Here is a 115,343-nt window from a genome sequence, read left to right on the forward strand (position 1 = left end):
TTCAGATATCCACTTATTTCCTTAGCCATCTTGCTATTCTGTTTTTTCTACTTGCATGTAATTCAATTCCACCGGAGTATTTCTTCCAAAGATTTTCACCATAACATTTAGCTTCTTTCTTTCTTCAAAAACCTCCTCTACGGATCCGGTAAACCCACTGAATGGTCCATCCATCACTTTTACTGATTCCCCTACTATATAAGGAGTACTCAGTTTTTCATCCATTTCTTCAGTTTCATCAACCTTCCCGAGTATGCGGTTCACTTCATTTTGCCTTAAAGGAACCGGCTCTTTTTCATCACCCTGTCCACCTAGGAAACCAATTACTCCCGGAATACTGGTGATCACGTGATGCGCTTCTCCGTGAGATATATCAGCTGATACAAAAACATATCCTGGAAAGAAATTCTTTTCCCTGACACGCTTCTTGCCATTCCTCATTTCATATACCTTTTCAGTAGGGATAAGAATTTGAGGAATAAAATCTTCTATTTTCTGTCGAGCAATCTCATTTTCAAGATAAGTTTTAATCTTCTTCTCTTGACCACTAATTACTCTTAAAACGTACCATTTATATTCTGACATTATCTCAATATATCTTAAATGCTAAAATGCATTATAAAACCACTCCATCGCATTATCAAATGCCAAATCAATAACACCAATTAAAAGGGCAAAAATTAAAGCTCCGACCAACACCAAAATAGAACTATTTTGTAGTTTACTATAAGGAGGCCAAGTAACTTTATATCGCATTTCTGACCACGATTCTTTTAAGAATAAACTTAATTTCTGCATCTTATTAATGTGTTAAAATTGCACGGGTGGAGGGACTCGAACCCCCAGCCAATGGTTTTGGAGACCACTACTCTACCAATTGAGCTACACCCGTATTTACCAATGCAACTCAAAATGGTCTGCAAAGGTAGATAAAAGTTTTATAAGAAACAAATGCGCTCCGAAAAATTCGAGAGCGCATTGTTTAATTTATTACTATATCTTAAGTATTAGTCTAAGATTTCAGTTACCTGACCAGCACCTACTGTTCTACCACCTTCACGGATAGCGAAACGTAAACCTTTTTCACAAGCAACTTTGTTGATCAAGTTAACTTCGATTGTAACGTTATCACCTGGCATAACCATTTCTACGTTTTCAGGAAGTTTGATCTCACCAGTAACGTCAGTTGTTCTTAAGTAGAACTGTGGACGGTACTTGTTAAAGAATGGAGTGTGACGTCCACCTTCATCTTTAGAAAGAACGTAAACCTCAGCTTTGAAATGAGCATGTGGAGTTACAGAACCTGGCTTACAAATAATCATACCTCTTTTGATTTGAGCTTTTTCAATACCTCTTAACAAAAGACCAACGTTATCACCCGCTTCACCTCTATCTAATATTTTACGGAACATCTCAACACCAGTCACAGTTGACTTTAAGTTTTCAGCTCCCATACCGATCAAATCAACAGGATCACCAGAGTTAATAACACCTCTTTCGATTCTACCTGTAGCAACAGTACCACGACCAGTAATAGAGAACACATCCTCAACTGGCATTAAGAAATCTTTATCAGTTAAACGCTCTGGTAATGGAATATAATCATCAACAGCTTGCATTAACTCGTCAATTTTCTCAACCCATTTAGCTTCACCTTCTAAAGCACCCAAGGCAGAACCTTGAATTACAGGAAGATCATCACCCGGGAAGTCATAGAAAGAAAGCAATTCTCTTACTTCCATTTCAACTAATTCTAATAACTCCTCATCGTCAACTAAATCTACTTTATTTAAGAAAGCGACAACAGCAGGAACACCTACCTGACGAGCTAAAAGGATGTGCTCACGAGTTTGTGGCATTGGGCCATCAGTAGCAGCAACTACCAAGATAGCACCGTCCATTTGAGCAGCACCAGTAACCATGTTCTTCACATAATCAGCGTGACCTGGACAGTCAACGTGAGCATAGTGACGATTAGCGGTAGCGTACTCAACGTGAGATGAGTTAATTGTAATACCCCTTTCTTTTTCTTCAGGAGCATTATCAATAGATGAGAAGTCTCTCATCTCTGCAAATCCTTTATCAGACAATACTTTACAGATTGCAGCAGTTAATGTAGTTTTACCATGATCCACGTGACCGATTGTACCGATATTCACGTGTGGTTTCGAACGGTCAAAGGTTTCTTTAGCCATATTTGAAAAATCCTCAGTTTAGTTAAAATTTATAATATATTTATTCAATAACACTGATTGAGCCAACGAGGGGATTTGAACCCCCGACCTCTTCCTTACCAAGGAAGCACTCTACCCCTGAGCTACATCGGCTTGAAATCATTCAGTGCCTTTACAGGCACATCCTAACAAAGGCAGTGACGTTTCCGTTCTGCCTTAATTTACACCGAAATGCCTATTGTATTATTAGAGCGGGAGACGAGGCTCGAACCCGCGACCTGCAGCTTGGAAGGCTGCCGCTCTACCAACTGAGCTACTCCCGCTTTTTTTGATTAAAAACCCGCTTATTAAAAGTGAATCTTTCAATCAAATTGTAATCTTTCGCCAAGGCTTCAGATTACAAAGTGGGGGAAACAGGATTCGAACCTGTGAAGTCGAAAGACAACGGATTTACAGTCCGTCCCAGTTGGCCGCTTTGGTATTCCCCCAAATGGTTTCAATAAGCATTTCCTAAATCCTTTTCGTTTTAGGAAGTGCAAAATTATATGGATTTTATATTTTATCAAACTTTACTGACAAAAAAGATTGATTTTTTTCCAACATTAATTTTTACTTGTTGCTATCACTTGTTTATCAGTGTTTTAGGTCTTAAAATAAATTAAATTTATTTTGGAGATCCACTCCAATAAATATCAGAATGCTATTTCAATTGAATTTGAAATCCTCTGTGAAGATTTAAATCAAAAAAATTGAGATATTCATAGCTAAAATTAAAATGAAATGTGCAAAATTTAATATGTGTTCCTATCTTCGTGTCAAATTTTAGTTATGTACGAAATAAAATTTAGTCAATCAGAAAAAGAATATAAGCTTTCTACCAAAGACGGCAATACTTTTATAGACGATAATAAAGTCGATTGGGATATAAGTAAAACTGATGATCATTCCTTCCATATCATTTATAATAATCAAACATTTAATGCTCACTTGGTGGAGATAGATTATGAGAGCAAAACCTTTAAATTACAGTTAAATGGTAAAATCATTGAATTGGAATTGAAAGATAAAATGGATTTGCTTTTAGAAGAAATGGGGATTAGTGATTTGGATCAGAATCAAATGAACGATGTAAAGGCACCAATGCCTGGACTTATTATAGATATAATGGTGGCTCCTGGTGATGAAGTGAAAAAAAGTGACCCACTATTAATATTGGAAGCCATGAAGATGGAAAATGTGATTAAAGCGGCTGGAGATGGAAAAATTGCGGCAATAAAAGCTGGAAAAGGTGATAGTGTAGAGAAAAATCAGTTGATCATTCAGTTTTAATTATTTGAATTACATTTGAATATTAGAATTGATTTTTAAATATTTAATTTAGACTAATAAAAGGAAAGCAACAATTTAACTTATGAAATTCAAACGCATTCTATTGAAATTAAGTGGTGAGGCACTTATGGGTGATGAAGGTTACGGCATTGACTCAAAACGTTTAGCTCAATATGCAAAAGAGATAAAAAGAATTCACGATCAAGATATTGAGGTAGCTATTGTTATTGGGGGTGGCAATATTTTTAGGGGAATACAAGCAGAGTCTGCTGGAATTGATAGAGTGCAAGGAGATTATATGGGAATGCTCGCAACCGTTATCAATGGTATGGCAGTTCAGGGTGTTTTAGAAAATCATGGAATGTTCACACGTTTGATGTCTGGCATCAATATGGAACAAGTATGCGAACCTTTTATTAGAAGAAGAGCGATACGGCATCTGGAAAAAGGCAGGGTAGTAATTTTCGGGGCTGGAATAGGAAACCCATATTTTACAACAGATTCTACGGCAAGTTTAAGAGCTATTGAAATTGAAGCAGATGTAGTCTTAAAAGGCACTAGGGTTGATGGTGTTTATACTTCTGATCCTGAAAAAAATGCAGATGCTACGCGTTACTCTAATATTTCATTCCAGGAAGTATATGAAAAAGGTTTGAATGTTATGGATATGACAGCATTTACGCTTTGCCAAGAAAACAATTTACCTATAATAGTATTTGACATGAATAAAGAAGGTAACTTATATGACCTTATAAATGGAGGAGAAGTAGGCACATTGATAAATTCTCAAAAATAAAAAACAATGGAAGAAATAGAATTAGTACTGGAAGAAGCAAGGGAGCTGATGGAAAAAGCCATACAGCATACAAAAAGTAATTTGCAGAAAATTAGAGCAGGAAAAGCTTCTCCTGCAATGCTTGATGGTTTAATGGTGGATTATTATGGTAATGAAACCCCCATTAATCAAGTAGCTTCATTAAGTACACCAGATGCTCGCTCTATCATAATTAAACCTTGGGAAAAAAATATAATTGGGGAAATAGAACGTGCGATAATCAATAGTGATTTAGGGTTCACACCTCAAAATGATGGTGAAATTGTAAGAATAAATATCCCACCTCTTACGGAAGAAAGAAGAATTGCATTATCTAAACAAGCCAAAAACGAGGCGGAGGATGGAAAAATATCTATTCGTAATGCAAGAAAAGATGCAAATGACCAACTTAAGCAACTGCAAAAAGAAGGTATTTCCGAAGACGATGTGAAAAGAGGCGAGGATAAGGTTCAATCTTTGACTAATGATTACACCAAAAAGATTGATGATATCTTAGAGCATAAAGAAAAAGAGATTATGACGGTTTAAAAGCTGTCTTAAAACTTTTTAGAGCTGTTTTGAATATTATTTTGGAAACATTCAATTTTTCAACTTATTCAAAACAGCTTTTTAATTTTTAAATAGGAAGACTATATAGTTTTTCCAATTGCCGATTGATTACTGATTCTGGAGTCAATTTCATAATGGATTTCATCAAAAAGGTACCAAAACTACTATGGGCGATTTTCCCGAATCTCCATGAATTATTGACTACATAATCCACCTTAGTTCTCCTTAAATCTTCAAATTTTGAAAATGTATCCCCAATAAATTGATCTGAAGCAAATAGTTTAGCTAAAACATAAGCATCTTCAATCCCTTGTCCTGCTCCTTGCCCCATATTGGGTGTTGTCGCATGTGCAGCGTCTCCCAAAAGACACACATTTTGATGATGCCATTTACCCAATCTTCTCAAATCCAAAATATCGCCCCTGATAATTTTTTCCACTGCAGTATGATTAATAATTTGATTTACTACCTGATGAAAATCCTTGAACTTTTCATTAAGGTCATTTTTAAGTTTTGATACATCGTCTTTCTCAAATGGCTTGGCCTTAGCGACAGCAAACCAATAAACGGCATCATCTGAAATTTGTGAAAAACCAAACCTCACTCTATTTCCCCATGCTTCCCTGCCAAGGTTTTTTAATTCAGCTGGTAGCTGAATATCTGATATTCCTCTCCAGCAAGTTTGACCAGAATGTCTTAAAGATGACTGCGGAAACAACTGTTTACGGATTTTGGAATTAATCCCATCTGTCCCAAATACATAATCTGCTTCCACCTTCCCTGCATCAAAATTAATCTCCACTTTATTAGAGAGCTGATTAAGTAATTGAAAATCATAATCTAACTTCACTGAATTTGGAGGTAAAGCTTCATAAAGAATTTGCTGCAATTTAGCTCTGTGTATGGATACAATTTTATTTCCTTCATGATCTTGAACTGTATTTTCGCCAATTTTGAAAGAATGGAGTTGAGAATCGGTAATATCAACCCTGTCCAATTCTATACTATTTTTCAAAATAGTTTCTTTCAATCCTAAATAGTTAAGTACCTTCAAGGCATTTGGTTGTAACCATATCCCTGCCCCTACCTCATTTAATTTGGGAGCTCTTTCGTAAACTGTCGAAGCAATTCCTTGCTTGGCTAGCGCTAAAGCAGTTGTAAGTCCTGTTATACCCCCTCCGATTATTGCAATATCCATCATATTTCGTAATTTTAGGTCAAATGTACTAATTTAAAATATTTAGGTCAAGTTTACTAAAATGAAAAATACCAGAGTAAAGATACTTGAAGCAGCATTAGATCTTTTCAATGAACACGGAATGGTGAATGTAAGCCTAAGGCAAATTGCCCAAGCACTAAAAATTAGTCAAGGAAACCTTAATTATCATTTCAAATTGAAGGAAGATATAGTAGAGGCTTTGTATTTTCAATTGGTATCGGAAATGGATGCTCAAATGAATGCATTAGAAAATGCAGAGAATGAGTTAACATCTTTATATGAAATATCATTAAAGACCATGGAGAAAATGTATGAATACAAATTTATCCTAATAGATTTTATCCATCTGATGAAAGAAAATAAAAATATAAAATCTCATTATACAAAATTGATGCAATTCAGAAATGAACAATTTCAATACATTTTTCAATCAATGGTGAACTCAAGACTTTTAAGAAAGGAGGAATTTCAGAATGAATATCAGAGACTATACAAAAGAATGAATATTTTGGGTGATAGTTGGATCAATGTAAAATTAACTTTTGAACCTAATAATGACCTAAAATATTACTGTGACTTACTTTTTGAGACTATTTACCCCTATTTGACGACAAAAGGAAAAGAGGCTTATCGGAATATATCTTATTTAGAACTTCAATAATTTCTTCACCTGTTCTTCCAATAATTCACCATATAATTTATCAGTTACTTCCTCGCCATCAAAGTTCTGTTCTATCCTGGCTAATTTAGGTTTTAAAGCTAGAACATGCATACCCAAATAATTAAAAATATCTGTCATATGGCTAAGAGCCAATCCACCACCTTGCATGCCGGAAGATATACCCACTAAAGCGCATTTCTTATCCTGAAAGCTATTAGGATATTCCATTCCATCAATAAAGGCTTTCAATACTCCGGGAAAGGAACCATTATATTCAGGAATAATAAATACATATTTATCAGAAGCGCGCAACTGTTCTAAAAATTTATTGAATTCAGGATTTTTTCCATTGTTATCGTAAAGTGCCGTGTAAACAAAATCTTTAGGCAAATTGGCTAAATCAATAATGTTGGATTCTTCCTGATGTTGTGCTAATAGACTTTGATATAATTGAGCTACCTGGGCAGAAACTGAATTTTGACGATTGGTACCTGAAATGATTGTAATCATATTTTGAAAATATATTGAAAAACAAAAATAGGGACAAAAAGTCCCTATCCCATAATTAAGTTAAACAGATTTAATTATAATGAAGATAAATTAACAGTCAATTCAAAATCATCATAAATCATTTTGTCTCCAAGACCGTCAAAAAATGACCCTGAGCCATATCTTACTTCCCATTTAGTTCTATCTAATGCAAAAGAAGCTTTTGCGTTCGCTTTTCCGTTTTCTATCGTAACATTAGCTGGAAAAGTAATTTTATTGGTAATCCCTTTGATTGTTAAATCACCCGCAACAAAATGAGTTGCATCAGTAGCTTCGCTTTTATCAATAGAAGTGATCACAAATTTTGCAGTTGGATATTTTTCAACACTAAAAAAATCATCAGATCTTAAGTGTCCCATTAATTTTCCTTTATATTCTCCTTCTAAATCTAAGACATCAATAGTAGTCATGTCAATAACGAAAGAACCACCCATCACTTGACCATCTTCCATTTCCAATGCTCCTTCTTTAATGTCAACTGTTCCGTTATGCTGACCTGTTACTTTTTTACCTACCCATGCAATTTGACTTGAGTTAGTATCCACTTTTACTTCTTTTTGTAAAAAAGTAAATGCTGCAGTTATGATTAAAACTGCTAATCCAATTGATAAAATTTTTGTTTTCATTTTTCTTATTATTAATGTTTGTACATTTAATGTTGGTGTATATACTTATAAAATTTAAAAAGGTTTTAATTTTTTTGAAAAAATTTTGATTGTAATACTTCTTAAAACAAATTGAAGCAAAATTGTTTAATAAATTATATGATAACATTAGAACAAATTAATGAAGCCACAAGCTTCATAGAAGGCAAAATAGATTTTAAACCTGAGGTAGGTATAATACTAGGAACAGGATTAGGAGCTTTAGTTGAAGACATAAACATAACGCATTCACTTTCCTACAAGGATATTCCAAACTTCCCGGTCTCAACTGTTGAAACCCATAGTGGTAAATTAATTTTTGGTGAATTGAGTGGTAAAAAAGTGGTAGCCATGCAAGGTCGTTTTCATTATTACGAAGGCTACAGCATGCAGCAAGTAGTTATGCCAGTCAGAATTATGTATAAATTAGGTATCCAACATTTATTTATTTCCAATGCGGCAGGAGGATTAAATAAGAATCTTGAACTAAGTGATTTAATGATTATAAAAGATCACATAAATTTATTTCCTGAAAATCCTTTAAGGGGTCAAAATCTGGATGAATTTGGCGGCCGTTTTCCGGATATGTATGACGCCTACGATCCTAAACTGATTACAATGGCGAAGGAAATAGCAAAAGAGGAGGATATTGATATAAAGGAAGGAGTTTATGCTGGAGTACAAGGGCCTAATTTGGAAACACCTGCAGAATATAAATATTTGGATATAATAGGAGCCGATGCAGTAGGTATGAGCACTATACCTGAAAACATAGCCGCACGCCACATCCAAATTCCGGTTTTTGCAGTATCGGTCATTACAGATCTATGCTATCCTGAAAAATTAAAACCTGCCGCTATCCCAGAAATTATTGGGGCTGCCATTAATGCAGAACCAAAAATGACCAAGATATTCAAGAAGTTGTTGGAAAAGCTTGATTGAGTCCGAATTCCAATATTAATAACCTGAGCTTTTAATTCCCTGCAAAACATCTTCAAAGCGTCATTTCGGAAATTTTCTTTTTATATTATCAAAAAAAAGAAAATTATCCGAAATCTTAATAAAGCATTTTGAAGCAGATACCGGATAAATTAATACTTCATGAAATTTAAATGCTAATTTTCCGGCATAGCCTGTCCCGCATTGCGGGAACTGAGCTTCTAAGAATCGAACTCAGATTAATAATTAATGTCGTCAGAGATGAGAACGAATTGAATTCCATCAACTTAAAACAGTACAATTTTTAAAACAATAGTGAGGTGAAGCATATTGTAGCTCTCTCAACTTTTGATATTTTTATTGCGACCGAAAAATAACAATATGAGTTAGGTTAAGAATAATTTCATATCTGGACATGCCATCATTGCGCAATTATTGTCCATTATGTTTACATATACATCGAAACTAATTTTGCAATCAGTGTTAGGGTTACAGGTTAATTTTTAATAACATCACAACAAAATTATTTAAGCTTCGAATAACCTTATAAAGAATCAATAGGTTATGAAGTTGGGTAAAATTAATATTGAAGCTGTTCAGGGAGACATCACATCCCAAGCTGATATAACTGCAATTGTAAATGCTGCAAATGCTGAATTACAGATAGGTGGTGGAGTGGCAGGAGCCATACATACGGCCGCAGGAAAAGAATTATCAAAGGAAACTGAAAAGTTAGCCCCAATACGACCTGGTGAGGCTGTGATAACTGGAGCCTACAATCTCCCTAATAAATATATCATACACACTTTAGGTCCTGTTTATGGTTTTAACCAACCTGAGATGGGATTTCTTACTGATTGCTATCAAAACGCTCTTAATTTAGCCGAAAAAAATAATATTGATTCAATAGCTTTTCCTGCCATTTCAACCGGGGCTTTTGGTTACCCTTTTGAAGAAGCTACAGATATTGCTTTGTCGGTTATTAAGGACTTTTCTAAAAAAGCCAATTCGATAAAACTGGTCAGATTTGTACTGTTCAGCCAGTCAGATTACGAATATTATATTCAAAAGCTTGATGAGCTGGCTTAAAGGTAATTTTCAGAATATAAATACAAACTTTTAAGTATATCTAACTAAGCAAATCATGTATGAATTAACAGGGACATATACTGATCAGTACCAATTAACAATGGCTCAAGTCTATTTTCACAATCAAGGTATTAATCAGGAAGTTGTTTTTGATTACTTTTTTAGGAAATCTCCTTTTGAGGGAGGTTATACCATCTTTGCCGGATTAGATAATGTATTAGATATTTTAGCAAATCTTAAATTTAACCATAAGGACATCCAATTTTTAAAGGCGCAGGGTTTTGATAAAAAATTTTTGGAATATCTTAAGGATTTTAAATTTAATGGAAATGTTTACAGTTCCCAGGAAGGTGATGTAGTATTTCCAACAAGACCTATCTTAAGAGTTGAGGGAAACATTATTGAAGCACAAATAGTAGAAACACTTATTTTAAATATCCTGAATTTTCAGTCGCTCATAGCAACTAAGGCCTCCAGAATAAGATACTCATCAGCTGAACGTACTTTGATAGACTTTGGAATGAGAAGGGCGCATTCATTAGGTAGCTATCATGCAAGCCGAGCTGCCATCATTGGTGGATTCAATGCAAGCAGTCATGTGACCGCTGGAAGGGATTTTGAAATACCCGTATCAGGAACCATGGCTCATTCTTTTATTCAAAGCTATGATAACGAGATTGATGCTTTCCGTGATTTTGCCAAATACAGACCTGATGATTGTGTTTTATTGGTCGATACTTATGACACACTCAAAAGTGGGGTTCCTAATGCCATAAAGATTGCGAAGGAAATGGAGGCTAAGGGTAATCAACTAAAAGGAATAAGGTTAGACAGCGGAGACTTGGCTTATTTGGCTAAAAAAGCCCGTAAAATGTTCGATGATGAAGGCCTGGCCTATGTGAAAATTGCCGCCTCAAATCAATTGGATGAATATGTGATCAAAAGTTTATTAGAGCAAGACGCACCAATTGATGTTTTCGGGATCGGAACCAGCTTAGTTACTGGTAAACCAGACGCAGCCTTGGATGGTGTTTATAAATTAGCATATTCCAATGGAAAGGCTAGAATTAAACTTTCAGAAAATAAGGCAAAGACTACTCTTCCAGGTAAAAAACAAGTTTACAGATTAAGGAACAGCCAACAAAATTTAATAGGTGCTGATGTAGTGGCTTTGGAGGATGAAAAAGATTTGAAGGAAATGTTTCATCCATTTGAATCAGATAAGTCATTGAAATTTGAAGACTGCCATAAGGAACCTTTGCTAAGAAAGGTCATGAAATCGGGTAAAAGATTATATGAGTCTAAATCTCTTTCAGAAATTCAGGAGTTTAGCAAAAACAGATTGGACGAACTTCCAATTGAATATAAAAGATTCGATAATCCTCATATTTATAAAATAGGATTAAGTGAAAAATTGATGAAACTGAGAAATGAACTCATTGAGCAAGAATCAAAAAACAAATTGAAATGAAGACATTAGTAATAGTAGATGCGCAATATGATTTTATGCCAGGAGGAGCGCTTGAGATAAAAGAGGGCGATAAAATCGTTCCTGTTATTAATCAAATTCAGGATAAATTTGAATTGGTAGTCGCTACACAAGACTGGCATCCGAAAGGTCATAGTAGCTTTGCTTCTAGTCATGAGGGCAAAAATGCCTTCGAAAAAATAGACTGGAGAGGTATGGAGCAAGTCTTATGGCCAGATCATTGCGTGCAAGGAAGTAAAGGAGCAGAAATACATGCTGATTTAAACACCAATGCTGTTGAAGCCATTTTTAGGAAAGGGATGAATCCAAAAATAGATAGCTACAGTGGTTTTTATGACAACGGGCATGAAAAAAGCACTGGCCTAAGTGGTTATTTAAAAGAAAAAAATACGAAAGAATTGTATTTTTGTGGTTTGGCGGCCGATATATGTGTTTATTTCACTATCAAAGATGCGCTTAAAGAAGGTTTTAAAGTAAATTTAATTAAAGATGCTACTAGACCTTTGGATGTCAATGACTTTAAAGACCAACAAAAGGAGCTAAGCTCCAGAGGTGTTGAAATTATAGAATCTAATGATTTATAATATCAAGCCAACAATTTCCTTTTCAGGTATATATTAATATCTAAAAGCGCATCAATAATATTATCGGCCATATTCTGGCGATAACCAATTATTTTTTGGTTTATGAGTTTACCGGAATCTCCATTGAATGCAAATCTCCCAATGGTTCTATTATTTTTGATTTCGTAAATCAATATTTCATAAATGGAGATGTCTTTTCCGTTATGATATCCTGTTCCCATTTTCCAGCTGATATCTCTTCTTTCCCTAATAGTATGATTTAATAGGTCAACTAAAGCAGTTTTACTTAAATCCATGAATTCCAATGAGTTGTTTCCAATCTCAATTTAGAAAAAATAAAATCTTCTTAAAAATAAAAAGAATGTATTTTAAATATTATACAAAATATTCAACCCTATTCAAGAAAAGCACTTTCATTTAATTTTGAATTTAAATGACTGAACAATTATTTATATCATTCAACCCATATAGTCACCTGTTTTTTGCCGGCATTCTTTTGCTTTTTTGTTCGAGATAATTTTCCAGAAGGGGTTTCTGAAGAAAAGAGCTGTTTTTACGAAAAAATTATGCATTGATCTCTGAAAACCAGAATGATATTTTGTGGCATTTTTTGGCATTACAACATATTCATAGCCAAATCTTGCTGTTACTTTGTCCATGCAAGGATTCCCATATAGGACATTTTGAGTATCCTTTATATAAATACTCAATAACCTCCTATTTTTCTTTTCAGTTTCAGGTTCAAGCTCAGGTTGCTTTTTTATTTTTTCAGTAGAATTATTGTTGTAATCTACCTGGCAAAAAGAATGAAAAGAATATAATAACAATACAAAAAGGATTCCGATAGTCCATATTTTCATAATACAAACATCATAAAATAATTGAATAAATATTCAAAAACTTTGATTTATTCTATTAAACGTCTGTTTTCCTGAAAATCATAGAGGGTCAACTGCCTTAAATTATAATAAGCTTGCCAGAAATTCCCCAGTGAATTAATATAATCCCTTTTGGCCTGGTCTTTTTCGGTTAAAGCAATTGATAAATCCGTAATGCTAATTTTTCCGATTAAATAACGGTTTTTAGCAATATCGTAACGTCTTTGGGAGATGTCATCCGCCTTTTGCGTAATGGCCACTTGATCTCTTAACATTTCTAAAGTTCTTACCTGAGTATAAACTTCTTGTTCAAAATTCACTTTCTCTTGTTCTACGGTATATTGAACCAGCTGATAGTTGGCGGCTGCTGTTTTTACCCGAGATTTTTGCCTCCCCCAATCAACAATTGGGATCGTAAATCCTAATTGTACACGCTGTTGGTTTTCCGGAGATTGGTAAATGGCAGGTAATTGTTCGGCTTGATTTGTCAAACCGAAACTTCCAAAAAGATTCATATTTAAGCCTGTTTCTCCCTGAGCCCTATCGACTTCTTTATCAGCCTCTAATAACCTTCTTTTGAAACCGATCGCCTCTTGCCTATTATTTAGTGCTTCTTGCAAAGCCAAATCAGGATCAATTTGAAATTCAGGGATATCTTCCGGAACCACCAAATTTAATTCTTCGTCATTTTTCAATCCTAGGAATGCTTTTAAGGCGAGTTGGGTTGTTTCTAAATCAAGTTTAGCCTGAGCTACAGATTGTCTTGAATTCATCAAACTCAACTCTAGCTGAAGCAATTCATTTTCCGGTATTTTTCCTAATTCATATCTTCCTTGGGCAATTTTATAAATAGTATCATTGTTGCCTAAATTTTTCTGGGCAATCTCTAAGCTAACCTGAGCACTTAATAAATTAAAAAAACGAGTGGCTACATCTTTTGAAATCTGTTCAAATTCTTCCACAAATTCTCTTTTAGATTCTTCATATCTAAGTGGCTCAATTTGTTTATCCCATTTTAATTCATTGAATCGAAATAATGGTTGAATAAAACCAATTGACAAGGGGTCTCCTCCGTACCTAAAATCATTCCTTTCAAAATCATCAAAACGATTGACTGTTGAATTTAAAAATACGGTTCCACCCGTAAGCCCGATTTGTTGTTCCAGATTTAAGGAAACATCGGAATTACTGTTAAACACGGAACGATATTGAGTTGAACCGTCCTCTTGGGTAACCGGGGTCACCGATCGATTAAAGTTCGGCAACGTACCACTCAAACTTAACTGAGGAACAAAATTTGATTTAAATACCCTGTATTGCCAATATCTGTTTTCCTTAATAGTTTCTGCACGTTTATAGGCAGGAGACTGAGTTTTGGCTATCTGAATTACATCCTCTAAAGTATAAGTTCTTTGAGCCTGTGATTCAATACTAATAATTGAAAATCCTATAAAAATGATTATCAGGTAAAATAGTTTTTTATTCATATCTTAAAGAAGTTATTGGGTCTTGGTTTGCTGCTTTCCTTGCTGGAGCTATTCCAAATATTAAACCTACAGTAGCGGCCACTCCAAATGAAATTACAATAGATACACCACTTACAATTGTTGGGATTTCTGCAAAAGAAGCTACTAAATATGCGAAAACAATTCCTAGAATTACCCCTATAATTCCTCCACTGATACTGATCATAACAGCCTCTAGGAGAAACTGTAAAACTACATCAGATTTCTTAGCACCCAAAGACAATCGCAAACCAATTTCTTTTATTCGCTCCATAACTGATGCCAACATAATATTCATAATCCCTATTCCACCTACTAAAAGAGAAATTCCGGCAATTGCTCCTAAAACAATATTAAATATATTCTTGGTTTTTTGTTGTTGTTTTAATAATAATTCTGGAATAGTCACTTCAAAATCCACCTTTTCGTAATGCCTTCTTTTCAACATTCTGGATATTACCTCTGCTGTGGCATTAAGATTTTCGGATTCCGTTACTTGTACAGTCAATTTATCAATTTGATGATAATTTTGACTGTTTTGGTTTTGACTATTACCTTCATCATTCCCATTATTAGCATTGGCTTTTTTAAGTTGCGCTTGAGTAAGCGAAGCTCTGTTTTTATAATTCACGAGGACTGTTTGAACAGGTGTATAAATGTCCATATTGAAATCCCTAAGACCAAGATTGTCCAAACTTTTTTGACTGTAAACTCTTTCTTTCAGAACTCCTATTACCTGCAACCAATGAGGGCCTACTTTAATCATTTTACCAACCGGATTGGTATTAGGAAAAAATCTGGCCTTCACTGATTTTCCAATTATACAGACCCTGCTACCTATTTTTAAATGTTCTTCAATAAACATTTCCCCTTCATTCAGCTCAAATGCCGAAAGGTTGAAATAAGCAGGTAAAACTCCTACCAATTTTGCGGACCTTCTAATTCCATTACGGATAACATAGGTTTCCAATATGATTTCAGGACTGATTGCCTCTATTCCCGGAATAATTTCTTTAATGCTCTCAGCATCAGCTAATGTTAATCCAGGACTAAATTTACGTTTCTCTTTTTTACCATTGCTTTGTTGCTGGAGATTTTCTTCCGTTTGTTCAACCACAGGCTCAATTACGATATTGTTAACCCCCACCAATTTAATTTGATTGAGAATCTCTTGCTGAGCCCCGTTTCCGATAGCCAACATAGCAATCACGGCCGCCACACCAAAGATAATCCCTAATGCAGTTAAAAAAGAACGGGTTCGATTGGCTACTACTGCTTCGAATGCTATGTTTAGATTTGCGAGTATTTTTTCCTTCATCTAAATTTCAGATGATTTTAAAAGCCTAACATCCTTCTCATCCATATCTTCAGGGGCAATAAGGTATATTTTCTCTCCCGGATCAACCCCTTCCTTAACGATTACTTCATTGGCATTTGCTTTTCCTAATACCACTTCTTGTTTTACCGTTTCTAAACCAGATTTTTTGAATATATAGGAAATTGAATCTCCCTGATTAAAAACCGATTCCAAGGGAACATAAATCGCATTAGGCACCACATCAGTAGTAATCTCGTTGGCTGTACTCATAGCCGGTCTCAATGTAGTGTCGCTTTCATTGATTTCAACCTTTACTTCAAATACCTTAGCATCTGAATTAGGCCTTTGCTCCCCTACATTGGCAACATATATTACTTCCCCGGTTAATTTTTTATCCGGAAATGCATCTAAACCGATATTAACAAGTTGCCCTTTTGCAATTTTCCTGATATCTACCTCATTTACAAATGTGGTGGAAATCATAGTGGATAAATCAGGTAAGGTTGCTACTGTTGGATCCCAAGCACCTATAGATGCCCCTTCTGATTTTTTGGAGCCATCATATTCACGAACATAGATGACCATACCGTCTTCAGGTGCCATAATCCTGAATTTTTGTCTGAGCTCTAATAAAAAATCCCTTTCATCCCTATCTTCGGACAATTCAGCAGCTGCTTCCTGCATTTGCGCTACTGCCTTATCTTTCCTTAATAAATAATTCTCTTTGGCTTGTTTAAATGCTCTTTCTGCTTTGCTTAAATCAATTTCAGCTTGCTTTATTGTAGCTGGTGGCTCAAATTGAGATTGTTCTAATACTAATTTCTTTTCTTCAACGGCAAATTCAAGATTAATCAATTCATCTCTTGCTTGCCTTAAAGTAAGTGCTGTGTCTAATTTAGTTTGTGTGTATTGTGAAAGACTTTGTTGGTATTCATTTTCAACATTTCGTAATCTATCCGAAAGTTCCGAGGCATCCAAACTGGCAACAAAATCCCCTTTTTTCACTACTGTTCCTTCATCCACTAATTTATCAATCTTAACATTCCATAAACGTGCGGCACGCAGACCAGAAGGTCCAGTAATTTTAATGGCATTTTTCGCTTCTAATTCACCGGTAGTCGTAATGGCTATTACAAATTCACCACTTTGAACTTCGGTCATGATCTCAACAGTATCAGAAGTTCCTCCACCTCTAAAGGTGAAGAAAGCAATAATGATAATGACCAAAGCCGATAATGATATAATTAATTTTTTATTCATAAGGTAGATTATTCTAAGAAAGACTTGTAACGCTTCATTTGTAAAATTATTGATAAATTATTGAATTTTATCCACCACTTATCAATTAATCAAGCCTACTAAGTAAATAGTTTTATACAAATGTATAATTAAAAGGTTAATCTACTGATGATTTGAAGTGGAAAAAAGTTTTAGGCTAATCTTAATTTCTCAAGATAGTCATGCGAATAAGGCCTTAGGTTTGATAAAAGATAAATTGATAAGGTAGGGCTAGGTGGCAAAAATTTCGCAATAATTAATTATACTCCTATAATCAAGACTTAAGAAGATTCCAGCATTTTATTACCTTTGCGATCCAAGAGAAAAACATGAAAAAAATAATCAGTTTTATATTAAGAAATGTACCTAGGAAATACATTCAGCTTATTAGTGGCATTAGCTTGAAAATCATTGGCCTGTTCTATAAAGGAGATAATGTTTACTGCCCAATAAACGGAAAAGGCTATAGGAAATTTTTACCTTACGGAAGGGTAAATCCAAGGGAAAATGCTCTATGTCCAGATACGTTATCATTAGAAAGACATCGGTTAATCTGGCTATATTTAAAAGAGAAAACCAATTTCTTCACTACAAAACTAAAAGTTTTACATGTAGCTCCTGAGCAATGTTTTATGAATCATTTCGAAAAATTGCATGGGGATAATTATATAACGGCTGATATAGAATCACCATTAGCAAAGGTGAAAATGGACATTCATGACATCCCTTTTCCTGCCCATACTTTTGACGTGGTATTTTGCAACCATGTAATGGAGCATGTAGAGGATGATATTAAAGCCATGAGCGAGCTACATAGGGTCTTAAAACCAGGGGGCTGGGGCATTTTACAAATCCCCTTTTTTGAACCGATTCCTGAAAAAACTTTTGAAGATAACAGCATTATCGACCCAAAAGAACGGGAAAGAATTTTTGGGCAAGATGACCATGTAAGGCTATATGGAAAAGATTATCCAGAAAGACTGAGGAAAGCAGGGTTCAAGGTAACCGAAGAAAATTACATAAATGAATTACCGGAATACAGGGTTAAAAAATATGCTTTGCCAAAAGGAGAGATAATTTATAGGGTAGGGAAATGATATTCAAATCCAATCTATTTCAATCCCATTGGTTTTGGTTGTTTTAAGTAAGCAAAACTCTCTTTAATAAAACCTAAACCATAAGCAAAGAGCTGGATAAATGAGGTAACTAAGCTTAAACAAGCCACCAAGAAATTATTGGTTTTAATGAAAGCGTCTATACCGATTAGAAAATAATAAATGGCGATCAGTGCTCCGCCCAATTGAAATAATTTCCAATGCCAAAAGGCAGTAGTGAGCCAGAAAAACAAGCCCAAAACAAAGAACAAAGGCAATAAATGCACCAATTTCAATTCACTTTTATAAAACCTAAAAATATTAATCCTACCTCTGCCGAAAAAGAATAGCTGTTTATAGAATTGACCTAACTTTGTTCTCCTTTTATGGTAAACCTTAGCTTTAGGTATCAATCCAGTTTTAAAACCAGCTTTTTCAATTCTGATGCTAAACTCGATATCTTCTCCCATACGAGTGATATTGTACCCCCCTGTTTTTTCAAAAACTTCCTTTGAAATCCCCATATTAAAGCTTCTAGGTCGGAATTTTTCCATTTGCTTTTCGCCACCCCGGATTCCGCCAGTGGTGAAAAAGGAAGTCATGGAATAACTGATGGCTTTTTGCACTATAGTGAAACTTTCCAATGCAGCATCAGGGCCACCAAAAGCATCCAAATGATGCTCATTTAAATAATGATCCACAGTTTCAAAATAATCGCCAGGAATAATGCAATCAGAATCAAATACGATAAAGTAGTCGCCCTTTGCTTTTTCAAACCCGAAATTTCTGCTGAAGCCTTGACCGGAATTTTCTTTATAGAAATACTGAAGATTTAACTGAGAGGAATATGATTTACAGACCTCTTCACACTTGATAGAAGAGCCATCTTCAATGACCAATACTTCAAAATTTTGAAATGTTTGATGAGTCAAGCTTTCCAAAAGTTCTTTAATCTCATCAGGACGGTTATAAATAGGAATAATTACAGAATAAAATCTCATCCTATTCCAATTTCTTCATCTACGATGTAATCAATTTTCCTTGGAGAATTCATAGTGATCATCTCCCCGATAAATCCAGCCAAAAACAATTGGACCCCAACAATTAACGCCACTAAAGCCAAAAAGAACAAGGGTTGGTCTGTTATTTCCCGAACAGGCAAATGGTAGTGGATTTCATAGAATTTCTTACCAATAATGTAAATGGTAACGAAAAAGCCGAATATAAACGAGAGCGTTCCCAAGGCACCAAAAAAATGCATAGGGCTTTTCTTGAATTTGGAAACGAAGGTGATGGAAAGTAAATCTAGAAAACCATAGAGGAACCGCTCCAAGCCATATTTGGTTTCCCCGTATTTTCTAGCTCTGTGTTGCACTACCTTCTCTCCTATTTTCCTAAATCCGTTCCATTTGGCTATTACCGGAATATAGCGGTGCATTTCACCATAAACCTCAATATTTTTCACCACTTTATTTCTATAAGCTTTTAAACCACAGTTAAAATCATGGAGTTTGATCCCTGATATTTTCCGCGTAACTAAATTGAAGAATTTTGAAGGAATGGTCTTGCTTATCGGGTCGTGCCGCTTCTTTTTCCAACCAGAAACGATATCATAGCCTTCCTTTGCGACCATTTCGTATAAAGCCGGAATTTCATCTGGGCTATCTTGCATATCAGCATCCATAGTGATGACTACATCACCCTCCGAAGCCCTAAAGCCTGTGTGAAGTGCGGCTGATTTACCATAATTTCTTGCAAACTTTATCCCTTTTACGGCAAGCTTGTTTGTAGCTAAATCTTGAATAATATTCCATGAATCATCTGAACTTCCATCATCAATCAATAAAATTTCATACGTTAATAATGAATGTTCCCCCATCACTCGCTCAATCCAACCAATTAGCTCAGGAATGGATTCCTCCTCGTTGAATACCGGTATTACGATGCTCAAATTATACTTCATAATCGCTTAGGTTCAGGAGTACGCATAAACAAAGAAACCAAAGGGGTCACTACTATTCCAATAATGATATTATTGAAAGCCAAGCTCCCAATAATCCTGGCATTGGATGATTCTCCGGATTTAAGATATTCTTGATACCCCTCTTCTCCCATCTGATCTACAAGCATTTCCTTGCCCGATATGATTTTTTCAGTTATCATCTGACGGTATTCATCAAAATGATTTGTTTCAAATAGCGTTCCGTCCGCCCACAACACGATAGCATAAAAAGCTGTAAAAAAAAGGGTGTAGAGGATTCCTATTGAAAAGCCTTGCCAAAATCTTAAGCCATCCGGATTGATGTCTCTAAATATTTTAATGCTGAAGAATAGGAAGATAGCCATTAGTGGGCCTATGAAAATGATATTACTGCTGTAAATAACAGGGTTTTTATCAAGAAATACCGAAATGAAGAACATCAGTACCACAAAAAATATGGCAATCAGACTGAATCGTAAAGGGCTTTTAACTAATAAATTCATGATTATGAATGGGTGAATTTTGAATCTAAATATTGATGCTGATGCTTGAAAACTCCCAAAACCTTAGCGGAAAATTCTGTATTCATAAATGGGGAATTATCGCTTTTTGATTGATTACTTTCTGAATCAAACTTCCAGCTTTCAGCTAAAGAAAATAATGTTAGATCAGCCTCTTCACCTTTCTCAATTTTATTTTGATCTTGTTTTAAGATCTTTTTCGGATTGCACTCTATGCAAGAAATAAAAGTTTCAAGATTGATTTCTTTTGATAAGAATTGATGATAAAGCGGAAATAATATTTGTGCACCCATGATGCCGAATTCTGCCAAATCAAATTCCATTTTTTTATGATCTTGGTCGTAAGGCTGATGCCCTGAAACTATCACATCAATAGTGCCATCATTTACACCGGCAATCAAAGCATCAATATCTTTTTGCGTTCTTAATGGAGGCAAGATTTTATAATTCGTATCAAAGGATTCTAAATTTTCATCGTCTAAAATCAAATGGTGGATGTTAACATCGCAGCTAACATTCAATCCTCTTGCTTTTGCCTCTCGGATTAATTCTACGCTTTTGGCACTACTGATACAGCTAAAATGTAGTTTGCCAACTGCATATTGCAGAAGTTCCAAATCTCTATGTATCACTATTTCTTCAGCCAAATGAGGAATTCCCTTTAATCCCAAACCTGTGCTTACTTTTCCTTCATTCATTTGACCAAACAAAGCCAGTTTATGGTCTTGTGGAAAATTTATGAGGATTCCATCAAATTTCTGCAAATATTGTAGAGATTTCACCAGTATATCACTATTCCAGAGTGGTTGAGCACCATCCGTGAAAGCTACAGCTCCAGCATGATTCACATCCAACATCTCGTTTAAATTTTCGCCATCGCAATTAATGGTGACTGCTGAAGAAGGGAGGAATTGACTTACTTGAGACTTATTATGAGATAAAACCGTTTTGATATCCGCTTTATTCTGGATAGTAGGAGTTGTGTTTGGCATTAAAAGTCCAGCACCAAAACCACCACTTTCTAAAACACGAGCTAAACTTTCGAAATCTTCACGGTATTCCTCACCCGGTTCACCGGAAAAAACTCTCATATCCAGCCAAGATGGTGAAGCATAAAGCTCTTTAGCTTCAATTATTTGATCCGCTTCCACTTTTCCAGAAGGATTGATATCTGTAATTTTCCCATTATCCAACAGCAAATCAATTTTTTGATTGTGCCATTGAGAAGCAGGATTGATGATTTTAACAGCTTTGATGTACGTACGCATATCTATTTAAAAAAGCGGATAATTAAAACTTCAGCTAATAAACTCAGCAAAGCTAATACTAAGAAATATTTCCACAAAGGAAAACCTTTTTTGGTTTCTGCTATATATTCATCAATTGATGAAAAATCGTAACCTTCCAATATGGCAACATTTTTTTGATTTTGAAATAACTCTTGCAATTCCGAGCGTGTATAGTATGGGTTTTCACTTTCCGATTTAGGTAAATTCAAAGCTAATTTCGCAATGGTTTTCTCTGTTTTAGTATTAATGATATCATAATAACCATTTTTAATATCCTCTTGAGGTAAAATTAACCTCAATTGATTTCCGCTTATCCTTTGGTCAGGTATTAACTCTTGCTCACCTTGTTTTAATTTGAAAATATCTCCTGATGATAAATCCGGGATATTGATTTCAATCACTTCATCATTTAAATAATAATATTGCGCTTGATTTTCCTTCTTACCAGAAAATGCAATTTTATATAATATAGGAAGAAATAAACCATGCCTAGTAAAGTTGGTATAATCTTCATTCAATGGTACGGAGAAAGCATAAACATTATCTTCTATTCCGCCTAGGCCTAAAAATGGATAAGTATTGACAAAGGAGAGAATATTTTGACCACTTGACCACTTCATGAACAATTTAGATTCTGGCATGCTTAGATTCCCTTCCATAGAACTAAAAATATTTTTAAAAAATGGGTTTTGAACATCAGGGGTCTCTAATCGGACCGTATTTTGATTGGATTGATTGGTAAACCCAACATCTGTAAATCCTAGATCTTCAAGAAAAGAGAATTGGTCAAAATCATTTTCAGGAATAATGACCAAGTTATTGCCTCCGGAGGCATAGGTCTTTAAAGCAGATGATGCAAAATTATTGAGATCATCTCCCAGATGAACCAAAACTAAATCGAACTCATCTAATTCTTGAAAAGAAAAATTATTTAATAATTCAGTTTGCAATTCAAATAATTCTTTATTTTCAAATACCGTATTGATGAGCTTATTTTGCTGATTAGACGATAAAGATAAGACCTTCAAGCGCTCTTGGTTAGAGATAGTGAAAAAGAATTCATTGTCAAATTCAATTTGGTCGCCATCCAAAGTAATTTGAAAAATTCTTGAACTACCGTCAGAAAAACGCTCAATCGGGAAATCCAGAATTATAATTCCATTTTCCTCTAATTCTAATTGCTGGGTTCCTACTAACTGATTATTATTATTCAAGGAAACGTTCACTTCTTCACTGTTTCCAATCGCAATTATTCTTATATTTAAATTGATCTTTTCTCCATTTGTCGCATTTTGTGCTATCCATACTGAATCGACCATTAAATTATTGGGAGCTCGTAAATACGGGGGCATGAAAACGAATGCTTTGCTGGAGTCTTGAAAAAAATCCAAGTTTTTATCTATTATCGGTTTTTGAAAATCACTTAATAGAAGAATTTTCTCAGCATCTTCATTCTCCTCTAAAATTTTATTAAAGCTTAAATTGGCTTTACTTTCTTGTATGTCAATATCTCCATAAGGCTCCACAAGCTGAGCGGACTGGTTAAGCACTTTGAGGTCTTGAGGATATTTTTCATATAATTTATTCACAAAACTCATATTCTCCTCAACTATCGAATTTGCCTTACCTTCAGCAAAGTTTAAATTAGAGGGAGTTTTGTCTAAAACTATCAAATTTACTTCCGATTGCATGGCTTCGCTTTCCCAAAAGGGTTTGGCCATACTTAATACTAAAAATATGATCAGTAATATTCTGGTCAGTAAAATTAATAAGTGTTTAAGCTTTCTACTTCGCTTTTCTTCCTCATTCACAGCACTTAAGAAATAAGTGTTGCTAAACTTGAGGGTTTTATAACGCCTGAACTGAAACAGGTGAATCAGTATAGGAATTAAAATCAAAAATAAAAGCCAGAAAGCATTGGGATTGGTATAATTCATACAAGAGGCAAATTAGTGCAATAGATGAAAGTAATCAATACTTTATGGCAATATTTAGCCCATTGATCAATAAATAAAGCTAATCCAAAAGATAATTTTAAATTATTAGCGAAAATTGTATTAAATTATTTAAAATTGTCGGTTGTACAGCTTAATCAACTCTATTTTTTGATTAATTTGATACAAGATTTTTAAAACTATACTATATGGAAATGAATTTACTCAAAAAAACTATCTTACTCTTATGCCTAATGCTGGGAATGGCATGGCAAAGTAATGCACAGAGCACAAGGATTTCAGGAACTGTTTTAGATGACGACAGCAAGATACCACTAATCGGAGTGAATGTAGTGGTGAAAGGAAAGGTTTTGGGAACCACCACTGATTTTGACGGGAACTTTGATTTTAGTGTTAACCTCCCAACCCCTATCACACTTCAATTCAGTATGGTGGGATATCAAACCGAGGAATACACTATTGATGCAAACAATAGTGCTACTGACATAAAAATTTCGATGAAAGAAGAAACCTTGATGGGCCAAGAAGTAGTGGTTTCAGCCTCAAGGGTGGAAGAAAGCATCCTTCAATCTCCAGTTTCCATCGAGAAAATGGACATACTTTCCATACAACAAACTCCAGCGGACAATTACTACAAATCCATAGGTTATTTAAAAGGAGTTGATGTTACGCAAAGTAGTATCAACTTTCAGATTGTGAATGCCAGAGGTTTTAATTCAACCGGTAATACGCGATTCGTTCAGTTAACTGATGGAATGGATACGCAGGCACCGGCATTGAACTTTCCTATAGGTAACTTAAACGGGCCATCTGAATTGGACGTTGAGAGTGTTGAATTCATTCCGGGTGCTCAATCTGCTCTATACGGACCCAATGCTTTTAATGGTATTATGAGAGTAACCAGTAAATCTGCTTTTGAATATCAAGGATTTAGCTTTTTTGCAAAAACAGGCGTGAACCATTTAGGCGCTGATACAGAAGCAGGAGCTCCAAGTGCTCCTCAACCGATGTATGAGGCATCATTCCGTTATGCAAAATCTTTATTTAATGACCGTTTTGCCTTTAAAGTGAATGGTAGTTATATGAGAGCAGAAGATTGGTATGCAACAAATTACGATGCGGACAGAAACGCTGGTTTACAGCCTGACAATCTAGATTTTAACCCTGGAAAAGATGCGCCCAACTTAATGGGAGATGAGGCGGCTGTAAACCTTGCCATACTATCTCTTTCTGACGCTTGGGGTACCTTAGCAGGCCAGTTAAGCAACAACTCTCAAATTCAGAGAGATAATCTAATTATGAAAGGTGTTCCAGCCAATAGTTTCGTACAAAATGGATTTTTACCCAATCAATTAGTTTCAGCTACACCTTTTGAGGAACATCAATTGATTGATTATGGTGCGGAAAACTACAAAGCAAATGTAGGCCTTTATTATAGATTGACTGATAATATAGAAGCTAGCTATCTTTGGAATGCCGGCTATGGAACTAGTATATACACAGGAGCTCAGCGATATAGCTTGAAGAATTTTGGAATACAGCAACACAGATTACAGTTTGAAGGAACCAATTGGTTTATAAGAGGATATGCCACTTTGGAAAACTCAGGTGATTCCTACATTACAGAATTTTACGCAAAAAGAGTTTTGGATTTAAGTGTTGCCAATAGCCCCGTAGGCGTTTTCTCTCAAGATGTTTCTGGCTGGCTTGGAACTTATGCTTATAATTATTTAGCATCTCTATATGATCAAGGGATTGACCCAGAAAACAACTCAGTTGCTGATGTAACTCCAGCCATTCAACGAAACGCATTTAATTATGCAAGGTCAACCACAGAGGCATTTTTTGACGTGGATTTTGATTCCGAGGATGGCCAAAGAATTTTGCAAGAAGCGTCTGAAGGTACCGTTCCAAATGGACCAAAGTTTAATGACCAAACGAGAATGTACCATGCCGAAGCTCAATACGATTTTAGTGACCAAATTGAATTTATGGATTTATTGGTAGGGGCTAGTTTTCGTCAATATGATTTAAGATCAAATGGAACGATTTTCCCTGACAGTCCTGAAAACCCTATCACTATTAATGAAATGGGTGGATTTGTCCAAGCTTCAAAAAGGGTTTTGGAAGACAAATTGAAATTAATAGGATCCATTAGAGCAGATAAAAACGAGAATTTTAATGCTGTTTTTAGTCCAAGACTTTCAGGGGTTTTAACGTTTAATAAAACTCATAATATCAGAGCTTCATTTCAAACAGGTTTTAGAAACCCTACCACTCAAGGACAATATATTAATTTAGATATTATTTCCAGTAGATTATTAGGTGGATTACCGGGGAATCTAGAGGAGTACGAAATTGGTACAAATCCCAATATTTACACCATTGAGTCAGTAAATGGGTTTGCAGCAGATGTTTTTGCCGCCACTCCTCAAGAAAGAGCTGATCCAAATTTTATTCCTAATGCCGCTCAACAATTAGTGGCAGTGGAAAATTTTGATCCAGTGGCCCCTGAGCAAGTACAATCTATTGAAGTGGGATACAAAAGCGTAGTCAATAACAAATTGATGATGGATTTTGTGGGATATTTTAATACCTATAATGATTTTATAGTACAGCAAAGAATGAGAAGAGCCGGTTTAAATCCTGATGGAACACCTAATCCGCTAACGCTATTGAATGGAACAGCTGATAATACTTTCCAAGTATATACTAATGCTGATGAACAAATAAGTGCCTATGGTTTTGCTGGAGAGTTAAACTATAGTTTACCTAAGAAATACACAGTAGGTGTTAATTATAACTACAACCAAATCAACACACAAAATGCAAGTGATGATTTTGTATTTGGTTTTAATACGCCAGAGCACAAATTCAATGTAAAATTTGGCAATAGGAAATTGACGGATAAATTAGGATTTAACATCGTTTATAGATGGCAATCAGAATTCTTCTGGGAATCTTCATTTGGAGACGGTATAATTCCGGCATTTGGAACTGCTGATGCTCAGGTTTCATACAAGTTACCATCTAAAATGATGCTGAAAGTTGGGGGGTCAAATTTATTTAACCAGTACTATGTGCAAAGTTTTGGGGCTCCTAGAATTGGGGGAATCTACTATGTTTCTATAACATTTGACCAGTTAATGAATTAATCAATCTAAAAATATATCATTCAGTTTTAAAGGTGATTAAGGAATTGGTCACCTTTTTTTGTTTCTACTCCTAACGAAAATTGATATTAAAACCTCCTCATTACAGATTACAAAATGCACTTCATATAAATATTCTATTCATAGAGATAGTATTTGCGAGATAAAGACACCAGCCCCCCATGTTTAGGTGTTTTCACCTTAACTACTTGCTATTTTGGCCATTTTTAACCCACGGAAACTTTCAATTGAAACCACCTGAAAGCCGAGGCGCATCTATTTTGCTTTTATCACCACAAAACCTGACATGTTTGTTATAAAATGTAGGCTTAAATAGATAATACCGTGGATGAACTACTTTTATATCCAAGCTGTGAATATTTATTTTAGGAATAAGATTCAATGTAAGAAAATTGCAGATAGAAGTTTCGGACATTTTCATGTCAGGCAAATGATTAAAAGAATATCAAGAAATCAAAAAATAATATCTAACAGTATATAAATATGATAAGGTGCAGCCCGTCTAATAACCTTAAGCTTACTTACTTTAAGATTTATTCGAACCCTGATAGTGATAATGATGCATGAAAGTATTAGATGCTACAGTTTAGATGTAAAGCATCATAGAAATTTAGCCATGATCATTTACAAAAAAGGCATAAAAAAAGACCATCAGATGATGGCCTTTTTAAAATTATTTGAAAATATTATTAGTTTCCAGCAACCTGAACTTTCACTTCAATAGTGATAGTACCATTGCCATTAGTATCATCAATTTCAACTACTCTTATCAATCCAACATAAGCGCCTCTATCAGCATCTAAAGTGAAAGCTACTACGCTTCCTTCTTGAAGATTTATTGCAGATGAATTAGTATTGTTTTCAGAACTAGCGGCCATTTCTAACTGACTATTTAATAAAATTCCTCCAAATTCTGTAAGTCCTAAATCAGTTACTCTGAATTTGGTAGAGTTTCTAGTTCCAAATATACCTTCAATTGGTAAACCTACTGCTGTATAAACTGCGTTCAATCCATCATCATCGATAGCAGCCAAAGTTGCTTGATTGTTTGCTCCAAAATAATAAGCTAAATCTACTGGAGAACCCTCTACACCAGAAGCATCTCTAGCATCGGCATAAGAATATCTAACATTACCAAAAGCATCATAAAAACCTTCTGCCTCATTACCTTGACCACCTAATAAAACGGTAGTGTATGTATTAACACTTGAAACTACGCCAGCCACTGCATGAACTCTTCCGTTCTCAGAAGTAATATCTGGAGAAACCACTGGTGCACCACCTATAGCTAAAGTTTCATTTTCTTGGAATACTGTTGGCGCAACCTGAACATTTGTCTGTGCAAAAGTTGTAAGTGTATTTTCTCCTTGAGCTAAGCCTCCACCAATTGCTTCAGCAGATAAATCACCAGCGACCACATGAGTAAGGATAATTCCATACCATTGCTCTGCGGTAAATGTCTCTAAAGTAATACCTGCTGCTTCAAAAACTTGATTGATTGGAGCAAAAACAGTAATATCATCATCACCGGCCAAAACTTCGGTCAATAATGGGGCACCTTCAGTGCTTGCAGCATAAGTATCAGCTTTAGTGATTGCGGCCGCTAATGTACTGAAGTCTGCTCCTAGAAGGATTGTTTGTGATACTTTACCTAAGTTTGCACCAATTGTCGCAAAAATAGTTGGTGGAATTAATATGGTTTCCACAACATGCACCACTCCATTTGTAGCTAAGATTTCATCTCCAACAAATTCTACATCTGTGTCAGAACCACCAGTAGCAATATTACCATTTGCATTAAATGAAATATTTTCACCTTGTAATGTAGCTAATTCAGTATCTTCACTGAAAGATTCTCTCAACTCTACAGAAGCAACAGCGTGAAAACGTAGAACAGCCCCAATAACTGCTGGGCTTACTTGGTTAAGATCGTCCACTCCAAGAGTTACTCTCAATTTTTCAAATGCTGCATCATTTGGAGCAAATAAAGTTAAATTATTTCCACCTAATGCGCTTGCTAAATCCTCATCTGCATTCACAAATGCTTCTAATTGAGTATGAGTTTCACTTGATGCTACAACTTCTAATATTGAATTTTCTGGTTCAGGCTGAGGATCTTCTGGATCATCACCGTCACATGCCGTAAACATAAAAGCCGACATTACTACAAAAAGCATCGCTAATAAGCTGCTTGTTGATTTTAAAAATAGATTTTTCTTCTTCATAATAGTTTTAATTTGTTTAATAGTTGTGAAAATAGGTATTTAAACCTCATTCTTAAAATATTGTTGCAATTATTTGTTATGCATAACGACTAAATTACACAATAAATATATTGCAAGCTATCATTAGACACTATATTCATTAAGAAAGTTGGGATAATTAAGAAAATAATTTTATTTAAAGTTAAGGAGCCGATTGTTTTAGGATAAGAAGGCCTCCCTCAAAAATTTGTTAATTATAAAAGTCTAAATTGGTAGGTTGAAATCAAACCTGTCAGGTTTATACTTGATGTTAATGATGGAAATACTATCAGTTTTACCACTATTAATCCTAGAAACCTGACAGGTTTTGATACTATTTTTCTATTTCAAATATCTTTCTAAATAATTGATATAATTATTCATTAAAAGCAAATAGCTAGGGAAATTGTAAGCTACTCCATGTGCTCCCGGAGGAAAAATCTTTAAATCATGGTCTTTTCCATTATCAATTAAAGCTTTCACTAATTGAAATGTATTTTGAACATGTACATTTTCATCCATAGTGCTATGGGCTATAAACATATGACCTTTTAAATTTTGGGCATAAGTTGTAGGGGCAGAATTGATATAGCCCTCTTCATTATCTTCCTCCAATCCCATGTATCGCTCCGCATAAATACTATCATATAGTCTCCAATCCGTTACAGGCGCCCCTACAAGAGCCACTTTAAAAACTTCAGGGTGATTTAAAATAGAAAAACTGCTCATATAACCACCGTAACTATGTCCTCTGATAGCGATTCTATTTCTATCAACAAATCCCAACTTGACCATATGTCTTGCTGCATCTGCAAAATCTCGCGCTTCGTTATGCCCCAATCTTTTATAAACCATCTTTTCAAACTCACGGCCATATCCACCTCCGCCTCTATTGTTTACCTGAATCACTACATATCCATTATGCAATAAATACTGATGCCAAGCACTTACACTCCATTGATTATAAACTGACTGTGCACCAGGACCACCGTAAACATCCAAGACCATTGGGTATTTTTTGGAAGCATCAAAACCTATTGGTTTATAAATAGAGATATCAATTTTATCACCATGTCTGTTATCAAAACTTGACAATTCAGGCTTTGAAAATGCTATCGTTCCTAATGCTTCATTAACCTCCTTATTTTCTTCCAACATTTTCACCAACTTCCCGGTAGCATCTCGCAATTCGACCTTAGTAGGTGTATTTATATTAGAATATCTATCTACAAAATAGGTTGCTTCAGGTGCCATATCAATATTATGGCGGCCTTCCATTTCTGTGACTTTCTTCTTCCCTTTCCCATTAAAATTCACTACATAAAGCTGTCTTTCCAATGGGGAATCTTCCGTAGAACTATAATAAATCTTCTTCTTTTTGCTATCTATTGCATGTACATAAACCACTTCCCACTCACCTTCCGTTAGTTGATTTTGCAATTCGCCTTCATAGTCATAACGGTACAAATGGGCATAGCCGTCTTTATCTGAAATCCAGAAAAACTCATCACTATCTTTAGGGAAAAATGCATAATGCATAATCCCTGCAAAGAAATCAAACACATCAATCCATGCATCAGAAGATTCTTCCATGATCATGTTGGCTTCCCCTGTTTTGGCATCAGCCATATACATTTTCATATGAGTTTGTGCCCTATTCAAATGCATTACGGCCAATTTAGCCTTTTCAGCTGTCCAGTAAATTCTTGGGATATAGCCTTCTTCCAAAGGAACCTGCATCCATTCCTTAGATTTTTCTGATACATTGATTACACCAATTCTTACTGTTGGGTTAGTATCACCTACTTGCGGATATGGCACTTCGATCCATTCTTTGTGAGTACCTTGATAATCTGTCATTTGAAAAATCGGGACTTCTCTCTCATCTGACTGCCAGAAAGCGATATATTCACTGTCATGCGACCATTCCCACGCTTGCGCCAATCCAAATTCTTCCTCATAAGCCCAACCAAAACGGCCATTGTAAAAACCATCTTCTGCATCATTGGTCAATTGAGTTTCTTGTTTGGAAGCCAAATCGAAGACAAATAGATTACCGCCTCTTTCAAAGCCAACTTTTTTCCCATTGGGTGATAATTCTGCTGTTTGAGCATCTTTAGCTACCAAATCCAAGGTTTTATCCTCGATAGAGTAATAGTAATAATCGGATATACCAGACCTTCTCCAAACAGGTCGGAAATTGGTTTGAAAAAGCAGATATTTGGAATCATCAGACCATTGGAAAGAAACATATTGAAATGGATCCTCCGAACCTGGCACCTTAAGGCCTTCAGTAGAAAAAATTAATTTTTCCTCATCACTTTTTGGGTTGTAGGATTTGATCAATTGAGCGCCATTTTCTCCTCTTTCGGTAAATGAATAGGCTTCACCATCATCAATCCAATTAATATTACTTGGGCCGGAATTACCGCCAAGTGGCCGAAGACCAGCCATTGCTTCTTGGAAGCTACTAAATGTCTGCTTTTCTTGTGCTTGAACTGAAAAGCACCAAACTAGTAAAAGCAAGCTAAAAAACTGCGAAAATCGTTTCCTTATCATAATTGTTTAATTTCACTATTAATAATTGCGCTTGAATTTAAGAAAAAGGAATGGAATTATTATAGTTGGAAGTTAGAAGATGGAAGTCAGAAGTTGAGTAATTGTCGATTGTCGATCCCTAAATAGCATTGACTGTTTTGTAAACTGTCTATTGTCGACTGTTTACTGAGCTATAGTTCATGTCGCTTTTTAATCACCCTCAATTTCCAATAGCCCATTTTATAATAAGCAAAAGCTAAAATGGCCGCCAAAAAGTTTGAGATCGGGAATGACCACCAAATCCCTTCAAATCCTAAAGAAGTTTTATTGGAAAGCATAAAAGCAACCGGAAAGCGGACAATCCATAAGCTGAAAATAGAGATTAACATAGAGGCTTGGGTAAATCCGGCTCCATTGAAAACACCATTCAATATTTGTTGAACTCCCAGCAATCCGAAACTGGGTGCCATAATTTTAATGAATAAAGCTCCATTTTTTATAACGGTTGGGTCATTAGGAATGAAGAAGGCCGTAATAGGCTCTGCAAAAATGAAGAGTAATAATCCAATGGCTGTTAAGCCCCAAAAACCAATTTTATTACTTAAATCACCAATTTTTTCTGCTCGCTTAATTTTATTGGCTCCAATATTTTGTCCTACTAAACTTGTGGTGGCAATGGCAAAACCCAAAGCCGGAACTACTACCAAACTTAAGATTCTGGCACCCACTCCATAAGCAGCCACCACTTCACTACCAAAACTGGTTACCAGCATGATCATAAAGGTCATGCCCGCGGCACGGCTTGATTGATCCAAACTAGAGGGAATACCTAATTCAAAAAGCTTTTTCACCCATGGGAAATCCCATTTCATGTGAGTAAACTTAATTTTGATTCCTCTCTTTCCTTTAAAAAGAATGACCATCCCTATAAAAGCAGAAATGCCTTGGGTAAATACACTAGCAACAGCAGCTCCTGCAACCCCGTACCCTTCAATTGGTCCCCATCCAAAAATAAAGAGGGGGTCTAAAACAAGATTGAGTAACACCGTACCTAAAATGATGAACATAGGCAGGTAAACATTGCCAATGCCACGCATTAAAGACTGAAAAACGAAATACATGAACAGGAATACAAATCCAAAAGAAGAAACTTGGAAATAGCTGATGGAATCTCTTAAGATTTCAGGTCCTGCACCTACAATTTTCATTAAGGGCTCGGCAGAAAAATAACCTACAGCTGCTAAAAGAATAGAAATGAAAAATATGACCATCACGGTTTGTGAGGATGCATAATTGACTTTCCCTTGATTTTCAGCACCTTTATGTTGGGAAACCATTACAGTTCCTGCTAGTGTTAAACCACCACCTAAAGCCAAAACCAGAAACAGAATAGGGAAACTTAAACTCACAGCCGCCACTGCATTCGCTCCTAATCTACCCAGCCAAAAAGTATCGATTAATTGATAAGCTGTTTGTAACACATTGGCCATGATGATAGGAAATGCCAAGCTTACTAAAGAATTTAAGATTTTACCTTCCGTGTATTTCTTGGATTTAGCCATCCTCAAAGATACGGCATTTCAAATTATGGGTTTATATAACAATTGTAGTTTTGAACAGGACTATCAATATGAATTAGGATTTCAACAATTCCATTTAATCATAGTTATTAATCTTACTTTGTCAAATTTAATAACGATAAAAAAAATCACCTCCTTTAAGGTGTTTTCACCTTAAAGTTTCTGTGAGATATAATTTGAAAAGAAGGTAGTTGTTTAGGTGAAAGCAAACACCTAAACAGGGGAATTATATAAAGACCAGTCAGATTTGATCCAAGGCATCAAAAATAAAATAGTAGGATTAACATAAAAAAGATATGAGGGAATACGAAGTATTTTATAAAGATGGGACAACGGTAAATTGCAATGCCGCAGATAAAAAAGATTTGGTAAATCAATTATTTAATGGTGAAGAAAAAGCGCTAATCAACAAAGTAAAATTATTGAAATGGAGCACAGGCACTATGGTCTATACCCAAGATCCTGCTGAGGAAAAAATAAACGCTGAAATTACCACTGCAGATGCCAACCCTTATGGCTGGAGAAATGAAAGTGGATTGAAAAGATAGTACTGATTTAATTAAGTTTTCCGTCTCAGATTCTAAAAAAATAAATCAATTGTAAAAACACTGAAAACGGAAAACTACATTCATAGATTTAAGATGCCACCTTTAGATTTCTAGATTTTATAACTTCTTCAAGTGTATTCTCATCTGAAAACTGTTCTATTGTGAACCCCTCCTCTACCACAACAGATTTCTTTTTTAGGTTTGAGGCCGCAACTTTAGATAAAATTTCCTTGGGATCTAATAACTGAGCATGAAATAACTTTTTGCCCTTTAAATGTTTTAATAATCCCGGGAATAAATTGTCAACAATCCACTTCTGAGCCTCCAAGGATATGATGCTCATTCTCCGGATATCTGCTACTACTACAGTGGTATTTAATTGTTTGAATGCTTCCAACAAATTACTGTTGATTTCAATGAACTCATCGAGATTTTTAACTTTTGAATGATACTGAAGAAATAGTGCATTCAATTTTTCATCCCAAAAAACACTTGCCGTTGGTGTTTCATAAAATACTCTTGATTTTTCCATACTACTTTTTTTATGCTAAAAATAGTATTATTTATTAATATTCAAATATTATATTGTGATTATTATTGTTTGAAATAGTGATTTTTGAGTTAATTCGTGCCATTGAGTAATAAAATAGAACTCATTTTTAATCATAAACCCAATTCAACTTCAGTATTACATTGAAGAATTTAAATATTAGGCATAAAAGCCTATTTTTTCTCAATTATTTGATTTAACTTTTGTTTTCAAAATCAAATTACCGTGGAAAACACTAAAAAAAAGCAATCTGTCGAGAATCAGGTAGTTGAAAAAGAATATCGAACAAGCCAAAATTTCTATAAAAGTGACTTAATCATTCAAGATTATCTGAAAAGGAAAGTAAGCATTAAGGGTTTAGATTACATGACCTCTAAACTTAATAAAACCGGAGAAGATGCAGCCCAAAAAATGGATGTACTTTCCTTAGATGCTGATAAAAATGGGCCTCAATTAATAAAAAGGAATTTCTTTGGGGAGAATATAGACGAGGTTAAATTTCATCCTTCCTATCAAGAATTGATGGAAATCGCCATTGATTCTGAAATGTTTAGGGTGAAGTGGGAGCCAAATCTTAGGGAAATGTTTAAGCAAGAACGACACAGTTTAGGTTTTGCTTCGGGTTATCTCTATGCCATGAGCGAATTGGGGCAATATTGCCCCCTTTGCATGACGGACGGAGTAGCTCGATTAATCGATTTGCACTGCTCAGAAGAAGATAAAAAGCGATTACTTCCTCATATTTATACTACAGAATTGGAAGAATTTTTCACAGGAGCCATGTTTTTGACTGAAAAGTCCGGAGGCTCTGATGTAGGAAGAAATTTAGTGAAAGCAGAAAAGCAAGAGGATGAAACTTACCTTTTGAGTGGTGAGAAATGGTTTTGTAGTAATGTGAATGCAGAATTGATTTTTGCTTTAGCCAGAACGGATGAAAGCAAAGAAGGCACTCGAGGACTTTCTATATTTTTGATTGAAAAACATTTGCCTGATGGAAGCAAAAATAAATTACCCATTGTAAGGCTAAAGGATAAATTGGGAGTTCGCTCTATGGCCAGTGCCGAATGTGTTTTAGACGGCACGGTAGGCAAACTGATAGGAGATGAATTCAATGGTTTTAAAATTATGACCGATATGATTAATCTTTCCCGACTATACAATTCTATAGCAGCACTATCGGGAGCGAGACGCGCTTTGGTGGAAGCCTACAATTTTAATCTTTATAGAAGAAGCTTTGGTAAAACTGCTATTGAACATACCTTAATTAAAGAAAAACTATTTGAAATAGGAAGTTTAAATGTAGCCAATTTTTATTTGACTTGGAGAGCAATAGAAGCTTTGGATAAAGCCGATAATGGAGACGAATCAGCCAGTAGGCAGACAGAGAATGAAAAGCACTTGGGTAGATTACTAACTCCAATGGTGAAAAAATGGTCAGCAGAAAAAGCTGTTTACATCACCAGAGAAAGCATGGAACTCATGGGTGGAATCGGCTATATTGAAGATGGTGTTGTTCCCAAAATCATGCGGGATGTGATGGTTTTACCTATTTGGGAAGGAGCTGGCAACATCATGACTTTGGATATGTTAAGGGCCAGTTTTAAAGCTGAAGGCTTGAAAGTGATGATGCAAGAAATCCAAAAAGCATTAGGAAAAAATAAAGCTTATGATGATTTGATATTGGAACATTTAAAAGTGCTTGAGTCCAAAACAAAGACCTTATTTAAAATGGAGCAAGAGGAACTGGAATTGCATGCCAAATATTTTTTCGAAAAATTGACCACGCTTTATCAATTAAGCCTGATTTTGAAAAATACAGATGAGCGTAATAAAGCTTGGATGGGGCCAACGGCTGAATTTTTGAAATCAAAGCTGGAAAAGGATGAAAATCTTAAAGTAAGGACTGTGGAGGATATAAAAGGATTGATGGCTTGGGAAATATAATATCATCTATATTTGGAAAATGATTATTGATTCTGAATGTAATACCGTCTATTTTTCAGAGAAGCTTAAAGCAAATTTTCCAGAGGAGTTCAATCGAATTCTGGAAGCTTTGGCTCCTTTCGATTATATTAAAGTAAAACTACTAAAAGGAACCAAAGATGAGTGGGCTAGGGATTATATGCCGATCCAAACCGCTGATAAGCGTCTAATAAAATTCCGATATCAACCCAGTTATGAACCCAGAGCCAATTGGACTTCTCCAAAGAACGTAATTAAAGCCAATAATCTAAAAACTCATTTCTCAGAACACAACATTAATCTGGATGGTGGTAATGTGGTGAAATGGAAGGACAAAGTCATCATAACAGACCGAGTGGTTCAAGAAAATCATATTTATCGGAACGATCACAATTTATTGTATGAAAGGATTGAACAAGATTTACAAACAGAGGTTATCATCATTAAGGCGCATGAGGAAAAGCACGATATGGTAGGTCATGCAGATGGGATGTTACGGTTTGTCAATGAAAATACTCTGATTGGTAATCGCTTAAGTAATGAGTATAAACCCATTAGAAAAAGTATTGAGGGGGTTTTGGAAAAATATAGCTTCAATTATATTGATTTACCCTTTTTTGAAGATAAATCCAGTAACCATTATTCTGCCATAGGGGTATATGTCAATTTTTTGGAAATTGCAGATGTTATTTTGTTTCCGATTTTTGATCACCCTAAGCAAAAGAATGATGAAGCATTAAATATCATGAAAGACACTTTTACTGATCGAAAAATTATTCCAATCAATATAGATGCAGTGGGAAAACATGGTGGATTGATGAATTGTATCAGTTGGTGTTTAAAGGAGTGATTTTTTGTTTCATTGGAAATGTATATCCAACTTTCAGCCCTAAAGTAACATGTAAAATGAGCATCTCCCCCTCAAATAGATGCGGTTGAGGAATCCATTCAACAAATATATTTCTATCATCCCTTGGATTTACCACATCGGTATAAGAAATAGTTCTTTTTACAAAACCAAGGCCTCCATAAAAATCAAAATTTAATCGCTTCAGTGCCATTGCATTAAAACCTCCTTTTAAATGGAAGCCCGTTTTTCGTTTCATAAATCGGGCACTTTCATAAGAGGTTCCATTTTTAATATCCTCCTTTTGATATTCGCCTGACTCTAAATAGTCGTTCATTTCAGCAAAAAGGAATTCAATTGCTCCATATAGGAAGTAGTCTTTCCTAGTTAATGCCAAATATTTTATTTCAGGTCTGATTTCAACATAAGAGTAATCTTTCCCCCATTGCAAATTCCTTAGCCACCATTGGTTCAGCTGACTATTTCCATATCCGATATCAATGCCGTAACCGAAATTGTTTTTGGCTATATATTCCAATCCAATTCTATATCTGGGATTATCACCAAAAAGGGAAAGAGGCATTGCCTTTAAATTCAGAATATGGCTGATCTTAGCATTTTCTTGAGAATAGGTTTGGTTCAGTAAAATTAATGTGAAGAATGAGATTAATAATATTTGCTTCATTGAGATCTGAAATATAAACTGAATAATTTAATCGATTGGCAACAGATAAAAGGGCTTCATAAGATTATCCTCATCAATAAATAGTTAAACTTTTTCATTCTCTCTTGTCCTCCCAAATTAATTTTTCATCAGTTTTCAAATCATGAAAATCTGAGCATTGTCCATCTCCATTTCCGCTTAGCCCACCATCGGGTGAACATAATAAGTTACATTCCGCATCATATAGTGAACTGGCAATATCACAACATCTCGATGGAAAGTAATACACTGTTTGTCCTTCGTATTGATAACTGTAAATTTTTGCTGGCGGATTCCAAACATCACCTTTTGCGATATCCTCAATTTGATCCTTAATGCATTCCGGAGTATTAATTAAAATATCTTCTTTTTCACAACTTATAAAAAGGACTGCCATACTGATAAAAACTGTCAATTTTTTCATGATTTTATTATTACCTCCTCTGCATAAGCATCTAATATCTTATCGAAAATAAGGATTTATGCCTTATAAGGATTTATGCCTTATTTTATACTAATCTAATTCATAGACACCCAAATTATTAAAAAGGACTAAAGCATATGATTTATTTTTGCTAATCCCATCTTTTCAAAATCAGCTCCTCATGAAATCTTGCTGTGGTGGATTCAAAAACTTTATCGTGAAATTAGCGATGTTCACTCGCAAACCCTTGATTATAAGCAGCTTCATCCTTTGGAGGATGGATTATAAGATCCCAAATTATTGTCATGTGAATATTAAAAGTGATGGTTAAATTCTTGCTAAAATAGGTTTAAATATTTAAGTGATATCAATGATATTATCCCATTCTTTTTTAATGATTTCATATATGAAGTTTTTACGAATAGGTTCCCCATAATAAGCCACTTCTATTTCCCCTGTTTTAATGGCACCTAATTTATTCATAGCTTTTTGGGAAGGTATATTATTGGAACCAACATGGAAAATAACCTTATCTACATATTTAAAAGCATGGTTTAGCATCAATGATTTCAAAGCCCTATTGTAGCCTTTACCCCAATATTTCTTGGCCAAAAACGTATATCCAATGTGAACAGCACTTTCTTTTGAATTAAAATCATAAAACCTTGAGCTACCAATCGCTTCTTTATTTTGACCTTGTATTAAAAAAGCTCCTCCTGATTCCATCGCACCCTTGAAAAAGTTTTGAAAAACTGCTCGTTCAAATCGATTTCTATTAGGATGTTGAGCCCAAATGTCTGGGTCTGACGCCACAGAATAAAGAAATTCGAAATCAGAATTTTTTAATGGAACCAAGCGTATAAGGTCATTATTCAAGTTCTTAGGCTGTAATTCAAAATAGCTAGATGACATCTCTATAAAGTGGAATTAATAAAATATTTTCAGTGAATACGTATTTGATGAAAATCCGATCAAAAAATCGATTTTTTAATTTTAGTAGGATCTTACTACCCAAAATTTGAATACTTTAGATTAAATTGTCTTGTATTATATGTATATTTAGTTAAATAATCCATATAAACTATGGGAGAACATAATGTAAATTCAAGTTTAAGCCATGAATTAAGAGCAGAATTTATTGAGCATTTGCTGACAGATATTAAGTCGCTCGAAACCATGCTTGATCAGGGACTAATTGAAGATGATATTACAAGAATAGGTGCCGAACAGGAATTTTGTTTGATAACTGACAACTGGCGGCCTTCAAAGAAATCTGTCGAGATATTAGAAGCCATCAATGACTCCCATTTCACAACGGAACTTGCACGATACAACTTGGAAATCAATCTTGATCCTTTAGAATTAAAAGAAAAATGCTTCAGTGATTATGAAAAATCCTTAAATTTTCACCTTTCTCAAGCCGCTAAAATCGCTGAAAAATATGGTGATCGAGTTCTTTTAACTGGTATTCTTCCCACCATTTCCAAGAATGAATTGGAAATGGAATATATGACGCCTAGCCCAAGATATTACGCACTTAATGATATGATAAAGGCGCAGCGCGGCAAAGATATTGACCTCCATATCAGAGGAATAGATGAGCTATCTCTTATACACGACTCTGTTTTATTTGAAGCCTGCAATACCAGCTTTCAGATGCACTTACAAATTGCCCCACAAGATTTTATCTCAAGCTACAACTGGGCACAAGCCATTTCTGGTCCATTATTGAGTGTATGTTGCAATTCTCCCTTATTGCTAGGTCGTGAATTATGGAGCGAAACTCGTATTGCACTTTTTCAACAAAGCATTGATACCAGAAGCTCATCTTTTGCATTGAAAGAACAGTTGGCAAGAGTTTCTTTTGGAAATTCCTGGGCTTCCGGTTCCATAGCTGAAATATTTAAAGATGATATAGCAAGACATAAAATACTCATTGCTAAAGAAATTGATAATAATTCGCTAGAGGAACTATCACAAGGCAGAATTCCAAAACTACAGGCCTTGAATCTCCATAATGGCACCGTATATCATTGGAATAGGTGTTGCTATGGAGTAGGAAATGGTAAAGCGCATGTCCGTATTGAAAATCGTTATATTCCGGCCGGACCTACAGTGAAAGATGAAATTGCAAATTTTGCTTTTTGGATAGGGATGATGATGGGAAGGCCAAAAGAGTTTGACGATATGGCTAAAGTAATGGAGTTTAGAGATGTAAAATCCAATTTTATAAAGGCTGCCCGCACCGGTAAGGAGTCTGTCATGAGATGGAAAGGAGAACAATATTCCGCCAGAAAACTTATCACTAAATATCTTTTACCCATAGCCTATGAGGGGTTGAAGAAAGCAAAAATTGCTGAGGAAGACATAGACAAATACCTTGGAATTATTGAAGAAAGAACCGCTAAAGAAACAGCTTCACAATGGTGCATCCGAAACTATCGAAAACTCAAACAAACTCATAAAAAGGATGATGCTTTGCTAATGCTGACCAAAGCTATTTATAAAAATCAAAATGAAAATATCATCTCACATGAATGGCCAGAAGTTGATCCTACATTAGAGGCTCATGAAGCTTCTTATTTGGCGGGGCATATCATGAGCACCGAGCTTTTTACTGTCACAGAAAATGACCTGGCCGATCTGGCAACAAGTGTGATGCTATGGAAAAATATTCATCATCTTCCCGTAGAAAATAAAAAAGGGGAGCTCTGCGGTTTACTCACATGGTCACATTTAGAGCGCTATAAAAAAGAAATTGGTCATACTGAAGGATTATTGGTTTCGGAAATTATGACAAAAGACCTTATCACCGTCAGACCAGAAACCACCATCAAAAACGCACTAGATTTAATGAAAAGAAATTCTATCGGATGTGTTCCGGTAATCCATGATCGCCACCTTGTTGGAATCATAACCATTAATGATATAATTCCTTATAACAATGACCAAGGTTTATAGTAAAGCACTTAATCAGACAATTAATATTGAACGCTTTATTGGTAAGCTCAAAAGTAAAAGCAACGGACCTTCTATGATTTTAACAGCAGGTATTCATGGCAATGAGCCTGCAGGAATTTTCGCCTTAAATCAATTGATGGAGTTTCTCAAAACCAATAATATTAAAATTCAGGGCAACCTATATGCAATAGCCGGTAATCTTCCAGCTCTGGAAAATGGAGAGCGATTTCACCAACAAGACTTGAATCGCCTTTGGACAAATGAGAGAATGCTTCAACTCCAGAAAGGAAAATTAGAGATTAATGATAAAGATATCGCTGAACTAATAAATTTAAATGAATGTATAAATGATATTTTATCGCAAGACACAGGCCCCTTTTATTTTCTAGATCTCCATACTACTTCCAGCGAAACAATGCCTTTTGTAGTAATGAATGACAGCTTGCTTAATAGAAAGTTCACCGACCAGTATCCGCTTCCCACCATTTTAGGAATAGAAGAATATTTAGAGGGACCCTTACTAAGCTATATTAATGAGTTGGGGTATGTAGCTTTTGGTTTTGAAGCAGGTCAGCATGATGACAACTCCTCCATTCAAAATCATTTTGCCTTTAGTATTTTATCGCTCGTTTTTGCCGGTCTTATTGATAAAAATGCTGTAGATTTCAATAAATACTACGCAACGTTGGCAAAAAACACCATGAACACACGTGACTTTTACGAGATTTTATATCGTTATAAAATAAAACCGGGAGAGGACTTCCAGATGATCCCGGGCTATGTAAATTTCGAATTAATAGAGAAAGGTCAGCAGTTGGCTATTAGCAATAAAAAGCCCATATACGCTGATTCTCAAGCACGAATATTTATGCCGCTCTATCAAGCTCAGGGCTCTGAAGGTTTCTTTGCCATACAAAGAGTATCGAAATTTGCCCTAAAATTATCTGCCATACTTCGTAAAATCAGACTTGACCGGATACTCCCTCTTTTACCTGGAGTATCATGGAGCGAAGGATCGGCACTTCGTGTCAATCGCAAAATCGCACGCTTCTTTACCAAGGATTTCTTTCATCTCCTTGGGTACAGAAGCAAGCGATTAGATAAAAACTTTTACTTGATGCGAAATAGGGAATTAGCTTCCCGTGAAGATGAGTATAAGGATGAAAGTTGGTACTCAAACAATTAGAAGAATGATAAGATTACTTATCCTTAATGAAAGAGGAATGCTTTTTAATTTCCGCTAGCTACTAATACAACAATCACTTACCAATATAATAAATAATTTGATAACTTCTTCTTTCTTGGTTTATGGGATTTTAACCCATAATTTGCAGAAAAAATTGATATGAAAAATCTACTTGGCTTTATAACATTGCTCATTTTCGTAATTTCTTGCAAACCTTCGGATAGATCTTTCTTAACCAAAGCACAGGTTTACCCAGAAAACTACGAGATGTTAGCTACCGACACTTTTCGAGTGATGACATGGAATGTAGAGCATTTTGTAGATCTGTATGACAACCCCTATGTGAACAATAAAAGAGAAAATAATCCTGATACCGCAGTACTAGAGAAGAAATTCAAACTATTTGCTGAAGCATTAAAAAAGGCAGATGCGGATGTGGTAGTGTTGCAGGAAATTGAGCATATTCAGTTAGCCAAGAAATTATCCGAAGACCTTTTTCCAGAGTTGAACTACCGTTTTTTTGCTGATGCTGCAAGTATCAATTGGTATCAGAATGTGGTAGTGATGAGCCGACTGCCTTTGGGCGTGATGTACAGCTATGGATCAGTTCATTCTCCAGTGGCTTATACCGATGAAGAAGGAAAGGATCAATACGAAACACAAAGCAGGATTAACACAAGGCTATGGACGATCGAAGTAATGGCTGATCAAGATTACAATTTTTATCTAACAGGAGCTCATCTGAAAGCTGGAAGAGGGGAGCGTGACGTAGCCATGCGTCTTGGGCAGATTGCTTTGCTAAAAGAACAGTATGCTCGAATCTATAATGAGCATAAAAATGCCAATATAATTGTTGCTGGCGATTTAAACAGCTATCCTGACAGCCGTGAGATCCAGTCTTTTGAAGAAAAGGTAGAAGGAATTTCTTTTATCGACCCCCTTCCGTTAGATGTGATGACACATACTGCTGATGATCCAAAACGCAGACTTGATTACCTATTGGTCAATGAAAATATGATTCCTGAGCTGGTAAAAGGTTCATTAAAGGTGCCAATGCTACTTAATACTGAGGAGATGCGTACGGTAAGCGATCATTTACCCGTGATAGCAGATTTTGTAGCTTCTGAAAAGAGGTGAAGTATAAAAGAATTTTTTCCTAGGAGCGTAGCTAATCCAACCTTCTCAAAATCAGCTCATGATGAAATCTTCTTCGTGGAAAATCATATTCCTTTTTATCATAAGAGGTGATGTATTCGCTGATTATTTTATTGTAAAACACTTCATCCTCAGGAGGATAAACCTCATGCCAGCGACTTGAAATCATATCTCCATAATCTTCTTTTATTCGACTTAAATGAGCGGAAGCAGATCGATTGGTTTCAAAAATTGGCATAATCTCATCACATTTGTCCAAGTATTTTTCAGGATTTATATCAATGGCTTGAAGGCTAAAAGATAACTTTTCTTTAAACGCTTTAAGAAAATCAGGGTGGGTCTTTTTTGAATAACGGAAAATAAAAAATGTGAATTTAGTTAAGGGATTAGCAATTACTAAATAGCGTTCACGCTGGATGAAAAATACATCTACATACCAAATTAAAAGTGGGTCAATCTGTTCTTTTACAGGCTCATTTTTATCATAAATATTTTTGCCTAAGTATCGTTGGACTTTCTTTGATTGATATAAATGAATAGACATAAGTTCTAAATCTCTTGATTTGAATCTAAAGATTTTATTTTATTAACTTTTTTTAGGCTTCAATTGCTCAAAAAATATCTTTCCGACTCTTTTTATATGTTCTAACAAATCAGGGTTATTGATTTGGTGGTAAATGGAAATGTCAAATTTATAAGGTAGAAGCAGTTCATCAATTTCATTTTCTAATTGAGCTAAATCTTCAAATTTCATATCCCTTCCAATCAAAACTAAATCAATATCGGACCCATTTCGGTAGTTGCCTTTTGCTCTACTCCCATAAAGAATTGCTTTTTCTATTCTAGGATTTTTGTTAAGACACACTTTAATTTTTTCAATGGTATTATTTTCTAAACCGAAAGCCATTTCATTATTATATATTGGATTGATTCCCTGATTTCAATTCTTCCATCTTTAGTTGAAAATCTTTGAAAAGGACAAAATATTTTTCTTTAATATTTGTAGCTATAGCTTCCGCAATATCATCATTGTAAGTATGCGAGGTTTCATTCCTACTTTTAATCATCTCCATCCATCCTTCACCGTCTGTTATTAGTTCTAGTTGAAATGCCTCTCTGGTGGCATCTTTGGAACCATAAATTTTTGTATTACCCTTTCCTTGAATAAAATCTTTTAGCGTCTTCCAGGCTAATTCGTGTGTATATTCAAACGATTGAATCAAACCCTGTTCTTCTAAATCAGAAAGTTCACGTTCATAGCTAAGTTCTACAGCTTTTTCTAACTGCAAAAAAGCTTTATTGAAATTTGAAAAGCGCTGAATCCAACGTATATCTTGGTTTTCCATATAATTTAAAACACCTCTTTTTTAGTATTAATTAAGTTTGTGAACTAAAAAAACTAATATTCGATGACCTATCTTAGTATATCCGAAATATAAGAATTTAAATCATAAGGAGTCCAAATGAACTCTGAATCCTTATTTCTAAATTTTTTATCTAGCCTAATTATCTTTTCACAACTGAATTTCGATCCCTACTTCTGGATGATAGTTCAGAAGAAGCTACGCAGCCTTTTAACTCCAATATTTCTTTTGAAATTTCGAAAGGGGCATCACTTTTATCAGCTTCTTTAGAGATCAAGCCCCTTACAAATTCAGAACGGCTCATATTGGCATTTTTAGCTAATTTGTCCAATAATTTCCTGTTAAGTGAAAGTGTGATTTTTTCGGTTCTCATTTTATTCTATTTTGGTGGTATAATGTAAAACGAATATACCATTTTTGCTTAAATTGAAATCCGGTTAAACTTAAACTAGGGTAGAAAGTATAGATTTTTCTGATTCCCCTACTTCCCGATACAAAACTTCGAAAAAATATTAGCCAACAAATCATCAGTAGTAATCTCCCCTGTGATCTCACCTAAGAATCGCAAGGCATGCCGAATGTCCAGCGCAAGAAAATCTCCTGTGATATTGTCACCTAATCCTCTAAGTACCGCATTTAAGCTGTTTTGGGTTTGTACCAGATTATCATAATGGCGGATGTTGGTCACTACTGTGTCTCCTGTTTTGAAATTATCGAGATTTACGGTTTCTACTAGCTTTGTTTTTAAGGCTTCCAAGCCTTCTTTATTGATGGCAGAAATGAAGAGTGTGTTTTTATCTTTCTTCATTTCATTATAAAGATCTTGCTGTGCTTCATCCAGCTTGTTCCCTACCTTTATAAAGGGAATCCCCAAATTCTCCAGCATATTGATATCTCTGTTGACTTCGGTTAAAGTATCATTCTTCAAGTCGAACATATAGATAATCAGAGAAGCCTGCTTCATTTTATCCTTTGTTCGCTGTACGCCTATGGCCTCTACTTTATCTTCGGTATCTCGTAAACCTGCTGTATCGATAAATCGGAAAACCATTCCTTCCAAATTGATTTCATCTTCTATGAAATCTCGGGTAGTTCCTGCTATATCGGAAACAATGGCTTTTTCTTCATTTAAAAGCGCATTTAACAAAGTCGATTTACCAGTATTGGGTTTTCCGGCTATGACGGTTGGTACTCCATTTTTGATCACATTCCCTAAATCAAAGCTGCTCACTAAAGCGGTAATTACGCTTAACAACTGATTGACAAGCTTTTTCAAATCGTCTCGATCGGCAAATTCTACATCTTCTTCACCGAAATCTAATTCCAGTTCTATCATACTGGCAAAATGAATCAGTTCTGCTCTGAGTTGCTTAATTTGTTCTGAGAACCCTCCGCGCATTTGATTCAGGGCCGCTTTATGAGATGCTTCTGTATCGGCATTAATTAAATCAGCTACGGCTTCAGCTTGTGCCAAATCAAATTGACCATTCAAAAAGGCTCTTTGGGTGAATTCTCCTGCTTTTGCTAAGCGAACTCCTTTAGTTAAAAATAATTTAATCAATTTTTGAACGATATAAGGCGAACCATGGCAGGAAATTTCCACTACATTTTCTTTGGTGAAAGAATGTGGAGCAATAAACAATGTGGCTACTACTTCATCTATGATTTCACCCTCCTCATTACGGATAGTGCCAAAATGAGCGGTATGGCTTTTTTGATTTAAAAGATTCTTACCCTTGAATACACTATTGGTAATTGTGATGGCATCTTCTCCCGAAAGACGAATGACAGCAATCGCCCCAACCCCGGGAGCTGTAGATAATGCAATAATGGTTTCCTTCAACTGATCTAACATCTTGCAAATTTCATGAATAATTGGCGATTATAAAACGGAAATCTAGATTATAGCTTAATATTCAGTTTTCCATCTTTTTTTCGCTTAACAACTGATTATCTGTTAATCAACATCATTTGCTGATATTTTAATCAAAGATTAAAATCATTAGATTCCCACCTTCGTGGGAATGACGCACAGAAAAAATCAAGTGCGGTAATTTAAGATTAAAACTTTTCCAAAGTTCAGTGATTTTAAAGCAAATCAATGGTTGGTGGCACACCAACTATCTAAAAATCAGTTAATAACCTAAGAAGCTTTTAAACTCAATAACAAATGTTTTATATCAAGGCAATTCCTCTCCTTTCGCTGCTGAATATAAAGCATACCAATCTTCTTTTTCCATGGTTTTAGTCTCCACTTTTAAAGCTTCTTCCAATCTTTCTGGTTTTGAAGTCCCCAATACTGGTATGATGCCAGAAGGATGTTTTTTCAAAAAAAGCAACATCAATTGAGCAGTATTCAATTCGTATTTCTCGCTTAGATTTTTCAATGTGGTATTGAGTTCTTGCTCAGATTTTGAATTTCCTTTATGCATAAAATGCCCGCCACCCAGTGGGGACCAAGCGGTTGGTCTGATATTTTTCATCAATAACTGGTCTAAACTGCCGTCTTCAAATGGGTCCAAATGACTCAAGGAAGCTTCAATCTGATGCGTTACCAAAGGAAAAACTGAATTTATCATTTCGAATTGAGAGGTTGTGAAATTTGAAACCCCAAAAAAACGCACTTTTCCATCATCCTTTAATTTCTCGAAAGTCTCCGCTATTTCATTGGGGTTCATCAAAAAATCAGGGCGATGTAGCAATAATACATCAATATAATCAGTACGAAGATTTCGAAGGGAATTCTCTACAGATTGAAGAATGTATTGTTCACCTGAATCATAAGATTTTAATTTATTCTTAGGACGATTTTCGGCCGGCATTCTAATACCGCATTTAGTAGTGATTTGCATTTCCTCACGTAAATAAGGCTTTTCCTTTAATGCCTTTCCGAAATCAGCTTCAGTTGTATAATCTCCATAAATATCGGCATGGTCAAAGTCCTTTAAACCTATGGCAATGGATTCCTCAATAAAATTGATCCATTGTTTAGTATTGAAATTTTCACCCCACTTCCCTAATCGCATGGTGCCAACTAAGTAAGGAGAAAATTCTATTGAATTTTTGGATAAGCTTGTTTGTCTCATTAGATATATAAAATAAAACTAAAATTTACATAAATATTTCAATATCACATATCCTAATTTAAACTTCTTCGTTAGCTTGCACATAGATTCAATTTTGAGATGAAGTTAAACGAACAATCAACCACCAATAAGTTATTATTAGTACTGGTAATACCTGTCATTTTCTACAGCCTACAGTTATTATCCTTTATATTCATTCCTTTAATGTTTGCCATTTTCATAGCATTATTATTTACCCCCATGATGCGATGGATGAAAAAAAGAAAAGTTCCTCAATTTATTGCTTTAGGAACCGTAATACTGATTTTGGCATTTACAGGCTTTTCGGGCTTTAAAATTGTTCAAATGTCCGGCAAGCAAATTGAAGAAGGTAAATCCGAAATTTTCAAGAAATTAGACAATAAGGTTGAGCAGGTAGTCACACCATTTGCTGAAACTTTGGGTTTAGATCAATCCAATGGCGAAAGCACCATAAAAGGCTTATTAAAAAGTGATAAAATAGAGCAATTTATATTAGACAATTTTACGATAACCATATCCTTTATTCAAAGCACAGTAGTCAACATACTGATGACACTCTTCTTTTTAATGCTCTTATTGGCAGGTTCCCTTAATTTTAAGGACATTTTGCAGAGTACACTCTTTACAGGAGGAACCCAATCCGTAAAAACATTTATGAAAGTGGAAAGAAGTGTGTCCGATTTCCTAAAAGTAAAAATATTTGTCAGTTTATTAACTGGCATTGCATTTGGAATAATAGCCTGGTCTTTAGGCATAAGTTTCCCACTTTTTTGGGGCCTATTGGCTTTTGTCATCAACTTTGTGCAGATGGTAGGTTCTGTTGTCTCAACTGTTTTGGTAATGATTTTTGCTTTTATAGAAATTGAAAGCCCCGGCACCCTACTCTTGGCCGCCATTCTTTTTACAGGTGCTCAAGTTTTATTTGGTGCTGTTTTAGAGCCTATTTTTATGGGAAGGTCATTTTCCATTAATATTATTGTGGTATTGGTAATGCTAATGTTCTGGGGATTTATATGGGGAGTACCCGGCTTGATTTTATCCATTCCATTGACAGTACTTTTTAAAACCATATTGAATGAATTTGAAGGAGGTAAAAAGTTTGCCAAGTTGATGTCTTAAGTAATCGGTTTTAATTTATATAAAGCAAGCCTCTAAGAGTTTATTAAGAGCATTGCTAATCCTTTTTGACCTTATTTTCTAATTGCCTCAATATTTTTTGTATTTTCAATCAAACTATTTCAACATAAGAAAATACCATGACCAAAAATAAGGTGCTTAAAAGAACCGGTATTATTTTTATAAGTAGCTTTATTTTGCTATTTATCAGTTGGCAACTGCTTAAGGAATTGAAAATAAAAACCTTTGTGGTAGATTCATTACAAACTGAACTCAATAATTATTTTGAGGACTCGGTAAAACTTGTGATTGAAGACATTTCATTTAATTTTTTTGAAAAACAAATATTACTTGAAAAGATCAATGTAAATCTAATTGCCAATCAAATAGACACCCTAGCTAGCATGGAAATACCCAATCTCAATATTTCTTGGGATAACTATAGGGAAACATTCAATAATCAATTTTATCAATTCAATACCTTAGAATTGATAAATGCAAAGATTTTACTCCCCATTGACTTCAGTAAAATTAAAAGAACAAAGGCTTCCAAACCATCTTTTGAGGGTGAATTTGAATTAGATATAAAGGAATTCAATATGAAAGATGGTGATTTATTATTTTATGATGAACGCAACAAAAAATCAGGAAGAATAAAAGCTAAATACTATTTAACTGCCAAAAACATTCATTTTCAGAAAGACAAAATACTAAATGATTTTCAGGATGTGGCCGAGGAAATAATCTTAGAATTCAACGAATTAACTTATTTTCTGAAAGATGACTTACATAAGATTGACATTGAGAAATTGACTTTTGATTTATTCAAGCAACACATATCCTTAAGCTCCACGCATTACCGACCTGTTTATTCCCCTGAAAAGTTTGCTAAACTAAAAGGAGAGGAGGCTAATTATATTGATATTTTATTAGATTCCATTCAATTAAAAGATATAAGATGGCAAGGTGACAGTATGATAAGCATAAATTCTATTTTGACAAAAGATATTATATTACAAGTTTTTAAAGATAAAAATTATCCATTACCGGATGATCGATTTGTTCCAATTCTGATTAATCTCTTAAAAGAAAGTGAAATTTCCATTGACGTTAGGTCATTAATAGTGGATAATATGGACCTGACTTATACTGAAATTCCTGAAGGCAGTAAAGAAAAAGGAGTGGTAATATTGAATAATATTAATGGGGAAATTACTAATATTACCAACCGGTCGGACAGTATTATTAAAAATGGAAAGTACCTCGCAATAAAGGCCGATGCAGACTTCTATGGAGAAGGAAGATTAGATGCCGATATTCAATATGATTTAACTTCTCGATACGGATATTTTAAAGTTTATGGAAGCTTACAACCCATGGAAATAGGGGCTTTTAATAGCTATTTAGCCAAATCATATCCTATTGAAATCAGTTCTGGAAGAGTGGATGAATTATTCTTTAGCTATTCGGGGGGAAATAGGGCCGTAAGCGGTGAAATGGAATTCAAATATTCAGATTTTAAAATTAAATTCCATAAGGTATTGAATGAAGAAGAAAAGGGAGATAAAGCACTAAGTTGGTTGGCAAATGTGGCCTTATCTCAAAAAAACCCACGAAATAATGGTAAATATAGAGTAGGTAGAATAGAATTTAAGAGAGACACCCGGAAGTCCATGTTTAGTTATTGGTCCAACAGTCTGGTGTCAGGATTTCAATCTACTTTAGGATTAGAAAAGCCAGCAAGAGTTGAAAAACTTGAGCAGGATAAAGACGACAGAAACCTTTGGCAAAAAATAGGTATCGGAAAGGAGGATGAAAGTGAATAAGTGGAAATTCATTTTTTTATTGATTGGGTTTGGTGTAATTGCAGTATTCAGTAATTCTCTATTTTTTACAGAAGAAAATAGTCATAAGATTACAAGAATTAATGGCTTTAATTTAGTCGCACCTCCACAAGCATTTCAAATCGATTCGCTTCAAAAAGTAAAAGATATGGGCGCAAAATGGGTGGCGATTGTACCCTATGCTTTTTGTAATGCACAATCAGCTGAAATTATTTTTGACCACCCCAGACAATGGTGGGGAGAAAAACCAGAAGGAGTTAAAGAAACCATTCAAATGGCCAAATTATTGAACTTGAAAGTGATGATAAAACCTCACCTTTGGGTAGGAGGCCAAGGTTGGGCCGGAGATTTGGAATTTGAGTCTGATAGTCTTTGGAATGTTTTCGAGCAACAATATTCAAAATACATTGATAACTACATTGAAATAGCTGAAGCTATGGAGGTGGAATTATTTTGCCTTGGAACTGAAATCAGAAGATCTACGCAATTAAGGGATAAATTCTGGAGTAAACTCATTTCAAATAGCAGGAAGAATTTTAGCGGAAAACTAACTTACGCGGCCAATTGGGATGAATATGATAAAATTGAATTTTGGGATAAACTAGATTATATAGGAATAGATGCTTATTTCCCATTGAGCAATGAAAAGTCAGTCAATAAAAAGGACTTGATAAGCTCCTGGCAACATCCAAAGGATGAAATGCAAAAGGTCTCGGAAAAATTTCAAAAAACAGTTTTATTTACAGAATATGGTTATGAAAGTATTGATTACAATACCAAAGGGCATTGGCAATTATCAAAAGACAGTTTGGACATAAATTTTGATAATCAAATAATTGCATTTGAGGCCTTATATGAATCCATGCGCTCAGAAGACTGGTGGCAGGGTGGCTTTATCTGGAAGTGGCACCTCAACAGAAATGGGCTCAACAATAGAAATATTAAGGCATATACTCCACAGGACAAACCTGCTTTAAATATTATTAAGAATGAATTCAATCATAATTTTTAAGTCAACAGCATTATGAAAATATCATTTCAAAACGCATTTTTTACGCTTGCATTTATCGCCATTTTGATAGCATTTTTAGTAGTGGCAAAATCCATTTTAATTCCGCTGGGAATTGCACTGCTATTGGCATTCATTTTATTTCCAGTTCATAAAAAATTTATGAGCTGGGGAATAGGAAATATCCTAGCTGCATTTTTTTCCATCTTATTATTAATTATCATCATTGGGGGAGGAATCACCTTCTTTTCTGCAGAAATCATAGCTTTGTCTGATGAAATCAGCAATTTTGGAAAGAAACTCACCAAGCTTTCTACCGATGTGATTGTGTTTGTGAATAAAAATGTGAGTCTAGTGGATGATCTGGAAAAAGATCAATTGTTAAAAGATCTGAAATCTTGGTTCAAAGATTCTGCAGGCAGTCTATTAGGTGGCACATTCAATAGTACGGCCAATTTCTTTACTGGCTTAGTCACGGTCATTATTTATATGTTCTTATTCCTGATTTATCATAAGGGTTTAGTTAGGGCTTTTATGAAATTTTCTCCTGAAGATAAGAAACAACAGTTTTTCAAAATGCTAAAGAGCGTTCAACAAGTGGGACAAAAATATCTTTCCGGTATGTTAATCTTAATCATCATACTAGGATTTGCCAATAGTATCGGCTTATGGATTATTGGAATCGACAGCCCATTCCTATTTGGTTTTTTGGCGGCTTCTCTTTCCATTATTCCTTATATCGGAACCACTTTGGGTGCCACAATTCCCGTTTTATATGCATTTATGTCACATGATTCACTCTTTATGCCACTAGCAGTAGCCATTCTTTTTTGGGCAGTTCAATTAATTGAGAGCAACTTTTTAAGTCCTAAAGTAGTGGGCAATAGCGTGAATGTAAATGCCTTTGCCGCTATACTAAGTTTGATTATAGGTGCGTCTATTTGGGGTGTTGCGGGCATGGTTTTATTCCTTCCGTTTGCTGCCATGTTAAAAGTAATTTGCGAAGAGTATGAGCCACTCAAACCTTTAGCGCTCTTAATTGGTAATTCTAATTTTCAGGATAGTGAGGGAAATAAAAAAGGGATATTTAAGAGGTTAAAGGAGAAATTTAAGAAAAATTAAAATAATAGTTTATGGGGATATTTTGCTGTCATAAGGCACAGAAATACACAGAAAAGGAGTTAGTGTATTCTACTTAATACTTAAAAACATCAAGACCTCAATACTTTTACACTTACTTCTTCACCCTACTAGGATTATCATTAATGAAAGCCTTCCAGCTTTTAGGACCGCTAGCAGTTTTACCCCCCTGAAAATGATGACATATGGCTACTCCCAAAGCATCTGTAGCATCCAGTAATTTGGGGATTTCTTTGATACCTAATAAGGTTTTGAGCATTTCGGCCACTTGTTCTTTGGAAGCATTTCCATTGCCCGTAACTGACATTTTTACTTTTTTAGGTGCGTATTCTGTAATAGGCAAATCTTTATTAAGTGCAGCCGCCATGGCTACCCCTTGTGCCCTGCCCAATTTCAACATTGATTGTACATTCTTTCCATAAAAAGGAGCCTCAAAAGCTACTTCATCTGGATTATAATCAATGATTAAGCTTGTTACCCTTTCGAAAATCTTGCGAAGTTTGATTTCATGATTGGCATATTTGGACAAGTGAATGACCCCATATTGCAACATTGTCATTTTATTGCCGGTGATTTGAATCACTCCATAACCCATTACGGTGGTTCCCGGGTCAAGCCCTAATATGATTTTATCACTTGGCATATATTTTAATTCTTTATTTTTTTTAAACACTCCTTTTTAGAGCTCACAGAAGGTATAGAAATTCACTAAAAGTTTATATCATATTTACTTCATCTAGCTGATTTCGGTCTGACCTTCGGTACTGACCTAATCATCCAACCACCCATCATCTGACTTACAACTATTTATTTCTATCTATTTTTCAACCTTATTTCCATTTTATTTCAACCTTATTTCTATTTCGCAAATCTATACTTCACTACTTCAAGCTTCCAACTCCCTACTTCTAACTTTTTAATGCGCCTCACTCCAATTATCTGCTATCCCGACCCCAATTTCCATAGGTACATCCAATTCCATGGCATTCTTCATTAAATCTACTACTTTATCCTTCAGTTTTTCAATTTCATCTTTATGGGCATCGAAAATCAATTCATCATGTACCTGCATGATCATTTTCGATTTCAAATTCTCCTTTTCCATCCATTTATGAATATTGATCATGGCAATTTTAATCATATCGGCAGCACTTCCCTGAATTGGAGCATTGATGGCATTTCGTTCTGCATAACCTCTAATCGTCTGATTGCGTGAATTAATATCTCTTAACCATCTTTTTCTGCCTAGAATTGTTGTCACATATTCATTGGCCCTAGCTTCTTCTTTGATTTTTTCCATATAATCATGGACTTTAGGGAATTCCTTAAAATAGGCTTTAATGATATCCGAAGCCTCGGTTCTTGAAATATTAAGATTTTGGGCCAAGCCAAAAGCCGATATGCCATAGATGATCCCAAAATTCACCTCCTTGGCCTTTCTTCTCATGCCCGGATCTACATCTTCTAAATCCACCCCAAAGACTTTAGCAGCTGTAGTAGCATGAATATCCCTTCCATTTTTGAAAGCCTCCATCATGGCTTCATCCTGAGAAAAAGCGGCCATAATGCGCAATTCTATTTGAGAATAGTCCGCGGCCATCAACTGATAGTTTTCATCTCTTGGCACGAATGCTTTCCTAATCAATCTTCCTTTTTCGGTACGAATCGGAATATTTTGTAAATTAGGATTATTAGAGCTCAATCTACCTGTGGCAGCCACAGCCTGACGATAATCAGTATGCACTCTGCCATCTTTTTCACTTATCAATCTTGGTAATGCATCTACGTAAGTTGATTTCAATTTTTGATACTCGCGGAATTCTAAGATCTTATCTGCAATTTCATGTTCATTGGCTAGCTTAGATAAAATTTCTTCTCCGGTGGCATATTGACCTGTTTTGGTTTTCTTGGGTTTATCCACCAGTTTCATTTTATCGAATAGAATCTCTCCCAATTGTTTTGGTGAGGCGATATTGAATTCTTGACCAGCTAATTCAAAAATCTTCTCCTGCGCCTCCAAAGCTGCGGTTTCCAATTCCTTTGACATTTTAGCCAGGGCATCTTTATCAATTTTCACCCCTTCATATTCCATTTCAGCCAAAACATAGGAAAGTGGCTCTTCCACATCATGTAGCAGACTTTCAAGTTTATTTTCTTTGATTTCTTTTTCTAAAATATGCTTTAATTGTAAGGTAATGTCGGCATCTTCTCCTGCATATTCCACCACATCGGCTACAGGAACATCCCGCATATTACCTTGTTTCACTCCTTTCTTACCTATCAAATCTGTAATGGAAACAGGACTGTAGTTCAAGTAATTCTCTGCCATCACATCCATATTATGACGGGTTTCAGGATCGAGGAGATAATGTGCCAACATGGTGTCAAACATTTTTCCTTTTACCCTAATGCCATAATTACGCATCACCTGAATATCATACTTTAGATTTTGCCCTATTTTAGTGATGTCTTCATTTTCCAATACATCCTTAAATTCATCTGCTATCTTCTGAGCTTCTTGTTGATCGGCTGGAAAAGGAACATAATAAGCCTCTCCCGCTACATAAGAAAAAGCTAAACCTACTAATTCCGCATCGGTGGGTTCCAAATCAGTGGTTTCCGTATCAAAACAGAACTCATCCTGAATAGATAAATAGGTGATTAAATCTTCTCTTAATGCGGGAGTGTCAATCAAATGATATTGATGAACTGTATTGGCCAATGTCCTTCTTTCTTCTGGTTCCTCATCTTTCTGCGCTGCCTCTTCTGGGGTATCCGTAAACATGGACATTTGAGCTGGATCAACTTTAGCAGATGATTTTGAGGCGGTTGCTGGTTCTTCCCCCAAAACCCTTTTCATAATGGTTCTGAATTCCAGTTCTTCAAATAACTCCTTTAAAGCCTCCTCGTTAGGGTCGTCAAGGGTTAATTTATCAGGCTCGTAAGCCAATGGGACATCAATTTTGATAGTGGCCAATTTTTTAGAAAGCAAGGCCTGTTCTTTATTAGCCTCCACTTTTTCTTTCATCTTCCCTTTTAATTCATCAGTATGTTCCAATAAACCTTCTACTGAGCCATATTGCTTCAAGAATTTAATAGCCGTTTTAGCACCAACTCCAGGAATTCCAGGGATGTTATCCACTGCATCTCCCTGTAAACCCAAAATATCAATTACTTGCTCAACTCTATCAATATCAAATTTCTTTTTAACTTCTTCAATCCCTAAAACATCTACTCCATTGCCCATGAAAGCAGGTTTGTAAAGGAAAACATTATCCGTTACCAATTGCGCATAATCCTTATCGGGTGTCATCATATAAACTTTGAAACCATCCTCTCCTGCTTGTTTGGCAATGGTTCCTATGATGTCATCTGCTTCGTAACCATCCAAAATCAAAACCGGAATATTAAAAGCTTCCACTATTTTTTTCACATAGGGGATAGCAACCCTAATATCTTCAGGTTGTTCTTCTCTTTGCGCTTTATATTCTGGAAATTCCTCATGCCGGAAAGTGGGAGCAGAAGTATCAAAGGCAACGCCTATATGAGTTGGTTTTTCTTTTTTCAGGATTTCTAAAAGGCTATTGGTAAAACCTAAAGCTGCGCCAGTATTCATTCCTTTAGAGTTGATTCTTGGAGTTTTGCTAAAGGCAAAATGGGCACGATAAATAAGTGCCATGGCATCGAGAAGAAATAATTTTTTATCTGATTCTGGTATATTGCTCATTTGAAATTTGATTCTGGAGTTAAACAGATTTTAAAGTTAGAAAATTGTGGCTCGAAAAGGAATGTCAAACAAAGAATTCCATGAATTTTAATGATTCTTCATTCAGTTTAATGGAGAAGGAGATATTTGATACCAATAAAATATATTAACAGGTTCTTCCTTAATTAAACTTAAGGCACTTTGGATTAAGTTCTTTTTCTGTAGTCTTAAATTCAAGACTGTATTCATTTCTAAACGCTAACTATAATACTATATCTATGATAGTATCATTTTATTCAATTTAATTTTCCTTTTAGAATTACTTCTTCCAAACTCCTTAAATGCTGAATATCTTCCAATGGATTTTCTTTTAAAATGATAATATCGGCTACTTTTCCTTTTTCCAAGCTTCCATATTGGTTTTCCATCCCAAAAAAAGCGGGCCCGTAAATCATGGAAGTTTTCATGGCTTCGGCAGGACTTAAACCTGCTTCCGTTAAACTAAATAATTCACCCCAAAGAGATTCACCAGGATAAACAAAGGAATTAAATGGGCCACAATCAGAACCTGCAAAAATAGGAACACCGGCTTCGAACATTGGTCCAATCATTTCCTTAGCTAAGTTTGAGACTTTTTCACGCATCTGACTACCGGATGACTTGGCTCTTTTGGCCGCTTCAACTCTTCTTTCATAAGTTTTTTGTATGCCCACTCCTATTTCACTTAATAAAGTATCAGCACTGTGATCTTCATCTGCTAATTGGGAGAGTACTTTTCCAATGTATAAAGTGGGTGTAATATAAACTTGTTTTTGAGCCAACTCAGCAAATAATTTATTTGCCATTTGCTCATCATAGGTATCCGTGATAGTTTCCATCATGCCATAACCCAAGCCTAGTTCCGTCAGACTATCTGCTTTAGGAGAACACCCTTTCATGATGTAATACATATGCTCACTTCCATCCATGCCGAAATCAACAGCTTTCTTAAAATCAGCAGACATAGGCATGTGACCGGTTACTTTCATACCTCTTTTTTCTGTTGCTTCAATGATAGCATAAAAATTTTCTGCACTTAGGCTACCATCATAAATTTTCACATAATCAACACTAATTGATTCTAATGAATCCAAAGCTAATTCAATATCATTCTGGTTTTCGATTTTTATGGATCCTTCCCAAGCTGGTTTTGGCCCATCAAGCTTAGGTCCAGAAGTGAAAATTTGAGGGCCAAGTAATTCTTTTTGATTGATTTTCTTGCTCCAACCCATCACAGCTGGTGTCATGTCACCCCCAGCATCGCGGACTGTAGTTACCCCGAATTTTGGGAATAAGCCTAAAAGATCTTGATTTTCAGCTATCAAATCTGTTCCCCCTCTAAAATGCACGTGATTATCCCATAATCCTGGCATTGCATATTTTCCTCGCAAATACAGTGATTCCTTGGAATCATAAGCTGGCATTTCTTCCATAGAACCTGTTGAGAAAATAGTATCTCCTTTAATGGCTATAAATTGGTTTTTAAGGAGTCTGTTATTTTGGACATCAACTATTGTGGTGTTGAGTAAAACTAAATCAACTGAGATTTTTTCTTTGGTTGTACAAAAAGAGAGCGTGAGTACTATGAAAATTGAATAGAATATTGTGGAGATTAATTTCATAATGATTTTACTTAAATATAATAAAATTGAAATAGGTGGGACATAATTCTTAACTGAATGAAACAATGACCATCACAAATCAAATTCAGTCAAAATAACTTCTTGACAATAAGCTTCTAAACAAGCTTTTGAAGTATCTTCCTTTATTGTGTAACCAATTGTTAAAAATACAGAGTCTTTCAATTCAACATCATCCAAATAGAAAATTTTATCTTGGCATTCCTCCTCATTATAATATATACCCTCATCATAAATTAAAAAGCTTTCTGAAATCAGAGAATCCGCATGGGTCATAGGATCAAAATGAAAATAATATCCTGAATCTAGAATTACTGGTTTCGCAAAATAATTATGACTACCATAATTTTTTAACACTAAGCATCCACCAGATTCATTTTTATCATATTTTTCTAGTTTATTGGATGTTTTGGAAATACTATTTTCACCACAGGCAATATTCAGTTCAGTATTTGCAGACCTCAATTCAAAGGAACCTAAAAATGAATTAGCATTTTGAATATAACCAATTGAATCCTCCTTATCAGGATAATAAACATCTCTTTTATATAAATATCCTAATTTGTAAGTGACATCCATAATCCTATGCTCCTTATTAAGCGTATCCAGTGAATTTATTCTAGCAGTATAATTACTGTTTAGTGTATCAAATTCGAAATTATTTATGATGATACCTTCTAAATTAACGTAACCCATTAAATAATTATAAAATGATTCAGCTGAATTACTTTTGCCCACAAAATAAGAGGATGAGACAAAAACCATGTCATAATGGTTAAATTGAAAGCTTCTTTCAGCCATATAATCCCCTGAATAGTTACCCTTATATTCATGTGATGTTTTATTAGGAAAAAATATTCTATAATTACTATGAGTATCATAATGATAGCTATCAAGAGTATCATAGTGCAATAGCATTGAATCAATTTTATATTCCCATCGCTTTTGCATACTTTTTAATAAGCTATGATCTGTTTCCCTGTCATACTTATCTTGCATAGCATTTTTCATTGAACGGATTTCATACAAAACATTTCGAACTTCACTCTCTGTATGACCTCTATCAATATAATCATTAAGCATTCGAGCATGGGCTTCCGTAATATTGAAATGATATTGTTCGTGTCTTAAGAGATCATTAACTCCATTTGAATCACTAGACTTATATGAACTATTAATATTACTGTAGGCAAATGCATAATTTTTATTTAACAATGAATCATATTCCAACCTGATTACGCTTAAAATACCAGCAGAAAAGCTCGAAAATGGAATTTTCATACCTTGAAAGTCATCCCATGTAAGTTGCCTCCATCTTATATATTCAGGTTCAGAAAAAAAGTTAGTTCTGACGATATTTGTAAACAATAAAATTAGAATTGATAAGATCAATATTGTGGACTTGAGTTTCATAAGATTTCAACTTTTAAAGTTCGCAAAATCTTTTTCATTACCTCAATCACTAATTCCAGCAATAATAAAAGTAGAAATACTATGAAAATAAATATTGGAGTATCTCCTGATATATCGATATCATATGATGTTTGAAAACCATCAAAAATAAAGTCTATCAAAAACTTTACTAATAGCAATATAATTAAGAATAGAATATCTAATTGAACTCTACCAAAGAATGAATTTGATTTATTATGATCATACTTATAAAGAATATGTATCCAAATAAATGATAGAAAGAAGAACATTTTTTCTATCCATTCTCTGTTATCTATAAAAAAATCTTCACTTCCATAAAGAGATATTAAACTATATATAGAACACAAGAATATTGAAATTGTGATCAGTGTATAAAAATCCTTTAACCTCAAAGATTTTAAAAATTTTAATGACCTTGATTCAGAAGGTTTATTTTCTTCCTTTTTTACTTCATTAAAATCACCTATAAAAGGAATACTTGTACTATTTCTTTCATTATAAATCTTAATAGCAGCATTTACTGCTTCGTGTCTATAATCTATTTTATTATTAATTATAGACAGTAAATCGTAATCCGTTTTATCTTTATATTTCTCTAAAAAATATTCAATCATCTAACTTGATTAGTTCTTGAATTTTTAAAGATAAAAATTCAAACTATATATATGCAGAAAAATTAATTTTAATCTTTTTTCTAAGTAAGAAAAATCAGAAAAACCCCTCCCCAGCAGCTTCCTCAGTCACTTTTTCTGCATTTTCTTTTCCTAAATAGCGATCAATCAAGAAATGAGCTACATATAATAATGGAGTGAGCAAAATGGCCAAAGCACCTTTGTATATATAATTGATGACCCCAACTGAAAGCACTTGCTCCATACTCCAGTTACCAAAAACAAAAAAAGCGATCCATAAGACTACAAAGCTATCTACCAATTGGCTGACTAAAGTAGAGCCGGTTGCCCTGAGCCAAATTTTTCCGCTTCCGGTATATTTTCTTAGATGTTGAAAAACCAATACATCTAAGAACTGCCCTATCAAGAAAGCGGTTAAGGAGCCCAAAATAATCCCTAACCCTTGTTGGAAAATTACTCCATAAGCATAATTGATATTGAATTCATTACCCTGTGGGTCGGGTGAATTGACATTTAGCCAAAACTCGGCTGGAGCTAATTTTGTAACACCATAAATCACAAAAAATGAATAAAGAATAAAAAGCGCAGTCAAAAAGCTGATTCTACGGACTCCTTTTTTACCAAAATATTCATTAATGATATCAGTAGTGATAAAAACTATAGGCCAAATGATAACTCCTGCTGTGAGATTAAAATCCAGAACGAAATCTCCAAATAGTTTGATTTGGGCTGGTGGAAAGCCCAAGGTAGCCTCAGCGGAAAAAATCTTTACTCCTAAAATTTCAGCTAATAAAGCATTAGTCAAGAAGATTCCACTTAAAACAATGAAAAGGTTTCTTTTCTTTCTATTGAGCGATCCATTTGGCTTTACAGCATCCATACTATTCCTCTATGGTAAAAACTTTTCCCTCCTCTGCTAAAGCAGTATTGGCAAATTCCTTTTGGGCTTCCTCCAATAAAGGTTGTAATTCTTTATATCGATTGGAAAAATGACCAATCAATAACTGCCCTACATTTGCTTTTTGAGCAAAAATCCCAGCCTGTTTTGCTGTGGTATGAAATGTGGCCTCCGCCCTTTCCAAATTATCGTGCAAAAATGTTCCTTCATGATAAAGTAAGTCCACATCCTTCACTAAAGGAATGATAGCTTCATTGTATTTTGTGTCCGAGCAATATGCATAGCTTCTGGATTTTTTGGCCGGTAAAGTATAATCCGTGTTTTTGAATTTTAGATTTCCCGATTCATCCAACACATCTTCTCCCTTTTTCAGAATATTAATATCTCGGACTCTTAATTCAGATACCCTTTCCTTTTTCAATCGCTTGGGTTTAGGTTTTTCTTTTATTAAAAACCCTGTGCAAGGAATTCTATGTTGAAGTGGAATAGTTTGAACAGTGATTTTAGGATGATCCAAAATCAATTCGGATTGATCTCCTTTTAACTCCTGAAAATGAATGGGATAACTTAATCTGGTATTTGCATATTTCAAATGAAGCTGAATTATTTCCGATAACCCCACAGGTCCATAAAGATATAGTGCAGTTTTTCTGCCGTTCAGGTGCATGGTGGACAATAAGCCCATTAGTCCCAAGAAATGATCCCCATGCAAATGACTAATAAAAATATGGCTTAAGCGATTTTTTCTTAAGCCATATCTTTTCATTTGCAATTGTGTAGCTTCCCCGCAATCAATCATGATTTGCATATCCTGTATGCGCAAAATCTGGGAAGTATGATGCCTCCCGTGAGCAGGAGCTGCCGAATTGGAGCCTAATATGTGAACTTCAAAAGACAAGGGGTTTTACTCGCTATCGCCTTCTTCACCTAAACCTTTTTCCAATTCATGCATGAAAACAGATTCCACTGCTTCATGTACAGTAGGTAAAATATCAAATACTTTATCTAATTGAGAGATTTTAATTAATTTCTCAGTATGCTCAGTTGGTGCTGCAATAATGAATGCTCCACCATTTTCACCTATCACTCTATTTCCTACCAATAAAGCACTCAATCCTGATGAATCGATATATTTCACATCAGACATATCGATCACCATATTTTCAACACCTTCTGCCTGCATAGTCACCAAATCAGACTTGAAGCCTGAGGCAACTGAAGAATCAAATTTCTCTTCTTTTATTTTAATTAGGGAGTATTTCTCTTCTTTATCAATTGAATATTTCATAGTCTATATTTTAAATATGCATAAGCTTTCTCGCTTACGTAAATGTAACTTCTTATTTAATACTTTTTAGGATATTTTGTTCAATGATTTCTAATACGTCATTGTAATCTCTGGGTTGGAAATTTTCACCCGTTACTTTTTCATACAATTCTATATAGCGATTAGAAATTTCTTCCACTTTCTCATCGGTCATTTCAGGAATCTTTTGTCCGTCTTTACCTTGAAAACCATTTTCTATTAACCACTCCCTTACAAATTCTTTCGACAATTGCTTTTGCTTCAATCCTTTAGCTTGATTTTCCTGATAAACATCCGCATAAAAAAAGCGAGAAGAATCTGGTGTATGGATTTCATCAATTAAATAAATTTTATCTCCTACTTTACCAAATTCATATTTTGTATCCACTAAAATCAATCCATTTTTAGCAGCAATTTCAGTCCCCCTTTGAAATAATTGTTGAGTATAACTTTCTAGTTTCTCATATTCTTCTTTGGAAACCAAACCTTGTTTTAAAATTTCTTCTCTGGAAATATCTTCATCATGTCCTTCGTGGGCTTTAGTAGTAGGCGTGATAATAGGCTCAGGCAATTTATCATTTTCCGTCAAGCCTTCGGGTAATGAAACTCCACAAACACTGCGTTTCCCATCTCTATATTCCCGCCAAGCATGTCCTGCTAAATATCCTCTTATGACCATTTCTACAGGATAAGTCTCACAATTAAAGCCAACACTCACATTAGGGTCTGGATTTGATAATAGCCAATTTGGTACTATATCCTCCGTTGCTTTTAAAGCTTTAGCGGCAATTTGATTTAGCACCTGTCCTTTGAAAGGGATAGCCCGAGGCATCACCACATCAAAAGCAGAAAGGCGATCTGTAGCCACCATGATTAATTGATCGGGCGTGGTATAAACATCCCGAACTTTACCTCTATAAAAGTTTTGCTGATTGGGCAGCTGAAAATTGGTTTCTCTAATTGCTTCCATTAGGGCAAAAATAGCTAAGTGTTTGCAGATATAAAACACTGTATTGAAAAAGAAAGAATATATCTCAAAATGAATAGATTAAGAGATATTTGCAGTCTGGAATTAACAGCATCTCAAAATTTTCAAACTTTCCCATTGTATTATCAAAAATTATTACAAACCTTTGTAATTCGATTTGAAAACAAATAACACCATAGCGCAAAATTTTACTTCATCAGCAAATACTGCTTTTGATGCTGTGGCTGTATTGCGTAGTCGCCAGACTCGCAGGTTTTTCTTTAGGGCATAGCCCTTCTCTATTTTAGGATACCCTACGTGGGAATCCAATACCCCAATTATATTCTATTATTTCATTGTAAGTGACCTAGCTGGTTTTCATTCTGCTATTCACGTTTATTTTCAATTTTTCATTCAATGGAAAAAAACAAGTTTATCATACGAATTGCTAAAGAAGCAGACCAAATTTATGCTTCAACTATTATAGAGGAAATGGCATTATCCGCTGCCAAAAGAGGGACTGGTATTGCCCGTAGATCAGTTGAATATATCGAAAAAAAGATGCTAGAGGGCAAAGCTGTGATTGCTTTGACCAAAGACATGGCCTGGGCAGGATTTTGCTATATCGAATCTTGGGATCATGAGAAATATGTTGTCAATTCGGGCTTAATCGTAGCTCCTGAGTTTAGAATGACAGGTTTGGCCAAGGCCATTAAATCTGAAATATTTCAATTGAGCAGAAAGAAATACCCTGAGGCTAAGATATTTGGCTTGACCACCGGCAGTGCTGTAATGAAAATCAACTCTTCTTTGGGCTATATCCCCGTGAGCTACTCAGATTTAACTAAAGACGAGGAGTTCTGGAAAGGCTGTCAAAGTTGTGTGAATTATGATATTCTACAATCTAAAAACAAGCAAAATTGTATTTGCACGGCTATGTTGTACACGCCTAAGCCAGAAAGCAAAGGAAAAGCGCTCAGGAAGAATTTCACCAAAAACATCAAGCTATTTGAGCGCTGGACGAGGATCAAAAAGCACGTGATGCTTAAACTCAAAAAGCATTCAGCTCTTCTGGTGAATCTGTTTTAATCTTCAAGCAAAGCACTGTAGAGACATTGACTGGGTGATTGGATAATTGGAAAACCAGCTTAAAAATAAAACAGATCTGCTTTGTCATATTAAGAGCTTAGCCAAACCTGTCAGGTTTCGAGAATTGAAAAGACTGAAATGGATGTGTTCTCCATCGCTAATATCAAGGACAAACCTGACAGGTTTCCTTAATATGTTAATCTTGAAAAAGTAGGAATAGAATTGAAATATATACATTAAAAATATAAAAAAATGAAAAAAGTTGTTTTAGCCTATAGCGGAGGATTGGATACCACCTTCTGCGGCTTATACTTATCAAAAGAATTAGGCTATGAATTACATGCCGTTTTAGTTAATACAGGAGGTTTTTCATTTGAAGAACTGAAAGCGGTTGATATAAAAGCCAAAAAATTAGGGATTGCTTCCTTCACCGTCATCGATTGCCTAGAAACTTTCTATCAGAATGTTATCCGATTTTTGGTGTTTGGTAATATTCTTAAAAACCAGACTTATCCACTGTCGGTCAGCACGGAAAGAATTGTGCAGGCGCAAGCCTTGGCTCAATATGCAAAAGAAATCGGAGCTGATGCATTAGCACACGGCAGTACGGGAGCAGGAAATGACCAGGTGAGATTTGACATGATTTTTCAAACCTTACTGCCTGATATTGAAATCATTACCCCTATCCGAGATTTGAAGTTGAGCCGAGAACAGGAAATTGATTTCCTCAAGAAGCAAGGGGTTGAAATGGACTTTGAAAAATCTAAGTATTCCATCAATAAAGGAATATGGGGAACTTCTGTTGGAGGTGCAGAGACTTTAACTTCTGATCAATATTTACCAGATGAAGCATTTCCTACTCCTATCACTAAGAAAGATGAGGAAGAAATTTCCCTGTCTTTTGAAAAAGGCGAGCTTGTTGGAATCAATGACAAGGTATTTTCTCATCCCACGGAAGCTATACAAGCATTAGAAAAAACCGCTGTACCCTTTGGTATTGGTAGAGATATTCATGTGGGCGATACCATAATCGGCATAAAGGGCAGAGTGGGTTTTGAAGCAGCTGCTGCCCTAATCATCATCAAAGCACATCATCTTTTGGAAAAACACACCCTTACCAAATGGCAAATATTCTGGAAGAATCAGCTTTCGGAATTTTATGGTAATCATTTGCATGAGGGACATTTTTTAGACCCTGTGATGCGAAATATTGAAGCCATGCTGTTGGACAGTCAGCAAAAAGTAAGCGGTAAGGTTTATGTGCAATTGAAGCCTGAACATTTCGTGCTTAAAGGAATCAAATCACCTCATGATTTGATGTCGGCAAAGTTTGGCAGCTATGGAGAAATGAACCTTGCGTGGTCCGCTGAGGATGTAAAAGGATTTACCAAAATCATAGGCAATCAAACGGCTATTTATCACCAAGTAAATAAATAAAATGGAAAAGCTAAAAATTGGAATAGTAGGAGCCGCAGGTTATGCAGGGGGTGAATTGATAAGATTATTATTGCATCATCCTAAAGCAGAGATTGATTTTGTTTTGAGCAATAGCCAAAACGGAAAAAAAGTTAAGGAGGTCCATACAGATTTAATTGGTGAGACAGACCTAGTGTTCACTCAATCACTGAAAGAAAGTGCTCAAGTCATATTCTTGGCATTACCACATGGGAGATCACAGCAATTTCTTCAAGAAAATAAAATAGCCGATGAGGTTTTGGTGATTGATTTAAGCACTGATTTTAGAGATGAAAAAGAGGATTTCGTTTATGGTTTGACTGAAGTTTTTCCTGATAAAATTAAATCTTCCAAGCGAATTGCGAATCCAGGTTGCTTTGCCACTGCCATTCAGTTGGCATTAGCTCCTGCAATCGCTCAATCTTGGATAAAACAAAGTATTCATGTAACCGGTATCACAGGGAGCACGGGAGCTGGTGTAATCCCTTCAGATACCACCCATTTTAGCTGGAGAAATCAGAATATATCCTCCTATAAGTTATTTGAACATCAGCATTTGCATGAAGTCAAGCAGACTTTCACTCAATTAGATTCAGATTTCAAGGAAGACATCCTGTTTGTGCCCTACAGAGGAAATTTCTCACGGGGGATTTTAATAACTGCCTATTTTCCTTTTAAAGGAAATCTAAAAGAAGCAAAAAAGGAATTTATAGAATATTACAAATCCTCAAGCTTTGTTCATATATCTGATGACTTAATTGATTTGAAACAAGTGGTCAATACCAACAAATGTCTATTGCATCTTGAAGTAAAATCAGGTCAGTTGATTATTACTTCCATCGTTGACAATTTACTGAAAGGAGCTGCAGGACAAGCAGTGCAAAATATGAATCTACACTTAGGCTGGGAGGAAAACCTAGGTTTACAACTAAAAGCCAACGCTTATTAAATTAAGAGAAATGCAAAATTTTATAAAATTTGAAACTCAATCCACAGCTGAAAAATTAATTCAATCAGCCCTTCAATTCAAGGAAAAGCCTTTTTTGCAAAAAGAATTGGGCAAAGACCTTAGAATAGGACTTATTTTCTTGAACCCAAGCTTGAGAACTCGAGTGAGCACCCAAATTGCAGCTAAAAATCTGGGAATGGAGGCTATTGTTTTCAATATCGACAAAGAAGGCTGGGCATTAGAGTTTGAGGAAGGCGTCATTATGAATGAAAACAAGGCAGAGCACATCAAAGAAGCGGCTGCGGTATTGGGAGGATATTTTGATATTTTGGCTATCCGAGCATTCCCTACTTTAATTAATAAAGAACAGGATATGGCTGATATGGTCATCCACCAATTTATCAAATACAGCCAAAAACCAGTGGTCAGTTTGGAAAGCTCAAGTCGCCACCCACTCCAATCTTTAGCTGATATGATCAGCATAAAAGAAACATGGAAGCAGGTTTCAAAACCAAAAGTAGTTTTAAGCTGGGCTCCTCATGTAAAAGCTTTACCTCATGCAGTTCCCAATTCCTTTGCAGAATGGGCTTTGGGTCTTGGGCACGATTTGACCATAACCCAACCCCAAGGCTATGAATTGGATGAGCAATTCACCAAAGGAGCTGAGATTGAATACGACCAAGAAAAAGCGGTGGCCGATGCAGATTTTGTATATGTGAAAAATTGGAGCGGTTACCATGATTATGGAAAATTGCCAAAAGTGGAGGGCGATTGGTTATTAAAAGATCATCAGTTAAAAGAAAGTGCCAAAATTATGCATTGTCTTCCCGTGAGAAGAAACCTGGAATTGGTAGATGAACTTTTGGATGGCAATAAAAGTCTGGTGCCTTTGCAAGCTGAAAATAGAATTTACGCGGCCCAAGCAGTGCTTTTTGAAATCATTTCTCAAATCAAAACCTAAGATGCGAAGTGACACATCAATGCTATTACGTTAAGGAAATTTCCTTAACGAGTTTTTCGCTAAAGCGAAAAACCTTTTGTTTTCTTTTGCTCTTTTGTGGTGGGAGTTTGCTAAGGTTGGTTCAGATTAACAAATATTATTTTTTAACCACAAGAGATACAATAGAACATAAAGGAAAATAACCAAGGTTATTTCTTTAGGATTAAAGTTAACTAAGTGGCTTCTATCTCTCAAGTTGGTGGCACACCAACCAGAATAAAGTAGGACTGTCAGCAAATTAAATAAGAATGAAAAAGGAAATCATAAACATCATCAAAATTGGAGGCAAAACCATTGATAATGAAGAAGCTTTGGCTCAGTTTATCAAATCCTTTTCCAGAATATCAGGCAAAAAGATATTGGTACATGGTGGAGGTATTTTAGCCAATCAAATAGGCGAAAAAATGGGTATTAAACCAAATTTTCATGAAGGCAGAAGAATTACCGATTCCGAAACACTGGATTTAATCACCATGGTTTATGGCGGATTGGTCAATAAAAAGATAGTGGCCAAGCTGCAAGCTCAGAATGTACATGCTATAGGCTTAAGCGGTGCTGACGGAAACTTAATAAAGGCTCAGAAAAGAAGTGTGAAAGAAGTGGATTATGGTTTTGCAGGGGATATAGAAAAAGTGGATACAGCTTTACTGCAAAACTTAATTTCTCAGAATTTAACGCCTGTTATTTGTCCAATTACCCATGACCAAAAAGGGCAATTGCTCAATACTAATGGTGATACTATTGCTAAGGAAATTGCCTGTGCCTTGCAAGTCCATTTTGAAGTGAATCTATGGCTATGCTTTGATAAAAAAGGGGTTTTATTGAATGTAAATGATGAAGAATCAATTATTCAACAACTAAACCCGAAAACTTATGCTGAGCTATTGGATAAATCCCTGATTCATGATGGCATGAAACCCAAATTAGAAAATGCTTTTCAGGCATTGAAATCAGGAGTCTCAAAAATCAGAATTGGATCAGCTGATGATATTGATATTACGATCAATGAAGAAAATACGGGAACTTTTATCTGTGCATAATGGAAAATACTAATCTCAATAATGTGAAAACAAAAGCTATTGATTTATTAAAAGAATTGATAGCCATTCCTTCATTTAGCAAAGAGGAGCATGAAACTGCCAATTCAATCGGTAATTTTCTGAAACATCAAGGCATAGAATTCATGAGAATGGGAAATAACATCATTGGCTACAACCTCCATTTTGATGAGAAAAAGCCTTCCATCTTACTTAATTCTCATCATGATACGGTCAAGCCCAATTCCAGCTATACCAAAAATCCATTTGAACCCATTGAACAAAATGGAAAACTGTATGGGTTAGGGAGTAATGATGCCGGAGCTTCTTTAGTGAGTTTATTGGCGACTTTTCTACATTTTTATAAAGAAGAAACCCCATACAATCTCATTTTAGTCGCTTCCGCAGAAGAAGAAATAAGTGGGAAAAATGGAATAAAAAGTGTTTTAGAGCATATTCCTAGCTGCGAGTTGGCGATAGTAGGTGAACCTACTCAAATGAAATTAGCTGTTGCGGAAAAAGGCTTGCTAGTGATTGATGCAGTTGCTAAAGGGAAAGCAGGACATGCCGCAAGAAATGAAGGGGAAAATGCCATCTACAATGCCATGGAAGATATTTTGAAAATCAAGGATTTTAAATTCAAAAAATCTTCCAATTATTTAGGGGAGAATAAAGTGAGTGCCACCATCATAAAGGCTGGTCAACAGCATAATGTTGTGCCTGATAGTTGTGAATTCACCTTGGATGTCCGAGTGACGGATGCTTACTCTTTGGAAGAAGTTTTCGAGGAATTACAAAGCCAATTGAATGCTAAGCTTATTGCCCGATCATTCCGATTGCAAAGCTCCTTTCTTCCTGAAAACCACAAAATGATGGAGGTAGCTCTTGCATTGGGATTGGAAAAATTCGGAAGTCCAACTTTATCGGATCAAGCACTGATTCCATTTGATTCGGTAAAAATAGGACCAGGAAAATCTGCTCGGTCACATTCAGCCGATGAATTTATTGAATTGAAAGAAATAGAAGAAGGCATTGAGATTTATATCCAAATGCTGGAAAAATATATGAACCATCAAATTATTGCAAAATGAAAATCTGGCAAAAAAATACAGACTCCTCTAAAGAAATAGAGCAATTTACCATAGGTAAAGATACTGAATTTGATGTATTATTGGCTCCTTATGATATTTTAGGCTCAATAGCTCATCTCAAAATGTTGGCAAAAATCGATTTGATATCTGAGGAAGAGCTGGAGGCTTTATCAAAAGAATTGAAAGTCATTTATCAGGAAATTAAAGAAGGCAAATTCCAAATTCAGGAAGGTGTTGAAGATGTCCACAGCCAAATTGAGTTTTTGCTGATCGAAAGATTGGGAGATGTGGGCAAGAAAATCCACAGTGGACGATCCAGAAATGATCAAGTTTTGGTGGATTTAAAACTATTTTACCGTGATAGGGTCAAGGAAATTGTAGAGACTAGCCAACAATTATTTGATCTACTCCTCCACTTAGCTGAAAAACATAAAGATGATTTAATGCCAGGCTATACACATACTCAATTGGCGATGCCCTCCTCTTTTGGTTTATGGCTGAGCAGCTTTGCCGAATCACTGACGGAGGATATGGACATGCTTTATGCCGCATATCAAATCATCAATAAAAATCCATTGGGATCTGCTGCAGGTTATGGTTCTTCCTTTCCATTGGATAGAACTTATACCACGGAATTATTGGGTTTTGAAGACATGCACCATAATGTGATCAATGCACAAAATAGCAGAGGAAAAACGGAAAAAACTTTGGGTTTTGCCTTAAGTGGAATAGGCAGTACATTGAATAGAATGGCATCGGATATTTGCCTTTTTATGAACCAGCATTTTGGATTTATCAGCTTCCCTGATGAATTTACGACTGGAAGCAGCATCATGCCGCACAAAAAAAATCCGGATGTTTTTGAATTGGTAAGAGCTAAAAGCAATCAACTACATTCTATTCCGAATGCTATTATCTTAAATGATACCAATTTGACTACGGGCTACCACCGTGATAAGCAGTTGCTGAAGGAATACATTTTCCCAGGAATTCAAACCACTATGGAATGCCTGAACATCACTCATTTTATGCTAAAGGAAATTAAGGTTAAGGAAAATATATTGGAAGATGATAAATACCAACATCTGTTTAGTGTGGAAGAAGTAAACAGACTGGTGAAAAGCGGAGTTTCTTTTCGAGATGCTTATAAAGAAGTGGGTATAGCTATTGAAAAAGGTGATTTTAAGGCGACTACTCAATTAGATCATACTCATGAAGGAAGTATTGGGAATTTATGTCTGGAAGAAATAAAGGCTAAAATGGAGACTAAAATTAAGCGATTTGATTTTAGTAAGATAGAGGTGAGTAAATGGGAATTATTGGTTCGAAAATAATTAGATTATTTTTTCTGAGCTAAACTGATGGTCGGTGTGCCACCGACCATGGTTAGGTAGTTTATAACGAATCCACTAATTGTTGAGAATTGAAACTTTGTTTCAATTCAACTAGATTCCTGCCTGCACAGGAATGACGCACGGATTATATTAATTCAGTTAATTAGTTATTGTAGAGTTTGACTGAACGGATAATTTATATGGAATTTTTACTCAAAAGCTGAAAAAAAATATTCTTGTCTTTACAGGAATGAGGCACGGGTGATAGTTTGAAGTTTCAGTGATAGCGTATCTCACTTTAAAAAGTATTGAAAAATAAAAAGACTGCCCTGAAATTAAGGCAGTCTTAAAAATGTAATTTTCTAAATCAGCGATTATGATGCCATTTGAGCGTCAATCTTGTCAGCTAAAACTTGTTTTGGCACAGCGCCAATTTGTTTATCTACTACTTCACCTCCTTTAAATACTAGTAAAGTCGGGATGCTTCTAATTCCGAATTTAGCAGATACATTAGGGTTTTCGTCAACGTTAACTTTTCCGATAACCGCTTTGCCGTCATAATCTCCTGCTAGTTCTTCCACTAATGGGCCGATCATTTTACAAGGTCCACACCACTCTGCCCAAAAATCAACCAAAACCGGCTGATCTGATTTTAATATTTCTTCAAAATTGCTGTCAGTTATTTCTACAGTACTTGCCATCTTATTTTCTATTTAATTAAATTCTTATTTTGTGTTTGAAAACGTAAAGATAGAAAAAATTGTTGCTACACACATTTCTATTTCAGTAACAAATGTCACATCTACGACTATTGCTAGTTGTATTTAAATCCTTATAAAAGGAAAACCCTTCATATTAAGCTAAAATCATGTCAATATGATGAATTCGATTGATAAAATTGATTCGCTTATCAGAAATTTCTATTTAAAAAACTGGTATCCTCTATTCTTTTTTGGAGCATTCACCTAAACCTTTGCTGCTATTGGCTCACAGGAACTTCTAGGTGAAAACACCTACAAGAGGAAGCAGGTAATACGCCCTACCTCCGTTTTGGTGTTTTCACCAAAACATCCTTTTAAAGCTCCTCTTGAACTTTACCGCATTTCAACATTTTATCTCCGAAATAAGGATTACGAATTTCCTCTTTATCACTTAACCAAAATGCACCTTCGTTGTTAAATGCCATTGGGCAAAACTGTTTATATACAGTTTGGTCTTTATTTTCAGCATTTTCTTTCACTAAAACATAAACCTGCTGACTTAAATCATCAAAATCAGATCTGATTTCTTCAACATCTTCTTTTCCATGCATTTCTTTAGTAAGGGATTTCATTTGCTCTAATTCAGAACCGATATTCTCCAATAACTTAGCTAAAGCAGATTTTGCTTCTGCTGCATCTGTATTTACTAATGCATCTTTTACGCTAAAATAAGAAGATAAAATACTTTTCAATTGCTCTGAACTCACCTCTGAAGTTGAAGCTTGCATTACTTTTTCTTCTTTTGGCTCTTCTTGAGCAGTTTGGTTTTCAGACTTCTTTTCTTGACTACAGCCGAAAGTTAAAACGGCTAATGCTACTAAACTTATGATTACTCTATTCATTTTATTTTTATTTACAATGGTTACAAATTTAATCTTTCTTTTATGATTTTTTAGACTTTTTCTTTCGCTTAGTCTTGGTGGTGACGAAAAATAATAAAAAGCCAGAGCTTACCGTCAGCAATCCAAAAACTGAAAATGCCCGAATTAAAGTATTATTGAAATCATCTCTAGTCTCATAATCCATGTTATGAGTCATCCATAGAAAATCAAACCAGCGCCAATCTCTATGCCTCACGGTTTGAAAATCACCGTTTTGAGCATCTATATAAGCTTTCAGGGATTCATCCCCTGTAAATTCAATTTGCCAAACGGGTAGATCTCTTCCCCTGAACTCGTGATGCGCATCCGTTTTGGTCAATAAATTAACATCTTGGATTTTATATTCAGGTTTTATTTTATCCCTAGCTATTGATTTAGCCTCCTCTGCTGATATCTCTGTTTTCGGATCCCCACTAGCTACATGAATTAAAATAGAGTCATTTACCCAATAATAAGCTTCTTGATTAAGAAATTTCAACTCCATTGAATGGATTTCCATTGTATCAGAAAGCAAATTTAAGCTTTGAGAATTAACAGATTTTTGCCCAGAAACTTCTTTTAGAAAATGATCTCCATGAATTTCGTCTAAATCTGTCCAAGTGAAATAAAGTCCGCTGATGGTCCAAAATAAAAATTGAATACCTATCAGGACACCCAGATATCGGTGCGCTTTTCGAATATAATATTGATTGTTTTTCCTCATGATTTCAATTGAGTACCAAAATTAATTGAATTTCTTTTTCACTTCACCACACCTCAGCATACTTTCACCAAAGTAAGGATTCACTATTGGTTCCTCTTTGCTCAACCAATCAGCTCCTTGGTCATTATCCGCCATAGGGCAGTGCTGTAAATAAAGCGTTTCAGAAATTGGTATGAAAGTTTCTGTCACCTGAATCATCCAATCCGAAAGGGCAATGAAGTTTTTGCGCAAGTCCTCAATATTATCATGATGATGAATATGTTCTAATACTTTCTCCATTTTCCCATGGTAACTCATCCATTTTTCGTGGGCATCATCTTGAAATGCTTTCATGTCAATTTTACCAAAAACAGCTTTCAACTCCTCTGCTTTGGCTTTTGCAGTTTCAAAATCATCCTCCGTTAAGGCATCTTTAAGCTCAAAATATTTAGTGTAAAGCGGGTTTAATTCAGCTTTACCATTATCAGAAAGAGCAATTTGCTCTCCTTCCCCTTTATCCGTACTCATCATACTTGTCTTGCCAGAAAGCTGTGCCGCTGCATCTATGCTAAACACACCTTGAACTGCAATTTCCTCCCCTTCCTCTAATCCCTTCTCAATCACAAATGCATCATTTAGCGGTTGCCCTAACTCCACATTTCGCATCACAAAGCTCACTCCTTTTTCCGTCTGTTCCTGCACATAAACCACTGACTTTTTACCTGTCCACATCACCGCAGATTTAGGAATGATAATTTTAGGTGCTGAATTATCAATATATTGAATATTGCCCTTTACTAACATCTCAGGCTTTAATCTCCCCTCTACATTTTGAATCTCGGCACGGGCTTTAGCTACTCTACTTTGAGGATTCAAGCTTGGGTCTATAAAATTTATTTTGCCTGAAAACTCCTCATTAGGAAAGGATGAAATAGTAAAATTCACTTCGCTCCCCAACTTAACAAAAGGAATATCTCTTTCATAAACATCAAACAAAACCCATACGCTAGAAAGATTATTGACCTCAAATAAGGATTGTCCTAGCTTCACATAGTCTCCTTCTTTTACCTTCTTTTCAGTTACATAGCCAGAATAATCCGCCCTCAATTCAAATTGCTCTTTAGGTTTGCCAGAAGCAATAATATTTTCAATTTGAGCATCCGTTAGTTTCCAGTTTTTTAATTTTTCTTTAGAAGCTTCGAAAAGCTGTGGCTGATTTTCTTTATCTTGATAAGCCTGAAGTAATTCCTCTTGAGCCGTTAATAATTCAGGAGAATAAAGAACTGCCACTACCTGACCTTTTTGAACATATTCGCCAACGTAATTCACCCTCAAGTCTTCAACTCTTCCGGGGAAATGTGCTGTTTGTGCATAGTTCAATCGCTCGTCTTCTTGAATTTTAGCCGTCAACCGGATATCCTTTTCGACTGCTTTTCGCTCCACCTTTGTTGTGCTTACTTGCGCTAATTTCATAGCCGTAGCCGACATACTTATGGCATCTTCGCTTAGTACATCGCTTTCACCTTCTGCCTCACTTACGGGAATTAAATCCATGCCGCAGATTGGGCAATCGCCTGGTTCATTCTGCCGAACGGAAGGATGCATAGAGCATGTCCAGATTTGGTCTTTCGATTCCTCCTCAGTGTGTTGATGGGACGATGTGCTGATTTCTTGATTTGCTGATCCGCTAGTAAGCGGACGAGTTGTGCTGATAAAGTAACCAACAACTGCGCCAATTAAGACACTTATCACTACTATTATAATGGTGGATTTATTGATTTTCATGATTTCTATTTTCTGCTAGTGGAAATAATCTTTGTCAATAACTTTTGAATAGAAAGTAGCATTGCTTTCATTTCAATAGTTGGATTTGGGTAACTTGCTGCTTTTTCGCATAGCAACAACCAATAATCCGTTTCTTCTGCTTCTTTATGTGAAATTTTTAATTTATGTATAAAGTCTGCCTTACTCTCACAACTTTGAGCTTCCCTAATATTTGCACCTATGCTTGTACCAGCTTTCAATAATTGTCTAGCAATAACATATTTTCTTCTCTCCTCTAGTAATTCTGAATAATTTATAATCTGTAATGCAAATTCAAAACTTAGTTCTAATACTTCATTTCTCTTTTTCATAATTAATTCTTTAAAAAGTTTTTACTACAATGATTTTTCCACTTCAATTGCTGTTTCAAAAAATCAGCACATCAGCATATCAAAAAATCATCTCATCTATTTATCAGATACTGATATTTCTGAATGGAAATGCTGAATTCAGCTTCTGCTTTCGCTTTCAACTTCCTGTATTTTAAGAATTGCTGTTGTATGCGAAGAACCTCCTCAAAATCAGCTCCTGAACTGGAATAGCTCTTCCATATAATTTCCAATGTATTCTCCGTTTTCTTGATTTGTCGCTCGTACAAATTCAATAATTCCAGTTGTTTTTCGATTTCAAAAACAGTGGATTCATAATCTGTGTCCAACTGGTTTTTTACATTTTGCTTTTGCAACTCATAACTTTCCTGCATAAGTTGAGCTTCCTTCTTTTGAGCATTGTATTTCTTTCTGAAAATAGGCAAACTCACAGACACCATTGGCATCAATACATCTTTACCATTATCAGCTAAATCCATATCCTGCCTTTCTCCTACTATTACATAATCCAGACCCAAGCCAATTTTAGGTAAGCCTTGTTTTTGAGCCACTTTTTCATTCGCCTCTGCGGATTGCATTTTATATTCTAAAGATTGAATTAAAGGATGATCATCAAAAAAGGAATCTTTCACGAGCGAAGGTTCGAAATTTAAACTGTTCAAATCTTCTGGAATCTCTACTTCAACCTCTTCATTGAGTACATTTTGAAAAGCGGTCAGTAATGGTTTCTCTTTTTGCTTGAGTATTTCCAGATTGGTTTCTGCATCATCTATCATGATATCAACTCTTAGCACATCCACCATACTACCACTTGAACTACTGAATTTTCGCTCCGATAAAGATTTATAGGATTTCAGAATTTCAATATTCTCTTTTTCTATCTGTACTAATTTTTTCAGCTCATAAAGCGGATAATATTGAGAAGCGACTTCCCAATACAACTTATTTCTTGCATCCAAAAAGGACTGAAATCTAGCTTCAGCTTCCAAGGCCACTACATTTTCCTGTGTTTTAAGTGTTCCAAACCAAGGAAACATTTGCGTCAAGCTAAAGCGAGCCAGTTGCGGACCTACTCGGGTTTCAACCGGGGAAATAAAGTAGCCAATAGACAAACTTGGGTCTGCTAAAGAAGAAGCCTGCGGTAATTTTTGCAATACGGCTTCATAGGCTTTGTACTCTGCTTGAAGTTTAGGATTGTTTTCTACAGCAATTTTGAAATATTTATCTAGATGATTAGGCTGGTCTTGTCCTTTGACAGAAAAAGAAAGAGACTGCAAAAAACATACTGATATGAATAGAAATAAGTTGAAATATTTGAAAATATTTAGCTGTTTCATCTTATTAGGGATATATGTGGAAATATATAGTCGTATCATTTTTGCTTGCTTTTATAAGTTGAGGAAATAAAGTTGTTAAGTTTTACTTCCAGTTTTTGGTGTATAATTTTCACTTCATCGAAATCAGAAAGTGAAATAAAATCTCGTTCCAGCATAATTTCAGACCAGTGATTAACGGCTTCTGAAAGCGAGCCTCTTGAGATATAATAAAATCGAATTTTATCTAAATAGTGAAACCTGGCATAACCTTCCGCTATATTAGCCCCGACAGAATCAGCAGAAGTAATAAATTGGTCACCTACCGTTTTCTTTTGTTGAAAATTTAGTTTTGAATAAATCTTCCAGCAAATTCGTGACAATTCTCTACTTAGTTGATAAACTTCTAAATCCTTTAAGGGTATGTAGTTTTTATCTGCCATGACATTCAATTTTTTCGTTCTTGAATTTCTATTTTATTTCAATTCTATTTCCACTTTTTTCAATCTTCAAGTTTCTTCTATCTCCGGTCTGACCTACGGTACTGACCTAATTTATCACCTACTAGCTAGTCCATTATTTCAATCTTATTTCTAATATATTTCCATTTGCTCTGGTCTTTTATTAGCCATCAGACGGTCTGCTTTATATATTAACTGCGTCATTAAAGCTTATCATTTTCTTTAAGACTAAAACCGTCAGATGGCGCCCCATATTTCTACTTTATTTCAACTTATTTCTACTTTATTTCTATTAATCTTCCATTCTTCCTTCATCGCATAAAGCACCGGAATCAAAAAGTATGTAAGTGCCGCCATCAACATCCCGCCAAAAGCAGGAATTGCCATAGGCACCATTATATCAGAACCTTTGCCTGTTGAGGTCAGAATTGGAAGCAATGCAATTATGGTTGTGGTGGAAGTCATTACTGCAGGCTTTATTCTTTTTTGTCCTGCTTCAATTACTGCACTCCTAATTCCTTTAATATTGTTGGTTTTATTTTTATCGAAACTTTGATCGAGGTAAGTAGCCATTACTACACCATCATCAGTTGCAATTCCAAATAGAGCAATAAAACCTACCCAAACAGCTACACTCAAATTGATTGTACTGATTTGGAATAAGGACCTGAAATTGATATCAAACCACTCGAAATTGAAAAACCAATCTTGCCCGTAGAGCCAGAGCATTATAAAGCCACCGCTAAATGCCAGGGCTATTCCAGAGAAAACCATGAAACTGGTCAGTACAGACTTAAACTGGAAATATAGAATTAGGAAAATGACTAATAGGACAATTGGCACAATGATACTCAGTCTTTTATCTGCTCGTACCTGATTTTCATAGCTACCAGAGAATTTATAATTCACGCCTTTCGGTACTTCCAATTCACCATTATCAATTTTCTCTTGAATCAGATTTCGGGAATCTTCTACTGCTGTTACTTCTGCAAAGCCATCTTTCTTATCAAATAAAACATAGCCTACTAAAAAAGTATTCTCACTTTTTATTGCTTGTGGACCTCGTTCATATTCGATATCCAGAATTTGTCCCAACGGAATTTGAGCGCCAGTTGGAGTAGAAATCAACATGCGTGAAAGCTCTTCAGGATTTTCTCTCAACTCTCTAGGATACCTCACCCTCACTGGAAAACGCTCTCTGCCCTCCACGGTATTAGTAATATTCATACCACCTATTGCCGTTTCTATAAATTGCTGAACATCCTCTACACTTAAGCCATAGCGAGCAATTTCTTCTCGGTTGATATCCAAAAGCATATATGGTTTACCCACAATTCTATCGGCAAATACTGCTTCTGATTTAACAGAAGGCACTTCTTGAAGAATATTTTCTAGTTGCAATGAAAAGGATTCTATGGTTCGTAAATCTGGACCAAAAACTTTAATCCCCATAGGTGCTCTCATGCCAGTTTGAAGCATCACCAATCTGGTTTCAATAGGCTGAAGTTTAGGTGCAGAAGTCACCCCAGGGATTTTAGTCACCTTAGCAATTTCATTCCAAATATCATCCGGACTTTTAATTTCATCTCGCCAATTCCGGAAGTATATACCATCAGAATCTTTAATCAAATAGGATTTAAAATTACCTCCAACTTGAGTTGAAATTTCATTTTGCAACTCATCACCTAAGGCCTTCCCTTCTTCATCTGTAAATTTTCTAGCTTTGGTATTAAAAAATAAATTCTCGGAATTTCCATTTGAATCATAATCCAAATCAGATAATTTATTATCCGTGCTGATTTGAAAATCGCCTATTTCATTAACCTTAAACCTTTGTCTTTTCCCCTTCTCATTTAAAATATATTCCGGCTTATAATTAATGACATTCTCGAACATAGAAACTGGTGCAGGGTCAAGGGCAGATTCTACTCTTCCTAGTTTCCCCACAGTCAATTCAACTTCTGGGATATTGGTCAACATCATATCCAGTTGACCCAAAACCTTTCTGTTGTATTCCACTCCAGAATGCGGCATGGAAGTCGGCATTAATAAGAAACTACCTTCATCTAAAGAAGGCATAAACTCCTCTCCTATTCCAGGAAAAGTTTCTGCTATAGCCGACCAAACCTTAGTTTCTTGCACATCCCATCCAATTTTTTCAAAGCCTTTGGATACAAAGCCAAAAACAGTATTAAATCCTAACCAGATTACAATTCCCAATAGGATAAAAAAGCTTGGAATAGATAGAAAAGTCCTTTTATTTTCTAAACACAGGCTTAGTATGTTTTTGTAATAAGTTTCAATTAGAATAAATAAGGCTAAAATCACACCTACAATTACTGCGACAAAAATGAAATTGCTGATGAGAGATTTAGCAGGTCCCAGCGGAAGCCAGTATTCAGCCAACAGCCACAACACTGCAAAAACAGCAATAATCAAATCTGAGCGTTTCAGAATCCAGTTTAGGATTTTAGGTAACTGAACCTCTTTTTTTACAATTATCTGATTTACTATTCCAAATAAACCAAATAGGAAAACAACTACTCCTGCCCAGGTGTATCCGAAAATCAATCCTAATAAACCCAGCAAAATCAGTCCTGGATTTGCCAATTTATTGAATGTCTTATTTTTAATTTTAAAGCCAAAAAAGACATGAGCTAAAGCAGGCAGGATTAATAAACTAACCACCAATGCAGCTACCAAAGCAAAAGTTTTTGTGAAAGCCAATGGACTAAATAATTTCCCTTCCGCTGCCTGCAAGGTAAATACCGGAATAAAACTGACAATAGTGGTAGAAACTGCAGTCAAAATTGCACCGGAAACTTCTGCTGCACCATTATAAATGGTATCAATCAATTTTTGATCTTCTGGCGCATCATCCAAATGCTTGATAACATTTTCAGTGAGAATAATCCCCAAATCGACCATGGTTCCGATGGCAATGGCAATACCTGAGAGTGCCACTATATTTGCATCCACCCCGAAATAACGCATGGCAATGAAAACCATTAAAACGGCTATGGGTAATAATGAAGAAATCAAAATAGAGGCCCGTAATCGGTAAACCATGATCGTAATGACCAAAATGGAAATCAAAATCTGTAAAGTCAGCGCATCTTCAAGCGTTCCTAAAGTCTCATATATCAGTTCAGACCTATCATAAAAAGGAACAATAGTCAAAGTGCTTTTGGTACCATCCGCCAAGGTTTTACTTGGCATTCCGGGAGCTATCTCTTCAATTTTATCTTTGACATTATTAATAACCTGCAAAGGATTGGCACCATACCGTGCTACTACAACACCTCCAACCACCTCAGCACCATCCTTATCCAGGATTCCCCGTCTGTTTGCAGGACCGAGGGAAACTGTTGCTATATCTTTAATTTGAACTGGGGTATTATCAACTACAGCTACTACAGCTGATTCAATATCTTCAATGTTCTCAATATAGCCTAAGCCTCTAACCAAGTACTCCGCTTGATTGATTTCAATGGTTTTAGCTCCTACATCGCGGTTAGAATTCTTTACCGCACTCATAACCTTGTTCAGCGGAATATTGTAAACTTTAAGTGCATCAGGATCCACATCAATTTGGTATTCTTTTACAAATCCACCAATGGACGCTACCTCGGAAACATTCTCAGCAGCATTGAGTCCATATTTGACATAGAAATCCTGTACCGAACGAATTTCATGTAAATCCCAGCCCCCCGTTGGATTGCCTTCTTCATCTCTCCCTTCTATGGTGTACCAGAAAACCTGACCTAAAGCAGTGGCATCAGGTCCTAAAGTTGGCTGAACAGATTCAGGCAAAAGCCCACCGGGAATCGAATTTAGCTTTTCAAGAATACGAGATCGTGTCCAATAAAATTCCTTTTCTTCATCAAAAATTATGTAGATACTAGAAAAGCCAAAAATAGAAGAGCTCCGGATGGTTTTCACTCCGGGAATCCCCAATAAATAAGTAGTTAAAGGATAGGAAATCTGGTCTTCAATATCCTGTGGTGAACGACCGGACCATTGCGTAAACACAATTTGCTGGTTTTCACCATAATTGGGAATTGCATCTACCGGAACCGGGTCAGAAGGTAAGATATTAACATTCCACCCAAAAGGCGCCACAGCAATGCCCCAGGCTACCAATCCGATTAAAAGTAAAAAGGTGACTAACTTATTATATAAGAAATATTTGATGATTCGATTTAACATAAAAAATCCATTGATTTAAACATAGAAAATTGAACCGAGGGAAATTTTCCTTCGATTACTCGTTTAAAACAATGGTAGTATTAAATCAAGAAGCTTTGGTAAAGTACTTGTAAGGGTGCTTTATAGAGCGGTGGACTATCAAAAATGAGGATAGATAAATGTGCTTGAGAATCTAAAGGATTAGAGAATAAATAATTCACTAATACATAGATAACAGAAACAAAAGAAGAACCTGATTTTAAAATTGAATTACTTTCTTTTTGCTGTTGAACATCATCAACGGCTATTCTCTGAGATTCTGTTTTGCAACAGTCTTCTTTTTCCGCTTCATGCTTGTGACAAGGAGGCATTTCTTTATCCTCTGTATGATGCGTACAATGTTTATCCTGTTCAGCAAAAGCCACTTCCTGCAAGGTATCTCCACAATAATGTTTATACATTACTGCGCCTAAACTAGTGCTGAGGATCAACACCGATAGTAAAATAGCTAATATGGATTTTTGCTTAAACACGATTCTTAATTACGTTCGTAAATTTAAAAGGTTTTATCGGAATTAAAAAAATATAATCTACTGAAAAACAATAAACTACATATTAGCTATCATCTCTTTCACATGTCCATCAGCAGAAAACATATTTTCATATACAGCCTTTATTTTCAGTTCCTTATCTAATAGGTAAGTTATTCTTCTATTCATGCCTATAACAGGGATTGTGGCTTTATATAATTTAGCTACTTTTCCTTTTGGATCACTTAGCAATTCAAAAGGTAATTTATTTTCCTTTTTGAATTTGTGATGTGAAGAAATAGTATCTTGACTAATGCCGACCACCTTTACATTCAAATCCCTAAATTCAGAAAACGCATCCCTAAATTCACAAACTTCGGCCGTGCACACTTTGGTGAAATTCTTAGGATAGAAAAATAATATTAAAGGCTCCCCTTCTTGATCTGAAAGTTTAAAAATATCTCCTGAAGTTGATGCTAATTCAAAATTCGGTGCTTTTTGTTGTTCTTTTAATGGCATAATAGCTTTTTTAATTATTCTTCAAACTATTTGAAAGTAAAATGGTTATTTAATTAAGTTATTTTAGATAACAATTTAGTTTTCATGTTCAATTAGGTTTGGCAACACGTTGAAAGGCGTGTTGCTTTTCTTTTTTAGCGATTACAAATCGTTCTGTAAGGACAATAAGTACATTTTTCCAAGCTCTCCGTTTGCTCAAAAGCTTGATCACTTACAAAAATTTCATTAAGGATTACTTTGAGCCCTTTTTCAAAATCCTCCATTAATACTTCGGCATTGTTCAGTTCTTTTTTGTCTATTTTTAATTTTTCTGAAAAATCTGGTTTAAATAATCCTTTTCCATTGTAAAGCCCGGGAATTACATTTTTTAAGCCATCATATTCCTCATTTTTAATAAATAAATAAGAATAAAAAAGCGTCTGCATGGCCGCTCCATTTCTTTTATCGTGGTTTCGGTCAAATAGGCTTTCAACATTCGGAAATTTTACTTCATCTCCTCCTGATTTATAATCTATAACTCGAATAGTATTTTCTTTTTCATCCAATCTATCAATTGAGCCTTGCAAACGAATTTTTGTACCATTATCTAATGGTACCTCATATTCAAATTCTCCCTCTACCCTTTTTACAGTAAATGGAGCAATTTGAGCATCATAATTTAAAATTTGAATGACCATTCGTTTAACCACATCACGAATAATGATATTCCTTCCTTCAAATTCGAAATCTTCACTATTCTTTTTCTTCCCGTAAAGTTCGGCAAACTCTTCTTGAATCAGATTATCTATATTTTTCTTCAAAAGAAAAATCTTATTGGCATCTAACCGCTGACTGACTACTTCTCCATATAGCTTTTCCATTACATGATGGAGAATGTTCCCGAAATCGGCTGCATCTAAATCTTCGCTTACCTCATCCCTCTCCTTTAAACCTGCAATGTATCGGAAATAGAATTTCAATCGGCAGTCTAAATAAATTTTTAAAGCCGAAGCTGATAAAAACCTATTGGAACTGTATGACTTTAAAATATCACGAATCCCCTCATTTTTCTGAATGGTAATAGGAACTGCTGAGGCTGCTTGTGGGTCTTGATTTAGACTTTGTAATTGTACTTTTTGAGATCGAATACCCAATTCATATTGCAGTTGCAATAAGTATCTACTGGGCTCGCCCCCTTTCCCACCGCTATTATCACTATTATACATTAAATGTATCTGCTGACTGCGCTGCATTAATCTATTAAACAAATAAGCATATATGGAATCACGTTGTTCCAGAGTAGGAAGTCCGTATGCTTTTCGGATATTGTAGGGTATAAATGATTGACTATTTGCCCCTCCAGGAAAATTATCTTCACTAATGCTTAAAAAATAGATATGCTCAAAATCCAAATTCCTTGATTCCAGTACTCCCATTATTTGAATCCCCTCTAATGGTTCTCCAGAAAATGGCACTCTGATAGATTGGACAATTCGGTTAAATAAACGGATAAAGGCATTGATTTCCAATTCCAGTTTGAATTCACTTACAATTTGCTCAAGCTGGTTGATTTGCTTAAATATTTCAGCTATAAATTCCTGTTCTGTGGACTCAATTTGTTCGTTATGAACGTATTGTAAGATGGTCTTTAAATAAAGAAAATAATTCTCAGTTCCATCTTTAAAAATTATATCTAAAAGTGGATTTTGTACTTCACCCTCATCATACAAGTCTTTCAGCTCTAACCTGATGATATTATTACTTTCAATATATTGGATGCTGGATTTCACCTTCTCACCCAGCAAATTTGCTACAAATGGATGCTTTAAAGTTTTCAATACATCCCGATGATTAAAAGTGAGCTTATCGGATTCTTCCCTTTTATTTTTCTGAAGATAAAGGCAGACATTCATTAATTGATAGATAGAGGCAAAGCGAAGCGGATAACCCATAGTAACATTCACCTTTTGGATTTCTTCTGGAAGGGCATAAAGTACTGGAAAAAGCAAGCTTTCATCACCCAAAATGATAGCTGTTTTTTCGGGCTGTTCTATGTTTTGTTCAGATAGTAATTGCCCTAAAAATTTAGCCTGAGCAATATTGCCCTTCACCTCTGTTACTTTAATATCAGGCGTTTCTTCAAGAATTCTATTGGGCAACTCATTAGGAAAGGTCTTCCCCAAAACCGAATGATGGGCGTATTCCCTAAAAAAATTTCCGGCTTCCTGCAAAGCATTTTCTGGTGAAGCATAATAAGCATCCATATCCCAATAGACTTCTGCACCTTCTTTTACAGCCTCTGAAATGATGATTTCTTCCGTTTTGGTCAACGCATTAAAGCCTGCGAAAATCAAATGACCTGAAATCTGAGCTTGTCCCGATTTTAATTTATCGGCATAATCCCTGTAGAGCATACCATTATAGGCTTGGTTTTCAGCTTTTAATTTAGCTCTAAAATCCTCATAAACAGGATAAAGGATATTCCAATTTCGGTTGAATTTTTCTTGTGCATCTTTGGGCTTGGCTTCAAAGCTTTTCCAAAATTTCTCAATTAATTGGAGCTGTTCATCGGTTAAGAAATCTGTATCGGCCAATTTTTTCCATTCTAATAGATTGGCAAATAGCGGACGAGCATCGGCCATATAGTGATCCACATCGCTAAAATCTTTCACCAGCATATCGCCCCAAAAATAGAACTGTTCAAAATCTTCCTTAAAAGGTGCATGTTTTTGAAAGACTTCATGTAAAGAAAAGACCAGGCTTAGTTGGTCAGGTACTGCAAAATCACTTTTCTGACGCACATAATCTTCAATAGCCATGGCTTCCGGAGCCCAGATGGGTTGATCAATCAATTTTCGAAGCGCACGGTTAAAGAATAAACCAGCCCTCCTATTGGGAAAAATAACGGTGTAATTGGAAATGTCTTTTCCTAATTGCGTAAAGAGTGATTGGGCTAGTTCTTCTAAAAATGTGTTTTGCATTGTCTGTTTAATTGTAAGCTGTTTATCAATTATATAATTATGTCCCGGCTATATATTTTTTTAGAGTCAAGTTACACCTCGGCTTTCAAGCAATAAGGTCACTCCTACGGAGCTTAGTATTCAGATTTTTATACTCATTTCCATAATTAGACCCCTCTGGGGCCTTAGATTGCTGAATTTATTTCTATAATAATAATTGTCATTTCTACTTTTCATCTTTATTCAGAATCAAAGACTTATTACACATTTTAAGTCCCACAGAGCTAACTTATGGTAACTAAAATCTTAGCCCTATCACAAGTTCCGTAGGAACAACTTTACCGTTTCCAGTATAAGATTAGCAATAGATCAAAAACCCTTAAATAATCAATTCTTAATACAAAACCTTAAACCTCAATTATCTCCAAAGGATTTAAATAAGCGATGTGGGCTGTGACTTTTTCAAAGCCCATTTTCTTTAATGTATTTCTATAAAAATTTAACTGCTTTTTATCTTGCTCATATCTTTCACCTGTCTTAAAATCTAAAATTTGTGCTTCATTATTTTTTATCAATACTCTGTCTAGTCGTATTAATGATCCATCTGGCAAGAGCACGGGCACTTCAGTTTTAACCTGCCAGTCTGTTTCAAACCAAGGCAATAAAATACTGTCTTGTTGCAGATTGTCTTTTACTAATTTCTGAATAGATTCAAAATCTTCCTTATTTAACATCTTCTCGGTTTTCACTTTCTCAAGCATTTCAGGAAGCGCTTTCAGGTCATTTAATTTTGAAAAAATATCATGGACAAAAATCCCTAAATCCGTTTTAGATAAACCCGCATCCTCAGCCAATAAGGTAGAAGAATGTTTTATTTTTAGTTTATCGTGCCAATTATGACTCTCATAATAAGTTAAATTAACAGAAGAAACAGGAAAAGTATCTTCATTGCCTTCTTTTTCTTGAGCCATCAAACTAAAAACCGATTCATTACCTATGGTTAATTTCATATCTGCCTCCTGCCAATCATCTTGCTTTTCTGCAAACTGTAAAAGAAGCTTGGAAATATAACCAGATTTTGCTTTTGCATGAGAATTGATAAAGAGTGCATCTCCAGCTCTGGTCATGGCCACATACATCAAATTCAAGTTGTCCAGATAACTTCTTACCTCTTCCTCCCAATAGGAAAGTGCAAAATCAGAATCTTTCAGAGAGGATGAATGCTTAATGGGTAAATAAGGAATTTCTGAAAATTGTGTAGCCTGCGTATTCACCCATAAAGTTGGAGCCATCAAAGGGTTCGGACTTAAAGTCCAATCCAACAACGGAATCATACAGATTTTAAACTCCAAACCTTTCGATTTGTGGATGGTCATCAATCGGGCTGAGTTCTCATCAGATTGCAATTTTATAGCATAGGAATGACTGTTTTGCTCCCACCATTCCATAAAATCAGGAATACCTCCTTTATTACCAAAATCCAATAGGACATCTTGGAAAGCTGAGAGGTAAGCCTTTTCTTTTTTAATCTTTTTTAGCTGGAAAAGCTGAATTAATTTCTCACTCATTTCCAGCAAACTCAGACTCATCAAATCCTTTTGATTGGCTAAAAAATCTATGGGTAAAAAATCATCCTTACTATCCACCTTCACTATATCGTGAATAAGTGATTTATTTTCATGGATGATCTTTTGGTAATAGAATTTAATTTGAGAAAGGGCAATTCTATCCTCTGTGTAGAGATATTGAAAGCAGTTTAATAAGAAATTGACAATATGTGCGCTTGACAACAATAAAGTTTCATCGGAAATGATATTGTATTGATATTTCTGAATTTTATGAGGATTCTGGTTTTTATAATGCTCCAGAAAATCCTGAATTTCCATACCCTCAGATTTCTTTCTAACCAAAATACCGATATCCTGTAATTTCACACCTGCATCTTGTAATCTCTCCAAATCGCGCAAAAATTTTTCCAAAGCCTTGGTCTGCCAGCTAATTTTCTCTCCTTCTTCACTTTCTTCTTGTTCAAAAAACTGAAGTTCCACAAAGCCATTATAAGGATAATCATTTTTCTTTTCTTGTACTACTTCATTGTAGGCATCCGGAATATCCTGTAAAAGATGTTCCACCTCTTCAGTGAAAGCATTGGAGTCTTTGTTCACTGCACTAGACTTGACCAATTCAGGCATAGCAGTAAATAAATCATTATTGAAATCAATGACATTGGGCTTACTGCGAAAATTATGACTTAAAGCTTCTTCCTTATAAAAGGATGAGGGAATGTCTTCCTTCAGACCTTTTAAAAGTAATCTCCAATCACCACCCCTCCAACGGTAGATAGATTGCTTCACATCACCTACTACCAGATTCTCATGGCCTTCAGCTAATGAGTTTTCAATTAAAGGTTTGAAATTTTGCCATTGTAAAGTAGAAGTATCCTGAAATTCATCAATTAGAAAATGATCGTAAAAGCTACCCATTTTCTCATATACAAAAGGACTTTCGGCTGGATCTGTACCAATGATCTCATTCAAAAACTGAGTGGTATCGGATAGAAATTGAATACCCTCTTCCTTTTTATACTCTTGCATTCTTTTATTGAAATGCTGCGTTATACCGATTAAATAAATATTTTTGAGAATGTTTTCAGCTGAGCGGTATTCGCTTATATTTTTTTTAATATAATCAATGGCTTCATGGAAATAGTTCAATAATCCTTCAGAAGCAGTTTGTAGAATTAATTCTTTCTTTTTTGAAGATTTTGAAGCCAAAGATTCTCCATTTGTTTCTAAAGCTGTGATCACTCTGCCTTTGACCAAATCAGCTAAATCATAATTTTTAGTGTCCTTACTGATTTTGTTGAAGAAATTGATGGCTCCGGAATATCCATAACTAAAATCTTTAATCATCAGTCCTTTTGCCTCAATTAGTTGGAAAGCTTTTTGACTAATTCCCTCCATCACATTCTCAAATTGAGCCATGATTTTATTGAGCTTATCTTTGAAAGATTTTAGTTTGTCATAATCATTAATTTCTTGATTTAAAGCCCTTTCAATAACCTTAAAATCATCCTTTATTAATTCCTCTGTAAAGGCAAGAATATCCCTTCTCACATCCCACTTTCCTTTATCCTCAAGTTTATTAATGGAGAAATCAATCACCCAGTTTTTTAGGGCAATATGTTTCGGATCACTGATATCTTCCATTAATAAATCCAATACGGATTGTCTCACTTCATCCGTATTGAGCAATAACTCTCCATCTCCTTGTATGCTTAATTCTCTTGCAAAGGAGCGCATTACATTCTGAAAGAATCTATCAATGGTTTGAACTGAAAAGCGACTATAATTATGAAGAATGGAAATCAATAAATTTTGAGATCTATCCTTCAACTTTTTATCTGAAAAACCTAATAGGTCTTTAAGTTGCTCAGCCATTACTGATGAGGTTTTTTCAGAAAATTCAAAAAGATTTTCGATTATCCTTTCCTTCATTTCCTGCGTTGCCTTATTGGTAAAAGTAACGGCTAAAATTCTTTTAAAATGGTCAGGATTTTGAAAGGCTAATTTTAGATATTCCCTAGTAAGTGTAAAAGTTTTTCCGCTTCCGGCTGAAGATTTATAGACCGTGAATTGATTTCCTCTGTGCATAAAGGAAATTTAAGGGAAGTAGTTATAAATTAAAAGGAGTTAGTTTATAATATTTACTATTATTACAGCTGAGGCGACTATACATTCAACAGAGATAATAACAGCAGATAGAATATCTCCTGTTGAACTTGAATTAATGATTGATTTATATTTTGCTTTTACGTTCAAAACCTCTCCCCTATGCATGATATTTTCGATATAAAACAAATATAATAACATACATCACATACAAAAAATTTAGAAGAATATATTTTTGCTAAATACAGTTATTATACAATCAAAAGTATTCTTAATGCAATATATCTTATCCCCTAGAAATTATTTTTATTTCATTCTTCATTATATATTACATCTCTTCTATCCCACTTACACCACCAGATACAATAAATTTCATTGCATTTGTACTATTAATATCCCATGGATGAACTAGCTCATTTTTAACCACTAAAATATTACCTGAAAAATTGTAAGAGTGGGGCAAATATACGGATGAATAGCCAGCCATATTTACTTTTGAGAGTTCAGATTGCGTAATAAAACCAGGTTTAAAAATTTTGCCAGCTTCATCAAATTGAACCATTACAGGTTGATTAAATTTCTTCTTATCTCCTACAAAAGCTCCAATCAAATCTTTAATTGAATTATAAATCAAACTCAACAAAGGGACTTTGGTAATAAACTGTTCAAACAACTCAAAAAAAGGCTTCATAAAATAGGTTGAGCCTAGATAACCAATACCAATTATTGCAGAAGCTAAAATTAAAATACCTAGTCCTGGAATATTAACCGGAAGTAAACCATCAAGCCAAGTGAAAACTGCTTGAATAACTAAAATAGTAAAAGCAATTGGGGCTACGAAAAGTAAGCCTCTAAAAAAGTAAGCAGCAATTCTAGTAAAAATTTTTTGTCGCATAATTATATTATGATTGAATCAGCATTATAACGAAAAAAGCCTTGATGAAGTCCACCAAGGCTTAAGTTTATATTCAAAATATCTTTTTTTTAAATAGAAATCCCCATAAAAGACATGAAGGCAATCCCCATTAAACCAGTAATTAACATGGTAATTCCCAAGCCTTTCAATCCATCAGGCACATTAGAATACTTTAATCTTTCTCTGATGGCCGCTAAAGCAATAATAGCTAAAAACCATCCAATACCAGAAGAGAAACCATAAACGGCTGATTCAGCCAATCCGTATTCTCTTTGATCCATAAATAAAGAAGAACCCAATATTGCACAGTTTACTGCAATTAATGGTAGAAAAATCCCCAATGAACCATATAAAGCTGGAGATGTTTTCTCAATCACCATCTCTACCAATTGTACCATAGAAGCGATCACGGCAATGTACATGATAAAACTTAAAAAGCTTAAATCAACAGATGCCAAATCCTTACTTAACCAAGTTAAAGCTCCTTCATTTAAAATAAATTCACTTAATAACCAGTTTGTAGGAACCGTGATGGTTAAAACGAAAACAACAGCTAATCCTAAACCAAAAGCAGTGCTCACTTTTTTAGAAACCGCTAAAAAAGAACACATACCTAAGAAGTAGGCAAATACCATGTTCTCTATGAAGATTGATTTTATTCCTAAATTAATTAAATCCATTGTATAAAAATTTTAGCGATTAATTTTCTACGTATCCAGTTTTATTCCTTTGAACCCAAATAATGAGTCCTAGTATAAAGAAAGCACCTACTGGTGTTACCATTATACCATTAGCTTGGTAATCCATACCAACCCAACCATCTTTTGAGAATCCAATTGCTTCGAAGACTTCAAAGCCAAAAATTGCACCTGAGCCGAACAATTCTCTAAAGAATGCAACAGCCAGTATAATCCAAGCATATCCTAAACCACTACCTAATCCATCAAGAATGGAATCATAAGGCTTATTACCTAAAGCAAAAGCCTCCAAACGCCCCATGATTATACAGTTTGTAATAATCAAACCAACGAATACACTTAGCTCTTTGTACATATCGTAAGCAAATGCCTGCAATACTTCGTTCACTAAGGTTACCAATGTTGCAATTACTGCCAACTGAACAATAATTCTAACACGATTAGGGATTAATTTCCTAATTAAGGAAATCGTAAGGTTTGCAAACACGATTACAAATATAACCGCAATAGACATTACCATAGTTGGTTTCATTTGGGTTGTCACCGCAAGAGCAGAACAAATACCCAAAACCTGAATGGTAATCGGGTTATCATCATTTAATGGGTCGGTAACAATTTTCTTTCTCCTTTTGGAAAGAAGCGCTTCCGACTCCTGTTTTACTGGTTTATCTACAGTTTCTGTACTCATAACTTTAATATCTTTAAATTATAAAGTGGCAGTAGCACCCTTTTTGTTAAAATATGATTGGTAATGTTGGAAGTAGTTTTTCAACATATCGTTTAATCCATTACCTGTTATTGTTGCACCTGACATACCGTCAACATGGTGCTCATCCAATTTGCTTTCAGGATTGCTTTCACCTTTCAGCATTTTAACAGACACTAATTCGCCTTGATCATTATATAATTTTTTACCCTCAAATCTAGCTTGAACCGCATCTTCAGTAATTCTTGCTCCTAAACCTGGAGTTTCACCTGCATGTGCAAAAACAGCGCCTTTTATGGTCTTACCTTCTGTATCTAAGGCAATATACCCCCAGATGTTATCCCAAAGGCCACTACCATAAACAGGAAGGATATAAGATTCAATTTCTTCTCCTCCATCTTTACCGTAATATTTAAATACAGGATAAAGTCTTTCTTCTGGCGCTTTTTTGTATTGTTTTTCAACACTTACATCTTCAGCTACAAGCTCTTCCCCTTTTTCATTTTCAGCAACTATATTACCCTGATAATCAGTTACCTCTGATTTAATAACCTTATCGTAAGTTTCAATTACGTCCATTTCCGAGGTTACTTCCAAAACGGCACCTAGAATTTGCTTTTTAGTGTCCAATTCAATTGATTTTTGCTGAATTGGTCCCAAGCCAACCGAAGTGGCTGCCAACAACCCGCCCAATACTACTGTTAGTATGACGGAAAATAATATTACATAATAATTAGACTGTCGCACGTTTTAACCTCCTCTTTTTATTAGATTCAACAACATAATGATCGATTAATGGAGCGAACACATTCATTAAAAGAATGGCTAGCATAATTCCTTCCGGATAAGCTGGATTTACCACCCGGATTATCACTGTTAATATTCCTATTAAAAATCCATAGATCCATTTACCGGTTTCGGTATGTGCGGCTGACACTGGATCGGTTGCCATAAAGACTGCTCCAAAGGCCAATCCACCTATCACTAAATGATAATGCGCTGGCATATCCATGAACGCATTATATCCTATAGCGTTAAAGCCTAACCCCATTAACCAAGCTCCTGCAAATACACTGAAAATAATTTTCCAACTTCCAACTCCTGTTGCAATCAAAATTAATGCACCAATCAATACCATTAGAGTAGAAGTTTCTCCAATTGAGCCAGGTATGGCGCCTAAAAACATATTTTTAAAAGTGTACATTCCTTCAGCCCAATAGCTGGAAAATGAACTCACCACAGTTCCTGTTCCGTTAAGAGCCGTATCATAAGCCACAGCTAAAGCAGTAGCTCCTGAATATCCATCAATTGGCGCATCATCACCTAAATAAGTCCATACTTCACCAGAAATATCGGTAGGGTAGGCAAAATATAAGAATGCTCGGGCAGTTAAAGCCACGTTTAATACGTTCATTCCAGTTCCACCAAAAACTTCTTTTGCTATAATTACGGCAAAGACTGTAGCCAAGGCTACTTGCCATAATGGAATACTAGGGGGCATGATTAAAGCAATTAACATCCCCGTTACCAAGTACCCCTCATTTACAGGGTGGTTTCGGATAACGCAAATTGCAAATTCAGTTCCAAGTCCTACTGCATAAGAAACAATGATAATTGGAAGAGCTTGAATTGCGCCAATTCCTATTTTTTGGATAAAAGTGGCAGTTTCGCCTAAAGCTAAAAAGTGTTGATGGCCGATATTCCAGATTCCAAATAACAAACATGGAATCATAGCAATCACCACCGTAATCATGGTTCTCTTCAAATCGTTGGCATCTCTTACTTGTACCCCTTTCTTACCTGTAACTAACTTTGGTCTGAAAAGAATTGTACGGTGCCCTTCGTACAACGTATAGTACTTCTCGTATTTCCCCCCTTTCTCAAAAAGAGGTTCAATTTTATCGAAGAATTTTTGTATTGGATTCATATTTTATAGTATGATTATATTTATTGATATTAATCCCAAGGATTAATCACCTTTTATCCATTTATCATTAAATTGATTCCTTTTCTTAAAATGGCTTGAAGCTCATGTTTAGAAACATCAATGAATTCACATAAAGCAACATCCTCTTCAATCAATTCAAAGATTCCCAAAGCTTCCATTTCATCATAATCTTCTGCCATAATTGCCTTGAACAAATAATTAGGCAAAATATCCATTGGCAAAACCTTTTCAAATTCACCAGTCATCACAAATGCCCTTTCTTCACCATTGGTATTGGTATTCAATACATATTCTTTCTTTTTGTTTAGGAAAGACAATAAACCAATAGCTCTGTGAAAACTTAATTTTGAAGTTGTTGGTTTGATCCAGCCCAATAATTCTTCAAAATCTCCCTCTGGAACAACTGTTATTTGCTCATCATAGTATCCTAAATACCCATCAGCTTCAATTCGTTCCCCAGTTAATGGATTTCCTGAAATATATCTTACGTGATCTCCAGAAATATTATCTTTTATGATATTTTTAATAGACGCGCCCACATAAGTCTGATAGTATTGTGGATCCTTAACTTCTGATCCTGTCAATGCTACTTTTTTAGAGGCATCATACTTTCCTGTTAAGAAAAGCTTTCCAATTTGGATAACCCCATAAGGCTTAACTGTCCATGCAATATCACCTTTATTGATTGGATCGATATGGTGAATCTGTACACCAACGTTACCAGATGGATGTTTACCAGAAAATTTATTGATTTGCACACCTTCAGCTTGGCTGAACATTTTTAACATTTCTTTATCTTCAGAAATATTAACATGCACCTTACCTTCAGTGAATTTTTTGATAATTTCTAAACCAGTAGCAAAAGCTTCTTCTTCCTCTTTATAGATGAAATTATAGTCAGGTGCTAATGGATGGGTATCAAAAGCAGATATGAAAATTGCTTTCGGAGCATCTTCCGGATTTGCTACGATGCCATATGGCCTTTGGATAATGTTTGGCCAAACACCGCTTTTTAGCATCACTTCTTTAGCTTTATCAGCTTCCAATGATTTGATATCAGATTTGGAATGCTTACCAAAATCCTCAAATTCATTTTCTTTATCCGCTAAAACCCTTAACTCTAATAACTTTCGCTTTTCCCCTCTTTTGATTTCGGCTACTTCTCCACTAACAGGAGAACAGTATAAAACATCAGGAGCCATTTTATCATAGATAAGCGGAGTCCCTGCTTTAACAGTATCACCTTCTTCTACTAATAACTTTGGCCTTGTTATAGCCGCGAAATCAGTTGGTTTAATTGCGAATGTTTCCGGTTTAGGTGCATTTGATATTTTGTTCTCAGCTTTTCCAGCTAAGTTAATATCAAAACCTTTTTTAAGTTTAATGGTATGAGACATGTCTTTGTTTAACAATGAACCCTTATTTGAAATTGAGGCAAAATTAAGAATTATTTTGCTAAAAAAAATCTTTTAATATAATAATACTGCACTTAATTTAATCAAACTGAAACTTTTTGCTTAACAGCTTAGAAGACTTTCGTGTTCAATATTTTCCACATATTTTTTTACTTTTTCCATTAGCCACATTGGGGTAGAAGTTGCGCCACAAATTCCAACGCTTTCTTTACCTTCAAACCATTCCACATTTAACTCATCTTCATTCTCTATAAAATAGCTATTGGGGTTTTGAGATTTACAAACTTGATATAATGCCTTTCCATTTGAGCTTTTCTTGCCACTCACAAACAATATCACATCATGTTGCTTAGAGAATTCGGTTAACTTAGGCTCTCTGTTAGAAACCTGCCTACAAATACTGTCATTAGCATTAAGTGTGGCTGATTGCTCTTGCTTTGCAGCTTGTTGAATCTTAAGCCTATCTTCAATTTTCTTTTTGATATCATAAAAGCCTTTGGTGCTTTTTGTAGTTTGACTAAATAAGGTAACCGGTCTGCTAAAGTCAATTTTCTCTAAATCAGAGTCATCCATCACAATTATGGCATTTCCATTCGTTTGCCCATCCAAACCCGTTACCTCTGCATGGCCTTTTTTTCCATAGATAACAATCTGTCCTTTGTCCGTACACATTTTATCATGAGCATTCTTAACCCTATTCTGCAATTTTAAAACCACAGGACAACTAGCATCTATAAGCTCAATGTTATTTTCCATGGCGACACGGTAAGTTTCAGGGGGTTCACCATGTGCTCTAATCAGCACCTTGCAATCTTGCAAATCTTTCAAATCCTCATGATTGATGACCCGAAGCCCTTTTTCATAAAGTCTTTTTACCTCCATATCGTTATGGACGATATCACCCAAACAATATAGTTTACCAGCATCTTCCATTGCATCCTCGGCCATTCTTATGGCATATTCAACACCAAAGCAATACCCTGAATCTTGATCTATGGTTACTTTCAATTTACCCATCATATTTAATCATTTTTTCGGTTGCCAATTGCAGGACATATTCTACCTGTTCTGGCAATGTAATTTCGCTTGTATCTAAAATATAAGCGTCATTTGGGATTATCAATGGATTTTCTTTTCTCTCGGAATCCATTTTATCCCTTGCTAATAAGTTTTCTTCAATTTCTGGAATTGGTATTAATTGGCCTTTCTCCAATAACTCATTTTGCCTTCTTTCTGCCCTTACTGCCAAGTCAGCTTTCATGAAAATTTTCAATTCAGCATTTGGAAATACATTGGAACCAATGTCTCTTCCGTCCATAACCACTCCTTTTTTCTTCCCTAATTTACGCTGTTGGCTTACCATATTTTTTCTCACTTCAGGTATAGCACTGATTTCACTTACCTTATTGGAGATATACATTTTCCTAATCTCCTCTTCAACATTTAAGCCATTCAAATAAGTTTCGCTAGATGCTTTTCTTTCATTAAAATTGAAGGAGATATTGATATTATTGATAGCTTTAGCAACTTCCTTCGGATTGTCAATTGTAACATAATTTTGATGAAAATACAAAGTTACTGCTCTATACATTGCCCCCGAATCAATATAGCTGTAACCGAGTTGGCTCGCTACTTCCTTGGCCGTACTACTTTTTCCACAGGCTGAATAACCATCTATTGCAATTACTATTTTCTTCATATTAACAATCTTTTACCGGGCAAGGCAATGGTTTCTTTTTGGGCATAGATTTGCGTCCGCCATTATTAGCACAGGAAGAAATCAGAAAACTTATGATTAAAAGAAAAATGAAATTTATTTTTAGTGCCTTTTTGAGCATCAGAACCTCCTATTATTATTCTTTGGCAAATATACGGATAAGACAGGAAAATCACGGAAAATAATATGAAATACTCTTTGAAGACTGAAATTTAATTTTATCACAAATCATGTATTCTTTAAATCTGCATAACGTTAAAATTATACTTATTCAAAATATATAGTTATGGCATTGCAGTGGTTCAATTAAAACCAAAAAAAAAAAGTAACATTTAGCTTGCTGTTAAGTTAAATTAACTAAACAATCAATTAATTACTATGAAAAAAGATTCAATTGAATATAATGGAATAAGAGGTGGAATTGCGGTTTTTATTGGTCTTGTTGCTTATTTTTTGATTATGAAAGCGGTAGGCTTAGAACACAATCTGGAACTAAGGGCTTTTAATCTTATCATTATGGGTGGAGGAGTTTTCTTTTCTGTCAAGTCTATTAAGGAAAAGAATGAGGACTTCGACTATTTTAAGGGAATAGGAACAGGAATGCTGACTGCTTTGAGTGCTTCTTTAGCTTTTGCTATTTTTATTTTTATTTATTTAATGTCCAATCCAGAATTTATGAAGGAGATAAAAGATGTAGAACCTTTCGGTAATTACCTTAATGCCTTTCTAATTTCTTTCATTATTATAATGGAGGGTACTGGATCCGGCTTTTTCCTAAGTTATGGTGTAATGCAATGGTACAAAAAGAAAACTCCTGAGGAATTCTTAAAGGCTCAAAGAGATAATAAAGATAGTAAGTAATATTGCTAAAAAATTTTATTACAGAAGGTTTTCAAAATCAAAAAAATAATTTGTTAACTTTAGATAGTAATAGAAAATGTAATGGAACAAACAAAAGGAAAAGCGGAAGAATTCTTTAGTAAAGCAGGAAAAAAAATAGACCACTTATTTTCAGAAATCAATAAAAGTAATATTTCCGAAAAGCTAGAGTTAAAGGAGCGATTACAAGAGTTGAAAAGAAATAAAGAATCGCTCGAGAAAGATTTTGATCAATTTGCTGAGGATAACAAAGAGGTTTTCAAGGACATAGCCAATAGCTTTGAAGAATCTTTTGAGGATATAAAAAACATTTTTCGAAAAAAGAAAAATCAGAATGGATAGCCGATCCCTATATTTAATGCGGGACCATAGTTAGACCTTGTCCCTAAGTTCCATTCATTAATTGTCCATCTCTCACCTCGGTCTCTGGCTGGGTCATAAAGCTTAAAGGCAAAATCAAATCTTAAAATAAGGAAGGAAAAATCAACCCTTAATCCTACTCCTGTTCCAATAGCGATTTCGTTATAAAACCTGTCCCATTGGAAATCACTTCCTGGTTCTTCGTTTTCAGAAAAAGACCAAACATTTCCTGCGTCAACAAAAAAGGCTCCATCCAAAAAATTGATCAAGTTTCTTCTTACTTCTACACTGGTTTCGAAAATTATTTCTCCTGGTCTCTCGATGTTATATAGAAAATTCCCTTCATCATCTGTGTCAACAAAGCTCCCAGGTCCTAAACGTCTTGGTGCCCAAGCCCTAATACTATTACTTCCTCCTGCAAAATAATATTTTTCATAAGGTAAAATATCTCTTGAAAATTCTCCGTAAGGTTTCGCAAACCCAACATTAAAGCGATAGGCAAAAGTACTTTCCTTTCCATAGGGAATGTATGTCCGATAATCTACAGAGGCCTTAATAAATTGGAAGTATTCTAATGACGATTGTTCCACTTGCTCTCCAATGGCATTAAAATTCAATAAATTACCTCCCGTTTCGGCAAATAATTTTATAAAACTAGCCCTACTATTAGCTTGCCCATAGTTATTGAAATTTTTTGACACCGTAATAGAACTACTGGAAACAAAAGATGGCAGAAAGGATCTACTTAACTGCCTTCCAAATCTAGTTTGCTCTTCTAAAGCCCTAATAAAAGATTCTTCTAAATCAGACTCAATTAAATTGATATCGGCTACAGTTAAATCAAAAATCCAGCGTTTTTTATTTTGCCACGAGTATCCATAGGACCCATTAAGATTACTTCTTGTGTATTCAGGTCTGTCCGTAAAATTAAAACCTAAACCTGTCTTAGTTTTGGGGTTCAACAATGCAAATCTTGATTTAAGTTCTGTTCCTAAAGGAAATAAAAAATGTGGAAACGTAAATGATAAGTTAGCCCTTGCCTCTGTAGCAGTGGTAACATCAGTTTGGTCTGATATATTGGCTACTCCTTCAAAACCTAAGCGACCTGAGAGTTCCATCAATTCCGCGCCTTTAAAGGGGTTTCTATTTTTTAAGGATACATTATAAAAGGGCCCTGGCAAACCAAAAGTCACGTTTACGTTTACTCCAATTTCATTGCTCAGCTGGAATTTTTCTAAAGGACTGGTGAATATATTGGCCACAAAGTCTCCTCCTGCCGTATCATATTTGATATTTACGAAACGGAACATATCCAAATTGGCTAATTGACGCTGTGTATTCAATGTTTTTTCTAGGCTATAAAATTCATTAGGCCTAATAAAAACCCTCTGATCAAGAATTTTCTTTCTATAGGAATAATCATAATATGAATAATTGATGGAGTTGAACTTTTCTTCAGTTCTTTTCACTCCGCCAATTTGTGTATTAACATCAGTAGTAAAATTGACTTTATCTAATTTATAACGCTTATGGTTTTTAGCTTCTTGAGGCTTATTGATGATTATTTCCAATGCTAAATTTGTGGTATCGGGGTCACGATATACATTGTATTCCACAAATTGTCTTGAGAAAGTATAGTAACCATTATTTTTCATAATGTTTTCAATTCTCTCTCTTTCTTCCGTCAATTTACTTTGATCGTATTTATCGCCTGCTTTTATAAGACTATTTCTTCTACCCCCAACTAAAACACTCATCATCACTTTATCCTCTCCCGCATCATAAAAAACAGTATCAATAATATAGGCTTCTTTTTCAGCTATTCGATAGGTAACAGCAGCCCTTTTATCGTTGATTCCTTTATATTTTACCTCGTAGTCAACCTCTGCGTCAAAGAAGCCTTTAGATTCCAAAAATAATTGAATTTGGTTTTTCGTCTGCTCTGTTGCAGAAGAATCAAAAATCGCCAGTGGTTCGCCCCATCTCATAAAAAGATTGCCGTCTTCCAACAGGGTTGAAAACTTATCATTCTTTTTGTTTAATTTTCTTTCTAAACGAGTTGATTTATTGAATTTTTCAGCTTCTTTAGCTTTTTTGATCTTCTTCTCTAATTTCTCTTGAACAACTTCCTTTTCTGCTTTTATTTCATCTTCATCATAATATTGGAGACCCGTTTCATATAATGCCACATAAGGGGAAATAGGCAACAATAAAATCCTACTGTTGGCTTTCTGATTGTATAAATTTTCCAATCGATCGGAAGAAATATTTTCATTACCTTTAATTTTCTGTTTAAAGAGAAGTTTCTCATCCTTTTTCAAATAGCTTGTGCCCACACAAGAAGTGAAAAAAATGATACTGCTCAGCAGAAAGGATTTTATTAATTTTATATTCAATTTCAGTGCTATCGAAATAAATGCTTACTAAGACTCATACAAAGTTCATCAAATCTCTTCAATTAAAGAAATTCCGGCAGAAAGAAGGACTATTTATAGTTGAAGGAGCCAAAAATACCCTTGAATTATTAAATTCTTCCTATAAAATAAAAGATTTAATTGTTACAGAAGCTTTTTTGAAAAAGTTTCAATTAGAACTCAATAATGCAAATGTCGAACCAATTATTATAAAAGAAAAAGAATTAAGCGGTTTAGGAACCTTTCAAAGTAATACTGATGCACTAGTGGTGGCCTATGATCAAATACCTCAAACATACAAATCCAAGGGCTTTGATTTAGTGCTAGATGATATCAGGGATCCTGGGAATTTAGGAACCATCATCAGATTAGCAGATTGGTATGGCATCAAAAACATTATTTGCTCGGAAACTACTGCCGAATTTTATAACCCTAAAGTAATAAGCGCTTCAATGGGTTCCATATTTAGAACCAATTTGTATCGAAAAGATTTGAAAGAATTTTTATCAGAAAATAAGCACAAAAAAATTTACGGTGCTTTACTTGAAGGGCTAAATGTGCACCAAGTTAAATTCGAAGCTAATGGACTTTTAGTAATTGGAAATGAATCGCACGGGATTCATCCTGAACTTATTTCGTTGATCAAAGATAGGATCACCATCCCTAAAATTGGAGAAGCAGAATCTTTAAATGCTGCTATGGCTACTGCTATTATTTGTGATAATGTTTTTAGAAATCATTAAATAATATGATCATAAAACTGCTTGCAAATCGAACAGTTTTATGATCATATTAAAATTTAATTAGAAGAAACTGGAGAAGCTGTTATTACACCTTCAATGGTAATATCTACCGTATAATCAATAGATCCATCAGATGCTAAATCTAATTGAATGTCAAAAGACTCAAAAGCTTCCAAACTATTTATTATTGCCTCTTGTAGATCACCAGTTAGTTCAATTTCTATTCCATCCAATTCATTAAGGTCATCTATTGTCAAAAACGAGAAATCGCCATATTCAGAAATTAAAATAATCTCTCCAGATCCTGTATTTCCATCTGATCCATTATCTGTAACATTAATGATTAATTTATCAGCAGAAATATTCTTTATCCTGTCTTTATATTCATCAATTTCCTCTTCACTTGGATTTACAGTTTCTGTAAATGAGGTATCTTTTGCCTCATTGGTCGTAATATCAAATGAACGCTTTATGTCGGTGGGCACATCAACATTCAGTAAATCATCAGTATCTTCACAAGAAATAGCAGTTAAGCTAAACAGTCCTATAATTGCTAATGAATAGGTGAAAAATTTATTAAACTTTATCATATTTTAAATATTTTATTTATATAACAAAAATACATTTTATTATTTGAAAAATCACTTTTACTTAAATAAACTTTCCAATTTTTCGATAAACTGCCCTAAATGATAGCCGTCCACCAATGCATGATTGACGTGGACTGAAAACGGCATAAATATTTTGCTATGTTCCTGATAAATTTTCCCAGTTGAAATTTTAGGCATGCTATCTTCTACAGCAAAATGACGAGCATGAGAAATGGAAGTAAATTTTATCCAGGGAATAGCCGTAAAATGAATAACATCCACCATTCCTTTCATCATATCCAAACCAGAGCCAGCCTTAATTCTGTCTATTTCAGCTTGTACATTTTGAGCAAAGGCGGCAAAATTTCCTTCAAAAATCATCCTGGAATACCCAAAGGTTTTATCATCTCTCAAAACGGTGGCAGAGGCATGGACGGTCTCCACATCATATACTTCTTGTCCAATTAATCTGTAACGCATTTCGGGGATTGCATTTACTGCCATTAATATTTTATGCAAATAATAATGGTAAAAAGATATCCTTTCCTTTTTGCAGTAACTATAAGCATCCGTACATTCCAAATTAATATTTATACCATAAAATGGTTCGTCAAATGCATTAAAAAAATTAAAGTGGTCTTTGCGTGGATGTTTCTTAAAATTGAGTTTTTTCACTAGTTAATAGAGTTTATCTTAATCAGAGTTAAAATCAAATTTACTTTTAAAAACACACATTTTATAAGATGCTGGAAAATTATATTATTTGTTTTCATAATACAATCCTTTGACTTACGTTTGTATCCAAAAATAGAACTATCAACCCAATTCAAATTTGATGAAACAATTATTATTGCTAATAACTTTATTTGTTTTTAGTCAACTTACCCATGCACAAAACAGAATTAGTGGCTATATAAAAGATGCGCGAACCGGTGAAAACTTAATTGGTGCCAATATTTGGCAGCCTGCCACTAAAAAAGGGACTGCCACTAACACATATGGTTTTTATAGCTTAAATATTGCCGATGACACAGCCACCATTGAAGTTTCTTATGTGGGCTACCAAACTATCAGAAAATCCATAAAATTAGACGGGGATACCAATATCAATTTTGAATTGGAACTCTCTGATGAATTGTCTGAGGTGGTGGTCAAAGGTACCCGACCAGATTTAGAACTCACTAAGATGAGCAGCATGAAAATCAGTGCTCAAGACATTAAGGCCATTCCAGCTTTATTAGGAGAGGTGGATGTTCTCAAAACTATCCAATTAATGCCTGGGGTTCAAAGTGGTTCGGAAGGAAGTAGTGGAATATATGTGAGAGGCGGTGGCCCCGATCAAAATTTGATTTTGCTAGATGGCGTGCCCGTTTACAATGCCTCGCATTTATTTGGCTTCTTTTCTGTTTTCAATGCTGATGCTATTAGTAATGTGGAAGTCATAAAAGGTGGGTTTCCTGCCAGATACGGTGGGAGATTATCCTCTGTCATCGACATCAATATGAAAGACGGCAATATGAAAAACTGGCAAGCAGAGGGCGGAATTGGACTCATTTCATCAAGACTTTCGGTAGAGGGGCCAATAGTGAAAGAAAAAGGCTCTATTATTTTATCCGGAAGAAGAACTTATATAGACGTTTTAGCTAGACCAATTATTAGAGCTAGTACTGATGATGTGGATTTAGGCTATTTTTTCCATGATTTCAATGCCAAGGCTAATTATAAATTCTCTGACAAAGACCGTATTTACCTTAGTGCATATACAGGCAAAGATAAATTCTACGCCAGAGATGAATACGAATATGATGATGGCGGTTCCATCAATGAGTATAAAGATGAAGCAGGAATTCAATGGGGTAATTTCACCACTGCTGGCCGATGGAACCATTTATTTTCAAATCAATTGTTTTTAAACACAACTGCCACTTACAGTCAATATAACTTCAGCTTATTTAATGAAAGTTACTATCGTTACGCTACACCGGATGATGAAGTAGAAGAAAATTTTTACGCCTCGTATAATTCAGGAATTCAGGACTATGGATTGAAATTTGATTTTGATTACTATTTGAACAATGGCCATTCCTTAAAATTTGGAGCTAATTACATCTATCATATTTTTCAACCCGAAGCTTTCAATTTTGAAGCTGACTTTGAGGCAGATATTGACCAACCGGATACAAAACCAATTTATGGAAATGAATTTTCAGTTTATGTAGAAGATGAATTCGAACCGATTAATAAACTCAAAGTAAATGCGGGTATTCATGCCTCAGCCTTCAGAGTAAATGAGGAGTTTTATCCGTCTTTTCAACCCAGAATTAGTGCTAGATATTTAGTTAATAACAAATTATCTTTTAAAGCCTCTTATGCGGAAATGGCGCAGTTTCTTCATTTGTTGACCAATTCTGGAATCGGCTTACCTACGGATTTATGGGTACCCGTTACAGATAAAATAAAACCACAATATGCACAGCAAACTGCTATTGGGATGTCATCTTTAATTGCAGATGGAAAATACGATTTTTCAATTGAAGGCTATTACAAAAACATGAACAATTTGATTGAATATAAGGAAGGTTCTAATTTTTTGAATTTGGAAGAAAGCTGGGAAGATAAAGTTGCTGTGGGTGATGGTTGGAGTTATGGTGCTGAGTTCTTATTTAGGAAAAAAGAAGGTAAGTTCAATGGTTGGATCGGCTATACTTTATCTTATAATAATCGCCAATTTGATGAATTGAATTTTGGACGGGTATTCCCTTATAAATATGATAGGCGACACGATATAAGTGTGGTCACAAATTATAGGCTCAATGAAAAATGGGAAATTAGTGGTACTTGGGTATATGGCACAGGTAATTCCATAACATTACCGATAGCAAAAATCTCAGGACTTTCTGAGAATCCAAGACCAGAAAATGAGGGATATTATGGATATTCCGATGTTTATCAATATAGTGACCGGAATGCTTACAGAATGCCGGCATATCACAGAGCGGATGTTGGGATTACACGACACAAAGAAAAGGATTGGGGAAGCTCAAGCTGGACAATTAGCGTTTATAATCTTTACAATAGGCAAAATCCGTTCTACATCACAACATCCAACAATAGTATAGGGGAAACATCATTTAGTCAAATCAGCTTGTTCCAATTAATCCCTTCATTTACTTACAACTTTAAATTCAGACCAAATGAAAAATAATCTAAAGCTAATTATTCTGTCGGTATCTCTTTTCCTTGCTTGTGAAAAAGAAGTTGAATTGAAGATTGATGAAAACGATTCAAAGTTGGTATTGAATGCATGGCTCAAAACTGATAGACATCCACTTATTGAAATCAATCGTTCCACCTTTATATTTGATAAAAGAGGAACTGACCATATCGATAATGCAGAGGTCATTTTATTTGAAAACGATCAGGAAATTGGTTACTTAGAGTATTTTCAATCAGGATATTATCAAAATAAAAAAATTAAAATTATGCCTGATACAGAATATAAGATCATTGCAAGAGTAGATGGATTTGAGGAAATTACAGCTATAGAGAAATCTGCTAGAAAAATCACGGATGAAGATTATGAATTTGAATTCAACTCAATTGAAAGAAACAATCAATTTGGAGGTGAAAAACGATCTGAAGTAAACCTCACCATTAATGATAATGCTTCCACGGAAGATTTCTACCTTTTCCGGTTAAAAGCTACCAGCACTGAATGGAATACTGACCAACCCGAGGAGGATACGACCTACAATGAACAATATGAATATGTAGAAGTCACTGATTTACAAACTGAAGAATTGTATTTAGATGGAACTGGAAGCATACAGGTGCTAAAGGATGAGTTATTTAACGGACAAGAATATACTGTTAGGTTTAATTCCCATGATTTAAGAAAAGATATTTATGTTAATGGCTCTTACAATGCTATTTTTCAATACAAGGTAGAGATGCATAAAATCAGTAAATCCTTGTATTTATACTTAAAAAGTGTGGAAAATAACCGATATCCTGACCCATTTACAGAACCTACCCAAATTTTCAGCAATGTTGAAAATGGCTATGGAATTTTAGCCACTTCTACTGTTGTTGAAATACCAATAGAAGAACTTGGAGATGTAGATATCAATGAATAACTCATTAGGGAAATATTTGATAATAATTGGTGCTTTCATCATTCTGGTGGGCATTGTGATCTATTTCTTTCATGACAAGCTTCAATGGATTGGAAAATTGCCTGGTGATATAAGAATAGAAAAAGAAAATTTCAGCTTTTACTTTCCTATAACCACAATGCTTTTGGCCAGTTTAATAGTATCATTGTTAATCCGTTTATTCAGGAATTTATTCTAATTTAAACTTTCGAGTATAGGACAATGTAGGAAAAGCAATCATTCTGGATTTTTCGTTTCTATAACCATAAGGATCCCAAGAAGGCGAATCATATGGAGAAGGAATATTTCCTGGAGCAATCAATACATGAGTTAAACCAATCTGCCAACTCACCAATTCTTTGTTTTTTCTTACAAAACGAATTCCAGTCAGCCCATACCATAAAGTCCTTCTTAGATTATATTCTCCTTCGTCATAAGTATAATCACCATTTGGAAGCATTCTTTCACGATAAGCATACTCTCTACTATTAACATTGAAAACATAATTTTCAGTAAGGAAATAGAAAAACGGACCTCCTCTTACAATTGCCGAAAAATTACCTACTAAAGACCCCGTGTTTGCCTCTGTAATATCATTATTATTCACATTGAGGTAGCCTGCTCCAATAGTCAAATTATTGTGGCTATCTCCATAACTATAGGTAGCAAATCCGAGATTTCCGAAAAAATTGGTGCCATAAGTTCCTAGAATCATCATGTCCCCTAAAGCAATACTATGCTTTTCTTTAAGGGGAATTGAAAGTTTGGCAGTAAAATAAACCGGGAAACCAAATAAGGTAGTCCCCATGCCAATTGAGAAATTATCCGTTAGTCCATACTGGATATCATGCAATAAGAAATAAATGGAATTATAGTACAGTTCTCTTTCCTTTAAACCAAAGGAAGTAGGTGCAAAAAAATAGCGAGAATCGTGTTCTGAATTTATATTTGCGCTCACTTCTTGTTTGTTTTCCGATAAATCTTCATCAAGCATTGTAGGGTTTTGGATAATATCCAAAACTGCGTAATAGATTACTATTGCTTTTTCTTCATCATTACTTGACAATAAATTTTCACCGTTTGACTTTGAGCCTAGAAGTTTGCCATCACAATTTTCCACTTCCGTGATTATCCTATTTTCACTTTTATAAATCTTGGCAAAATAGTAACGGCATTTCTCTTTGATATCAACTGTCGTGCTCAGTGAAATATCATTTTGCTTTAACTTTTCGGACAGCAAATATTCAACTTGAGAAGAAATTAGGTTTGCCCTATCATCAAATACAATCCTATCTTGTGCCACCACTGCTTTAAATGAAAACAATAGACCTATAAAAAATAAATACCTCCTCATAGCTGAAAAAATTGATACTAAGTAAATATAGATAAATTATTCAATTTAACAACGATTGTAAGTATTTTATTTTTACCTCAAATAACTGATAACCAGCATTTAATAAAAGAAGCAAAAAAACTAGAGCTTTACACTTTTCAATCTTAAACTATTTAACACCACAGAAACAGAACTAAAGGCCATAGCGGCTCCGGCTATCATAGGATTTAATAAAAAACCAGTGAAAGGATAAAGCAAACCTGCAGCCAAAGGAATTCCGATTATGTTATAGATAAATGCCCAGAATAAGTTTTGCTTAATTCCTCTTATTGTTAATTGAGATAAGTGAAAGGCTTTTGGAAGATTCTGCAAATCTGAGCCTATCAAAGTCATTTTGGCTACATCAATGGCAATATCTGAACCCTTCCCCATGGCAATACTAACATCAGCTTGAGCCAGAGCTTCCGAATCATTGATGCCATCTCCTACCATGGCCACCACTTTTCCTTTAGATTGTAATTCTTTTACAAAATTAGATTTATCAGCTGGCATTAAATGTGCTTTCACATGTTGAATTCCAACAGCATCCGCTACCGCCCTGGCTGTTTTCTCGGCATCTCCTGTCAGCATATACACTTCCATTCCCCTGTCGCGCAATTGCTGAATGCTTAATTTTGCTTGCTCCTTAATTTTATCAGCTATGCCAAAAAGTGCTAGCATTTGATTTTCATCCGCAAAATAAATCACTGTTTGGCCTTGAGATTCCCATTCATCTGCCAAGGCTAAAATATTATCTTTAACTTCAATATTTTGCTCATTTATGAGTGCATAGTTCCCAACAAAATAACTGAGCTCTCCCAATTTCGCTTTTACTCCCCTGCCGGAAATACTCTCAAAAGCTTCAATCCTTATGGAGGAAATATTTTCAGATTTTATATGATTTAAAACAGCTTCAGCCAATGGATGCTCACTTTTAGCTTCAATTTGATATAAAATCAATTTAAGTTGCTCATTTTCTGAAAACCATTTATGATTCACCACAGATGGCATTCCTTCCGTAATAGTCCCGGTTTTATCTAAAATAATGGCATTAGCCTGATAAGCTTTCTCCAAACTCTCTGCATCTCGAATGAGCATATTGTTCTCCGCTCCTTTTCCTACTCCCACCATAATAGCAGTTGGAGTTGCCAAGCCAAGTGCACATGGACAAGCAATTACCAAAACCGTTATAGCCGAAAGCATACCTTGAGTTAGCGCATTATCGCCACCAAAAATCTGCCAAAGAATGAAAGTTAAAATAGCAATCCCAATAACAACAGGCACAAATATTCCTGCAATTTTATCGACCAGTTTTTGAACTGGTGCTTTACTGCCTTGCGCTTCTTTTACTCGCTCAATAATGGAAGCCAATAAAGTATCGCCCCCTACCTTCTCTGCTTTAAAAGTAAAACTCCCTTTTTGGTTGATAGTGCCTGCAAAAACCTTTGCCCCTTCAATCTTCTGAACTGGAACGGGCTCTCCTGTAATCATGCTTTCATTCACATAAGAATCACCACTTACCACTTGTCCATCTACCGGAATTTTATCACCTGGCTTTACCAAAATTTCAAATCCTTCTTTTACAGCATTAATTGGAATTTCTTCTTCTTTGCCATCTACTAAAACGATCAAAGTTTTAGGTTGCAAGCCAATCAATTTCTTCAAGGCAGAGGAAGTATTGGTTTTGGCTTTCTCCTCTAGAAATTTCCCTAATGAAATGAAGGTAATAATGACTACTGCTGCTTCATAATAAACATGAGCTTCCAGACCTCTTTGTATCCAAAATTCAGGATAAAAGGTGTTGAAAACGCTCAGCACGAAGGCAATTCCCGTACTTAAAGCCACTAAAGTATCCATATTGGCTTTTCCATGACGAGCCTGTTTCCATGCTCCCTTGAAAAAATGGCCTCCGAAATAAAATAAAACGGTAGCTGATAATGGAAGGGAAATATAATGCCCTGTTTCCCAGTTCATGAAAAACATTCCAATGATGAAAACTGGAATGGAGAGAATTGCAGAACCAATCAAGCTTTTTTTGATTTTGAGAAACTGCTTCATTTGCTCCTCTTCCTGCCTCTCTGCTACATTATCTTCTTCCATGATGGCATCATAGCCTACGCCCTGTAAAGCAGTTTTTAAATCTTCTAGTGAAACTTCATCAGGGTTAAAAGTTGCCCAGGCGGTGTGCGTGGCGAAATTCACATCAGCATCTGTAACTCCTTTTGTACTTTTGAGTGTAGAGCCTACGCTAGTAGCACAAGCAGCACAGCTCATTCCGGTAACTGGAAATGTTTTTTTGATGGTATTAGATTCAGTTAGTTCAGACATTTAGGTTTCCCTTCGGAATATTTAAAATCTTCAAATCAATATATAAACAAATTTTCATATATTACGATATGAAAGTGATGGAAGTTCAAAAGAACGAAAAAAAATTAGCCGCCATGGCAAAAGTATTAAAAGCTGTTGCCAATCATAATAGATTAAGGATTGTTCAGCTCTTATTGGATAATGGTGAAATGACCGTGAATGAAATCTGTGAGAAGTTGGAAAACTGTGAACAATCGCTTTTATCGCATCACTTGGCGGCATTAAAAGAAGCTGGGGTTTTAAGCTCACGAAGAGATGGACGCAAGATCTATTATTCCTCAGCCAAAAAAGAAATTGAGAATTTATTGAATTGTATAGAAAACTGTTGTGAATAAATGAACGAAAAAATAAAAGAAGTATTAGAAAGGACACCTTTTGAACCTGAACTTAAAGAAGAAATCTTGAAATCAGGTCGCTTGAAAAAAGCTAAAGCAGGGCAAACCGTCATTACTCCTGATGACGAAGCTCAGGAAATGCCATTAGTGATGTCAGGTTTATTAAGGGTGATGCGGAATGATGACAATGGAAATGAAGTGTTTCTTTATTATTTAGAAGGTGGAGAAACTTGTGCCATGTCTATTACTTGTTGTCTAGAAGGGAAAAGAAGTTCATTTCATGTGGTAGCGGAAGAAGATTCGGAATTATGGATGATGCCGGTTTCTAATCTGGATAACTGGATTACGAAATATCCAAGTTTTAGAAGGTTTGTATTTAATTCTTATCAAACCCGATTTGATGAATTATTGCATACTATCGACAGCATGGTGTTTATGAAATTAGATGAAAGACTTTATAATTACCTTTTGGATAAAAAAATGGCAAGTGGTTCATTTGAAATTAAGAAAACACATCAACAAATTGCAAATGAATTGAATACTTCAAGAGTAGTGGTTTCCAGACTTTTAAAGAAATTGGAGAAGGAAGAAAAAATAGAACAAAGAAGAAATTATATAGAAATTCTTTAAAAAAGACTTTATAAATCCGATTAAATGGCATTTTAAATCAATCAGTAACTGATGTTACAATCCACTTTTTAACACTGCCGTATATTTGTGAGAAGTGTAAAAAAGAAAATTATTTAGAGTTATGAACATAGAACAAATTTATACAGGATGTTTAGCGCAAGGTGCCTATTATATTGAAAGCAATGGAGAAGCTGCTATCATAGATCCTTTAAGAGAATCTGCTCCTTATATTGAAAAAGCAGAAAAAGACGGAGCTAAAATCAAATATATTTTTGAGACTCACTTTCATGCGGATTTCGTTTCAGGTCATGTTGATTTGGCTGATAAAACTGGAGCAACTATTGTTTATGGTCCAGGAGCCAAAACAGATTTTAAAATGCATGAAGCAACAGACGGTGAAATCTTTGAAATTGGAGATATAAAAATCAAAGTTTTACATACGCCTGGTCATACTTTAGAAAGTACTACTTACTTATTACTAGATAAAGAAGGAAATGAAAAAGCTATCTTCAGTGGTGATACTTTATTTATTGGTGATGTAGGACGTCCTGATTTGGCACAAAAAGCCGGAAAAATCACTCAAGAAGATTTAGCTGGAATGCTTTTCGACAGCTTGAGAAACCAAATCATGACTTTGCCTGATGATGTAGTAGTTTACCCAGCACATGGTGCAGGATCTGCATGTGGTAAAAACATGAGTAAAGAAACTACTGACCTTTTAGGCAATCAGAAGAAAACAAACTATGCACTAAGAGCGGATATGACCAAAGAAGAGTTCATTGCAGAAGTAACTGACGGATTATTACCTCCACCACAGTATTTTGCTCAGAACGTAGCTATGAATAAATCAGCTGACACTTCAGGTTTAGATAAAATCTTAGAAAAAGGAAATGTAGGTTTAGATGTAGAAACATTTGAAGCTATGGCTAATCATGAAGGCGCTTTAGTATTGGACACTCGTCATCAGGAAGAATTTGCTAAAGAGCACATTCCAAACTCAATATTTATTGGAATTGACGGAAGCTTTGCTCCATGGGTAGGTGCTTTAATTCCAGATTTACAGCAGCCAATTGTTTTCATCACTGAAGAAGGACGAGAAGAAGAAATCGTTACGCGTTTGTCTAGAGTTGGATATGACAACACTTTAGGATATTTAAAAGGTGGATTGAAAGCCTGGAAAGCAGCAGGAAAAGAAACGGATAGTGTAAAATCAATTCCAGCAACTGAGTTTGCATCTGAATTGAAATCTGGTGATTTAACTGTATTAGACGTAAGAAAACCAACAGAATTCCAATCAGAGCATGTGGAGAACGCGCAAAACTTCCCATTAGATTATATCAATGATAATTTTGATGAGTTGGATAAAGAGCAGACTTATCATGTGCATTGTGCTGGAGGATACCGTTCCATGATTGCAGCTTCTATCATGAAATCAAGAGGCGTTCATAATTTAGTGGATATTGCAGGTGGATTTAAAGCCATCAGCGAGACGGACATCCCTAAAACAGATTATGTTTGTCCTTCAACATTAAAATAAATAATAATAGGTTCTAACATTAGAGGCTCTCTTAATTTTTAAGCGAGCCTCTTTTTTAAACATATTTATATGAAAATTTATTCATATATATTATTCTTGATTTTTACCCCAATCTTCTTGCAGGCGCAGAATAACCACCAACAATTTGAGTCTATTGATTCGGTTAAACATGGTTCATTCAATCCGAATGAAGCGCATAGTTTTCATGAATGGTTTAAAAAAGGGCATGTAAGCGGATTGTTCCGCAGCAATTCAATTCAAACCTACAGACCAGAAAGCAAAAATTTTAGTGCTGCCTCAGGTTTGGGTGGAAGAATTTACTATCACAGTGCTTATTGGCATGGTTTTCAGATGGGAATTGGAGGAATTTACACCTATAATATTCTTTCAACAGACTTAAGTAATTCAACCGAAAATCCTTATACACCAAAATGGGAACGACAATTATTTGATTTAGAAGACCCAAATAATAAACATGATTTAGACCGACTTGAAGAGCTTTTTATAAAATATCGCTACAAAGATTCCTATATTAAAGTAGGGAAAATGTTATTAAACACACCTCTTGTAAACCCTCAAGATTCCAGAATGAAGCCCTCTGCTTTTCAGGGAATATGGTTAGATTGGAATGAAGGTCATCGATTTGAAATTAATGGAGGATTTTTTAATAAAGTATCTCCTCGCTCCACTACAGAATGGATAAGTATAAGTGAAAGCATAGGGCTTTATGATCATTTACTTGACTCTGAAAAAGAACATCATGCTATCACTACACAAGGACTTGGACTATTAGGGGGGCATTATTTACCAAATGAAAAGATTAGCTTACATTCTTGGCAATACTATATTGACAATATAAGTTTTGTATCTTTTAATCAATTGGAATATAGCCAAAACTCAATAAAATTGGGTGTTCAGTATTTATTTCAAAATTCATTGACTGAAAATCATTTTCTTGAAAAAAATCACAAGGCTCAACTCTTATCAGGTCAATTAAAATGGATTGGAACAGCATGGCAAATATCTTACAACCAAACCATTAGCTTGACTGAGAATGCTTTAAAGTTTCCAAGTGAATGGGGAGCGGAACCGTTTTATACGTTTATCAGCCGTCATAGGATTGAAGGCTTAGATCAGGTAAACAGTCAAGCACTTAAAATGGATTTTCAGCCTATTGAAAGCTGGTCATCTTTGAATATTGGATTATATGGAGTGCATAGTAATTTCCATCAAAATAAAGAAGAAAGTTCCCTAACTCAATTAAGCTTAGATATTCAAACTCATTTAAAAGAGGATTGGAAAAACCTTAAAATCAGATTTTTAAATTCTTATTTTATGACTGAAGGCTTTAGCAAAGGTTCATTTTTATATGAAGATATATTTCATTCACAATTGATTGTGAACTATAAATTTTAGTTTAAACCTGAGTTCGATTATAATTTAGGATTCAGAACCTCCACCAGCTGGCGGATGAGTTTCAACTAAAAATTCTGAAGCAATAGCGGGCTATTGCAAGGGATTTTTAGGAAGAAAATCGCTGTTTAGAGGCGGGATAGAAAAAGCTTTTCCATATAATACAATATACTGCGTTGTCTTCCCTCGAAATAGCTCGCTATATCTTCTTAAAGACGCCTTGTCTATTGAATTATATGAAAATCTGAATTTATAAATTAGAGTCGAACTCAGGTTTTAAGCTTTTCTTAATTTCAAAATCACAGTTGTCCCAGTTTTTCCATCGCTCTGAATATCAATTTTTCCTTTCATTTTTTTCACAAACTCAATTACGATAGAAAAACCAAGACCGCTTCCGTGTTCATTGTCCGTACCAATGCTACTTACCACATGTTTACCCATTAATACTTTTTGAATTACTTCGGAGCTCATACCAACCCCGCTATCAGATATGTTTATCTTGATATAATTCCCTTCATTAATGGCATTCAATTTAATTTCACCCCCTTTTTTAGTAAATTTTAGAGCATTGGAAATCAGATTTCTAAAAATGGTCAATAATGCGTTCTCATCAGCCAACACTTTAAACTCTTTATCAATTTCATTTACGATTTTGATATCTTTTTCATCCAATTGATAATCAAATATTTCAATTGTCTTGTCAGCAACATCTCTTACAGTCAATTTTTCTATATTAAAAATAAAGTCTCCTTTCTGACTAAAAGTCCATGACAATAATTGATTAGTCAATACTGAGATGTTTTGCACCGACTGTGTGAGATAATTAAAATATTGAGATTTTCTTTTTTCATCAGGTTCAACCTTTAATAGGTTAACCATTGCTCCAATATTGCCAATGGGTCCCTTTAAATCATGGGCAATAATCCCGAATAATTTATCTTTGCTATTATTGGCATTGATTAAAGTTTGTCTGGCATTATATAATCGAAATGCTAAGAAGATTGAAATTACTAAAAATATAATAATTAAAACACCGACAGTATATTGTAATTGAATGATATCCTTTTGAGCTGTAAGTTCTTGCTGTTTTTTGGTGTTCTGAGATATCAAGTCCTCATTTTCTTTGTTTTTTCTTTCCACTTCA

102 protein-coding genes and 4 tRNA genes (2 of these 106 only partly in view) are annotated in these 115,343 nt (G+C 35.1%); 37 read left to right on the forward strand and 69 right to left on the reverse strand.

Going from position 1 to position 115,343, the window contains the following annotated elements; translation table 11 throughout:
• The 8 genes from rplK to ACFE0M_RS02420 form a co-directional block, all read right to left on the reverse strand.
• A protein-coding gene (gene rplK / locus ACFE0M_RS02385; protein ID WP_434544136.1) for a 50S ribosomal protein L11 crosses the window boundary here: on the reverse strand, positions 1-29 show its start. It extends 415 nt beyond the left edge of the window; only the first 29 of its 444 coding nucleotides appear in the window; it begins with the start codon at positions 27-29; its stop codon lies off the left edge, out of view.
• A 4-nt stretch (positions 30-33) separates the two neighbouring features.
• Complete coding sequence (nusG, locus tag ACFE0M_RS02390; protein WP_434544137.1) at positions 34-585, reverse strand: transcription termination/antitermination protein NusG; 552 nt, start codon at positions 583-585, stop codon at positions 34-36.
• Between the two features lie 21 nt (positions 586-606).
• Positions 607-798 (reverse strand): preprotein translocase subunit SecE, encoded by a 192-nt coding sequence (gene secE, locus ACFE0M_RS02395; RefSeq protein WP_013455138.1) that lies wholly within the window; start codon positions 796-798, stop codon positions 607-609.
• A gap of 21 nt (positions 799-819) precedes the next feature.
• A tRNA-Trp gene (locus tag ACFE0M_RS02400) sits at positions 820-892 on the reverse strand.
• A 115-nt stretch (positions 893-1,007) separates the two neighbouring features.
• Positions 1,008-2,195, reverse strand: coding sequence for an elongation factor Tu (tuf, locus tag ACFE0M_RS02405; protein ID WP_434544138.1), 1,188 nt, complete (start codon positions 2,193-2,195; stop codon positions 1,008-1,010).
• Positions 2,196-2,255: 60 nt separating this feature from the next.
• Positions 2,256-2,327, reverse strand: a tRNA-Thr gene (locus ACFE0M_RS02410).
• Positions 2,328-2,424: 97 nt separating this feature from the next.
• A tRNA-Gly gene (locus ACFE0M_RS02415) sits at positions 2,425-2,497 on the reverse strand.
• 82 nt (positions 2,498-2,579) lie between these two features.
• Positions 2,580-2,662, reverse strand: a tRNA-Tyr gene (locus tag ACFE0M_RS02420).
• A gap of 340 nt (positions 2,663-3,002) precedes the next feature.
• Between ACFE0M_RS02420 and ACFE0M_RS02425 the strand changes: the two genes are divergently transcribed.
• The 3 genes from ACFE0M_RS02425 to frr all read left to right on the forward strand — a co-directional run bounded on the left by ACFE0M_RS02425 (position 3,003) and on the right by frr (position 4,866).
• On the forward strand, positions 3,003-3,503 hold the full coding sequence (locus tag ACFE0M_RS02425; RefSeq protein WP_434544139.1) for an acetyl-CoA carboxylase biotin carboxyl carrier protein subunit: 501 nt from the start codon (positions 3,003-3,005) through the stop codon (positions 3,501-3,503).
• An 82-nt stretch (positions 3,504-3,585) separates the two neighbouring features.
• Positions 3,586-4,299, forward strand: a complete 714-nt coding sequence (pyrH, locus tag ACFE0M_RS02430; protein WP_434544140.1) for a UMP kinase — start codon at positions 3,586-3,588, stop codon at positions 4,297-4,299.
• Positions 4,300-4,305: 6 nt separating this feature from the next.
• Positions 4,306-4,866 carry a ribosome recycling factor gene (frr, locus tag ACFE0M_RS02435; RefSeq protein ID WP_434544141.1) on the forward strand — a complete coding sequence of 187 codons (561 nt, stop codon included), beginning with the start codon at positions 4,306-4,308 and terminating at the stop codon, positions 4,864-4,866.
• An 88-nt stretch (positions 4,867-4,954) separates the two neighbouring features.
• Here frr and ACFE0M_RS02440 read toward each other — a convergent pair whose 3' ends face one another.
• The gene (locus ACFE0M_RS02440; protein WP_434544142.1) at positions 4,955-6,088 is read right to left on the reverse strand and encodes an FAD-dependent oxidoreductase; all 1,134 of its coding nucleotides are present in this window, start codon (positions 6,086-6,088) and stop codon (positions 4,955-4,957) included.
• Positions 6,089-6,146: 58 nt separating this feature from the next.
• Between ACFE0M_RS02440 and ACFE0M_RS02445 the strand changes: the two genes are divergently transcribed.
• A complete protein-coding gene (locus tag ACFE0M_RS02445; protein ID WP_434544143.1) occupies positions 6,147-6,767 on the forward strand; it encodes a TetR/AcrR family transcriptional regulator in 621 nt (206 codons plus the stop codon).
• Here ACFE0M_RS02445 and ACFE0M_RS02450 read toward each other — a convergent pair.
• Both ACFE0M_RS02450 and ACFE0M_RS02455 read right to left on the reverse strand, forming a co-directional pair.
• Entirely contained in the window at positions 6,753-7,277 is a 525-nt protein-coding gene (locus tag ACFE0M_RS02450; RefSeq protein WP_434544144.1) for an NADPH-dependent FMN reductase, read from the reverse strand. The genes ACFE0M_RS02445 and ACFE0M_RS02450 overlap by 15 nt on opposite strands.
• 74 nt (positions 7,278-7,351) lie before the next feature.
• A complete protein-coding gene (locus ACFE0M_RS02455; RefSeq protein WP_434544145.1) occupies positions 7,352-7,942 on the reverse strand; it encodes a YceI family protein in 591 nt (196 codons plus the stop codon).
• Between the two features lie 138 nt (positions 7,943-8,080).
• Between ACFE0M_RS02455 and ACFE0M_RS02460 the strand changes: the two genes are divergently transcribed.
• The 4 genes from ACFE0M_RS02460 to pncA all read left to right on the forward strand — a co-directional run bounded on the left by ACFE0M_RS02460 (position 8,081) and on the right by pncA (position 12,061).
• On the forward strand, positions 8,081-8,902 hold the full coding sequence (locus ACFE0M_RS02460; protein WP_434544146.1) for a purine-nucleoside phosphorylase: 822 nt from the start codon (positions 8,081-8,083) through the stop codon (positions 8,900-8,902).
• Positions 8,903-9,463: 561 nt separating this feature from the next.
• Entirely contained in the window at positions 9,464-9,988 is a 525-nt protein-coding gene (locus ACFE0M_RS02465) for a macro domain-containing protein (protein WP_434544147.1), read from the forward strand.
• 55 nt (positions 9,989-10,043) lie between these two features.
• Entirely contained in the window at positions 10,044-11,459 is a 1,416-nt protein-coding gene (locus ACFE0M_RS02470; RefSeq protein WP_434544148.1) for a nicotinate phosphoribosyltransferase, read from the forward strand.
• Complete coding sequence (gene pncA / locus ACFE0M_RS02475) at positions 11,456-12,061, forward strand: bifunctional nicotinamidase/pyrazinamidase (RefSeq protein ID WP_434544149.1); 606 nt, start codon at positions 11,456-11,458, stop codon at positions 12,059-12,061. Before ACFE0M_RS02470 ends, pncA begins: the two co-directional genes overlap by 4 nt.
• A 2-nt stretch (positions 12,062-12,063) precedes the next feature.
• Here pncA and ACFE0M_RS02480 read toward each other — a convergent pair whose 3' ends face one another.
• From ACFE0M_RS02480 to ACFE0M_RS02500, 5 genes are all read right to left on the reverse strand, one after another.
• Positions 12,064-12,357, reverse strand: a complete 294-nt coding sequence (locus ACFE0M_RS02480; RefSeq protein WP_434544150.1) for a hypothetical protein — start codon at positions 12,355-12,357, stop codon at positions 12,064-12,066.
• A gap of 162 nt (positions 12,358-12,519) precedes the next feature.
• Positions 12,520-12,921: a hypothetical protein gene (locus tag ACFE0M_RS02485; protein ID WP_434544152.1), complete on the reverse strand. Its 402-nt coding sequence runs from the start codon at positions 12,919-12,921 to the stop codon at positions 12,520-12,522.
• A 47-nt stretch (positions 12,922-12,968) separates the two neighbouring features.
• Complete coding sequence (locus ACFE0M_RS02490; protein WP_434544153.1) at positions 12,969-14,426, reverse strand: TolC family protein; 1,458 nt, start codon at positions 14,424-14,426, stop codon at positions 12,969-12,971.
• Positions 14,419-15,762: an ABC transporter permease gene (locus tag ACFE0M_RS02495; protein WP_434544154.1), complete on the reverse strand. Its 1,344-nt coding sequence runs from the start codon at positions 15,760-15,762 to the stop codon at positions 14,419-14,421. The genes ACFE0M_RS02490 and ACFE0M_RS02495 overlap by 8 nt, the downstream gene beginning before the upstream one ends.
• The gene (locus tag ACFE0M_RS02500; protein WP_434544155.1) at positions 15,763-17,022 is read right to left on the reverse strand and encodes an efflux RND transporter periplasmic adaptor subunit; all 1,260 of its coding nucleotides are present in this window, start codon (positions 17,020-17,022) and stop codon (positions 15,763-15,765) included. It lies immediately after the preceding gene.
• A 347-nt stretch (positions 17,023-17,369) separates the two neighbouring features.
• On the opposite strand from ACFE0M_RS02500, the gene ACFE0M_RS02505 reads away from it, so the two are divergent.
• Positions 17,370-18,137 carry a class I SAM-dependent methyltransferase gene (locus ACFE0M_RS02505; protein ID WP_434544156.1) on the forward strand — a complete coding sequence of 256 codons (768 nt, stop codon included), beginning with the start codon at positions 17,370-17,372 and terminating at the stop codon, positions 18,135-18,137.
• A 14-nt stretch (positions 18,138-18,151) separates the two neighbouring features.
• On the opposite strand, the gene ACFE0M_RS02510 is transcribed toward ACFE0M_RS02505, so the two are convergent.
• From ACFE0M_RS02510 to ACFE0M_RS02530, 5 genes are read right to left on the reverse strand one after another with little or no spacing between them, the layout of a single operon-like run.
• On the reverse strand, positions 18,152-19,135 hold the full coding sequence (locus tag ACFE0M_RS02510; protein ID WP_434544157.1) for a glycosyltransferase: 984 nt from the start codon (positions 19,133-19,135) through the stop codon (positions 18,152-18,154).
• On the reverse strand, positions 19,132-20,097 hold the full coding sequence (locus ACFE0M_RS02515) for a glycosyltransferase family 2 protein (RefSeq protein ID WP_434544158.1): 966 nt from the start codon (positions 20,095-20,097) through the stop codon (positions 19,132-19,134). The genes ACFE0M_RS02510 and ACFE0M_RS02515 overlap by 4 nt, the downstream gene beginning before the upstream one ends.
• On the reverse strand, positions 20,094-20,618 hold the full coding sequence (locus ACFE0M_RS02520; RefSeq protein WP_434544159.1) for a DUF4199 domain-containing protein: 525 nt from the start codon (positions 20,616-20,618) through the stop codon (positions 20,094-20,096). The genes ACFE0M_RS02515 and ACFE0M_RS02520 overlap by 4 nt, the downstream gene beginning before the upstream one ends.
• 2 nt (positions 20,619-20,620) lie before the next feature.
• Positions 20,621-21,904 carry a dihydroorotase gene (locus tag ACFE0M_RS02525; RefSeq protein ID WP_434544160.1) on the reverse strand — a complete coding sequence of 428 codons (1,284 nt, stop codon included), beginning with the start codon at positions 21,902-21,904 and terminating at the stop codon, positions 20,621-20,623.
• A gap of 2 nt (positions 21,905-21,906) precedes the next feature.
• Positions 21,907-23,862: a BatA domain-containing protein gene (locus ACFE0M_RS02530; protein ID WP_434544161.1), complete on the reverse strand. Its 1,956-nt coding sequence runs from the start codon at positions 23,860-23,862 to the stop codon at positions 21,907-21,909.
• A 206-nt stretch (positions 23,863-24,068) separates the two neighbouring features.
• On the opposite strand from ACFE0M_RS02530, the gene ACFE0M_RS02535 reads away from it, so the two are divergent.
• Complete coding sequence (locus ACFE0M_RS02535; RefSeq protein WP_434544162.1) at positions 24,069-27,035, forward strand: TonB-dependent receptor; 2,967 nt, start codon at positions 24,069-24,071, stop codon at positions 27,033-27,035.
• A 707-nt stretch (positions 27,036-27,742) separates the two neighbouring features.
• Here ACFE0M_RS02535 and ACFE0M_RS02540 read toward each other — a convergent pair.
• From ACFE0M_RS02540 to ACFE0M_RS02550, 3 genes are all read right to left on the reverse strand, one after another.
• A complete protein-coding gene (locus ACFE0M_RS02540) occupies positions 27,743-29,278 on the reverse strand; it encodes a fasciclin domain-containing protein (RefSeq protein ID WP_434544163.1) in 1,536 nt (511 codons plus the stop codon).
• Positions 29,279-29,638: 360 nt separating this feature from the next.
• Entirely contained in the window at positions 29,639-31,855 is a 2,217-nt protein-coding gene (locus ACFE0M_RS02545) for a S9 family peptidase (protein ID WP_434544164.1), read from the reverse strand.
• Positions 31,856-32,025: 170 nt separating this feature from the next.
• A complete protein-coding gene (locus ACFE0M_RS02550) occupies positions 32,026-33,396 on the reverse strand; it encodes an MATE family efflux transporter (protein ID WP_434544165.1) in 1,371 nt (456 codons plus the stop codon).
• Positions 33,397-33,710: 314 nt separating this feature from the next.
• Between ACFE0M_RS02550 and ACFE0M_RS02555 the strand changes: the two genes are divergently transcribed.
• A complete protein-coding gene (locus ACFE0M_RS02555) occupies positions 33,711-33,962 on the forward strand; it encodes a hypothetical protein (RefSeq protein ID WP_434544166.1) in 252 nt (83 codons plus the stop codon).
• A gap of 88 nt (positions 33,963-34,050) precedes the next feature.
• On the opposite strand, the gene ACFE0M_RS02560 is transcribed toward ACFE0M_RS02555, so the two are convergent.
• Positions 34,051-34,494 carry a hypothetical protein gene (locus ACFE0M_RS02560; protein WP_434544167.1) on the reverse strand — a complete coding sequence of 148 codons (444 nt, stop codon included), beginning with the start codon at positions 34,492-34,494 and terminating at the stop codon, positions 34,051-34,053.
• 243 nt (positions 34,495-34,737) lie between these two features.
• On the opposite strand from ACFE0M_RS02560, the gene ACFE0M_RS02565 reads away from it, so the two are divergent.
• On the forward strand, positions 34,738-36,456 hold the full coding sequence (locus ACFE0M_RS02565) for an acyl-CoA dehydrogenase family protein (protein WP_434544168.1): 1,719 nt from the start codon (positions 34,738-34,740) through the stop codon (positions 36,454-36,456).
• A 19-nt stretch (positions 36,457-36,475) separates the two neighbouring features.
• Entirely contained in the window at positions 36,476-37,324 is an 849-nt protein-coding gene (locus tag ACFE0M_RS02570) for an agmatine deiminase family protein (protein ID WP_434544169.1), read from the forward strand.
• Here the strand turns inward: ACFE0M_RS02570 and ACFE0M_RS02575 are convergent.
• The 3 genes from ACFE0M_RS02575 to ACFE0M_RS02585 form a co-directional block, all read right to left on the reverse strand.
• Complete coding sequence (locus ACFE0M_RS02575) at positions 37,302-38,006, reverse strand: hypothetical protein (protein ID WP_434544170.1); 705 nt, start codon at positions 38,004-38,006, stop codon at positions 37,302-37,304. The genes ACFE0M_RS02570 and ACFE0M_RS02575 overlap by 23 nt on opposite strands.
• 94 nt (positions 38,007-38,100) lie before the next feature.
• Positions 38,101-38,448 (reverse strand): DUF6970 domain-containing protein, encoded by a 348-nt coding sequence (locus ACFE0M_RS02580; protein ID WP_434544171.1) that lies wholly within the window; start codon positions 38,446-38,448, stop codon positions 38,101-38,103.
• Positions 38,449-38,805: 357 nt separating this feature from the next.
• Complete coding sequence (locus ACFE0M_RS02585; protein ID WP_434544172.1) at positions 38,806-39,360, reverse strand: GNAT family N-acetyltransferase; 555 nt, start codon at positions 39,358-39,360, stop codon at positions 38,806-38,808.
• Between the two features lie 171 nt (positions 39,361-39,531).
• On the opposite strand from ACFE0M_RS02585, the gene ACFE0M_RS02590 reads away from it, so the two are divergent.
• From ACFE0M_RS02590 to ACFE0M_RS02600, 3 genes are all read left to right on the forward strand, one after another.
• The gene (locus tag ACFE0M_RS02590; protein WP_434544173.1) at positions 39,532-41,409 is read left to right on the forward strand and encodes a CBS domain-containing protein; all 1,878 of its coding nucleotides are present in this window, start codon (positions 39,532-39,534) and stop codon (positions 41,407-41,409) included.
• Positions 41,393-42,595, forward strand: coding sequence for a succinylglutamate desuccinylase/aspartoacylase family protein (locus tag ACFE0M_RS02595; RefSeq protein ID WP_434544174.1), 1,203 nt, complete (start codon positions 41,393-41,395; stop codon positions 42,593-42,595). Before ACFE0M_RS02590 ends, ACFE0M_RS02595 begins: the two co-directional genes overlap by 17 nt.
• A gap of 159 nt (positions 42,596-42,754) precedes the next feature.
• Positions 42,755-43,732 carry an endonuclease/exonuclease/phosphatase family protein gene (locus ACFE0M_RS02600; RefSeq protein WP_434544175.1) on the forward strand — a complete coding sequence of 326 codons (978 nt, stop codon included), beginning with the start codon at positions 42,755-42,757 and terminating at the stop codon, positions 43,730-43,732.
• A 31-nt stretch (positions 43,733-43,763) separates the two neighbouring features.
• Here the strand turns inward: ACFE0M_RS02600 and ACFE0M_RS02605 are convergent, their stop codons facing one another.
• The 6 genes from ACFE0M_RS02605 to ACFE0M_RS02630 form a co-directional block, all read right to left on the reverse strand.
• Positions 43,764-44,294 carry a DUF6933 domain-containing protein gene (locus tag ACFE0M_RS02605; protein WP_434544176.1) on the reverse strand — a complete coding sequence of 177 codons (531 nt, stop codon included), beginning with the start codon at positions 44,292-44,294 and terminating at the stop codon, positions 43,764-43,766.
• Between the two features lie 42 nt (positions 44,295-44,336).
• On the reverse strand, positions 44,337-44,657 hold the full coding sequence (locus ACFE0M_RS02610) for a nucleotidyltransferase domain-containing protein (protein WP_434544177.1): 321 nt from the start codon (positions 44,655-44,657) through the stop codon (positions 44,337-44,339).
• Positions 44,658-44,664: 7 nt separating this feature from the next.
• Positions 44,665-45,096 carry a nucleotidyltransferase substrate binding protein gene (locus tag ACFE0M_RS02615; RefSeq protein ID WP_434544178.1) on the reverse strand — a complete coding sequence of 144 codons (432 nt, stop codon included), beginning with the start codon at positions 45,094-45,096 and terminating at the stop codon, positions 44,665-44,667.
• A gap of 160 nt (positions 45,097-45,256) precedes the next feature.
• Positions 45,257-45,487, reverse strand: a complete 231-nt coding sequence (locus ACFE0M_RS02620) for a hypothetical protein (RefSeq protein WP_434544179.1) — start codon at positions 45,485-45,487, stop codon at positions 45,257-45,259.
• 108 nt (positions 45,488-45,595) lie between these two features.
• Positions 45,596-46,969: a tRNA uridine-5-carboxymethylaminomethyl(34) synthesis GTPase MnmE gene (gene mnmE, locus ACFE0M_RS02625; protein WP_434544180.1), complete on the reverse strand. Its 1,374-nt coding sequence runs from the start codon at positions 46,967-46,969 to the stop codon at positions 45,596-45,598.
• A gap of 325 nt (positions 46,970-47,294) precedes the next feature.
• Positions 47,295-48,200 carry an aldo/keto reductase gene (locus ACFE0M_RS02630; RefSeq protein WP_434544181.1) on the reverse strand — a complete coding sequence of 302 codons (906 nt, stop codon included), beginning with the start codon at positions 48,198-48,200 and terminating at the stop codon, positions 47,295-47,297.
• A 99-nt stretch (positions 48,201-48,299) separates the two neighbouring features.
• Here ACFE0M_RS02630 and ACFE0M_RS02635 point away from each other — a divergent pair, with 99 nt between their 5' ends.
• The 4 genes from ACFE0M_RS02635 (at position 48,300) to ACFE0M_RS02650 (ending at position 53,312) form a co-directional block, all read left to right on the forward strand.
• Positions 48,300-49,340 (forward strand): AI-2E family transporter, encoded by a 1,041-nt coding sequence (locus ACFE0M_RS02635; RefSeq protein ID WP_434544182.1) that lies wholly within the window; start codon positions 48,300-48,302, stop codon positions 49,338-49,340.
• A 137-nt stretch (positions 49,341-49,477) separates the two neighbouring features.
• Positions 49,478-51,163: a hypothetical protein gene (locus tag ACFE0M_RS02640; RefSeq protein WP_434544183.1), complete on the forward strand. Its 1,686-nt coding sequence runs from the start codon at positions 49,478-49,480 to the stop codon at positions 51,161-51,163.
• Positions 51,150-52,193, forward strand: coding sequence for a glycoside hydrolase family 113 (locus ACFE0M_RS02645; RefSeq protein ID WP_434544184.1), 1,044 nt, complete (start codon positions 51,150-51,152; stop codon positions 52,191-52,193). The genes ACFE0M_RS02640 and ACFE0M_RS02645 overlap by 14 nt, the downstream gene beginning before the upstream one ends.
• Positions 52,194-52,205: 12 nt before the next feature.
• Positions 52,206-53,312: an AI-2E family transporter gene (locus tag ACFE0M_RS02650; protein ID WP_434544185.1), complete on the forward strand. Its 1,107-nt coding sequence runs from the start codon at positions 52,206-52,208 to the stop codon at positions 53,310-53,312.
• Between the two features lie 112 nt (positions 53,313-53,424).
• Here the strand turns inward: ACFE0M_RS02650 and ruvC are convergent, their stop codons facing one another.
• The 9 genes from ruvC to ACFE0M_RS02695 all read right to left on the reverse strand — a co-directional run bounded on the left by ruvC (position 53,425) and on the right by ACFE0M_RS02695 (position 63,955).
• Positions 53,425-53,973, reverse strand: coding sequence for a crossover junction endodeoxyribonuclease RuvC (ruvC, locus tag ACFE0M_RS02655; RefSeq protein ID WP_434544186.1), 549 nt, complete (start codon positions 53,971-53,973; stop codon positions 53,425-53,427).
• Between the two features lie 273 nt (positions 53,974-54,246).
• Positions 54,247-57,057, reverse strand: coding sequence for a DNA polymerase I (polA, locus tag ACFE0M_RS02660; protein ID WP_434544187.1), 2,811 nt, complete (start codon positions 57,055-57,057; stop codon positions 54,247-54,249).
• Positions 57,058-57,332: 275 nt separating this feature from the next.
• Positions 57,333-58,697 carry an amidohydrolase family protein gene (locus ACFE0M_RS02665; RefSeq protein WP_434544188.1) on the reverse strand — a complete coding sequence of 455 codons (1,365 nt, stop codon included), beginning with the start codon at positions 58,695-58,697 and terminating at the stop codon, positions 57,333-57,335.
• Between the two features lie 72 nt (positions 58,698-58,769).
• Complete coding sequence (locus ACFE0M_RS02670) at positions 58,770-60,128, reverse strand: hypothetical protein (protein ID WP_434544190.1); 1,359 nt, start codon at positions 60,126-60,128, stop codon at positions 58,770-58,772.
• Positions 60,125-60,763: a hypothetical protein gene (locus ACFE0M_RS02675; protein ID WP_434544191.1), complete on the reverse strand. Its 639-nt coding sequence runs from the start codon at positions 60,761-60,763 to the stop codon at positions 60,125-60,127. Before ACFE0M_RS02675 ends, ACFE0M_RS02670 begins: the two co-directional genes overlap by 4 nt.
• 94 nt (positions 60,764-60,857) lie before the next feature.
• Complete coding sequence (locus tag ACFE0M_RS02680) at positions 60,858-61,661, reverse strand: queuosine precursor transporter (protein WP_434544192.1); 804 nt, start codon at positions 61,659-61,661, stop codon at positions 60,858-60,860.
• 1 nt (position 61,662) lies between these two features.
• Positions 61,663-62,577 (reverse strand): ribonuclease Z, encoded by a 915-nt coding sequence (locus tag ACFE0M_RS02685; protein ID WP_434544193.1) that lies wholly within the window; start codon positions 62,575-62,577, stop codon positions 61,663-61,665.
• 6 nt (positions 62,578-62,583) lie between these two features.
• Entirely contained in the window at positions 62,584-62,967 is a 384-nt protein-coding gene (locus tag ACFE0M_RS02690; RefSeq protein ID WP_434544194.1) for an STAS domain-containing protein, read from the reverse strand.
• Positions 62,968-63,019: 52 nt separating this feature from the next.
• Complete coding sequence (locus tag ACFE0M_RS02695) at positions 63,020-63,955, reverse strand: phosphoribosylaminoimidazolesuccinocarboxamide synthase (protein ID WP_434544195.1); 936 nt, start codon at positions 63,953-63,955, stop codon at positions 63,020-63,022.
• Between the two features lie 414 nt (positions 63,956-64,369).
• On the opposite strand from ACFE0M_RS02695, the gene ACFE0M_RS02700 reads away from it, so the two are divergent.
• The 7 genes from ACFE0M_RS02700 to argH all read left to right on the forward strand — a co-directional run bounded on the left by ACFE0M_RS02700 (position 64,370) and on the right by argH (position 71,907).
• Entirely contained in the window at positions 64,370-65,041 is a 672-nt protein-coding gene (locus ACFE0M_RS02700; RefSeq protein ID WP_434544196.1) for a GNAT family N-acetyltransferase, read from the forward strand.
• 252 nt (positions 65,042-65,293) lie between these two features.
• Positions 65,294-66,478 carry an argininosuccinate synthase gene (argG, locus tag ACFE0M_RS02705; RefSeq protein ID WP_434544197.1) on the forward strand — a complete coding sequence of 395 codons (1,185 nt, stop codon included), beginning with the start codon at positions 65,294-65,296 and terminating at the stop codon, positions 66,476-66,478.
• A gap of 1 nt (position 66,479) precedes the next feature.
• Positions 66,480-67,445 carry an N-acetyl-gamma-glutamyl-phosphate reductase gene (gene argC, locus ACFE0M_RS02710; RefSeq protein ID WP_434544198.1) on the forward strand — a complete coding sequence of 322 codons (966 nt, stop codon included), beginning with the start codon at positions 66,480-66,482 and terminating at the stop codon, positions 67,443-67,445.
• A 10-nt stretch (positions 67,446-67,455) separates the two neighbouring features.
• Positions 67,456-68,406, forward strand: coding sequence for an acetylornithine carbamoyltransferase (locus tag ACFE0M_RS02715; protein WP_434544199.1), 951 nt, complete (start codon positions 67,456-67,458; stop codon positions 68,404-68,406).
• A 287-nt stretch (positions 68,407-68,693) separates the two neighbouring features.
• Positions 68,694-69,485, forward strand: coding sequence for an acetylglutamate kinase (argB, locus tag ACFE0M_RS02720; RefSeq protein WP_434544200.1), 792 nt, complete (start codon positions 68,694-68,696; stop codon positions 69,483-69,485).
• Positions 69,485-70,573: a M20 family metallo-hydrolase gene (locus tag ACFE0M_RS02725; RefSeq protein ID WP_434544201.1), complete on the forward strand. Its 1,089-nt coding sequence runs from the start codon at positions 69,485-69,487 to the stop codon at positions 70,571-70,573. The genes argB and ACFE0M_RS02725 overlap by 1 nt, the downstream gene beginning before the upstream one ends.
• Entirely contained in the window at positions 70,570-71,907 is a 1,338-nt protein-coding gene (argH, locus tag ACFE0M_RS02730; protein ID WP_434544202.1) for an argininosuccinate lyase, read from the forward strand. Before ACFE0M_RS02725 ends, argH begins: the two co-directional genes overlap by 4 nt.
• A 374-nt stretch (positions 71,908-72,281) precedes the next feature.
• Here argH and trxA read toward each other — a convergent pair whose 3' ends face one another.
• The 20 genes from trxA to cmk form a co-directional block, all read right to left on the reverse strand.
• Positions 72,282-72,608, reverse strand: a complete 327-nt coding sequence (gene trxA / locus ACFE0M_RS02735; protein ID WP_434544203.1) for a thioredoxin — start codon at positions 72,606-72,608, stop codon at positions 72,282-72,284.
• A gap of 374 nt (positions 72,609-72,982) precedes the next feature.
• Positions 72,983-73,510 carry a DUF3347 domain-containing protein gene (locus tag ACFE0M_RS02740; protein ID WP_434544204.1) on the reverse strand — a complete coding sequence of 176 codons (528 nt, stop codon included), beginning with the start codon at positions 73,508-73,510 and terminating at the stop codon, positions 72,983-72,985.
• 40 nt (positions 73,511-73,550) lie between these two features.
• Positions 73,551-74,252 (reverse strand): PepSY domain-containing protein, encoded by a 702-nt coding sequence (locus ACFE0M_RS02745; protein WP_434544205.1) that lies wholly within the window; start codon positions 74,250-74,252, stop codon positions 73,551-73,553.
• A gap of 21 nt (positions 74,253-74,273) precedes the next feature.
• On the reverse strand, positions 74,274-76,016 hold the full coding sequence (locus ACFE0M_RS02750; RefSeq protein WP_434544206.1) for an efflux RND transporter periplasmic adaptor subunit: 1,743 nt from the start codon (positions 76,014-76,016) through the stop codon (positions 74,274-74,276).
• 5 nt (positions 76,017-76,021) lie between these two features.
• Positions 76,022-76,366 carry a four helix bundle protein gene (locus ACFE0M_RS02755; protein WP_434544207.1) on the reverse strand — a complete coding sequence of 115 codons (345 nt, stop codon included), beginning with the start codon at positions 76,364-76,366 and terminating at the stop codon, positions 76,022-76,024.
• Positions 76,367-76,458: 92 nt separating this feature from the next.
• Positions 76,459-77,721: a TolC family protein gene (locus ACFE0M_RS02760; RefSeq protein WP_434544208.1), complete on the reverse strand. Its 1,263-nt coding sequence runs from the start codon at positions 77,719-77,721 to the stop codon at positions 76,459-76,461.
• A gap of 35 nt (positions 77,722-77,756) precedes the next feature.
• Complete coding sequence (locus ACFE0M_RS02765) at positions 77,757-78,140, reverse strand: four helix bundle protein (RefSeq protein ID WP_434544209.1); 384 nt, start codon at positions 78,138-78,140, stop codon at positions 77,757-77,759.
• A 285-nt stretch (positions 78,141-78,425) separates the two neighbouring features.
• On the reverse strand, positions 78,426-82,367 hold the full coding sequence (locus ACFE0M_RS02770; protein WP_434544210.1) for an efflux RND transporter permease subunit: 3,942 nt from the start codon (positions 82,365-82,367) through the stop codon (positions 78,426-78,428).
• Between the two features lie 80 nt (positions 82,368-82,447).
• The gene (locus tag ACFE0M_RS02775) at positions 82,448-82,879 is read right to left on the reverse strand and encodes an HYC_CC_PP family protein (RefSeq protein WP_434544211.1); all 432 of its coding nucleotides are present in this window, start codon (positions 82,877-82,879) and stop codon (positions 82,448-82,450) included.
• 75 nt (positions 82,880-82,954) lie between these two features.
• Positions 82,955-83,395, reverse strand: a complete 441-nt coding sequence (locus tag ACFE0M_RS02780) for a peroxiredoxin (RefSeq protein WP_434544212.1) — start codon at positions 83,393-83,395, stop codon at positions 82,955-82,957.
• 134 nt (positions 83,396-83,529) lie between these two features.
• Entirely contained in the window at positions 83,530-86,355 is a 2,826-nt protein-coding gene (locus tag ACFE0M_RS02785; RefSeq protein ID WP_434544213.1) for a PD-(D/E)XK nuclease family protein, read from the reverse strand.
• Positions 86,356-86,741: 386 nt separating this feature from the next.
• Complete coding sequence (locus ACFE0M_RS02790) at positions 86,742-89,987, reverse strand: UvrD-helicase domain-containing protein (protein WP_434544214.1); 3,246 nt, start codon at positions 89,985-89,987, stop codon at positions 86,742-86,744.
• A 346-nt stretch (positions 89,988-90,333) separates the two neighbouring features.
• A complete protein-coding gene (locus tag ACFE0M_RS02795; protein ID WP_434544215.1) occupies positions 90,334-90,900 on the reverse strand; it encodes a DUF502 domain-containing protein in 567 nt (188 codons plus the stop codon).
• Between the two features lie 89 nt (positions 90,901-90,989).
• Positions 90,990-91,601: an NADH:ubiquinone reductase (Na(+)-transporting) subunit E gene (gene nqrE, locus ACFE0M_RS02800; protein WP_434544216.1), complete on the reverse strand. Its 612-nt coding sequence runs from the start codon at positions 91,599-91,601 to the stop codon at positions 90,990-90,992.
• Positions 91,602-91,620: 19 nt separating this feature from the next.
• Positions 91,621-92,307, reverse strand: a complete 687-nt coding sequence (locus ACFE0M_RS02805; protein ID WP_434544217.1) for an NADH:ubiquinone reductase (Na(+)-transporting) subunit D — start codon at positions 92,305-92,307, stop codon at positions 91,621-91,623.
• Between the two features lie 18 nt (positions 92,308-92,325).
• Positions 92,326-93,072, reverse strand: a complete 747-nt coding sequence (nqrC, locus tag ACFE0M_RS02810; RefSeq protein WP_434544218.1) for an NADH:ubiquinone reductase (Na(+)-transporting) subunit C — start codon at positions 93,070-93,072, stop codon at positions 92,326-92,328.
• Positions 93,059-94,252, reverse strand: a complete 1,194-nt coding sequence (locus tag ACFE0M_RS02815; protein ID WP_434544219.1) for an NADH:ubiquinone reductase (Na(+)-transporting) subunit B — start codon at positions 94,250-94,252, stop codon at positions 93,059-93,061. The genes nqrC and ACFE0M_RS02815 overlap by 14 nt, the downstream gene beginning before the upstream one ends.
• Before the next feature lie 53 nt (positions 94,253-94,305).
• On the reverse strand, positions 94,306-95,670 hold the full coding sequence (locus ACFE0M_RS02820; protein ID WP_434544220.1) for a Na(+)-translocating NADH-quinone reductase subunit A: 1,365 nt from the start codon (positions 95,668-95,670) through the stop codon (positions 94,306-94,308).
• Positions 95,671-95,790: 120 nt separating this feature from the next.
• Positions 95,791-96,708 carry a 4-hydroxy-3-methylbut-2-enyl diphosphate reductase gene (locus ACFE0M_RS02825; protein WP_434544221.1) on the reverse strand — a complete coding sequence of 306 codons (918 nt, stop codon included), beginning with the start codon at positions 96,706-96,708 and terminating at the stop codon, positions 95,791-95,793.
• Entirely contained in the window at positions 96,698-97,387 is a 690-nt protein-coding gene (gene cmk / locus ACFE0M_RS02830; RefSeq protein ID WP_434544222.1) for a (d)CMP kinase, read from the reverse strand. The genes ACFE0M_RS02825 and cmk overlap by 11 nt, the downstream gene beginning before the upstream one ends.
• A 396-nt stretch (positions 97,388-97,783) precedes the next feature.
• Between cmk and ACFE0M_RS02835 the strand changes: the two genes are divergently transcribed.
• Together ACFE0M_RS02835 and ACFE0M_RS02840 are read left to right on the forward strand one after the other, a co-directional pair.
• Positions 97,784-98,266, forward strand: coding sequence for a DUF4199 domain-containing protein (locus ACFE0M_RS02835; RefSeq protein WP_434544223.1), 483 nt, complete (start codon positions 97,784-97,786; stop codon positions 98,264-98,266).
• An 81-nt stretch (positions 98,267-98,347) separates the two neighbouring features.
• Positions 98,348-98,626: a hypothetical protein gene (locus tag ACFE0M_RS02840; protein WP_434544224.1), complete on the forward strand. Its 279-nt coding sequence runs from the start codon at positions 98,348-98,350 to the stop codon at positions 98,624-98,626.
• Here the strand turns inward: ACFE0M_RS02840 and ACFE0M_RS02845 are convergent.
• Positions 98,614-101,040 carry a BamA/TamA family outer membrane protein gene (locus tag ACFE0M_RS02845; protein ID WP_434544226.1) on the reverse strand — a complete coding sequence of 809 codons (2,427 nt, stop codon included), beginning with the start codon at positions 101,038-101,040 and terminating at the stop codon, positions 98,614-98,616. The genes ACFE0M_RS02840 and ACFE0M_RS02845 overlap by 13 nt on opposite strands.
• A gap of 20 nt (positions 101,041-101,060) precedes the next feature.
• Between ACFE0M_RS02845 and ACFE0M_RS02850 the strand changes: the two genes are divergently transcribed.
• Entirely contained in the window at positions 101,061-101,801 is a 741-nt protein-coding gene (locus tag ACFE0M_RS02850) for an RNA methyltransferase (RefSeq protein WP_434544227.1), read from the forward strand.
• A 56-nt stretch (positions 101,802-101,857) separates the two neighbouring features.
• Here ACFE0M_RS02850 and ACFE0M_RS02855 read toward each other — a convergent pair whose 3' ends face one another.
• Both ACFE0M_RS02855 and ACFE0M_RS02860 read right to left on the reverse strand, forming a co-directional pair.
• Positions 101,858-102,391 (reverse strand): hypothetical protein, encoded by a 534-nt coding sequence (locus ACFE0M_RS02855; RefSeq protein ID WP_434544228.1) that lies wholly within the window; start codon positions 102,389-102,391, stop codon positions 101,858-101,860.
• 57 nt (positions 102,392-102,448) lie between these two features.
• Positions 102,449-103,066 carry a CatA-like O-acetyltransferase gene (locus ACFE0M_RS02860; protein WP_434544229.1) on the reverse strand — a complete coding sequence of 206 codons (618 nt, stop codon included), beginning with the start codon at positions 103,064-103,066 and terminating at the stop codon, positions 102,449-102,451.
• 160 nt (positions 103,067-103,226) lie between these two features.
• Here ACFE0M_RS02860 and ACFE0M_RS02865 point away from each other — a divergent pair, with 160 nt between their 5' ends.
• Genes ACFE0M_RS02865 through ACFE0M_RS02875 form a run of 3 tightly spaced genes read left to right on the forward strand, consistent with a single transcriptional unit; the run spans position 103,227 to position 106,744 of the window.
• Complete coding sequence (locus ACFE0M_RS02865) at positions 103,227-105,596, forward strand: TonB-dependent receptor (protein ID WP_434544230.1); 2,370 nt, start codon at positions 103,227-103,229, stop codon at positions 105,594-105,596.
• Positions 105,586-106,527, forward strand: a complete 942-nt coding sequence (locus ACFE0M_RS02870; protein WP_434544231.1) for a DUF4249 domain-containing protein — start codon at positions 105,586-105,588, stop codon at positions 106,525-106,527. Before ACFE0M_RS02865 ends, ACFE0M_RS02870 begins: the two co-directional genes overlap by 11 nt.
• A complete protein-coding gene (locus tag ACFE0M_RS02875) occupies positions 106,520-106,744 on the forward strand; it encodes a DUF2905 domain-containing protein (protein ID WP_434544232.1) in 225 nt (74 codons plus the stop codon). The genes ACFE0M_RS02870 and ACFE0M_RS02875 overlap by 8 nt, the downstream gene beginning before the upstream one ends.
• Here the strand turns inward: ACFE0M_RS02875 and ACFE0M_RS02880 are convergent.
• Together ACFE0M_RS02880 and ACFE0M_RS02885 are read right to left on the reverse strand one after the other, a co-directional pair.
• Positions 106,736-107,899 (reverse strand): hypothetical protein, encoded by a 1,164-nt coding sequence (locus ACFE0M_RS02880; protein WP_434544233.1) that lies wholly within the window; start codon positions 107,897-107,899, stop codon positions 106,736-106,738. The genes ACFE0M_RS02875 and ACFE0M_RS02880 overlap by 9 nt on opposite strands.
• Before the next feature lie 120 nt (positions 107,900-108,019).
• Entirely contained in the window at positions 108,020-110,245 is a 2,226-nt protein-coding gene (locus ACFE0M_RS02885; RefSeq protein ID WP_434544234.1) for a heavy metal translocating P-type ATPase, read from the reverse strand.
• 113 nt (positions 110,246-110,358) lie between these two features.
• Between ACFE0M_RS02885 and ACFE0M_RS02890 the strand changes: the two genes are divergently transcribed.
• The 4 genes from ACFE0M_RS02890 to ACFE0M_RS02905 all read left to right on the forward strand — a co-directional run bounded on the left by ACFE0M_RS02890 (position 110,359) and on the right by ACFE0M_RS02905 (position 114,202).
• Positions 110,359-110,619 (forward strand): ArsR/SmtB family transcription factor, encoded by a 261-nt coding sequence (locus ACFE0M_RS02890; RefSeq protein ID WP_185094413.1) that lies wholly within the window; start codon positions 110,359-110,361, stop codon positions 110,617-110,619.
• Positions 110,620-111,249, forward strand: a complete 630-nt coding sequence (locus ACFE0M_RS02895) for a Crp/Fnr family transcriptional regulator (protein WP_434544235.1) — start codon at positions 110,620-110,622, stop codon at positions 111,247-111,249.
• 121 nt (positions 111,250-111,370) lie between these two features.
• On the forward strand, positions 111,371-112,786 hold the full coding sequence (locus ACFE0M_RS02900) for an MBL fold metallo-hydrolase (RefSeq protein ID WP_434544236.1): 1,416 nt from the start codon (positions 111,371-111,373) through the stop codon (positions 112,784-112,786).
• Between the two features lie 69 nt (positions 112,787-112,855).
• Complete coding sequence (locus tag ACFE0M_RS02905) at positions 112,856-114,202, forward strand: OprD family outer membrane porin (protein ID WP_434544237.1); 1,347 nt, start codon at positions 112,856-112,858, stop codon at positions 114,200-114,202.
• A 273-nt stretch (positions 114,203-114,475) separates the two neighbouring features.
• Here ACFE0M_RS02905 and ACFE0M_RS02910 read toward each other — a convergent pair whose 3' ends face one another.
• On the reverse strand, positions 114,476-115,343 hold the 3' end of the coding sequence (locus tag ACFE0M_RS02910) for a tetratricopeptide repeat-containing sensor histidine kinase (protein WP_434544238.1). It continues 1,055 nt past the right edge of the window; only the last 868 of its 1,923 coding nucleotides appear in the window; its start codon lies off the right edge, out of view; it ends in the stop codon at positions 114,476-114,478.

The sequence above is a fragment of the Marivirga sp. genome (genome assembly GCF_051117495.1).
Lineage (GTDB): Bacteria > Bacteroidota > Bacteroidia > Cytophagales > Cyclobacteriaceae > Marivirga.

Coding starts and splice junctions, on each gene's coding strand:
- ACFE0M_RS02840 (WP_434544224.1), top strand. CDS start 98,348: ATGGAACAAACAAAAGGAAAAGCGGAAGAATTCTTTAGTAAAGCAGGA.
- ACFE0M_RS02805 (WP_434544217.1), bottom strand. CDS start 92,307: ATGAGTACAGAAACTGTAGATAAACCAGTAAAACAGGAGTCGGAAGCG.
- ACFE0M_RS02890 (WP_185094413.1), top strand. CDS start 110,359: ATGGCAAAAGTATTAAAAGCTGTTGCCAATCATAATAGATTAAGGATT.
- argG (WP_434544197.1), top strand. CDS start 65,294: ATGAAAAAAGTTGTTTTAGCCTATAGCGGAGGATTGGATACCACCTTC.
- ACFE0M_RS02605 (WP_434544176.1), bottom strand. CDS start 44,294: ATGTCTATTCATTTATATCAATCAAAGAAAGTCCAACGATACTTAGGC.
- ACFE0M_RS02535 (WP_434544162.1), top strand. CDS start 24,069: ATGGAAATGAATTTACTCAAAAAAACTATCTTACTCTTATGCCTAATG.
- ACFE0M_RS02560 (WP_434544167.1), bottom strand. CDS start 34,494: ATGGAAAAATCAAGAGTATTTTATGAAACACCAACGGCAAGTGTTTTT.
- ACFE0M_RS02570 (WP_434544169.1), top strand. CDS start 36,476: ATGATTATTGATTCTGAATGTAATACCGTCTATTTTTCAGAGAAGCTT.
- argH (WP_434544202.1), top strand. CDS start 70,570: ATGAAAATCTGGCAAAAAAATACAGACTCCTCTAAAGAAATAGAGCAA.
- ACFE0M_RS02480 (WP_434544150.1), bottom strand. CDS start 12,357: ATGGATTTAAGTAAAACTGCTTTAGTTGACCTATTAAATCATACTATT.
- ACFE0M_RS02690 (WP_434544194.1), bottom strand. CDS start 62,967: ATGAAATATTCAATTGATAAAGAAGAGAAATACTCCCTAATTAAAATA.
- ACFE0M_RS02600 (WP_434544175.1), top strand. CDS start 42,755: ATGAAAAATCTACTTGGCTTTATAACATTGCTCATTTTCGTAATTTCT.
- ACFE0M_RS02835 (WP_434544223.1), top strand. CDS start 97,784: ATGAAAAAAGATTCAATTGAATATAATGGAATAAGAGGTGGAATTGCG.
- cmk (WP_434544222.1), bottom strand. CDS start 97,387: ATGAAGAAAATAGTAATTGCAATAGATGGTTATTCAGCCTGTGGAAAA.
- ACFE0M_RS02545 (WP_434544164.1), bottom strand. CDS start 31,855: ATGATAAGGAAACGATTTTCGCAGTTTTTTAGCTTGCTTTTACTAGTT.
- ACFE0M_RS02895 (WP_434544235.1), top strand. CDS start 110,620: ATGAACGAAAAAATAAAAGAAGTATTAGAAAGGACACCTTTTGAACCT.
- ACFE0M_RS02585 (WP_434544172.1), bottom strand. CDS start 39,360: ATGTCATCTAGCTATTTTGAATTACAGCCTAAGAACTTGAATAATGAC.
- ACFE0M_RS02460 (WP_434544146.1), top strand. CDS start 8,081: ATGATAACATTAGAACAAATTAATGAAGCCACAAGCTTCATAGAAGGC.
- ACFE0M_RS02675 (WP_434544191.1), bottom strand. CDS start 60,763: ATGATTGAATATTTTTTAGAGAAATATAAAGATAAAACGGATTACGAT.
- ACFE0M_RS02490 (WP_434544153.1), bottom strand. CDS start 14,426: ATGAATAAAAAACTATTTTACCTGATAATCATTTTTATAGGATTTTCA.
- ACFE0M_RS02615 (WP_434544178.1), bottom strand. CDS start 45,096: ATGGAAAACCAAGATATACGTTGGATTCAGCGCTTTTCAAATTTCAAT.
- ACFE0M_RS02885 (WP_434544234.1), bottom strand. CDS start 110,245: ATGTCTGAACTAACTGAATCTAATACCATCAAAAAAACATTTCCAGTT.
- polA (WP_434544187.1), bottom strand. CDS start 57,057: ATGAGCAATATACCAGAATCAGATAAAAAATTATTTCTTCTCGATGCC.
- ACFE0M_RS02500 (WP_434544155.1), bottom strand. CDS start 17,022: ATGAATAAAAAATTAATTATATCATTATCGGCTTTGGTCATTATCATT.
- ACFE0M_RS02760 (WP_434544208.1), bottom strand. CDS start 77,721: ATGAAACAGCTAAATATTTTCAAATATTTCAACTTATTTCTATTCATA.
- ACFE0M_RS02620 (WP_434544179.1), bottom strand. CDS start 45,487: ATGAGAACCGAAAAAATCACACTTTCACTTAACAGGAAATTATTGGAC.
- ACFE0M_RS02770 (WP_434544210.1), bottom strand. CDS start 82,367: ATGTTAAATCGAATCATCAAATATTTCTTATATAATAAGTTAGTCACC.
- ACFE0M_RS02875 (WP_434544232.1), top strand. CDS start 106,520: ATGAATAACTCATTAGGGAAATATTTGATAATAATTGGTGCTTTCATC.
- ACFE0M_RS02505 (WP_434544156.1), top strand. CDS start 17,370: ATGAAAAAAATAATCAGTTTTATATTAAGAAATGTACCTAGGAAATAC.
- ACFE0M_RS02665 (WP_434544188.1), bottom strand. CDS start 58,697: ATGAAATTAATCTCCACAATATTCTATTCAATTTTCATAGTACTCACG.
- nqrE (WP_434544216.1), bottom strand. CDS start 91,601: ATGGATTTAATTAATTTAGGAATAAAATCAATCTTCATAGAGAACATG.
- ACFE0M_RS02785 (WP_434544213.1), bottom strand. CDS start 86,355: ATGCAAAACACATTTTTAGAAGAACTAGCCCAATCACTCTTTACGCAA.
- tuf (WP_434544138.1), bottom strand. CDS start 2,195: ATGGCTAAAGAAACCTTTGACCGTTCGAAACCACACGTGAATATCGGT.
- ruvC (WP_434544186.1), bottom strand. CDS start 53,973: ATGCCAAGTGATAAAATCATATTAGGGCTTGACCCGGGAACCACCGTA.
- ACFE0M_RS02635 (WP_434544182.1), top strand. CDS start 48,300: ATGAAGTTAAACGAACAATCAACCACCAATAAGTTATTATTAGTACTG.
- ACFE0M_RS02580 (WP_434544171.1), bottom strand. CDS start 38,448: ATGAAAAAATTGACAGTTTTTATCAGTATGGCAGTCCTTTTTATAAGT.
- ACFE0M_RS02650 (WP_434544185.1), top strand. CDS start 52,206: ATGAAAATATCATTTCAAAACGCATTTTTTACGCTTGCATTTATCGCC.
- ACFE0M_RS02595 (WP_434544174.1), top strand. CDS start 41,393: ATGACCAAGGTTTATAGTAAAGCACTTAATCAGACAATTAATATTGAA.
- argB (WP_434544200.1), top strand. CDS start 68,694: ATGAAAAAGGAAATCATAAACATCATCAAAATTGGAGGCAAAACCATT.
- ACFE0M_RS02455 (WP_434544145.1), bottom strand. CDS start 7,942: ATGAAAACAAAAATTTTATCAATTGGATTAGCAGTTTTAATCATAACT.
- secE (WP_013455138.1), bottom strand. CDS start 798: ATGCAGAAATTAAGTTTATTCTTAAAAGAATCGTGGTCAGAAATGCGA.
- ACFE0M_RS02425 (WP_434544139.1), top strand. CDS start 3,003: ATGTACGAAATAAAATTTAGTCAATCAGAAAAAGAATATAAGCTTTCT.
- ACFE0M_RS02865 (WP_434544230.1), top strand. CDS start 103,227: ATGAAACAATTATTATTGCTAATAACTTTATTTGTTTTTAGTCAACTT.
- ACFE0M_RS02470 (WP_434544148.1), top strand. CDS start 10,044: ATGTATGAATTAACAGGGACATATACTGATCAGTACCAATTAACAATG.
- ACFE0M_RS02820 (WP_434544220.1), bottom strand. CDS start 95,670: ATGTCTCATACCATTAAACTTAAAAAAGGTTTTGATATTAACTTAGCT.
- ACFE0M_RS02610 (WP_434544177.1), bottom strand. CDS start 44,657: ATGGCTTTCGGTTTAGAAAATAATACCATTGAAAAAATTAAAGTGTGT.
- ACFE0M_RS02520 (WP_434544159.1), bottom strand. CDS start 20,618: ATGAATTTATTAGTTAAAAGCCCTTTACGATTCAGTCTGATTGCCATA.
- ACFE0M_RS02485 (WP_434544152.1), bottom strand. CDS start 12,921: ATGAAAATATGGACTATCGGAATCCTTTTTGTATTGTTATTATATTCT.
- ACFE0M_RS02825 (WP_434544221.1), bottom strand. CDS start 96,708: ATGATGGGTAAATTGAAAGTAACCATAGATCAAGATTCAGGGTATTGC.
- pncA (WP_434544149.1), top strand. CDS start 11,456: ATGAAGACATTAGTAATAGTAGATGCGCAATATGATTTTATGCCAGGA.
- pyrH (WP_434544140.1), top strand. CDS start 3,586: ATGAAATTCAAACGCATTCTATTGAAATTAAGTGGTGAGGCACTTATG.
- ACFE0M_RS02815 (WP_434544219.1), bottom strand. CDS start 94,252: ATGAATCCAATACAAAAATTCTTCGATAAAATTGAACCTCTTTTTGAG.
- ACFE0M_RS02700 (WP_434544196.1), top strand. CDS start 64,370: ATGGAAAAAAACAAGTTTATCATACGAATTGCTAAAGAAGCAGACCAA.
- ACFE0M_RS02515 (WP_434544158.1), bottom strand. CDS start 20,097: ATGAAGTATAATTTGAGCATCGTAATACCGGTATTCAACGAGGAGGAA.
- ACFE0M_RS02745 (WP_434544205.1), bottom strand. CDS start 74,252: ATGAGGAAAAACAATCAATATTATATTCGAAAAGCGCACCGATATCTG.
- ACFE0M_RS02550 (WP_434544165.1), bottom strand. CDS start 33,396: ATGGCTAAATCCAAGAAATACACGGAAGGTAAAATCTTAAATTCTTTA.
- ACFE0M_RS02790 (WP_434544214.1), bottom strand. CDS start 89,987: ATGCACAGAGGAAATCAATTCACGGTCTATAAATCTTCAGCCGGAAGC.
- ACFE0M_RS02645 (WP_434544184.1), top strand. CDS start 51,150: ATGAAAGTGAATAAGTGGAAATTCATTTTTTTATTGATTGGGTTTGGT.
- ACFE0M_RS02495 (WP_434544154.1), bottom strand. CDS start 15,762: ATGAAGGAAAAAATACTCGCAAATCTAAACATAGCATTCGAAGCAGTA.
- ACFE0M_RS02670 (WP_434544190.1), bottom strand. CDS start 60,128: ATGAAACTCAAGTCCACAATATTGATCTTATCAATTCTAATTTTATTG.
- ACFE0M_RS02855 (WP_434544228.1), bottom strand. CDS start 102,391: ATGATAAAGTTTAATAAATTTTTCACCTATTCATTAGCAATTATAGGA.
- ACFE0M_RS02695 (WP_434544195.1), bottom strand. CDS start 63,955: ATGGAAGCAATTAGAGAAACCAATTTTCAGCTGCCCAATCAGCAAAAC.
- ACFE0M_RS02640 (WP_434544183.1), top strand. CDS start 49,478: ATGACCAAAAATAAGGTGCTTAAAAGAACCGGTATTATTTTTATAAGT.
- ACFE0M_RS02850 (WP_434544227.1), top strand. CDS start 101,061: ATGCTTACTAAGACTCATACAAAGTTCATCAAATCTCTTCAATTAAAG.
- ACFE0M_RS02740 (WP_434544204.1), bottom strand. CDS start 73,510: ATGAATAGAGTAATCATAAGTTTAGTAGCATTAGCCGTTTTAACTTTC.
- ACFE0M_RS02780 (WP_434544212.1), bottom strand. CDS start 83,395: ATGCCATTAAAAGAACAACAAAAAGCACCGAATTTTGAATTAGCATCA.
- ACFE0M_RS02465 (WP_434544147.1), top strand. CDS start 9,464: ATGAAGTTGGGTAAAATTAATATTGAAGCTGTTCAGGGAGACATCACA.
- mnmE (WP_434544180.1), bottom strand. CDS start 46,969: ATGTTAGATCAGTTGAAGGAAACCATTATTGCATTATCTACAGCTCCC.
- ACFE0M_RS02680 (WP_434544192.1), bottom strand. CDS start 61,661: ATGGATGCTGTAAAGCCAAATGGATCGCTCAATAGAAAGAAAAGAAAC.
- ACFE0M_RS02555 (WP_434544166.1), top strand. CDS start 33,711: ATGAGGGAATACGAAGTATTTTATAAAGATGGGACAACGGTAAATTGC.
- argC (WP_434544198.1), top strand. CDS start 66,480: ATGGAAAAGCTAAAAATTGGAATAGTAGGAGCCGCAGGTTATGCAGGG.
- ACFE0M_RS02630 (WP_434544181.1), bottom strand. CDS start 48,200: ATGAGACAAACAAGCTTATCCAAAAATTCAATAGAATTTTCTCCTTAC.
- ACFE0M_RS02905 (WP_434544237.1), top strand. CDS start 112,856: ATGAAAATTTATTCATATATATTATTCTTGATTTTTACCCCAATCTTC.
- ACFE0M_RS02445 (WP_434544143.1), top strand. CDS start 6,147: ATGAAAAATACCAGAGTAAAGATACTTGAAGCAGCATTAGATCTTTTC.
- ACFE0M_RS02525 (WP_434544160.1), bottom strand. CDS start 21,904: ATGCGTACGTACATCAAAGCTGTTAAAATCATCAATCCTGCTTCTCAA.
- ACFE0M_RS02530 (WP_434544161.1), bottom strand. CDS start 23,862: ATGAATTATACCAATCCCAATGCTTTCTGGCTTTTATTTTTGATTTTA.
- trxA (WP_434544203.1), bottom strand. CDS start 72,608: ATGGCAAGTACTGTAGAAATAACTGACAGCAATTTTGAAGAAATATTA.
- ACFE0M_RS02450 (WP_434544144.1), bottom strand. CDS start 7,277: ATGATTACAATCATTTCAGGTACCAATCGTCAAAATTCAGTTTCTGCC.
- ACFE0M_RS02870 (WP_434544231.1), top strand. CDS start 105,586: ATGAAAAATAATCTAAAGCTAATTATTCTGTCGGTATCTCTTTTCCTT.
- nusG (WP_434544137.1), bottom strand. CDS start 585: ATGTCAGAATATAAATGGTACGTTTTAAGAGTAATTAGTGGTCAAGAG.
- ACFE0M_RS02590 (WP_434544173.1), top strand. CDS start 39,532: ATGGGAGAACATAATGTAAATTCAAGTTTAAGCCATGAATTAAGAGCA.
- ACFE0M_RS02880 (WP_434544233.1), bottom strand. CDS start 107,899: ATGAGGAGGTATTTATTTTTTATAGGTCTATTGTTTTCATTTAAAGCA.
- ACFE0M_RS02440 (WP_434544142.1), bottom strand. CDS start 6,088: ATGATGGATATTGCAATAATCGGAGGGGGTATAACAGGACTTACAACT.
- ACFE0M_RS02750 (WP_434544206.1), bottom strand. CDS start 76,016: ATGAAAATCAATAAATCCACCATTATAATAGTAGTGATAAGTGTCTTA.
- ACFE0M_RS02725 (WP_434544201.1), top strand. CDS start 69,485: ATGGAAAATACTAATCTCAATAATGTGAAAACAAAAGCTATTGATTTA.
- ACFE0M_RS02540 (WP_434544163.1), bottom strand. CDS start 29,278: ATGAAGAAGAAAAATCTATTTTTAAAATCAACAAGCAGCTTATTAGCG.
- ACFE0M_RS02575 (WP_434544170.1), bottom strand. CDS start 38,006: ATGAAGCAAATATTATTAATCTCATTCTTCACATTAATTTTACTGAAC.
- ACFE0M_RS02755 (WP_434544207.1), bottom strand. CDS start 76,366: ATGAAAAAGAGAAATGAAGTATTAGAACTAAGTTTTGAATTTGCATTA.
- ACFE0M_RS02900 (WP_434544236.1), top strand. CDS start 111,371: ATGAACATAGAACAAATTTATACAGGATGTTTAGCGCAAGGTGCCTAT.
- ACFE0M_RS02510 (WP_434544157.1), bottom strand. CDS start 19,135: ATGAGATTTTATTCTGTAATTATTCCTATTTATAACCGTCCTGATGAG.
- frr (WP_434544141.1), top strand. CDS start 4,306: ATGGAAGAAATAGAATTAGTACTGGAAGAAGCAAGGGAGCTGATGGAA.
- ACFE0M_RS02715 (WP_434544199.1), top strand. CDS start 67,456: ATGCAAAATTTTATAAAATTTGAAACTCAATCCACAGCTGAAAAATTA.
- ACFE0M_RS02795 (WP_434544215.1), bottom strand. CDS start 90,900: ATGCGACAAAAAATTTTTACTAGAATTGCTGCTTACTTTTTTAGAGGC.
- ACFE0M_RS02765 (WP_434544209.1), bottom strand. CDS start 78,140: ATGGCAGATAAAAACTACATACCCTTAAAGGATTTAGAAGTTTATCAA.